The following is a 115,343-nucleotide window of genomic DNA, read 5'->3' as shown; positions in this document are numbered from 1 at the left end:
CGACCCGGAGTAACCGGATCCCCCGGGATCCGCCGCCGAATGAAGGAGTCGCCCGCCATGACGCCCGCGATGACGCCCGCCGCCGACACCGGAACCCCGCCGCACATTCTCGTCGTGGACGACGAACCCGCCGTCCGCGAGGCCCTCGAATCCAGCCTGCGCTTCGAGGGCTACCGGGTCACCCTCGCCGACGAGGGGGTGGCCGCGCTCACCGCGATCGCGGGCGACGAACCGGACCTGGTGCTGCTCGACGTGCTGATGCCCCGCATGGACGGGCTGACCGCGTGCCGCCGACTGCGCGCCCGGGGCGACACGCTCCCGGTACTGATGCTCACCGCGCGCGACGCGGTCGGCGACCGGGTCACCGGGCTCGACGCGGGCGCGGACGACTACCTGGTCAAGCCGTTCGAGCTGGACGAGCTGCTGGCCCGGGTACGCGCGCTGCTGCGCCGCAGCGCGATGGCCGGCGCGCGCGAGGAGGCCCGCGACGACGCTCTCACCTACGCCGACCTGCGGATGGACACCGCCTCGCGCGAGGTCACCCGCGCCGGCCGGACGATCGACCTGACCCGTACCGAGTACACCCTGCTCGAACTGTTGCTCACCCACCCGCGCCAGGTGCTGACCCGGGAGCAGATCCTGCACAACGTCTGGGGGTTCGACTTCGAACCCGCGTCCAATTCGCTCGACGTGTACGTGATGTACCTGCGGCGCAAGACCGAGGCCGGCGGCCTGCCCCGGCTCGTGCACACCGTTCGCGGCGTCGGCTACGTCCTGCGTACCGCGGAGGCGCCGTCCTGATGAGCCGTCATCTGCCACTGCGCGCCCGCCTGGCGCTGCTCACCGCGCTTGCCGTGGCGCTCGCGGTCGCGGCGGCGGCGGTCACCTGCTGGGTGCTGACCCGCAATCAGCTGCGCGAACAGATGGACCGGACCCTGGCCACCACCGGGACGCCGTTCCTGAACCCGCGCGGCGGCCAGGCGACGACCATCGCGGACATCTGCCTGCGTCCCGCGCCACCTTTCCAGCGCGGCCTGTTGACGTATCAGGTGGTGCGCGGCGACGGCTGGTTCTGCACCCAGCAGGGCAGCAGTGCGGTGCCGGTCAGCCCGGTCCCGGTGACCGAGGACGACAAGGCGGTGGCGGCGGACACGTCGGGCACGAAGAAGGTGGTCTTCCACGACGCCACCACCAAGAGCGGGCAGCACGTGCGGGTGATGACGCAGCACGTCAGCCGGGACACCGCGGTGTCCGTGTCCCGGCCGCTCGACGAGATCGAGAGTTCGCTGGACAGCCTGGCCACGTGGCTCGTCGCGGTGAGCGCGATCGGCATCCTGGGCGCGGCCACGCTGGGGCTGCTGGTCGCCCGGGCCGCGCTGGGGCCGGTGGACCGGCTCACCGAGGCGGCCGAACACGTGGCCCGCACCGAGGACTTGGACACAGTGATCCCGATCGCGGGCAAGGACGAGATCGCCCGCCTGGGGCGCTCGTTCAACGCGATGACGGCCTCGCTCAAGGCGTCCCGGCTGCGCCAGCAGCGGCTGATCGCCGACGCGGGGCATGAACTGCGCACTCCGCTGACTTCGTTGCGCACCAATACCGATCTGCTGCTGCGCAGCGAACAGACCGGCCGCTCGATCCCGCAGGCCGACAAGGAGCGCCTGTTGCACAACGTAAAGGCGCAACTGGTCGAACTCTCCGACCTGGTCGGCGATCTGCTGCTGCTGGCCCGCCCGGACCACGTGGCCGGCCAGCCGCCGGCCGAGGCCGCCGCGCTGCACTCCGCGGTCGAACGCGCGGCGGAGCGGGCCCGGTTGCGGGCGCCCGACGCGCGGATCGAGGTGGACGTCAGCCCCTGGTACGTGCGCGGCGAGCCGGCCGCGCTGGAGCGGGCGGTGGTCAACCTGCTGGACAACGCGCTCAAGTTCGGCGGCCCGGAGGGGGTCGTGACGGTCCGGCTCGCGGACGGCCGCCTCACCGTGCGCGACCACGGCCCGGGCATCGCCGACGCCGACGCCCCGTACGTGTTCGAACGTTTCTGGCGCGCGCCCGCCGCCCGCGGCCTGCCCGGCTCCGGCCTGGGCCTGTCCATCGTCGCCCGCACGGTGGCCGACGCCGGCGGCACGGTGACCCTGGAACCGGCCGCCGACGGCCCGGGCACGATCGCCAGGATCCACCTGCCCGGAACACGCGAGACGCCGCCGGGCTGACCCGGCCGAGACACACCGAGGCCCCCGCCCCGAAACGGGGGCAGGGGCCTCGGGAGACCAAGCGCCCGGGAGACCCAGCGTCCGGGTGACCGGGAGATCAGGTGCCCAGACACCCGGGAGACCGGGAGACCGGAGAACCGGGAGACCGGGTGCCCAGCCGACCGACTACCCGCCTCAACCCTCGTCCGCCGGCGTCAGATCGCTCTCGTAGTGCACGATCGTCGGCGGCACCGCGAAGAACTCGCCCACGATCCCGCGCCACTGCGGGAACAGCTCCGACTCGCGGAAGCCGACCGTGTGCGCCTCCAGCGTCTCCCAGCCGATCAGCAGCAAGTACGACGTCGGCGACTCGATCTGGCGCACCAGCCGGGCCCAGCGGAAGCCGGCCGACTTCGCGACCACCTCGCGCCCGCGCAGGAACGCGGCCTCGAATTCGGCCTCGCGGCCGGCGGTGACGGTGATGTCCGCGTGTTCGATGATCATGATGGCTCCCTGCGTCGTCGGATCGGGGTCCGGCTCGGATTCGGTGTCGGCACGTCTCCCGAATCATGGCGAACCGCCCCGGCGCGGGATGCGCCGGGGCGGTTCGCCACGCGGTAACGCGACCGGGATCGCCGGAATCACCGGGATCACCGGGATCACCGGGATCACCGGGATCAGCTGAACCAGTGCCGCTTCTTCCGGGTGAGCTGGTAGCCCAGGATCCCGAACACGACCGCGACGAACGTCGCCATCGCCGTCCAGAACCACCGCGCGTTCGGCCCGTCCATCCAGTCCCACTGGTACCAGTGGTCCTCTTCCTGGTCCCACGCGACCGACCGGGTGTCCGCGGTCTGCCCACTCTTGAGCACCGCGCCGGCCTTGGTGATCGGCACCAGCGGATCGGCCAGCTTGCGGTCCGAGGTCGGCACCTGGTCGTCGCCGTCCTTGGTGTCCACCCGCACCGCGACCTTGACCGCGGCGCCCGCGTCCAGGTCCGGCACGTCCATCGCGGCGATCCGGACGAAGTACATCCCGGGCAGCGGGTCGGTGGACCACGGCTCGGCCCAGTCGCGCACCACCCTCGGCACGCAGGTGAGCGCGAGCTTGGTGTCGGCCTTCTGCGCGGTGGCGACCTGCTTGCCCTCGACGCACGGCTGGCGCCGACGCAGGCCGTCGTAGATCTCGATCCGGTAGGTCACCGGACCGGTACGGGCATTGCCCGACGCCAGGTCGAGATCGACCTTGGCGTGGATCTCCTTGCCCGCCTTGGCCGGGAACTGCCAGTACAGGTACTCGCCCTCGGACGCCGACCAGCGCGCGTCCTCGCCCAGCTTGAGCGTGCCCGCGGCCAGGAACGTGGTCCCCGGCGGCACGTCCTGATCGGCCGCCGCCGCGCCCGCGAACAGCGTCACCCCGACGAACGCCGCGGCGACCGCCGCGAGTGCCCGCCTCATCGTACGGATCGCCGTCATGACATCGCCTTCCCGAGAGCCTTGAACGCCCGGCGCAGCCAGCCCGCCAACAGGCCCGAGATCAGGCCGAATCCGGCGAGCACACCCAGGAACACCCAACCGCGGCCCAGGCCGTGCACGTTGGCCGCCTTGCTGTCCGTGGCCTTGACCAGGTCCACCGTCAACTCCAGCGGCAGACCGGGCTTGGTGGCCACGTTCGGCTGCGCGGCGAACGCGTTGGTGACGACCAGACAGACCGTCTTCGTCTTCGCGTGGTCCTTGTCCGTCTTGTACGGGTAGCGGAACCCGGCGGACTGCACGTCCGTACGGCCGTTGCCCGCACCGGCGTTGCCGACCAGTTCGCGGCCGTCCTCGCCGAACGCGGTGACCGTCACGTCGTAGTCGCGCGCCACCTTGCGGTCGGCGCCGACCGTCGCGGTGGTCCGCAACTCCTGGTTCGGCTTGACCGGGACCTTGTACCAGAGGTGTTGACCGAACTCCTCACGGTCGCTGTACACCCCGGGGCCGAGCAGCGGGGCGTCCTGGCAGCCGTTCGGGCTGCCCTTGACCGGAGCGGGCGTCTCGTCCACCTCGCGCACCGCGCGCTTGACGATCTGCTGGACCTTCTGCGACAGCTCGTCGGCGTTCAGCACCGAGGTGTACGTACCGCCGGTGGCTTCGGCGATGCAGGACAGCTGCCGGCGGGTGTTCTCGTCGGGCACCAGACCGAGGGTGTCCACCACGAGGTTGAGGCCGGAGGCGGCCAACTCGCGGGCCACGTCGCACGGGTCGGGCGGCGCGCAGGTCTCCTCGCCGTCGGTGATCAGCACGATGCGCCGAGTACCGGTGCCGGTGCCGAGGTCCTTGGCGGCCTCGCGCAGGGACAGTGCGATCGGCGTCCAGCCGGTCGGCTGCAGCTTGGCTATCTCGTTCTTGATCACGACCTTGTTGGGTCTGCCGACCGGGGCCAACTGCTGGGTGTCGACGCACCCCTTGGCCTTGTCGTTGCCCGGGTACGTCGCACCCAGCACCCGGACGCCGAAGTCGGCCGGTTCCGGGACGCCGTCCACGACCTCGTTGAAGGCCTTCTTCGCCGCGTCGATGCGGGTCATCCCGCCGGCGTCGTTGGCCTTCATCGAACCGCTCACGTCGAGGATCAACTCGACCTTCGGTGGCGGCGCGGTCGAATTCGTCTCGTCGGCCATCGCGGACGGCGCGGAACCGCCCACGACAGCCAAGGTCGTCAGCAGGCCGATCAACCCGGCCCCGACCTTTCGCATCTTGATCGTCACGGGGAGGGATCCTACGGATCATCCGGGCCCGCCGTTTGCCGCACGCGGCAGGTCGATTGACAACCCGTCAGGCGGTTGGTGACGATTCGTCGGTAACGTTCCCTTCCGGCGCGGTCAGGTCGTAGAGGGTGACCCCGTCGACGGTGGTCGCGGTGAACGTGCGCTCGACCCAGGTCGCGATCTCCTGCGCGGTGTTGCTGCCGCCCATGCCGCGCATCCCGCCGAGGCCGCCGCCGATGAAGTAGTGGATCCGGCCGTTTCGCACCAGCTTGCGGAATTCGTCCAGGGTCGGTGACGGGTCGCTGCCGTTGAAGCCGCCGATCGGCATCACCGGGTCGCCGGTGGCCAGTTGATAGCCCGAGGCGCTGTTCGAGCCGACGGAGGCGGCCACCCAGGTATAGCGGCCGGCGTCCCGTTTCAGCGTCGCGACGACCTCCTTGCCCGGTGTGCTGCCGTTGAGCAGACCGCCCATGCCGCCGTCGGGTCGGCGTGCCGTGCCCCCGCCGTTCTGCGGGACGGAACCGTCGCCCGCGCCCGGGCGTTGCCCCCAGGTACGACCGGTACCGTCAGGAGCACCGGGGAACACCTGTGCTCCGGCGCCGGGTTGCCCACCGGGCGCCCGACCACCCGGCACCTGACCGGGCGGCACACCCGGAAAGCCCCGTGGCCCACCCAAGCCCTCCGGACCCCCCGGACCGCCCGGCCCACCCGGGAACCCCCGCCCGAAGCCCGCCCCCACCGGCCCCGCGCTCGGGATCGACCCGCGCTGCGCCGTGGTCACGGTGGCCCAGGTGTAGCCCGCCGGCCCGGCCAGCAACGCCACTGCGGACACCCCGGCAGCCACCGGCGCAAGCCCGCGCAGCGCCGTGAGCCCGACGGCCAACACACCCAGCGCGCCGACGACTCCGCCGATCAGTACGCCTTGCCGCAACCACGGATGCCAGTCCGGCGTACGGCCCAGCAGGTGGGACGCCCACCACGCGCTCACCCCCACGGTGAGCGCCGCGACCGCCGCCGCCCGCAACACCCGGCGCCGCTCCCACAACAGCGCCGCGCCCATCGCGACCAGCGCCGCGATCGCCGGCGCGAGGGCGATCGTGTAGTAGGCGTGGAAGATGCCCGCCATATAACTGAACGTCAGCCCGGTGCCCAGCAGCCACCCGCCCCACAACACGATCGCCGCCCGAGCGGGATCGGTGCGTGGCGCCTGTCGGGTCGACCACAGGCCCACCACCAGAAGAATCAGCGCGGCGGGCAACAACCACGAGATCTGGCCGCCCATTTCGGGGTTGAACATCCGGTCCCAGCCGGTGGCTCCCCAGCCGCCGCCCCGGGGCCCGCCGCCGCCCACGCTGCCGGTCTCGTCGCCGTTGAGCCGACCGAGTCCGTTGTAGCCCAGCGTCAGTTCGAGGATCGAATTGTGCTGCGAGCCGCCGATGTAGGGGCGCGACGATTCCGGCCACAGTTCCACGATCGCGATCCACCACCCACCCGCGACCAGCAACGCCAGCCCCGACCAGAGCAGTTGCCGCACCCGCCGCCAAAAGTCCACCGGCGCCAGCACCAGGTACACCGCCGCAAGCACCGGCACGACCAGGAACGCCTGAAGCATCTTGGCCAGGAACCCGACCCCCACACACGCCCCGGCCAGAATCAACCAGCGGGTGGCGCCGCTCTCCTGCGCCCGCAGCACCGCGTACGCGGCGGCGGTGAGCAGCAGGACGAGCAGCGCGTCCGGGTTGTTGAACCGGAACATCAGCGCCGCGACCGGCGTGAGCGCCAGCACCGCCGCGCCCAACAGGCCCGCCCAGGCCGGGAATCGGCGCCGGATCGCCAGATACAGCACGCCAACCGTGGCCACACCCTCCAGGGCCTGCGGAATCAGGATGCTCCACGCGTTGACCCCGAAGATCCGGGCGGACAGGCCCATCACCCACAGCGCCGCCGGCGTCTTGTCGACGGTGATCGAGTTGCCCGCGTCGGAAGAGCCGAAGAAGAACGCCTTCCAGCTCTCCGTGCCCGCCTGAACGGCCGCCGCATAGAACGAGTTGGCCCAGCCGGAGGCGCCCAGGCCCCAGATGTAGAGCACGCCGGTGCCGACGAGCAGCGCGAGCAGCGCGGGGCGCACCCACGGCGCGTCCGCCTCGCGTCCGCGCACCAGTCGGACGTACCAGGGTCGATCGACCGTGCCTCCGCCCCTGGGAGCGGGGATCGGCAGCGGAACCACCACGGCGGTCATGCGTCCTCCTCACGAGACATGCTTTCGGCCGCGCTCGCCGACGTGATGGAAATCACCGAAGCGATCGGTGCGTTCGGGCCTGTCGCGCCGGCCGCGGCCGGGCCGGCGGGTGAATCCGACACCGTCGCGCCCGGAGAGCGTCGGAAGACCCAGACCCGCAGCAGCAGAAAGCGCACGACGGTGGCGACCACGCCGGCGCCGACCAGCACGGCCAACTCGACCCTTCGGGACGGATCCGCGACGGCGGCGTGCAATCCGGCCAGGACGGCGCTGCTCAGGCCCAGGCCCACCACGAACGCCAGGCCGCCCTGGGCCTGATGGCGCCAGGCACCGGCGCGCCCGCGCACCCCGAAGGTGAAGCGCCGATTCGCCGCGGTGTTGGCGATCGTGGTGACGGTCAGCGCGAGGGCGTTCGCGGCGAGCACACCCAGGCCGTCCCGAAACAGGACGTACAACAACAGATGGGCCAGCGTGCTGAGTACGCCGATCGCCGCGAAGCGCGGGAGCTGGGCGCGCATTCCGGTCGGCAGCCGCGCCTCGCGCACCCGGGCCGGGACCGGGACCCGAAACGTGCCGGCCGCGATCCGCCGGGCGACGCGGGCCATCCCGCGCAGATCGTCGATCGCGGTGTGCAGCACCTCGACGCGGCTGTCCGGATCGTCGACCCAGTCCACCGGCACCTCGTGGATCCGCAGCCCGTTGCGCTCGGCCAGCAACAGAAGTTCGGTGTCGAAGAACCACTCCTCGTCGTGCACGTGCGGCAGCAGCGCCTGGGCGACCACCGTGCGGGCGGCCTTGAAGCCGCACTGGGCGTCGGAGAAGTGCGCCGCGAACACCCCGCGCAGCAGCAGGTTGTACGAGCGCGAGACCACCTCCCGGCGCGGCCCGCGCACCACGTCGGCCGAGCGGGCGAGGCGGGTGCCGATCGCCAGATCGCTGTGTCCGGTGACCAACGGCGCGACCAGCGGCAGGAACGCGTCCAGGTCGGTGGACAGATCGACGTCCATGTAGGCCACCACGTCGGCGTCGGACTCGGTCCAGACCTTGCGCAGCGCCCGGCCGCGCCCCTTGCGGTCCAGGTGCACCGCGCGTACGTGCGGCAGTTCGCGCGCCAACTCGCACGCCACCGCATGGGTGCGGTCGGTGCTGGCGTTGTCCGCGACGATGATCCGGAAGGCGTACGGGAATCCGCGCAGGAGGTAGGCGTGCAGGCGCCGGATGCTCGCGGTCAGCACGTGCGCCTCGTTGTACACGGGCACCACCACGTCCACGATCCGGGTGCGCGTGGGTGTCGTCAGGCTCATGGTCGGACGGTGTCGGGGCGGCCTGGGAGCCGGATGAGGCGTTTCTTAAGGTGCGATGAGAAACACGCGACGGCATGCGCGCGGCGGACCGGCCCGGATGTGGCCGAGGGGGGACTGGCGCGGGACGGGCATGGGATGCGAATCTCGCGTACCGAGACGCCTATGCTGCCGATCGGAAGACCGGCACAGCGCGACACAGCGATCCGGAGGTCGGATGAACACCTCGGCGGGCAGATCAGTCGGCGCGGACTCCCCGCAACCGTTCGTGGAGGCGGCCGAGATCACGGCCGGCGGCTGGGTCTTCAACGCCCGCGTGGCCGGACCGGCGGCCGGGCGGCCGGTGTTGTTCCTGCACGGCTTCCCGCAGACCTCCGCCTCCTGGACGGCGCAACTCCTGGGCCTGGCGCGGGCCGGCCACCGGGCGATCGCCTTCGACCAGCGCGGCTACTCGCCCGGCGCCCGGCCGCCGCAGGAATCGGCCTACGGGCGCGACGAGTTGGTCGGCGACGTGCTCGCCGTGCTGGACACCCTCGGCCTGGACCGGGTGGACCTGGTCGGGCACGACTGGGGCGGCGCGCTGGCCTGGCAGGTCGCGGGGCTGGCGCCGGAGCGGCTGCACACGCTGACGGTGGTCTCCACGCCGCATCCGGTCGCGCTGGCCTCGGCGGTCCGGGACGAGGCGTCGGGCCAGCGGGAGCAGTCGTCGTACATCCGGCTGTTCCGCACGCGCGGCGCAGCGGAGGAGAAGTTGCTCGCCGACGACGCCGCCTATCTGCGCGAGGTCTTTGCCTCGCTGCCCGCCGAGGTCACCGAACGCTACCTCACCGTGCTGCGCGAACCGGGCGCGCTCACGGGCGCGTTGAACTGGTACCGGGCGATCGATCCGAAGGTCCTGCGCGACATCGGCGACATCGACATTCCGACCCTGTACGTCTGGAGCGACCGCGACCAGGCCTTCGGCCGCGCCGCCGCGGAGGCCACCGCCGACTCGGTCGTCGGCCCGTACCGCTTCGAGGTGCTCGCGGACGTGGACCACTGGGTCCCGGAGAACGGCGCGCAGGCCCTGACCGGGCTGCTCCTCGACCACTTGGCGGCGTTCCCGGCGCGGTGAGGCGGCCGTTCGCGTTCCGGGGCAGGCGCCACGAACAGCGCCCGCCCACCCGCGCCGGGTGGGCGGGACCCGGGTTCAGGACCGGGAATCCGACGGGTGGCAGTAGGAATCGGACGAGGCGTCGCCGCCCTGGAGCCGGGTCTGGTGCACCCGTCGGCCGCGGAACTCCTCGCCGTGCGGGAAGAAGCGCTCGTCGACCGACAGGCCGCCGTGCGCGGTGTCCGCGTCGAGCTTGACCAGCCACGGCTCGACGCCGTCCGGGTAGAACTGGTCGTCCCACGAGCCGTACAGCGAGTTGGTCAGATAGAGCCGCCGTCCGTCCCGGCTGATCTCGACCATCTGCGGCCCGCCGGTGAGCGGGACCTCGGGCGCTCGGGGGTGCGGTACGCGGCCGGCGATGCCGCCGAGCCGGACGGACGCGGTGCGCCGGGGATGAAACGGGTCGCTGACGTCGTACTGGATCAACTCACCGGTCCCCCAGGCCGATATGTACAACCAGCGGTCGTCCACGGACAGGTTGATGTCGGTGATCAGCGGCGGCACGGCGCCGAACGGCCGGATCACCGGCGGGAGTCGGTCCGGCTCGGCGGCCTCGGCGGGGATCGTGATCACCTTCCGGACGGTGAAGTCGTCGCCGTCCCGGTGCCACAACCACACCGACGCCGACAGATCCGTCACGTCCACCACGACGCCGACGAATCCCCAGGTCGCCTGCGGGTCGTGGGCCGGCCGCAACTCCAGCACCATCTGGTGTTGATCGCCCAGGTCCAGCCGTTGGAGATGCCGCCCGGAGTCCAGTTCCCAAAAGTGCAACGCATGCCCGTAACGCCGGCCGAGCAGCAGTTCGGCGTCGACGCCGTTCTCGATCATCGAGGGGGTGCCCCACTCGCTGGTGATCGCGACATTGTGGTTCAGGTGCCACCACACGTCGTACGCCAGGTGTTGCGGGCCACGATCGGTCTCCCAGGCCCGCCGCACCTCGAACGTGTCGTGGTCGAGCAGGGCGACACCGCCGGGGCCGTCGGCTCCGCCCGCGCCGCCCAGGCAGGACAGGAAGACCCCGTCGGGACCGCAGTGCAGCGTGTGCGGGCGCGAGTAGCCCGCCCGGTCGGCGAGTTCCTTTGCCTCGATGGTCTTCAGCAGGGTCGGACGGGTCGGATCGGGCTGGGTGTCGAACACGTGCAGGCGCGAGGATCGCAGCCCGGGCGCGAGCAGGTAGCGCCGTTCGGGATGCTCGTGGCAGGCGTGCGCGAGTGCGCTGGAGCAGGCGTTCCAGCCGAAATGGTGCAGTTCGTCGCCTGTCCCGCTCACCTCGACGAGGCTCAACACCTGCCCGTAGGTCGGGGATTCGGGGTCGGTGTCGACGGTGAACAGCGCGTCGGGGTGCTGCTCGGTGCGGTCGAAGCCGACGATGTAGGCGAGTTTCTCCGGGGGCGCGGCGATCGCGTCCGCCGGTGTGCGGTAGAGAGTGGGGTCACCGTGCTCGGTCTCGGTCATGCCTTGTCTCCTCGGTGCATACGTCGAAGATGGACACGCAATTCCTCGGCGGGGCGGGACTCTTCCTCACTCCTCCCACAGGCCCGCCACCGTCAGGCCCGGGTCGATGTCGGCGAGCGCGCTGGTCGGGTCGAGGGTGGGCAGGACGCGGTGGGTCGCGGTGGCGTGCGCGTAGACGAGCAGCAGGTCCTCGGCGGTCCAGCGGACCGAGGGCCAGACCGCGTCGCGGCCGGGGCACAACCGGGTCAGGCGGGTGTGGAACTCGTCGAGCTCGGCCGGGTTGGTGAAGCTCCGGGCGGCCTCGATCGCATCCCGATCGGTGCGCAGGAGGGCGTGTGTGGGGACCACGGGGACGCGCATCACCGCGTCGGGATCGCCGTCCGACATGCCCATGCCGCGCGCGACGCGGTGCAGCGCCGAGGCCATCAACAGCGCGACCAGCAACCCGCTGTCCTCGCGCACTCCCCCGGACGGGAAGAACCTCGCGTCCCAGAAATGTTGTTCGGCGTTCAGGTGCTCGCGCACGAGCATGCAGCCGACGCCCACGCAGCTCTGCGGCAGGGTTCTGGCAGCCATGCCGCTACGGTACGGCTCCGGTGGCGCGCCGTGGCGCGGTTTCGGTTATTTACGACAATGGCCTCTTTATGACGACGCTACGCCCGTACGACCATCACCTTCGGGCCGGCCCCGCCCGGCTCAGCCCAGCTGGATCGATCGTTTCGACAACCCGAACCAGAAGCCGTCGATCACCTGGCGCAGCGTGTCCAGGTCCTCGTGTCCGGCGCCGAGCGAGACGAACAGCGGGGCCAGGTGCTCGGTGCGCGGGTGGGCCAGGCGCGCGGCCGGCGCCTTGTACGCGAAGTCGAGCAGCGCGTCCAGATCACCCGCGCGGAACGCCTCGTCGCCCCAGTGGTCGAACTCGGCCGACCACCCGGGCACCGGCGCCTCGGCCCGGGGGTCCAGACCGCGCAGGTTGTGCGTGAAGAAACCGCTGCCGACGATCAGCACCCCCTCGTCGCGCAGCTCCGCGAGCCGGCGACCGACCCGGTACAGCTCCACCGGGTCGAGCGTGGGCAGCGACATCTGCAGGACGGGCACGTCGGCGTCGGGATACATCTCCACCAGCGGCACATAGGCGCCGTGGTCGAGGCCGCGCTCGGGCGCGTCCCGCACGTCCGGCCCGAGCAGCGCCCGCAACCGCGCCGCCAGCTCCGGCGCGCCGGGGGCCGGGTAGGTGACCCGGTAGTAGTGCTCGGGGAAGCCGCCGAAGTCGTACACGAGCGGGACGGTGCGCGTGGCCCCCAGCGCGATCGGGGCGTCCTCCCAGTGCGCGGACACCATCAGCACGGCCGTGGGCCGGGGCAGGTCGGCGGCCCACGCGGCCAGCTGGCCGGTCCACAACGCGTCGTCCGCGAGCGGCGGCGCGCCGTGACCGAGATAGACGACGGGCATGCGCGGCGCGGCGGGCCGCGACGAGATGGTCTCCATACGACCAGAATACCAAGTAGTTCTACGTTCAACAATTGACCTGACAGAGGGAACGGCGCTCCGAGCGCTTTCGGGAGTAATCCACTGGCCGTCGCCCCCGGGGTGCCACTTATCCTTGACCCCGTAATGGGAACGCCAGTAGCCACATCTCAGCTCGCCGACCTCCAGGCGCGCCTGCCCCACCTGATGCTTCGGGATCAGGACCGTCTGCGCCGTCGCCTGGACCGGACCCGCAAGAGTCGCAAGGGCCCGCAGCAGGTCGCCGAGACCGAGAGCCTGATCGCCGCGTTCGACGCCGCCGAGACACGGGTCGCGAACCGGCGTGCCGCCGTGCCCACGATCGGCTACCCCGAGGCACTGCCGGTCAGCCAAAAAAAGGACGACATCCTCGCCGCGATCCGCGACCACCAGGTCGTGATCGTGGCGGGCGAGACCGGCTCGGGCAAGACCACCCAGATCCCGAAGATCTGTCTGGAGCTGGGCCGGGGTGTCCAGGGCCTGATCGGCCACACCCAGCCGCGCCGGATCGCCGCCCGCACCGTCGGCGACCGCATCGCCGAGGAGCTGGGCGGACAACTCGGCGACGTGGTCGGCTACAAGGTCCGCTTCAACGACCAGTCGAGCGACAACACCCTGGTCAAGCTGATGACCGACGGCATCCTGCTCGCCGAGGTGCAGAACGACCGGCTGCTGCGCCAATACGACACGCTGATCATCGACGAGGCGCACGAACGCAGCCTCAACATCGACTTCCTGCTCGGCTACCTCAAACAGCTGCTGCCGCGCCGCCCCGACCTCAAGGTGATCATCACCTCGGCGACGATCGACCCCGAGCGCTTCTCGCAGCACTTCGACGACGCGCCCATCATCGAGGTCTCCGGCCGTACCTACCCGGTCGAGGTGCGCTATCGCCCGCTGGTCGCGGAGGTCGACGAGGACGAGGACGACGAGGAGGGCGGCGGCAAGCGCCGACCCGACGACCGCGACCAGGTCCAGGCGATCGGCGACGCGGTCGACGAGCTGCTCGGCGAGGCGTCCGGCGACATCCTGATCTTCCTCAGCGGCGAGCGGGAGATCCGGGACACCGCCGAGGCACTGAACAAGCGGCAGCTGCGCAACACCGAGGTGCTGCCCCTGTACGCCAGGCTGTCCGCGGCCGAACAACATCGGGTCTTCCAGCAGCACACCGGCCGGCGGATCGTGCTCGCGACCAACGTCGCGGAGACCTCGCTGACCGTGCCGGGCATCAAGTACGTGATCGACCCGGGCACCGCGCGCATCTCCCGCTACAGCCTGCGCACCAAGGTGCAGCGGTTGCCGATCGAGGCCGTCTCGCAGGCCTCGGCCAATCAGCGCAAGGGCCGCAGCGGGCGCACCTCCGACGGCATCTGCATCCGGCTGTACTCCGAGGAGGACTTCGAGTCGCGGCCCGAGTTCACCGATCCGGAGATCCTGCGCACCAACCTGGCCTCGGTCATCCTGCAGATGACCGCGCTCGGCCTGGGCGACATCGCCGCGTTCCCGTTCGTGGAGCCGCCGGATCGGCGCAACATCAAGGACGGCGTACAACTGCTCCAGGAGCTGGGCGCGCTCGACCCCGACGAGCCGGACGTGCGCAAGCGGCTGACCCCGATCGGGCGCAAGTTGTCCCAGCTGCCGGTGGACCCGCGCCTGGCCCGGATGATCCTGGAGGCGGACCGCATCGGCGTGGTCCGCGAGGTGCTGATCATCGCCTCCGCACTGTCCATCCAGGACCCGCGCGAGCGACCGACCGAACACCAGCAGCACGCCGACCAGTTGCACGCGCGGTTCGCGGACAAGGAGTCCGACTTCCTCGCGTATCTCAACCTGTGGAACTACATCAGGGAACAGCGCGACGAGCTGTCCTCCAGCCGGTTCCGCAAGATGTGCAAGAGCGAGTTCCTGCACTATCTGCGCATACGCGAATGGCAGGACCTGCACAGCCAGTTGCGCTCCGCCGCCAAGTCGCTGGGAATCGAGGCGACCGGCGAGCCGAAGGAGCCGAACACCCAGCACATCCACACCGCGATCCTGTCCGGTCTGCTCTCGCACATCGGCCTGATGGACCCGGCCAAGCGCGAGTACGGCGGCGCGCGCGGCACCCGCTTCTCGGTCTTCCCCGGCTCGGCGCTGTTCAAGAAGCCGCCGCGGTGGGTGATGGCGGCCGAACTCGTCGAGACGTCCCGGCTGTGGGCCCGGATCGCCGGCCGGATCGAGCCGGAGTGGATCGAACCGCTGGCCGGGCACCTGATCAAGCGCACCTACAGCGAGCCGCACTGGGAACAGAAGATGGCCGCGGTGATGGCCTTCGAGAAGGTCACGCTCTACGGCGTGCCGATCGTGGCCGCGCGCAAGGTCGGCTACGGCAAGGTCGATCCGGAACTGTCGCGCGAACTGTTCATCCGGCACGCCTTGGTGGAGGGCGACTGGCGCACGCACCACAAGTTCTTCGCGGCCAACCGGCGACTGCTCGCCGACGTCGAGGAGCTGGAACACCGGGCCCGGCGCCGGGACATCATGGTCGACGACGAGACCCTGTTCGACTTCTACGACGAGCGCGTCCCGGCCGACGTGGTCTCCGGGCGGCACTTCGACGCGTGGTGGAAGAAGGCCCACCGCACCGATCCGGACCTGCTGAGCTTCGAGAAGTCCATGCTGATCAACGCCAAGGCCGGCGGGATCACCGAGGAGGACTACCCGAACACGTGGGTCGAGGAGGGTCTGGAGCTGGCGCTGACCTACCAGTTCGAGCCCGGCTCGAACGCCGACGGGGTGACCGCGCACATCCCGGTCGCGGTGCTCAACCAGCTCTCCGGCGAGGGCTTCGAGTGGCAGATCCCGGGGCTGCGCGAGGAGTTGGTGACCTCCTACATCCGGTCGCTGCCCAAGGGCATTCGGCGCGGCTTCGTACCGGCGCCGGACTACGCGCGGGCGATCCTGGGCCGGCTCACCCCGCGCAAGGGCTCCCTGGTGGACGGCCTGGAGCGGGAGTTGAGTCGGATGGCCGGGATGCCGGTCAAGCGGGAGGGCTGGGACCTCACGAAGGTGCCCGAGCATCTGCGGATGACCTTCCGGGTGCTCGACGACGACCGGCGCGTGCTCGCCGAGGGCAAGGACCTGGACGCGCTGAAGCTGAAGCTGCGCGAGCGCATGCGGGCGGCGGTGTCCGAGGCGGCGAGCACGCTGGACATCGAGCGCGCCGGCGTCACCACGTGGGACTTGGGCGAGTTGCCGCGCGTGGTCGAGCAACGACGCGGGCCGCTGGTGGTCAAGGCGTATCCGGCGCTGGTCGACGAGGGCGGCTCGGTGGCGGTGCGGCTGTTCGACAGCGAGCCGGAGCAGCTGCGCGCGATGCGGGACGGGACGCGGCGCCTGGTGTTGCTCAACGTGCAGTCGCCGGTCAAGCAGATCCAGGGCCGGCTGCCCAACATGGCCAAGCTGACGCTCAGTCACAACCCGCACGGGGGCATCGACGCGCTCTTCGAGGACATCCTCGCGTGCGCGGCGGACATGCTGATCCGCGACGCGGGCGGGCCGGCGTGGGACGAGGCGGGCTTCGTCCGGCTGCGCGATCGGGTCAAGGCGGGGCTGCCCCGGCTGACCGAGGACACGGTGGTCAAGGTCGAGCGCATCCTGGGCGCCTCGCACGGGGTGGCCGGGCGGTTGAAGACGACCCGCAGTCCGGCGCTGGCCCCGGCGCTGGCCGACCTGAAGGCGCAGTACACGGCGCTGGTGCACAAGGGCTTCGTGGCCGAGGCGGGGTGGCGCCGGTTGCCGGACGTGCACCGCTATCTCCAGGCGATGGAGCGCCGGTTGCAGCGGCTGGAGGCGGACCCGGTGCGCGATCGCGAGCGCATGCAGAAGGTCCATCAGATCCAGGCGGCATACCGGGACTTGATGGACCGTCAGGCAAAGGGTGCGCCGATTCCGGCGGAGGTGGCGGCGGTGCGCTGGCAGATCGAGGAGCTGCGGGTGAGCTATTTCGCCCAGTCGCTCGGCACCCCGCAGCCGGTGTCGGACAAGCGGATCCTGAAGACGATCGAGGAACTGGGCGGGTAGCGGCGGGCGGTGCGACGGGGCCGGGGGCGCCGGGGGCCTCGGACGCACCGCCGGTCCGCGTGCGGATCGGTGTTCGGATCGGTGTGCGGATCCTTGTTCAGACGAGGTCGTTCTTGAACAGGTCGTGGTCGGTGAGCAACTTCTCCAGGCGAGCCTGGTCGACCCGGTTGACCACGGCCTCGCTCTCCTGCCGGTCCCGGACCACCTTGGCGAGGGTGATGCTGGAGGTCACCACGTAGAGCACGCCGATGCCGAGGAAGGCCCGGATCCAGCGGTCGACCGGGAGATACACGATCCCGATCAGAACCGCGCTCACGGACACCCCGAAGGACAGTGCGGCCTGGACGAAGAACCCTTGGGTGTTGTTGGTGCGCAGCGGCGAAGTCATGACGACAGTCTTGGGCCGGACGGGTGTCGCGCACATGAGTAGGTGTACTCAAGTGGCACGACCCGCCTCCCGATCCCGACCGGGTCGCGGCTCGTGTGGCCGAAAAGCACCGCGCGAGCCGCCCCTTCGGACGGCTCGCGCGGTGGGTTGTCGGGGTTGTCGGGACATCGCCGAGGGTCAGGCGGCCACGACCTGCCGACTGTCGGCGGGTTCGAGGGCCAGGTGCAGGACCTCGCGGACGTCGGCGACCGCGTGGACCGTGAGCCGGCTCAGGATCTCCTCGGGCACGTCGTCCAGGTCGGCCTCGTTGCGCTTGGGGATCAACACCGTGGTCACACCGGCGCGTTCGGCGGCGAGCAGCTTCTGCTTCACGCCGCCGATCGGCAACACCCGGCCGGTGAGCGAGACCTCACCGGTCATCGCCACGTCGGAGCGGACCGGCCGCCCGGTCAGCAGCGACACCAGCGCGGTGGTCATCGTGACACCGGCGCTCGGGCCGTCCTTGGGGACCGCTCCGGCCGGGACGTGGATGTGCACGCCGCGGTCCTTGAGGTCGCCCACCGGCACCTCCAGCTCCGCCCCGCGCGAGCGCAGGTAGGACAGCGCGATCTGGGCCGACTCCTTCATCACGTCGCCGAGTTGGCCGGTCAGGGTCAATCCGGTGCCGCCGGTCTCGGCGTCCGCGAGCGATGCCTCGATGTAGAGCACGTCGCCGCCCGCGCCGGTGACCGCCAGGCCGGTGGCCACGCCCGGCACCGCCGTGCGCTGTTCGGCCTTGCTCAGCAGCGACTCCGGGGTGTGCCGGGGCCGGCCGAGGTAGTCGCGCAGGTCGCCCGCGTCCACCGTGATCGGCAGCGGGTGCGACGCGGCGTCGAGCGCCTGCCGGGCCGCGACCTTGCGCAGCACGCGGGCGATCGAACGCTCCAGGGTGCGGACGCCCGCCTCGCGGGTGTACTCGCCCGCGAGCAGCCGCAGTGCATCCTCGGTGAAGGACACCTCGGTGGCATCCAGGCCCGCCTTGTCCAACTGACGCTTGATCAGGTGGTCCCGGGCGATGACCACCTTCTCGTCCTCGGTGTACCCGTCCAGGCGGACCAGCTCCATCCGGTCGAGCAGCGGCTCGGGGATGGTCTCCAGGACGTTGGCGGTGGCCAGGAACACCACGTCGGACAGGTCGAGTTCGACCTCCAGGTAGTGGTCGCGGAAGGTGTGGTTCTGGGCCGGGTCGAGCACTTCGAGCAGCGCCGCGGTCGGGTCGCCCCGGTAGTCCGAGCCGACCTTGTCGATCTCGTCGAGCAGGACGACGGGGTTCATGCTGCCCGCCTCCTTGATCGCCCGGACGATCCGGCCCGGCAGCGCGCCGACGTAGGTGCGGCGGTGGCCGCGGATCTCGGCCTCGTCGCGGACGCCACCGAGGGCGACCCGGACGAACGAGCGGCCCATCGCGCGGGCCACCGACTCGCCGAGCGAGGTCTTGCCGACTCCGGGCGGGCCGACCAGGGCGAGCACCGCGCCGGAGCGCCGGCCGCCGACCACGCCCAGACCGCGCTCCTCGCGGCGCTTGCGGACCGCCAGGTATTCGACGATGCGCTCCTTGACGTCGTCCAGACCGGAGTGGTCCGCGTCCAGGATCGCGCGCGCCTCGGCGACGTCGTACGCGTCCTCGCTGCGCTCGTTCCAGGGAATCTCCAGGACCGTGTCCAGCCAGGTCCGGATCCAGCCGCCCTCGGGCGACGCGTCGGAGGCGTGCTCCAGCTTGTCGACCTCCTTGAGCGCGGCCTCCAGGACCTTCTCCGGCAGGTTCGCGGCCTCGACCCGCGCCCGGTAGTCCTCCTCCTCGCTGTCCGGGGTGCCGTTGAGCTCGTTCAGCTCCTTGCGCACCGCGGCCAACTGCTGCTTGAGCAGGAACTCGCGCTGCTGCTTGTCCATGCCCTCCTGGACGTCCTTGCGGATCGTCTCGGCCACGTCCAGCTCGGCGAGGTGGTCCCGGGTCCAGCCGACCACCTTGGTCAGCCGCTCCTGGACGTCGATCGTCTGGAGCACCTCGATCTTCTGCTGCAGGCTCAGGTAGGGGGCGTAGCCGGAGTTGTCCGCCAGGTCGCCGGCGTCCTCCAGAGCCTGGACGTGGTCCACCACCTGCCACGCACCGCGCTTGCCGAGCACGGTGGTGACCAGGGCCTTGTACTCCCGGGCCAGCTCCAGGGTGCGTTCGTCGGCCTCGACGTCCGGCACCCGGGTCGCCTCGACCCACAGCGCCGCGCCGGGGCCGGTGGTGCCGCTGCCGATCCGCACCCGGCCCTCGCCGCGCACCACCACGACCGACTCACCTCCGGGCAGCCGGCCGACCTGCTCGATCACGCCGAGCGTGCCCACCGCCGGGTACTGCCCGTCGTCACGCGGAACAAGCAGCACCCGCGCCTTGCTCTCACTACGGACGCCGGGCCCGGTGGACCGCCCCGCGGCGGCCCGCGCGGCATCCACGGCGGCACGGGTCTCCGCGTCGTCGAGTTCGAGCGGGACCACCATGCCGGGGAGGACGACGACGTCGTCCAGCGGAAGAACCGGCAGGGTCAGGGTCCCGATGGTCTCGCTCATGTCATGCCCCTTCAGTGGCCACAGTCGAAAAACTTGCGCTGTACCGACTCAAGAAACACGAGCCCCTCTTTGTTCCCCCACCCACCCCGCCCCCTGTTCGCCCTGGGCGAAGTCGTCCTTTGGCCGGCCCGCGGCGACCACGGCTGTGACCGGGCGCGTGGGGTATCGGGGGGCTCGGAACGCCGAAGGGCCCCGGATCGCGAGCGATCCGGGGCCCTTGTCCACAGCGTGGGGAGGATGGCGACATCAGCCGCCGCAGTCCCACACGTAGTTGGCCGGGCCACCGGTCGAGTCCCAGCGGAAACGCTTGGTCTCACCGCCGGCAAGGTATTGGCATTCCGGGTCGGGCCAGCCCGAGACCTGGACGCTCAGGTTCATGCGACGCCCACAGTCGTTGCGGACGTCCGCCCACCGCCAGGTGGGAAACCCGACGTGGGTGTCCTGATTGACGATCACGGCGCAGTCCAAAGGCTCCACGGCGGGGACTGCGGCTGTGGCGGCGGGTGCGGCGGACACGACGACGCCGGCGGTCGCGAACGAGAGGGTGGCGATAGCCGTCCAGGACACATATCGGCGAGAACGAGTAAGAGAGCGCATTTCTTTGCCTCCGGGTCGATGTGTCGCTCCCACTGTGGGAGCACTCACACACCCAGACTCCCTGCGGCGAGTAGTCGGATCATCACGCGCAGGCACGACTTCGCCGTACATCGATCCGCGTACGTCGTCAGCCGTACGGCCTCATACCGGCGCGGCGCCCAAACGCGCGAGGCGGGCGCCGCCCGGGGCGGATGCGAGGCAGTGCGGGGCGACTGCGAAGCGGTTCGGGACGTGTGACGTTGACGGCGGGATACCGCCAGACCGGGGGTGGTCGGGCGGCTGTACCGGACTCTCCGTTGCCGGGGGTGGCGCGCCTCGTTCGTGGTCATGGGTGCACCCGCGCTCGGCGCCGCGATCGCGCTGGGCCCGGCGGGGTTCGGGGCGGCGAAGGTGGCCTGTGAGCTACTGGTAGCTGTCGTAGGTGGGCTTGCCCTTCGGTCGGTAGATGCCGAGGACGGTGCCGCCCTTGGTCGTCGAGACGCCGACCGGCTCCAGCGCGGTGGGGATCGCTCCGTCGGCGAACAGCCGCTTTCCGGTGCCGATGATCACCGGGTGGATGGTCAACCGGTACTCGTCGACGAGGTCGTGCCGCATGAGGGTCTGGGCGAGGTCGCCGCTGCCGACGACGTTGATGTTGCCGCCCTCGGATGCCTTCAACGCGCGGACGGCATCGGCGATGTCGCCCTCCAACAGCGTGGAGTTCCGCCACTCGACGGATGTCAGGGTCCGAGACGCCACGTACTTGCGCATGCTGTTCATCCGCTCGGTGAACGGATTGTCGGGATCGGCGGTCGGCCAGTACGACGCGAAGATGTCGTATGTCTTGCGGCCCAGCAGCATCGCGTCGGAGTCCTCGTACCACTCGGCGATGCCCGCGCCGACCTCCTCGTCGGTCACCGGCTTCTGCCAGCCGCCGTGCTCGAAGCCGCTCTCCGCGTCCTCGTCCGGCCCACCCGGCGCCTGCATGACGCCGTCGAGCGTCAGGAACGTACAAACGATGATCTTGCGCATGGTGTCCTCCCTATGTCGTCGACGGGTAGACCCCACAACCACCGAAAACTCATCGGCGCAGCGTCAGAGGTGGCGTTGGGCGGCTTCGACGATGGTGTCTGCGGTGGTGTTGAACGCTATGGCCGCGCCGGGGGCGTGGGTGCGGACGAGGTTGACGGTCTGTTCGAAGAGCGGGAGGAGGTCTTCCGACTTGCGAATGCCGCCGCCGATCAGAACCACGTTCCAGGCGCGCTCGGTCAGGGCGGCGACGATCGTGGGCTCGGCGGTCTCGTCGGGGCCGAACACGGTCATGGACGCGTGGATGCCGTGGTCGGCGAATCGGGCCAACTCCGCCTCCAGGGTGGCGAGTAGGGCGGCACCGTTGGTTCCGGGGACGATGTGCGGGTCGATGCCGAGTACAAGAACCGAAGAAGTCATGGGGTCAACCTACGAAATCGGGTCCGGCGGCCGGAACGGTGGGCCCACGTGGGCCGGTTGGGCTTCGGGCGGGTGACGGCTCGGCGTTGAGGGCGGGTTTCCGCCAGACCCGGGGTGGTGGGGGTGGCTGTACTGGATACGCCCCGGCTTCCGGGGCTCCCCCCACATCACCGAAAGGGACACCCATGTCCGTCATCGCCCGAGTCGACGAACGTGCGGCCGCATCGCCCGAGCCCGGGACGGATCTCGCGCCGCCGCGGCAGTACTGGGCCGCCGTTGTGTGTTTGTTCCTCGGGATCTTCGCGATCGTGACGACCGAGATTTTGCCGATCGGGTTGTTGACGCCGATCGGGGACGACTTCGGGGTCTCGGACGGGACGGCCGGGTGGTTGATGACCGTGCCCGGGTTCCTGGCCGCGATCTGTGCGCCGCTGGTGACGGTGTCCACCGGGCGGCTGGATCGGCGGAGCATGCTCGTCGCGCTGATCGTGCTGCTCGCGGTGGCGAACTTCCTGGCCGCGCTCGCGCCGGCGTTCTGGGTGGTGCTGGTGGCGCGTGCGCTGGTCGGGGTCACCATCGGCGGCTTCTGGTCGATCGGGGCGGGCCTGGCGCCCCGGTTGGTACGGCCCGAGGCCGTGGGTACGGCGACCGCCGTCATCTTCGCCGCGGTGCCGGCCGGCTCCGTACTCGGCCTGCCCGCCGGTACCCAACTCGGCGAACACCTCGGCTGGCGGGCCTCGTCCATGGTCATGGGCGCCCTCGCGCTGGCCGTGTCGATCGCGCTGCTCGCCCTGCTGCCCCCGCTGCCCGCGACGACCGTGACCCGGGCCCGGGTACTGCGCGGCCTGTTGCGCGGCACCGACGTGCGGATCGGACTCGCCGCCACCGCCCTCGTGGTGATCGCGCACTTCGGGGCCTACACGTACGTGACGCCCTTCCTCGAGGAGGTCACCCACGTCGACCGCGGCCGGATCGGCCTGTACCTGCTGGCCTTCGGCGTGGCCGGCATCGTCGGGAACTTCGTCGCGGGCGCGGCCCTGCCCCGCCACTTGCGCACCGCCTTCGCCGGCTGCGCCGCGCTGATCGCCGCGGCGACCGCCCTCTTCCCGGTCCTGGGCCGGTGGGACGCGGGCGCGTTCGGCCTGCTCGTGGTGTGGGGATTGGCCTACGGCGCGGTCCCGGCCTGCTCGCAGACCTGGTTCGCCCGGTGCGCGCCCGACGCCCCGGAGGCCGCGACGGTGGTGTTCACGTCCTCCTTCCAACTCACCTTCGCCGCCGGCGCCCTCCTCGGCGGCGGCGTCGTGGACGCGACGTCCCCCTCGACGGTCATGGTGTGCGCGAGCGCGGTCGCCCTGACGATGGTCGCCGTCGTCGCACCTCTCGGCGCGCCCGGCCGCGACAGGGCTTCGAGGTAGCCCGATACCTGCCCCAAACACGCCGAAAGGGTTCGGGAAAGCGGTAGTTGACTTCAAGTCGACTTGAACTTCTAACGTTTTCCTCGTCGCCCGGAGCAACCGCTTCCGAGGCGCATCCGAACTCTTCTTGGGGACGCCATGACCACGCTCGCGCACACCGTCGCCGACATCGACACCACCACCGCCGGCGCCGACAGGTTCCGGCTCGCCGTCATCGTCGGCAGCACCCGGCAGGGCCGGTTCGCCCCGGTGGTGTCGAACTGGTTCGCCGGCGCGGCCGAGGAGCACGGCGACTTCGAGGTCGACATCATCGACCTGGCCGAGGACCGCCTGCCCGACGTATGGGCCCCGCTGAGCGGCGAGCCCGCCGCCGTGGTCGCCCGGGTCGGCGCCCGCCTCGCCGCCGCCGACGCGTTCGTCGTGGTCACGCCGGAGTACAACCACAGCTTCCCGGCCGGGCTGAAGAACATGATCGACCTGTTCCGGAACGAGTGGCAGGGCAAGCCCGTCGGCTTCGTGTCCTACGGCGGCATCTCCGGTGGCCTGCGCGCGGTCGAGCAGCTGCGTCTGGTCTTCGCCGAGCAGCACATGGTCACCACCCGCGACGGGCTCGCCTTCCCGATGGCGTGGGAGAAGTTCGACGCCGACGGCAAGCCGGTCGACGCGGCCGGTACCGCCGCCGCCGCCAAGGTCATGCTCGACCAGCTCGCCTGGTGGACCGAGACCACGCGGTCGATGCGCGCGCGCCGCCCGTACGGCGTCTGACCCCCAGCGCGCGTCTTCAAGCGCCCGTCGCCGCAGCGTACCCACCCCGTCGAAAGCCAGGAGCCCGCGATGGCAACGACCACCGCCCCGGCCGCGAACTCCCCCGCGGCCACCCACCCCACCGACACCCCGCCCCGCGGCATCGCCGCCATCGCCCTCGTCGTCGTGCTCGGCTCGATCATGTCGGTTCTGGACGTGACGGTCGTCAACGTCGCGCTGAACCACCTCGCGCAGGACTTCGACGCCCCGCTGGCCACGATCCAATGGGTCGCGACCGGGTACACCCTCGCCCTGGCCACGGTCATCCCGATGGCCGCGTGGGCGATGGGCCGCTTCGGCACCAAACGGCTGTACATGTTCTCGATCGGCACCTTCGCCGCCGGATCGGTCCTGGCCGGCCTGGCCTGGTCGGCCGAATCGCTGATCGTCTTCCGGGTCCTGCAGGGGCTCGGCGGCGGCCTGATCATGCCGGTCGGGATGACCATCCTGGCCCGCGCCTCGGACCCGAGCCGGATGGGCCGCACGATGGCCATCCTGGGCATCCCGATCCTGATCGGCCCGCTGGTCGGCCCGATCCTGGGCGGATGGCTGGTGGACGACGTCTCGTGGCGCTGGATCTTCTTCATCAACGTACCGATCGGCGCGATCGCCCTGGGCCTGGCCGCCAAGGTCTTCCCGCGCGACACCGCGCAACCGACCAGGCCGCTGGACGTGCCCGGACTGCTGATGCTCTCCCCCGGCCTGGCCCTGCTCATCTACGGGCTGGCCACCGGCGGCGAGAAGGGCGACTTCGGCGCCGCCGGGGCGCTGGTGCCGGCCGTGCTCGGTGCGCTCCTGGTGATCGGCTTCGTGGCCCGGGCGTTGCGGATCGAGCACGCGCTGATCGATCTGCGACTGTTTCGCAGTCGGCCGTTCGTGGCCGCCGCGGGCACCATGTTCCTGTTCGTCTGCGCGTACTTCGGCTCGATGATGCTGGCTCCGCTGTACTACCAGCTGGTGCGCGGGGAGAGTGCCACCGCCTCCGGGATGCTGGGCGCGCCGCAGGCGCTGGCGACGGCGCTGTCCATGCAGGTGGCCAGTCGGCTCAGCGACCGGATCGCGCCGGGGCGGATCGTGTTGATCGGGATCGTGGTCGCCGCGTCCGGGTTCCTGGCGTTCACCACGCAGGTGGCGGCGGATACGCCGTACTGGGTGCTGATGGCGTGCATGTCGGTGACCGGTGTCGGGGTGGGGATGACGCTGATGCCGACCACCGCCTCGGCGCTGCGCACGATGTCGCACGAGCAGGTCGCGGTCGCGGGGACGACGTTGACGATCATCCAGCAGGTGTCGGCGGCGATCGGTGGGGCGTTGATGTCGGTGCTGTTGGCCGGGTCGATGCGGGATGGCCTGCCGGCCGGGCAGGGGGCCGGCGGGCTGGGCGAGCTGCACACGTTGTCGCCGGATGTGGTGGTGGCGATCGGGCCGGCGTTGGCCGATGCGTTTCAGGGGACGTACTGGTGGGCCGTGACGTTGATGGGGCTGGCGTTCCTGCCGGCGCTGTTGATGAGCCGCCGTCGGCCCACGGGGGCGGTGGGCGAGTAGGCCGGGGTCGGGCGGCCGTCCTCAAGCGCCGGACGGGCTGGAAGTGGCGGCCCGGGTCTGCTGTCCTCAAACGCCGGACGGGCTGTATGGCCCGTCCGGCGTTTGGTTGTTGTCTCTTGGGTGTTATTGGTCTTCGGTCGGCTGCTTTGTCATCGTGTCCGGGCCCTTGTATGTGCCCTCCCTCGTGGGGGGCTTTTCGGCTGTCCATTCGGTCGGCCCGGTGGGCTCGGGGACTTCCGCGTCTCGGACCATGCCTACGATTCGGCGGCCGGTGAGGCCCAGGCTGACCAGGCTCAGGCCGTCGAAGAGCAGCGCCAGGGAGATGAACGTGCCGATCACGTAGCGGCTGCTGCTCGGCCATTCGGCCAGTACCAGCAGGCCCAGGACCAGGTCGACCACGCCGACGCCGATGGTCCAGATCATCTTGGCCGACATGCTCGCCACGCCGCCGACGATGCGGAACATGCCCGCGCCCAGCAGCAGCAGGGCCACGAACAGGGTGAGTGCCTGCGCCCCCACGTCGGGTCGGCGCAGCAGCACCACGCCCGCCGCGATGTTCAGCGCCGAGACCGCGACCACGAGCCAGAACGCGTTCTCCTTGCGCGCCTGGATGGCCTGGACGAAGCCGACCACGCCGCCGATCAGCAGCAGCCAGCCGAACAGCACCATCGTGGTGAGCGTGGCCAGGCCCGTGTAGATCAGGCCGACGACCCCGCCGAGCATCAGGACCACGCCGAGCACCACGAGCAGACCGAACCCGAATCCCTTGCCGCTGCGTCGATGCCGCCCCACGCCGGATTCGGCGGAGGGACCGCTGACGCCCTTCGTGCTCTCCATGGGGTGCCGCTCCTCGGATCCGTCCCGCGCCCGCGAAATCGCGTGCGTGGTACGCCTTCCCGCTGGAAAGCGACATATCCGCACGATCGGCTGTTCGCATGATCGTCAGGGACCGGGGCGGGCCCCGCGCGGCGCGCCGCTCAGCGACCCGTCCCCGGGGGCAACGACGGCGGCAGCGCGGAGCGCACCGGGGACAGCGCCGGGGCGAGCGCCGGTCGGGCCGTGGGCATCGGCGTGGCCGTCGCCGTGGTCACCGTGACCCCGCGCACCGCCGGGCCCGGCCGATCCGTCAGGCCCAGGAAGTGCCTGCGCAGCCGATACTTCTCCACCCGCCCGTTCGGCGTCCGCGGCATCCGGGCCACGATCCGCACGTACGCCGGCCGCATGTACGCGGGCAACGACTGGGTGCACCACGCGCGTAGCTCGTCGGGATCCAGCGGCCGACCCGGCTCCGGCTCGGCGTACAGCACCACCTCGTCCTCGTCGTCCCGGTCGGCGGGCACCCCGAACACCGCACCGACCGCGATGTCGGGATGCTGGTTGACCAGGTCCTCGATGTGGTACGCCGACACGTTCTCGCCGCGGATCCGGATCCGGTCCACGACCCGGTCGACGAAGTGCAGCAGCCCGTCCTCCTCGTCGAACACCGCCGCGTCGCCGGTGTGGAACCACAGGTTGCGGGTGGCCTCGGCAATGCTCAGCGGGTCGCCCACGTACTCCTGGACCAGCAGCCCCGGCAGATGCGGACGCATCGCCAGGTGGCCCACCACCCCGCGCGGCACCGGCCGGTCGTGCTCGTCCAGGATCGCCACCCGGGTGAACGGCAGCGGCGCGCCCAGACAGCCCCGGCGCACGATCCGCGACGCGGGCAGCACCGGTACGCCCAGGCGGTCGCACACCCGCTTGACCTCCTTCGCCCCCAGCCCGCGCCGCAGCGCCTCCGGGGTGCCCTCGCCCGGGTCGGCGCCGATCAGCACGGCGGCGATCGGCAGTCCGGTTTCGACCTGCCCGTAGCCCGCCACCACGGTGTCGATGCCGTAGCGGCGCGCGAACGAGTGGTGGATCGCGGGCAGCGGCTGCATCAGCACCTTGCTCAGCGGGTTGTCCCGCTCGCCGCGCCGCTCGGGCGCACCGGAGAGCCAGCCCACCATCGTCTCGGTGAGCACCGCGCTGGTGGCCCCCGCTGCCGTCACCCGGCGCCAGAAGTCGACCGGGTGGAACCGGTCCCACAACGACACCCCCGCGCCGGTCCAGGCCGCCCGGGCCAGCCCGGCGAACGCGCCCTGGAGCGAGTGCATCGGCAGGTCCACGTGCACCACGTCGTCCGGCGTGGTCAGCCGGCGCAGCAGCAGGGTGTACGCCGCCAGCCAGCGGTGCGGCAGCACGGCGGCCTTGGGCCGGCCCGTCACCCCGGCGGTGTGCACGATCATCGCGACGTCGGCGGGGTCGTTGACCACGCCCGGCGGCTCGGCGCGGGCCAGGAAGTTGGCGTAGGCGATCTCGGGATAGCCGTGCGGCGGACGCGGCCCGACCGCGTCGTGCACGGTCAGCCGGGGCAGCCGGTCCAGGTGCGGGCGCACCGCCTCCAGCGACTGCACCAGCATGCGCTCGGTGACCACGAGCAGCGGTGCGGTGGACTCCAGCTGCTCGACCAGCGGGTCGCCGATCAGGTCCGGGTCGATCGGGCAGTAGACCGCGCCCGCCTTCCAGATGCCGAACATCCACAGCGCGGCCGCGTACGAGCTGCGGCAGTGCACCGCGATCCGGTCGCCGCGCCGCACGCCCGCCCGGGCCAGGTTGCCGGCGATCGTGTCGGTGGCCCGCTTGGCCTCGGCGTAGCCGAGGTCCAGGCCGTGCTCGCCGTAGTGGATGAAGACCCGCATCGGGGTGTGCGCCGACCACCGGTCCAGTGCTTCGGTGACCGACTCCCCGTCCGCGGCGAGTTCGGCGGCGAGACCCGCCTCGAGTTCTTCGGCGGTCATGGCTTGTGACAACCCCCTTGCGACACGCAAAAACCCGGAAGCCGGCGGCTGGAGACCGTGCGTGTACTCGATCACACGGGGACAAGAACATATCGCCTGCGCGTGCGGGTTGGGGGCCCGGGCACGGGCTTCCTACCGGTGAGTTCAGCACTTAGCATCCAGGTGGCCCGGTTGTCGACGGTGTGTCGTACGACGGGAACAGGGCGTCATGGTGGCGAACGGAGGCACCTCCTGTGCGAGAGCGGGGCGGCGTGAGCGATACGGACAACCAGCCCGACAACGGGCACGACGACGGGCTCGGCAACGAACCCCGGGCCGCGTCGGGCACCGCTCCCGAGGGCCCACCGGCCGCGGGCGGCCCGCCCGACGCGGCGGAACTGCGGCGGCGGGTGGCCGACTTGGTCGCGGCGCACGATCCCACCACGATGTCCTCGGTGGAATTCCTCGGGCACCGCTTCGACGCGGGCCTGGCCTGGGTGCACTTCCCCGTCGGCTGCGGCGGTCTGGGCGCCTCGCGGGCGCTGCAACAGGTGGTCGAGGACGCGTTGATCACGGCCGGCGCCAAGGTGGTCAGCGCGTACCGCAATCCGATCGGCCTCGGGATGGGCGCGCCCACGATCGTCGCGCACGGCAACGCCGAGTCGCGCGCGCGGTTGTTGCGCCCGCTGTGGACCGGCGAGGAGGTCTGGTGCCAGCTGTTCAGCGAGCCCGGCGCGGGATCGGACCTGGCGGGGCTGGCCACCCGGGCGGTGCGCGACGGCGACGGCGACTGGATCGTGACCGGCCAGAAGGTGTGGACCTCGCTCGCGCACAAGGCGCGCTGGGCGATGTTGCTCGCCCGGACCGATCCGGACCTGCCCAAGCACCAGGGGCTGACCTACTTTTTCCTGGACATGACCTCGCCCGGGGTGGAGGTGCGCCCGCTGCGCCAGGCCACCGGACAGGCCGAGTTCAACGAGGTGTTCCTGACCGACGTACGCGTGCCCGACGCGCATCGCGCGGGTGAGGTGGGTCAGGGCTGGGCGGTGTCGAACACCACGCTGATGAACGAGCGGGTGGCCATCGGCGGCGGCGCCGCGCCCCGCGAGGCGAACGCGATCGGGGCGGTGGCGCGGATGTGGCGCGACCGGCCGGAGTTGCGCACTCCCGGCCTGCACGACCGGCTGCTTCGGGCCTGGGTGGAGTGCGAGGTGGCCCGGCTCGGCAACGAGCGCATCCGCCAGCAACTCGCGGTCGGGGCGCCCGGGCCGGAGGGGTCGGCGGCCAAGATCGCCTACGCGCGGCTGAACCAGGACGTGACCCGGTTGTGGCTGGAGCTGACCGGCGAGGAGGGCCTGGGCTACGACGAGTGGACCATGCGGCGCAGCGACATGGGCCAGGCCTCGCTCGGCGCGCGCGCTCCGGGTTACTACTACCTGCGGGCCAAGGGCAATTCGATCGAGGGCGGCACCTCGGAGGTGTTGCGCAACGTAATCGCGGACCGGGTGCTGGATCTGCCGCGCGAGCCGCGCACCGATACGAAGGTGGCGTGGAAGGAGATGCCCCGGTGAGCGAGCCCACGATTCCCTCGCTGCTGTACGGCGAGATCGAGGAGGAGTTGCGCGCGACGCTGCGCGAGCTGCTGCGGGACCGGTGCGGGTGGCACGACGTGCTGGCCCGGATCGACACCGACGAGGCGTACGACGAGGGCCTGTGGAAGGCGGTGGCGGCCGAGTTGGGGTTGGCCGGGCTGCTGATCCCCGAGGAGTTCGGCGGGGCCGGCGCGGGGCCGCGGGAGGTCGCGGTGGCGCTGGAGGAGCTGGGCCGCGCGGTGGCGCCGGTGCCGTTCCTGGCCAGCGCGGTACTGGCCACCTCGGCGCTGCTCGCCTGTCCGGCCGGTGCGGCGCGCGATGCCGCGCTGCGCGCGCTGGCGGAGGGGACCCGTACCGCCACGCTCGCGGTGACCGCGACCACCTGGCCGGAGGCGGGCTTCCCGCTGTCGGTGACGGGAACGTGGGAGGACGGGGAGTTGTCCCTGACCGGCGCGGTGACCGGGGTGTTGGCCGTGGATCGGGCCGAGCTGCTGGTGTTGCCGGTGATCGTTTCCGGCGAGCCGCATCTGGCGCTGGTGGCCGGTGACGCGGCGAACCTGTTGCGCGGCGCGGTGACCTCGTTGGATGCGACGCGCCCGGTGGGCCAGGTGACGCTGGATCAGGTCCGCGGTCGGGTGGTGGCCGGTCCCGAGCACGCCGAACGGGCCCTGGGGCACGCGGTGCGCTACGGCGCGGCGCTGCTCGCGTCCGAGCAACTGGGCGTGGCCGAGCAGGCGTTGGCCGAGGCGGTCGGCTATCTGAAGGTGCGTCACCAGTTCGGCCGGCCGATCGGCTCGTTCCAGGCGCTGCGCCATCGTGCGGCCGACCTGTGGTCGGACCTGGCGTCGGCCCGGGCCGCGGCCCGCTATGCGGCGGCGTGCCTGGCGGAGGACTCCGCCGACGCGGCGGTGGCCACCGCGCTGGCCCAGGCGTACTGCTCCGAGGTGGCGGTGCGCACGGCGGAGGAGTGTGTGCAGATGCACGGCGGGATCGGCTTCACCTGGGAGCACCCGGCGCACCTGTACCTCAAGCGGGCGATGTCCTCGGCGCTGCTTCTGGGCACCGCGGACCGACACCGGGGCACGCTCGGCGCGCTGGTGGACCTGCCGCCGGCGATCTGAGCAACCCGCGCACATGCGGATGGCCGGCCCCGTTCGGGGCCGGCCATCGGCGCGTGTGGGTGCGCTGCCGGAAACGGCTCTAGCTGCGCAACATCAGGACGATCATCACGATCGCGAGCGCCATCAGCACCGCCCACACCGTGGTGACCAGGCGCAGGCGGCGGCCGTCGCGCGGTGTGGTCGTGTCGGGCGGGGCGGCTTCTCCCGGCGGTGGGTTCTCGCTCATGTCCTCGCTGCCCTCCACGGGTGCTGCGCGCGGCGTCCGTCCCGTTCAGGATGACACCGCGCGCGGCCCGTTGAGGAGCCCCCGAAGCGGTCGAGGGCCACGATCGTTCAGTGCTTCGCCGGTGTGGTCGGCAATACCGCCGTGGTGTCCGTGCCCGCGTCCGCCGGCCCCTGCTGCGGGCTCTGCTGGGCGGCGATCAGCCGGGCCAGCCAGAACCGCATGAAGGTGGACAGCGAGAAGCGCAGGAACAGGGCGAACCCGAGGAGCGAGACCGGGATCGCCGAGATGCCCAGGGTGATGGCGTCGTTCTGGGTCAGGATCAGCGTCGTGCCGTGGGACATGAAGTAGGCGCCGAAGCCCATCCCGATCCCGAGCACCATCAGCCCCACGCCCAGCCACATCAGCTGGGTGTCGAGCATGGTCTTGGGTGCGCGCAGCTTGAGGGCCCCGACGTCGGCGGTGAACTGCCGGGTCCGGTCCTGGGTGGCCGCCGGGACGGCCGCGTGGCGCGGCGGTGCGTACGCCGGTGGCCCGGCGGTCGGCACGCCCTGCGGAACCGTCGGCGGCACGCCGGGGGGCGGGCCCGCGGGTGCGGGTGGCTGCCCGTCGGCGTTCACGCTGTTCATACTCATATAAGTGCTCACCTCGTGGGTCGCCGTGAGGTTGATGCGTACCCGACGGCCATGTGCGATCAGCCGCCCAGGTACGCGCTGTGCAGGTCGCCGGCGATCTCGTCCGGGGTGCCGACCTGAAGGATCCGGCCACCGCTCATGACCGCGGCGAGGTCGGCGACGGCCAGGGCCGTGCGCGCGAACTGCTCGACCAAAAGCACGGTGACACCGGTCTCGGCGATCTTGCCGACCACGTCGTACAGCTGGTCGACGACGAGGGGCGCGAGGCCCATCGACAACTCGTCGAGCAGGATGATGGCCGGGTTGGTGGCGATCGCCCGGGCGACGGCCAGCATCTGCTGCTCGCCGCCCGACATCGTGCCCGCGGCCTGGTTCCGGCGCTGTTCGAGGCGGGGGAAGATCGGGAAGACCTTCTCCTCGATCTCCTTGCGGGAGACTCCTCGATAGGTCGCCATCCACAGGTTCTCGGACACGGTGAGATTGGGGAAGACGCCGCGGCCTTCCGGGATGCTGCACAGGCCGATCCGGGCCAGGTCCACGGGCGCGGCCCCGGTGACACACCGGCCGGCGAGGTATATGTCGCCGGTGGTGGGCTGGTGCAGCCCGGTGATCACCTTGAGCATCGTGGTCTTGCCGGCGCCGTTGGGTCCGAGCACCGCCATCACCTTGCCGGTGGGCACCGCGAGGTCCACCTTGTGCAGCACCTCGACCTGCTCGTACGCGGCGCTGATCCCGCGCAGTTCGAGCAGCGGCGGGGCGCTCGGCGCGCCGGCCGGCTGCGCGTCGGCCACATTCAGGGTCATACCGTCTCCTGAAGGACTTCGTCGGCCTCCGCCGCGTCCGCGGTACCGAGGTAGGCCGCCTGGACGGCGGCGTTGTTGCGGATCTCGTCGCACGTACCGTTGGCGATTTTTTTGCCGAAGTCAAGTACGTGCAGTTCGTCGCAGGTGTTCATCACCAGGTCCATGTCGTGCTCGACCAGAAGTACAGCGACGCCGTCGGCGGCGATCTCGCGCAGGAGTTGGCCGAAGCCGCGCGTCTCCTCGTCGTCCTGGCCCGAGGCGGGCTCGTCCAGGAGCAGGATCTTGGGCCGGCAGGCCAGCGAGCGGGCCAACTCGACCACGCGGCCCTGCCCGGTGGGCAGTTGGTCGGCGCGCACGTGCGCGATCGCGGTCAGGTCGAGGCGGTGCAGCAGGCGCGCGGCGGTGTCCTGCGGCGTCTCCCTGGTGCCCCGGTGCAGCCGGCGGTACTGCGCGGCGGCGACCTGGATGTTCTCCCGGACCGACAACGAGCCGAACAGTTCGAGGCGTTGGAAGGTGCGGGCCATGCCGAGCCGGGCCCGGCGGTACGGCGCCAGTTTGCTGACGTCGCGCCCGTCCATCCGCACCTGTCCCGAGGAGGGCGGTTGCAGGCCGGTGATCACGTTGAAGATGGTGGTCTTGCCCGCGCCGTTGGGCCCGATCAAGCCGGTGACCTTGCCCTCGTGGGCCCAGATGTCGACGTTGTTCAGGGCCGTGTGGCCGCCGAAGCGGACCGTGACGCCCTCGACCTCAAGCCCCATGACGTGCTCCCGGCAGGATGGGTGACGGTGCCGCGGCCGTCGCCGCCGCGGGCAGCGAGGGCAGCGCGATGAGTTTGTCCAGCGCCTCGATGTCGGCGGCCTTGAACCGGTTTCCGTTCAGCCCCAGGCCCTCGGGTTGCCCGGACAGGCCCTCGGGCACCTCCGGTTCGGTCCGCGGCGCCTTGATCATCACCTCGATCTTGAGCGCGGCCGGGATGCCGATCACCGCGAGCAGGATGCCGATCACGAACGGCCAGTTGCCGATCACGTCGGTGAACCGCAGCACGATCAGCGCCAGTTGGGCGGCGGCGCTGCCGGCGAGGACGACCGGGCGGCGCAGCGCGGGCTCCCACTCGGGGCGAATCTTGGCGGCGATGAAGCCGTTCGGGTTCTTGCCGAGCGCGATGCCGTTGAGGCCGATCAGGATGGTGGTGAGCTGGGCGTAGTCGGGGAAGAGGTTGGTCATCAGCGGGGTGCCCAGGAAGATGCCCGCGAACAGCGCGGCGCCCGGGGAGGTGAGCCCGGCGATCACCATCAGCATCAGCACCGAGAGCCCGGCGGTGAAGTCGAAGTTGACCGGGGACAGGGTGCCGGCCGCGCCGCCCAGGATGCCGCCGCCGACGCCGGCCATCGCGGCGGAGAGCCCGAAGACGGTGAGCGTGGTCAGCTTGTGGTTCATCCCGATCGTCGCGCAGGCCGCGGGGCTGTCCTTCATGGCCAGCAGCCTGCGGCCGAACTCGCCGCGCCGGATCCACACCACGACCAGCGAGGACAGTGCGAAGAAGACCGCGCCGAAGATGAAGTAGGCCCGGTCGGAGGAGATGTCGACGCCGGGCCAGTCGAAGCGCTCGAAGTTGAGCGTGCCGCTGTTGAACAGGTCGATCTTCGTGTCGCCCCAGGTGAAGGCGGGCAGGCCGAAGATCCACCGGTCCAGCATCACCGCGAACGCGGCGGTGGCCAGGGCCAGATAGATCCCGGACAGGCGCAGCGCGGGCAGCGCGACGAGCACGCCGATGCCGGCGCAGATCAGCGCGGCCCACAACAACCCCAGCGGGTTGCCGCCCGAGCCCAGGTGTGAGACGCAGATCGCGCCGATGCCGGCGAAGCCCAGTTGGGCCAGCGACATCTTCCCGGCGTAGCCGACCAGCGGGATCACCGACAGGCCGATCAGCGCGAAGCCCCACATCCGGGTGCTGGCGAACAGGTCGGCGGCGGCGAGGGAGTTGGCGGCGACCACGGCGCCCGCGATCACGATGGCGGCGAAGACCAGCGAGCCGGTCCAGGTGGGGCGGTGCGAGATCTCCCTGGTGCGGGAGGAGGCGTGGCCGCGCAGCCGGGAGGTGGGCAGCAGCATGATCGCCACGAACAGCACCAGGACGGGCATCGAGTCGCTGAGGCCGGACAGGTACGGGCCGGCGGTCGGGAAGCGGGTCTCGGTGAGGTAGCCCTTGCCGTACTCGGTGACCAGGCCGATGATCATCGCGCCGACGAACGTCCACGGCAGGCTCTTGAGCCGGCCGATCACCGCCGCGGCGTAGGCGTTGACGATCAGCAGCGTGAGCGGCAGCGCGGCGAAGGAGAGTTTGGGGGCGATCAGGATGCCCGCGACCGCGGCCAGCATGGTGCCGGTGGCCCAGGCCAGCATGCCGGGCACTTCGGGGCGCGAGCCGTTGAGCACGGCCAGGTTGCGGTCGTCGACGGTGGCGCGCATGGCCACGCCCGCGCGGGTGGAGCGCAGCAGCACCCACAGGCCGACCGCCACGATCAGCGCGACGGCCAGGGTGATCAGGTCGTGGTAGGAGACCCGGGTGCCGGCCATGTCCACGGACTCGCCGGGGAAGAAGTTGACCACGTTGCGCGGGGTCTGCGGATCCCAGATCCACATCACCGCGGCCAGCAGGCTCAGCAGCACCGCGACGGTGACCATCAGGCGGGTGGTCTCCGACGTGCCCTCGAGCCTGCGCATGATGGCGAAGTGCAGGAACACCCCGAACGCGGGGGCCAGCACACCGAGCACGACCAGCAGGGACAGCCACACCGGCCAACCCCAGTCGAAGTGCAGCTGCCAGTAGGTGAAGGCGGCGAGCGCGCCGGTGGCGCCGTGGGCGAAGTTGAAGATGCCCGTGGTGGTGTAGGTCAGGGTCAGGCCGCCGGCGGTGATGGCATAGATGCCGCCGGTGACCAGGCCGCTGATGGTGAGGATGATGAACTCGTGCACGCGCCCTCCGTTCGGGCCGGGCCGTGTCGCGGGGCGATCGGTCTCGGAGACTGGTGCGGCACGGCGCCTGACAGGTCGTCAGGGCCGCGGGGCCGCCCTCCCGCCCGGTGCGGGGCGAGAGGGCGACGGGGTGTCGCGGGTGCTTCGGGTGCTGCGGGTGCAGCCGGTGCTTCGGGTGCTTCCGGTGACGCGTGGAGTGGGGGTGTGCTCCCGGCCCGGTGGGCTCGGGAGGTCACCGTGGGCCGGGGCTAGGAGGTCACTTCCTCCGGCGGCGCGGCCGGCGGCGGCTCGCCCCCGTCGCCGGGCGGCGGGTTGCCGGTGCCCGAATCGCCGGCGGGCGGCGGAGCGGTTCCCCCGTCGCCGGGCGGGGTCGTGGCCGGGGCCGACGGCGGCGCACTGGGCGCGCCCGCGGCGACGGCGACCACGTTGCCCGGGTCGCAGTTGAAGAACTCGGCCTTGTTCGGCTTGGTCAGCGCGGCGTCGTACTCGAAGCCCTTGGCGGTGGCCTTGACCATGGTGAAGCAGTCCGAGGCGCGTACGTCCTTGGTCTCCACGATCGGACCGGGGGCGAACAGGCCGCCCGCGTCCCAGTTCGCCCGCTTGCCCTTGGCCAGCACACACTCGGTGGTCAGTTCGGTACCGCACTCCTTGACCGCGCTCGCCCACAGCAGCCAGGAGTTGATCCCCGACATGTGGAAGAACTCCAGGTCCTTGCTCGGCTCGGCGAGGTGCAGGATCTCCAGTGCCTTCTGCACGGCCGGGTTCTTGTCACCGAGCGACTGCGGCACGTAGGTCGGGTAGATGTAGGTGTCCGGGATCTTCGAGTTCTTGGCGGAGGCCAGGGTGTAGCGGTTGTATGCCGAGGCGTCGCTGACGATGACCTTGGGGTGCCAGTTCATCGCGTCCATCTCGCGGAACATCGACGCCGAATCCACCGCGAGCCAGGTGGTGATCAGCATCTCGACGCCGGCCTGCTTCATCTTCTCCAGCGTCGTGCGCCCCGGGGGCGGCATGACGGGGACGTCCTCCTTGAAGACGACGGTGCCGCCCGCCGCCTCCACGCCGGCCTTGTAGCGGGCCATCGCGGGCCGCAGCGAGGCCATGTTCTGCCCGAGCAGGCCGACCTTGGCCTTGACCTCGGGACGCGCCGCGAAGACCGCCTTGTAGGCGCCCACCACGGTGGTCGTGGTCGGCAGGCCCACCGCGAGCACCTGCAGGTCGGCCTTGGCCGACTCCTCGCCCACCACGTAGGCGGGGAAGGCGCCGAGCTTGCACCCGGTACGGGCCTTGACGCCGTCGTTGTCGAACGGGTTGCCGCCGCCGACGACCATGAAGTCGTTCTGGCAGGCGGCGGTCATCACGGTGCCCACGTTGCTCAGCGCGGCGTCGCGCTGGGTCAGCTTGATGGTGCGGCCGTTGATTCCGCCGAGGCCGTTGCACCACTTGGTGAAGCCGTCGGCCATCTCGAAGAACTCTTTGCCCAGGCCCGGTTGTGCGGGAGCGCCCGGGTCGCCGGTCACGCTCACCGAGATCTGCTTCTCGGTCACGCCCCGATCGGCCTTCTTGGTCAGCGGTTTGCCGTCGCCCTTGCCGCACACGTCCTTGAGCGTGCCGAAGTCGCCCGGCGCGCCGGTGCCGACGGGGGCCTTGCCGTCCTTGGTACCGGTGGCCGCGGGGCCGCCGCCGCCCGATCCCGGTCCCTTGGCCACCGCGTCCTCGCCCGAGCGGCTACAGCCGACCGCCACAAGGAGCGGCACGACCAGCAAGCCGGCCGCCGCTCGTCGGCGCATCCCGCGCCGCCCGGCGGAAGTTGATGCCATCAGCCCTCCCGACACTTCGTTTCCGCGGGCCGGGCCGAGGGCCCGGTGCGCTCTCACGTACTTCTCCTGCGCTGTGCTCGCGTTGTTCACGTCTTGTGCTTCCGCCCCGTCTGCGAGGCATCCTCGCGACTGGATCTGACATGCCATCAGTTAATGGGCCATGAAGCAATGGCCGGGACCTTAACCGGGTGTCCTACAGGGTGCAAGGGTCACCGAACCGGCGAAAACCGCTGGCCGGCAGCCCTGACGAAGCCGGATACGAGGTGGGGTGCACGAGTACACACGTGTCACCGATCGGACCGTACGGACGGTCGTTTCCGGGCTTCGTGATGGCACTGTTACGAGGTGCGGAGAATTGGTGCCGGGAGATACCCGAGGGGTTCGTGAGGCATTCGAAGCGATACGGCGGCACGGAAAAGGCGACACGACGACACCCGTTCTCCATAAAGCGACAAGGAGTCAGTGAATCGATGCATACGTTCGAGCCGACCACCAACGCGGAAGAGATCGAACGCGTTCCGGCGGCGGACGGCGAACTCGCCCTGCGCCGCGCGGGTGAACACTACGAAATCATCAGCAACGGGTGCTTTTTGATGGACACTCGCGCGGGCGCCTCCGAGCGCCTGCTCGCGCGCACCGCGCTCGCGGCCGTGACCGCGCCGGGCGACCTGCGCGTGCTGGTCGGCGGCCTGGGCGTCGGCTTCACCCTGCGCGAGACGCTGACCGACCCGCGCGTCGCGCACGTGCGTGTGATCGAGCGCGAACCGGCCGTCGTGCGCTGGGGGCGCGGACCGCTGGCGCCCTTCTCCGGCCACGCGCTGGACGACGCGCGGGTACAGGTGGTCACCGCCGACCTGGTGGCCTGGGTGCGCTCCGGGGCCGGCGAGGAGCGTTTCCACGCGCTGTGCCTGGACATCGACAACGGGCCGGACTGGACGGTCACCGACGGCAACGCCTCGCTCTACGACGACGCCGGACTGGCCGCGCTGCGCGATCGGTTGGCGCCGGGGGGCGTACTGACGGTGTGGAGCGCTACGGCCTCCCCCGGCTTCGCCGACCGGCTGCGGGAACACTTCGGGCGGGTGCGGGTGGAGCGGGTGCCGGTTGTTCGGGGCGAGCCGGATGTGGTGTTCGTGGCGCAGGAGGGGTGAGGCGGGCCGGGGGTTCGGGGGGTTCGGGGCCGTTGTACCGCCGTGACGTGGTGCGATGGCGCGGGCAGTGTAACTGACGCAACGTCAGATTAACTTGCGTGTGTCATCCAACTGCTGCCAGCATGCGAACACGGTTGCCGAAAGGGTGGACATGCACGACGACGAGGCGGATTCGCCCGCTGCGCACACGCCGAGCCGACTGCGCGATCGCAGCGAACTCCGCGATCTGGTGCAGACATACGCACACGGCGCGGATCGCCGCAAGCCCGACCTCGTCGCCTCGATGTTCACCCCCGAGGGCCGGCTGGTGATCCACCGCGACCCCGGATCCACCGAACCCCCCGCGGTACGCGCCGGCCGCGCCGAGATCGCCCGCGCGCTGGCGAGCCTGGACCGCTACCTGGTCACCACCCACCTGATCGCCAATCAGCTGATCACCTTCGCCCCCGAGGGCGACCGCGCCGACGGCGAGACGTACTGCACCGCACACCACATCTACGAGTCTGACGGCGTGCGCCGCGACCGGGTGATGTCCATCCGCTACCTGGACACGTTCGTGCGCACCGACGAGAGCTGGCGCATCGAGACCCGCACCCTGCACTGTGACTGGGTCGAGGACCGGCCGCTGACGGCATGAGCACCGATCCGAAGGGGGCCGGGCGCACATCGACCAAACGCCACGGCCCGACCACGATCCTGGTCGCCCTGTCCTTCGCCGCGACCACGATGGCGGTCATGCAGACCGTGGTCTCGCCGATCCTGCCCCAACTGCAAAACCGGCTCGGCGTCTCCAGCTCGGCCATCGCCTGGGTGCTCACCGGCAACCTGCTCGCCTCGGCCGTGGCCACCCCGCTGCTCGGCCGGCTCGGCGACCTGCGCGGGCGCAAACGTTTCCTCTTGTACGCGCTGGCCGCGGTCGCGCTCGGCTCGATCCTGGCCGCGTGCACCACCTCCTACGTGATGCTGATCGCCGGGCGCGTACTCCAGGGCATGGGCGGCGGCGTGGTCCCGCTCGCCCTCAGCGTGGTCCGCGACGAGTTCCCCAAGGAACGCTCCGCCGGCAGCATCGCCACCATCGGCGCCACGATCAGCGTCGGCGCCACCTTCGGCTCGGTCAGCACCGGACTGATCGCCGACCGCTGGGACTACCACCTGCTGTTCTGGCTCTCCGCGCTGGTCGCGCTGCTGTCCATGGCCATGGTGTGGCGAGTCGTGCCGGACACCGCCGAGCGGCGGCAGGGCCACGTGGACCTGATCGGCGCGCTGACCCTGTCCGGCTGGCTGGCCGCGCTGCTCGCCGCGGTCAGTACGGGCAGCCGATCCGGGTGGGGCGATCCGCTGGTCGTCGGCGGCCTGGCCCTGGCCGTACTGCTGTTCGCCGCCTGGATCGGCTGGGCCCTGCACCACCCCGAACCCCTGGTCGACCTGCGGGTGATGGCCCGCCGACCGGTCCTGCTCGCCAACCTGTCCGGGATCTTCACGGGCATGGCGATGTACGGCTCGTCGCTGCTGTTCCCGCCGTTCATCCAGGCGCCGTCGGCGCTCGGCTACGGCTTCGGCAAGTCGGTCCTGATCGCGGGCCTGATCATGCTCCCGGGCACCCTCGGCAACCTGGCCGCCGCGCCGGTCGCCGCCCGGATGACCAATCGCCACGGCCCCAAACCGGCGCTGGTCCTGGGGCCGGTGCTCAGCGGTACGGCGTTCGCCCTGCTGCTGCCGCTGCACGGGCACTGGTGGGCGTTCTCGATGGTCGGCGTGCTGTTCGGGTTCGGCCTGGGACTGGCCTTCTCGGCGATGCCGGCGCTGATCAACGACCACGTGCCGGCAGACATGACCGGGGTGGCCAACGGGATGAACGCGGTGCTGCGCACGGTCGGCGGCGCGACCGGGACGGCGGTACTCGGCGCGATCCTGAGCGCGAGCCCGGCAGGCGCGGCCACGGCCCGGGCGGCGGGCGTCGCCCACGCGCCGGGGTTGACGGGCTACCTGGTCTGCTTCGGCATGCTCGGGGTCGGTTGCCTCCTGGCGGCCGTGCTGGCGTGGTCGATCCCGGGGGCGCGGCGGAGCGTAAGCGGGGCGCGGGCGGTGGTGGAGCCGGATCGGGTGGAGGCGGGACGGTAGCGGCCCGACGGCCGGCGAACGACCGACCAAAGTCGATGGCGGCGTCGACTCCCGGTCACTGCCGGAGCACCGACGGCGCTGCCTAGGCTGGAGCGTGATCAAGAGCCGCCTCCGCCGAGCCGCCCCCACCACGGGGGCTCGCACCTCCGTGTCGCGTACCTCAGTGCTCCGCACCCTGGTTCCCGAGCGGACCCGTCGCGAATGGGGCATCGACCTCGGCTACGCGCTCGGCGCGTTCGGACTCGGCGCGATAATCCTCGTGACCGCCATCCAGGAGGACGACCACCCGCCGAACGTCGTGATCGAGACCGTCCTCGGCGGGATCATGCTCGTGGCCATGCTGCTGCAGCGCCGCAACCGGCCGACCGGGCTCGCGGTGACCTGGGTACTCGTGGGCTTCTTCTCCGCCGCGATCACCGGGTCCGCGCCGGTCGTCCTGCTCAGCCTGGCGATCCGGCGACCGTGGCGGGTCACCACGTCCGTCGCCGGCCTGGAAATCGCGCTCGTCTCCGGCACGTTCTGGGTGGGCGCCGAATCGACCCGCTCCTACTGGTCGTCGGTCCTGGCCATGACGCTGCTGGTCAGCACCGCCGTGGCCACCGGGATGCTGATCCGTTCCCAACACGAATTGACCGCGTCCTGGCGCGAGCGGGCCCGGCAGGCCGAGGAGGGCCAGCGGCTGCGCGTGGAGGAGGCCCGCCACCTCGAACGCGAGCGGCTGGCCCGGGAGATGCACGACGTGCTCGCGCATCGGATCTCGCTGCTCGCGATCCACGCGGGCGCGCTGGAGTACCGGGCCGGCGCCTCACCGGAGGAGGCCCGCGCCGCCGAGGTGATCCGCCAATGCGCGTTCGAGGCCCTGGAGGACCTGCGCGAGGTGATCGGCGTCCTGCGGGCCCACCCCGACGACGACGGCGACGGCGACGGCGAGCCCGAGCGGCCCCAGCCCGTGCTGAACGACCTGCCCGCGCTGATCGAGGAATCGCGACTGGCCGGCGCGACCGTCGACCTGGACCTGGCCGACCTGCCGTCGGTATCGGGACGCACCGGCCGGCATGCGTACCGCATCGTCCAGGAGGGGCTGACCAACGCCCGCAAACACGCCCCCGGCGCCCGGGTCCGGGTCCTCGTCGCCCCCGCCCCCGACGACGGCCTCGCCATCGAGGTGGTCAACCGCCTCCCCCACGGCCACCGCCCCACCGCCATCCCCGGCGCGGGCGCGGGCCTGATCGGCCTGCGCGAACGCGTCGCCCTGGTGGGTGGGCGCCTGGACCACGGCCCCACCACCGACGGCGACTTCAGCCTGCGCGTGTGGCTACCGTTGGCCAAGTGAAAAGCACCGAAGGCTGTGTCCGGGTCCTCGTCGTCGACGACGACGCACTGGTTCGAGCCGGACTGTCCATGATGTTGTCCGGGCTGCCCGACATCCGCGTCGTCGGCGAGGTGTCCGACGGCGCCGACGTACTCGGCGCGGTCGACGAACACCGGCCCGACGTGGTGCTGATGGACATCCGGATGCCCCGCGTGGACGGCCTGGCCGCCACCGCGACCCTGCGGGCCCGCCCCGAGGCGCCGGAGGTGATCGTGATGACGACCTTCGACACCGACGACCACATCCTCAAGGCGATGCGGGCCGGCGCCGGCGGCTTCCTGCTCAAACACACCCCGCCCCCGGACATCGTCGAGGCCATCCGCCGCGTCGCAGCCGGCGAACCGATGCTCTCCCCCGACGTGCTGCGCCGCATGATGACCTACGTCGCCACAACGACCATCGACCCCCGCCGAGCCCGAGCCCAATCCGCCCTCGCCCACCTGAGCGACGGCGAACGCGCCGTAGCCACGCTGGTCGGCAAGGGCCACACGAACGCCGAAATCGGCAAGGAACTCTCCATCAGCATCGCCACGGTCAAGGCCTACGTCTCCCGACTACTCACCAAGCTGGACCTCAACAACCGCGTACAGATCGCGCTGCTGGTACACGACGCATCGAACGACACGTAGCGCACAGCGGACGCGGGGTGGGGTGGGTGGGGTGGGTGGGGTGGGGTGTGCGGCGGGCGGTCGGCTCGAGTGCGCTGAGATGCCTTCCCGAGTGGGTCGGGTGTTCCCGGCTGGCGTTACGCCTGGGGTTGCGTGTGGCTGGTGCGGGGCCGGCCAGAGTCGCCGGGTTGGCCTCCGCCGGCGTGCGGGGCTCCGAGACGACGGCTCCCGACGAGACAAGCGTGTTGCTCGGCGAAGAAGCGGCCGGCAGCGGCGGACAGGGAGGGCGCTCGGGTCGAGTCCTCCGAGTGACCTTCCCGAGTGGGTCGGCCGGTTTCCGGCGGGCGTTGCGCTTTTGGTTGCGGGTGGCCGGGCCGGGGCCGGTCAGAGTCGGCGATGGGCCGCCGCCGGCGTGCAGAGCTCCAAGACCCCAAGCTCCCGACGAGACGGGCTTGTTGGTCGGCGAAAACCGGGCCGGCAGTGGCCGGGAGGGAGGGGGCTCGGGTCAGGGCTGCCGGAGAGGCATCCCGGGTGCGTCGGGTAATTTCGGTGGGTGGTGGGTGGCGTCGGTTCACGAAACCGGATCCCGTGGAGTGCCGCAGCCTTTGGGTGAGAGAAAACCGCAGGTCAGCGTTGCTGGGAGTGGTTTGCGGGTGCCTCGGGATCCGGTTTCGACCTCCACTGGGCACTTTCGGTCTCCTCGATGGCCTTTGTGAGGGCGCAGCACGCGAAGTCGACGTCCACTGCGCAGTTTCGGCCCCACAGTGGCGTCGAGGGCGTCGGAGCGCACGAAACCGGCACTCGACGCCCGACTGTGCCCCCCGACCCCGCAAAACCGCAGGTGATCAGAGCCCGAAGCCCGAAACCACGCACCGCGATCCGGTTCCGAACCCCAACCCCTTTCCAAACGCCCCCAACCACCCCGGCCCACTCGGAAACGCTCCCCGGCGAACTCAACCCGAGCACCCACCCCGCCCGCCGCTGCCGGCCGCTTTTCCGCCGACCAACACGTCAATCTCGTTGGGAGCTTCGGGTCTCGGAGCCCCGCACGTCGGCGGCGGCCCACCACCGACTCTGACCGGCCCCGCATCAGCCACACGCAACCGCAACCGCAAGCGCAGCGCCCGCCGGAAACGCCCCACCTACTCGGGGACGCATCCCAGTGCGCTCGACCCCGCCGCCCGCTCGCCCAGCCTGCCGCCACCGCCACACGGCGCCGGCGCCCTTCCCGGGGCAGCGCAACCTCTCGCCTGAGAACCCCGGCCGCCCGGCGCCCATGCGCCGTTTCAGGCTGCTCGGCGTCGGCGCTCTCGATGTCCTCTGGCCACGCCCTTCCTTCAGGCCCGCCCCCGCCCCACCGGCCCAACAGATCGCGCCATCCGGCAGTTTCCGGTGTGTCCTTGGTTGGGTGAGGTGTAGACCAAGGCCGGCGAGTGTGGACCGTTGGGCGCTGTGGGGGGCCGTCTGGGGTGGTCAGGCTGGGGGCATGATCAGTGTCGAGCGATTGACCAAGCGCTACGGGGAGCACGTTGCCGTCGACGGGGTTTCCTTTCGGTGTGAGCCGGGGACCGTGACCGGGTTCCTGGGGCCCAACGGGGCAGGGAAGTCCACCACGATGCGGATGATCTGTGGGCTTACGCCGCCGAGCGGCGGGGGCGCGACCATCCGGGGTGTTCCGTATCGGCAACTGGCCAATCCCGGGCGCCACGTCGGTGTGTTGCTGGACGCCGGCGCCCAGCACGCGGGGCGCAGCGGGCGCGAGACGCTCGCCCTGTGTGCCCGCATCCTGGACGTGGACCGGGCCCGCGTCGGCGAACTGCTCGCCCTGGTCGGCCTGTCCGGACCCGCGGCGCGGCGTCGGGTCGGCGGCTATTCGTTCGGGATGCGTCAGCGGCTGGGCGTCGCCCAGGCCCTGCTCGGCGACCCCGCCGTGCTGATCCTGGACGAGCCCACCAGCGGCCTGGACCCCGAAGGGGTCTTCCAGATGCGCACCCTGCTCCGCGACTTCGCCGACCGCGGCGGCACCGTCCTGCTGTCCTCGCACCAACTGCGCGAGATCGAGGCGGTGGCGGATCGCATCGTGATGATCGCCAAGGGGCGTGTCGTGGCCGACGGCACGAAAGGCGAACTCCTCACCGCCCCCGCCGGCACCCTGGTCGCCGCCCTCGACCCGGCCGCGCTGCACACCGCCCTCACCACGGCCGGCCTGTCCCACCACCCGACCGACCCGACCGGCACTTTCCTGGTCGACGCTTCGGCCGAGGCGGTCGGCCGCGCCGCCGCGAGTGCCGGGGTCGTACTGCGCGAACTGCGTCCCGCCGAACATGAAGGACTCGAGCAGATGTTCCTGAGCCGACTCGGCTCCGTCCCGCAGGAGGTCGGGTCGTGACCTTCGCCGCCGCACCCGTTACCGCAACTGATACTGCAACCGCCGCCGCGCCCGTCGCCGCACCGACCCTCCTCCGGCTGACCGAGGTCGAGCTGCGCAAGATGACCGACACTCGCGCAGGCCGTTGGCTGCTCGCCGTGGTCGCATTCGCCGCCGTTGCCCTCGTCGTCGTGACCCTGACCGCCGCGCCCCGCGAGGACCGCACCTGGCGGTCGTTCCTCACCTCCTCGCAGGCCGGCGTGGCGGTGTTGTTCCCGGTGGTCGGGATCCTGGCGGTGACCTCCGAATGGTCCCAGCGCACGGCGCTGACCACCTTCGCCCTGGTCCCCGATCGGCGTCGCGTGCTCGGTGCGAAGGTCGCGGCCGGGGTGGTCCTGGCCCTGTTCGGCGTCGTGTTCGGGCTGCTGTGCGCCACGCTGGGTCGGGCAGTCGCGGGCTGCACCGGCCGAGGCGCCGGAAACTGGTCCATCCCCGGCCCGATGCTCGCCTCGGTGCTGCTCGCCGCGATCCTGAGCATCACCCTGGGTGTGGCGTTCGGCGTGCTGTTCCTGAACGCCCCGCTCGCGATCGTCACCTTCTTCATGGTGCCGAGCGTGTTGGGGATCCTGGCCGACCTCGTCTCCGCGATGGAGTCCGTCAATCGCTGGGTCAACCCGGGCCCGGCCCTCGACCCGCTCTACGGCACCGGTATCAGCGGCGTCGAATGGGCCAGGCTGACCACCACAATGGTCATCTGGCTACTCACCCCACTGGCCGTCGGCACCTACCGCGTCATCCATACCGAAGTGCACTGACCCGTCGAACGATCGACGGTCCCGCCGAGCAGGTGATCGCGACGCCGCGCGGCGGGCCCGTCGCATGGCAGCGGACCTCGGCGGGGTAGCGGACCTCGGCAAGTAGTGGACCTCAGGAGGGCACTCATCCTATGGGCCCGTTATCAAGACCCCTCTCCCCCTCCGCCCCTACTTCGCCCCCGGGAACAACGACACGAACGCGTCCGAGGCCGCCGTCATCCCCTGTCCGAAGGGTGCGTCCAGGTCCCAGATCAGGAACAGCAGGAACGCGATCAACGCACTGAACAACCCCGCAACGATCAACTCCGGTGCGGATCTGCGGATCTGCAGCGTAAAGATCATCCCGACCGTAACGATCGCCCCGGTGATCAGGCCGAACCACACCAGCCCCGGCATCGACGCGCCCGCCTGCCCACCCCGTGCCTGACGCGCGTCGTCCGCGATCGCGATCTGGTCCAGGATCGGCTGGTACATCTGCGTTTCCTGGTCGCCCTGCGGCGCGTAGTCGGTCACCTCGTTGCGTACGGTCGCGAACAGCTGCGAAGCGCGCGGGGACAACTCGCCGTGGTCGGCCATATAGCCCCACTCGTTCTTGACCACGTACTTCACATAGGCGTCGATGTCCGTTCGGATCTGATCACGCACCTGCGGCGGATAGACCCGAACCCGCTCACTGACCTCGTGCAACGCCTGGGCCTCGTGCCGCACTTCGTCCTCGGCCGCACTCCGCCCCTCCCACACGGCGGCGATCGCGAGACCGAGCACGATCGCGTAGACGACGCCGATCATCATCGTCATGTATTCGAGCACGTCCGGCGTGGCCGACGGGTCGTCGTCGTCCGGCAACCGCCGCTGCTTGAGCACGACGACGGAGAGGACGACCGCGCACACCGCGACCATCGCGAGTGCCAGTACAACCCAATGCGTCACGGATGACCTCCGGGGCAAAAAAGGCAAGGGATCCAGGGAGTCGGAAGCCGGGGAGGCGGCGAACTCGGCGCCTCAGCCGCGCCCGCCGCCACCGCCACCCGATCCGCGCGCCCCCGCCCGGCCGCGCGGCTTGAGCGCGGCACCGGCCAGAATCGCGGGCGCGGTGATCAGCAACGTCGTGGTGACGAGCGAGTTCCCCCGCACCGGAGGCGGCGCCGGAGCCGGCCGCGCCAACGGCCGCCGCACCGCGATCGGTTGCAGCGGCGGCGGGGCCACCACCGGCGGGGTCGTCGGCGGCGGCGTGGTCGGCGGCGGTGGTGGCGTCGTCCGCACCGGAGGCGGCGTCGTCTTGGGTACGACCAGCGCCATCGGCGTCGCGCGCTCCACCGGCGGAGCCGGCGTGCTCCGCACCGGCGTCGGCTTCGTCGGAGGCGGCGTCGGCTTGGGCGTGGTGGGCCTGGGCGTCGTGGGCGTCGGCCTGGGGCCGGCCGTGGGCCGGCAGGACCCGTTGCGCAACAACCGGAAATCGACCGTGAGCCCGATCCCCCCGGTCGGCGGCCCGGTGGCCGGCGTCACATCGACCCGAACGCTCGCCCCGGGCGACCCACCGATCGAAACGCACACATCCACATGCGCTCCGGGCGTATGACCACCACCGGCACCCGACCCCGACCCCGCCCACGCGACGCTCGCCGGAGCGGCCAACAAGGCCCCCGCCCCGACCACGCACCCCCACCGGCGCGCCCGACCCCATGCGCTCATGGCAGCGATCGTCTCGTCAAGTCATCGGCTTTGGCCCGAATAGCCCTTCAATTCACTCGAACGGGTCACCCGCCGACCAAATATGCACAGCCATCCGAAAGTTACCCAACAACCGGTGGGCGGGATGGAGCGGGAGTCGTAGGGCAGAACGGCAGAGGTAGGGCGACCCGCGACCCGCTCAGTACGTCCGCGCCCCCGCCAACCACGTCCCCCGCACCGCGACCTCCCGCAGCGTCATCGGATCCACCCCGCGCGGATCCGCGCTCAGCCACACCACATCGGCCGGCGCGCCCACCACGAGACCCCGCCGGTCGTCCGCGAACGCCTGATAGGCGACCCCGTCGGTATACGCGTCCAGCGCCTGATCCACCGTCAACCGCTCGTGCGGCGCCCAACCCTGCTCCGGCGCCCCCTCGAACGTTCGTCGGGTGACCGCGACTTGAATGCCCTCCATCGGCCGGTGCGAACTCACCGGCCAGTCGCTGCCGAACGACACCGGCGCGCCCGAGTCCAGCAGACCGCGCATCGGGTCTTGCCGTCCGCCCCGCTCGGCACCCACGCGCGGGATCGACAACTCCACTTGCAGCGGGTCGAGTTGGGCCCACAGCGGCTCGAAGTTGGCGATCACCCCGAGCCGGCCGAATCGGACCAGGTCGGCCGGGTCGACGATCTGTACGTGTGCGATCACCGGCCGCCGATCCCATTCCGGGTTGGCCGACGCGGCGGCCTCGATCGCGTCGAGCGCGGCGCGCACCCCCGCGTCGCCGATCGCGTGGATGTGTACCTGGAACCCGTCCGCGTCGAACGCGGTGACCGCCGCGGCCAACGCGGCCGGTGTCCACACCGGCATCCCACAACTGTGCGGCGCGTCGCAGTACGGCGCCAACATCGCCGCCGTGCCGCCCTCGATCACCCCGTCGGCGAAGAACTTCACCGTCCGCGCGGACAACAGCGGCCCGCCCTCGGCCGCCACCGTCGCCCGCGCCGCGACGAACTCGGCCCGCTGCGCGCGCCAACGATCCGGATCGGCCCGGAACGCCAGGTTGGCCCGGAACGCCAACGTCCCGCGCCGCGCCGCCTCGACATAGGCCGGCACCATCTCCGGTTCCACCCAGGCGTCCTGAACCCACGTCAGCCCCGCGCTCGCGTACGCCTCGCCGGCCACCCGCAGCGCGTCCACCAGTTCGTCCAGCGGCCGGCCCGGCACCCGATCCAGCACCAGGTCGCACGCGTGCCACTCGCGCAGCGTGCCCATCGGCGAGCCGTCCGGGCGCCGTACGATCCGGCCCAGTCGCGGCTCCGGCGTCGCGTCGCCGACCCCGGCCCGGCGCAGCGCCTCGGTGTTGCACCACACCGTGTGATAGTCGTACGCCCGCAACACCACCGGCCGGTCGGCCACCGCCGCGTCCAGCCGGCGGGCGTCGAACTCGCCGTCCGGGACCAGGGTCGGGTCGTAACTGGCGCCCACGATCCATTCCTCGTCCGGGTGTTCGGCGGCCCAGCGCCCCACCTCGGCGGCGATCGCCTCGACACCGGTCAGCCCCTTGATCCGCGGCCCGAAGTGTTCGAGGCCGCCGAAGAGGGGGTGTGCGTGTCCGTCCCCGAACGCCGGGAGCAACAGGCCGTCGCCGAGGTCGACGATCTCGTCGGCGACGGACGCGAGGGCGAGCGCATCCGCACCCAGGGCAACGACCCGGCCGTCGCGCACCGCCAGCGCATCGGTGTCACCCGAACCCGAGCCCGAGCCGGAGCCCGCACCCGCACCCGCACCCGCACCCGCACCCGTGCGGATGGTGCCGCGGAACAAGGTCATGGTCATGACGCTCACTCCTAGGCGTTCACACCGCCCGACGCAACCCCTCGCCCGCGATCCGCGCACGCGTCGGCGCAGTCGCGCGGCGACCCTGCGTGAGACCCGTGCCGAACCCGCCCCCCCGCCTGGGCCGGACATATTAGGCCAGCCTAACCTGCTCCAGTGAACGTCCTCCCGACGCGGGGTCGAACGACGCGGCGCCGAGCCCTCCTGATGGTCTCGGTGCTGCTCGTGTTGGCCGCCGCGTGTCTGCTCAGCCTCGCCGTGGGCAGTCGCGGCATCGCCCCGAGCGTGGTGCTCGACGCGCTCGTGCACGGCGGCGACTCCACCGACGCCATCGTGGTGAACTCGATGCGGGTGCCGCGTACCGTCGTGGCCCTGCTCGTCGGCGCGTCCCTCGGCATCGCCGGCGCCTGCATGCAGGGGCTGACCCGCAATCCGATCGCCGAGCCCGGGATCCTGGGCATCAGTACCGGCGCCGCCGCCGGCGTGGTGACCGCGATCGCGGTGTTCGGGGTGAGCAGCCTGACCGGCTACGTCTGGTTCGGCTTCGCCGGTGCGCTGTGCACGGGGGTACTGGTGTACGCGGTCGCGGCGCGGGGGCGCGGCGGTGCCACGCCGGTGAAGCTGGCGCTGTCCGGGCAGGCCTTGGCGGCCACGCTCGGCGCGGTGATCACCATGGTGCTGACCACTGATCAGGGCACTCTGGACCAGTACCGGTTCTGGCTGGTCGGCTCGCTGTCCGGGCGTACCGACGAGGTGGCCTGGCAGATGTTGCCGTTCTTCGGCGTGGGCGTGCTCCTGGTGGCGGCCACCGCGCGCGGTCTGGACGCGCTCGCGCTGGGCGACGACGTGGCCAAGGGCCTGGGCCACAAGGTGAACCGGATCCGGGTGCTCGGCGGCCTCGGCGCGACCGTGCTGACCGGCGTCGCGGTGGCCGCGACCGGCCCGATCTCCTTCGTCGGCCTGGCCGTTCCGCACGCCGCCCGAGCCCTGGTGGGCACCGATCACCGGTGGGTGCTGGCCATGTCCGCGCTGCTCGCGCCGATCCTGCTGCTGGTCGCCGACGTGTTGGGACGGGTCCTGTTCCCGCCCGCCGAGGTCGAGGTGGGCGCGATGACCGCGCTGATCGGCGTACCGATCCTGGTCGCACTGGTACGCCGCAAGCCGGTGGTGTCCGGATGAAGCAGCCGAGCATCCAGAGCAACCAGAGCGGCCCGAGCCGACCGAGCCGCCCCGGCCACCCGAGCTACCGCCCCTACGGTCACCTCCTGCTCCGTCGCCCAAGCTTCTCCTTCCTCCTGCATCGCCGTTCCGTCGTCGTGACCGGCGTCGTGGCGGTGCTACTCGCCGCCGGATTCCTGCTCAGCCTCTGTGTGGGCGAGCGCTTCATCCTTCCCGGCGACGTGCTCAAGGTGCTCGTCGGCGCCGACGACAGCTTCGTGGTCGAGACGTTGCGGCTGCCGCGCGCCACCGTCGGGCTCCTGGTCGGGTTGTCCTTCGGCATCGCCGGCGCGCTGATCCAGACCGTGGCGCGCAACCCGCTGGCCAGCCCGGACGTGATCGGCGTCTCGCACGGGGCCGCCGCGGCCGTGGTGTTCGGCCTGGTCTTCGGCTACGGCGGGCCCACCGCGACCCCGCTCACCGCCGTGGCGGGCGGCACCATCGCCGCCTTCCTGGTGTACGTGCTGGCCTGGCGTCGCGGGCTGAACGCGCAGCGGTTCGTGCTGATCGGCGTGGGCGTGTCGGTGGCCCTGTACTCGGTCACCAACCTGCTGCTCACCAAGGCCGACATCGCCCTCGCCCAGCAGGCCAAGGTGTGGATGTCGGGCAGCCTGAACGGGCGCGGCTGGTCCCAGGGCGAGCCGCTGTTCTGGGTGTTGCTCGCGCTGACCCCGGCGATCGTGTGGGCCGCGCGGGCGTCGCGGTCGGCCGGGTTCGACGACGACACCGCGATCGCCCTCGGCATCCGGCTCGGCCGGATCCGGCTCGGTCTGGTCGTGGTCGGCGTGTTGCTCGCGTCGGTGGCCACCGGGGCCGCCGGGCCGGTGGACTTCGTCGCCCTGGTGGCGCCGCAGGTGGCCCGCCGGCTGACCCGAACCCCCCAGGTGCCGCTGGTGTGTTCGGCGCTGCTCGGCGCGCTGATCGTGGTGGTCGCGGACATCGGCGCACGAATGTTGATCTCCGACGCCGAGTTGCCGGTGGGCGTGCTCACCGCCGCGGTCGGCGGCCCGTACCTGCTGTGGATGTTGACCCGATCCCGTTCCGGAGGCGCCTCGTGACCACCCATCAGCTCGCCGCGCGGGAGCTCACCCTGGGCTACGAGGACCGGATCGTGGTCCGCGACCTGGACCTGGACGTGCCCGCGGGCCGGGTCACCGTGGTGGTCGGCCCGAACGCCTGTGGCAAATCCACCCTGTTGCGCTCGCTCGGCCGGCTGCTCAAGCCGGTCGGCGGCAGCGTGCTGCTCGACGGCGCGGCGCTTCGCGACCTGCCCACCCGGGAAATCGCCCGGCGGATCGGCGTGTTGCCGCAGAGCCCGGTGCCGCCGGAGGGGATCACCGTCGCCGACCTGGTCGCGCGCGGCCGGCAGCCGTACCAGCGCTGGTGGCAGCAGTGGTCGGACGAGGACGAGGACGTGGTGGCCGACGCGATGCGGCGCACCGACGTGGTCGAACTCGCCGACCGCTACGTGGACGAACTCTCCGGCGGGCAGCGCCAGCGGGTGTGGATCGCGATGGCGCTCGCCCAGGGCACCGGGATCCTGCTGCTCGACGAGCCGACCACGTTTCTCGACATCGCCCACCAGGTGGAGGTGCTCGACCTGGTCCGCGAGCTCAACGTCACGCGCGAGCGCACGGTGGTCGCCGTGCTGCACGACCTCAACCAGGCGTGCCGCTACGCGGATCACCTGATCGCGATGCGCTCCGGCGCGATCGTGGCGCAGGGCGCGCCGGGCGAGATCGTCACGGCCGATCTGGTCGGCGAGGTCTTCGGGCTCGACTGTGTGGTCATCCCCTGCCCCGTGACGGGTGCGCCGATGGTGGTTCCGGGGCAACCCCGAAAGATCGGGTAGCGAACGCGCTTCCCGTTCGGCCCGCCGGTCGTGCGCGATCACGGTCGCCGCCAGCCGCCGTTCTTCGAGGAGTTCCGATGAGATCCGCCTCCCTGTCCCGCGTCGCCGCCGCCTTGGGCGTGGTCGCCGCGCTCGTCCTGACCGGGTGCTCCTCCGAGGGTGCCGACGGCGGCAAGGGCGCCGAGTCCGGCTCGGCCGCCACCCGCGAGGTGCGCACCGCCAAGGGCGTGGTCAAGGTCCCCGTCGCGCCGAAGCGTGTGGTCACCCTCGACATGGGCGAGTTGGACACCGCACTCACCCTGGGCGTCAAGCCCGTGGGTTCGGTGGTGGGCAGTCCCGGCGCCGGGTTCCCGAAGTATCACGGCGACAAGACGGCGGGGATCAAGGAGGTCGGCGCGATCGGGGCGCCCAACCTGGAGGTGATCGAGTCGCTGAAGCCGGATCTGATCCTGGGCAGTCTGGTCCGCGACGCCGATCGTTACGACGCGCTGAGCCGGATCGCGCCGGTCGTCTTCTCCGAGCAGGCCGGCACCCAGTGGCGGCAGAACTTCCTGCTCGACGCCGACGCGTTGAACAAGAAGGCCGAGGGCGACCGGGTGGTGGCCGCGTTCACCGCGCGGGCCAAGGCGTTGGGCAGCGCGCAGGGCGACCCGGGCGCGGTGAAGGTGAGCGTGTTGCGCTTCATCGCGGGCCAGAACCGGCTGTACGGGAAGGCCACGTTCGTCGGCGCCATCCTGAGCGAGATCGGCTTGAGTCGCCCGGCCGCGCAGAACGTCGACACCTTCATGGTCGAGGTGAGCGCCGAGCGGATCGAACAGGCGGACGGCGACGTGATCTTCGTGGCCACGTACGGTCCGAAGGACAAGACCGACCACGACAAGGTCACCGGCGGCCCGCTGTGGAAGACGCTGAGCGCGGTCAAGGCCGGTCGGGCACACGAGGTGGACGACGAATACTGGATGGTCGGCACCGGATACACGGCCGCCGACCATGTCCTGACCGATCTGGAACGGCTGCTGCCGAAGCGGAGTTGAGGCCACGCGAGGGCAGCTGTCGTTTCCCGGAACGCCGGGAACGAAGCCCCGCGAACCCGTGCGAAATGTTTCGCGATCTCGTCCGGCGACAAACATCCACTGTGCCCGCCCGTCCGCCGGGGCCGGATTCGGCCATGCGTACGGGCGGTTTCGGCCGCTACGAACGGGGGGTCCGTGTCGGGCGTCGACGATCGGCACGCGAACGGCCCGTCGCCGGGGGCGGTGGGCAGCCACAACGAACTCGGCGGGACGGTTCACGGACCCAGCGTGCAGGCGGGCACGGTACACGGGGGCATCCACGTGTCCATCGGCCCCGCCGGCCCCGCCGACGCCGCCGTGGTGCCGTGGCAACTGCCGCCGGCCCCGCCGATGGTCGATCGGGTGCGCGAACTGGACGCGCTGGATCGGCTGTGCGCGGCCGGGACGCGGCTCGTGTTGCTCGGCGGGCAGCCCGGGGTCGGCAAGACCACGCTCGCGCTGACCTGGCTGCGTCGATTGCACGCCGCGTTTCCCGACGGCCGGCTGTACGCCGATCTGCGCGGCCACGGCGGCGAACGCCCGGCCGTGCCGAGCGAGATCGTCGGCGGCTTCCTGCGCGGACTCGGGGTGCCGGCGGATCGGGTGCCGCGTGACCCGGCCGAACAACTCGGCCTGTACCGCTCGTTGACGGAGGGACGCCGACTGGCGGTGTTGCTCGACGACGCGACGACCGCCGCCCAGGTCCGCCCGCTGCTGCCGGCCGGCGCCAACCTCACGGTGGTCACCAGTCGCGGCCGGTTGTCGGGGCTGCTGGTGAACGGCGGTGTGCCGGTACCGCTGGAACCGCTCGACCGGGCCGCCGCGGTGCAGCTCCTGGCCGCCACGATGAACGACGACCGGGTCCGGGAGCAACCGGCCGAGGCCGCCGAGTTGGTCGAGCTGTGTGCCCGACTCCCGCTCGCGGTCCGGGTGGCCGCCGCCCGACTGGCGTCGCGGCCGACCCGGCCGATCACCACGATGGTGCGCGCCCTGGCGGACGAGCGCGGGCGCCTGGACGCGTTGGCCCTGGACGGCGACCACACCGTCCGGGCCGCGTTGGACGTCTCGTACCGCGAGTTGCCGGACGCGGCGGCGCGGCTGTATCGCGGACTCGGCGTGCATCCGGGCCCGGACTTCGGGCCGGTGGTGGCGACGGCGGTGCTGGGGACCCGGGAGGTGAACGGGCCGCCGGCCGTCCTGGAGGACCTGCTCGATCGTAATCTGCTCACCGAGACCGCCGACGAACGTTACCGATTCCATGACCTGATCCGACTACACGCGGTGGACAAGATGTCCGAACGCTCGGGCTCCGAACGCACAGAGGCACTGCGCGCGATCCTGGACCACTACCTGGCCACGGCCACCCGGGCGGAGGAACTGCTCGAACCCCAACACCGGTCGCTGGCCCGGGACTACGCGACCGCCGAGGTGCCTCGGGTGGACTTCGTCGACGGCCCGGAGGCGTTGGCCTGGTTGGAGCGACAGCGGGTCACCCTGGTCGCCGCGATCCGCACCGCCGCGACCGCCGAACTGCACAGCGTGGTCTGGCAGTTGACCGACGCGCTGTGGCCGCTGTTCCTGCGCGGCAAGTACTTCGAGGATGCCCGCGCGGCGCACGGGTTGGGCCTGGAGGCGGCCCGCGCCTGTGCCGACCCGGCGGCGGAATCGCGGATGTTGACCTCGGGCGGGTTGTGCGAGCTGGACTGCGGCGGGCATGCCCGGGCGTTGGAGATGTTCGCCGCCGCGACCGAGGTGTGCGCCGGGTCCGGCGACGCGGTGGGGGCGGCCAGGGCGCGCAACTACACCGGTCTGGCGCTGCTGGGCCTGGATCGGCTGGACGAGGCCGACGAGGCGTTTCGCGAGGCCGAGGCTCGGTGTCTGGCCCTCGGCGACCCGCGTCCCGCCGCGTTGGCCCGCTTCAATCGGGGGGATGTGGCGCTGCGCGCGGACCGGGCCGCCGACGCGATCGCCCACGCCGAGGCGGCACATGCCGGGCTCGAGCGGGTCGACGACGCGTACAACGCCGCGCGGGCGCGGGCCCTGATCGGCCGAGGGCTGGTGGCCGACGGCCGACCCGATCGGGCGGATCCGCATCTGCTCGCCGCGCTCGCGGTGTTGCGCGGACACAACGCGAGCGTGGAGGTGGCACACGTGCTCACCGCGCTCGGCGAATCCGCCGAGCGACAGGGGCGAGCCGCCGAGGCCCGGGACCGGTACGGCGAGGCGCTGGGCCTGCTGGACGCGGTGCGGGCCCCGGCGGCCGAGACGGTACGCGCGCGGTTGCGCGGCCTCGATCCGCCGGGGTGACGGTCCGGCTCAGCCCGGACCCGCCGCGCCGAGAACGGTCAACGCGTGCAGGATCGACGCATAGCGGGGCCAGGGCGGATCGGCGTCGCCGCGCCGTACCCGCCCCGGCGACGCGGCACCGATCCGAACCAGGGCCAGGTTCGGCCCGCGGACGATCAGCGTGACCAGGGCCCCGGGATGCGCCGCCGCCAACTCCCGGTCCCGCTCCCCCAGTCCCGCCCACGACGGCCGCCCACCGTCGGCGACCACCAACACATCGGCCAACGCCGCGCGCGGCGACGGCAGTTCGACCCGAACGTGCTCGTCGACCACGGTCCGGCCATCACCGCCCCGCAACACCACGGTCACCGAGACCGCCCCGGCCCCGGTCGACCGGACCGACCCCGGGCCGCGACCCGGCCGGCACCGGAACGGATCCGGGCCCCCGCCCGGCACACACCCCGTCATCGCGGTGCCCCCGGCAGGTCGGCGATCCGCACCCTCGGGCGCGCGGACGTGGCCTTGAGCTTGAGGTGACGGTAGATCAGGTGGCGCATGTTTCCCGCGAAGGACCCGGGCTGGGAGGTGATCCGCGCGGCCACCCGGGCGTAGTCCGCCCGCCGATGGTCCGCCGGGATCCGGGACAACTGGGCGAGCATCGAGCGCCGGTGCCGGATCCGCGGCGCGAAGCGCGCCAGGTCGCCCAGCGGGGAGGCCGGATCGATGTCCGCCCGGGGGTAGGTCGCCAGTGCCACCGGTGCGTCGGTGGCGGTGGCGTACAGGCTCAGTGAACCGTGATCGCCGACCACGCAGTCCGCCGAGACCAGGACGCCCCGCCAGTCGTCCTCCGGCGGGATCAGCACCAGGCCCTCGCGCAACGCCTCGGCCAGCCAGGACCGCACCTGCCAGGCGCCGTGGCCGCTCCATACGTTCGGGTGCATCAGCGCGGTCACCCGGTAGCCGTCCCGGGGCAGTTCGGTGGTCATCCGGTGCAGCAGCTCGGGGGTGCGGCCGAGCAGCGAGTTGCCGCCCCATGTGGAGGTGACCACGATGTGCCGCTGGCCGGGCGCGATTCGCAGCGCGTCGCGATAGCGCGCCCGATGCGCGCGACTGGCCAGCAGGCAGTCGTAGTTGGGATCCCCCGCCACCACGGCGGCGCGCACCGCCTCGGGGCAGGTCGTGCCGAGCCGGGCCAACTCCTCGGCGTGCGCGAGCAAAATGGTTGCCGGCACCAACCGGCCGTCCCGGATCAGATCCTGCGGGGCCAGCCCGTAAGTCCCCCGGGCGGCCACCATCCGTCCGCCGCGCGGCGCGGGGACCAGCTTGTTGTGTCCCGCGCCGTGCGCCATCACGACCACGGGCGCGTCGAGTTCGGCCAGTCCCTCGTGCCCCGCCGCCAACGCGAGGTCGAAACGCATGTCCACGGCCCGGTGCCACGGCACCGTGGTGGCGCCGAGCCGGTCCAGGAACTCGGCGACTCCCGAGGTGAAGATCGTCGGTGCCATCGTGAAGAAGACCTGGACCCGCAGGTCTCCTTCGAGCAGACTGACCGCGTCGATCAGGCGTTGTCCCGACGTGACGTTGTGCACCACGACCAGAACCCCCCGCTCCGCCGATCGGGTCGTCCACCGCGCCGCGTCCGGTCGGACCGGTACGGGTCTGGGCTCGCTGCCGGACAGGATCGTCATTCGCGCCTCCATGAGCATCGTCACCACCGGACGGGCCCCGTTCCCCCGTGGCCGAGCGGATCAGTGGGGTCGAAACGGCCGTTGCCGCCGACAACCGGGACATCCCCGACCGGTGGGGTGAATTCCTTGCAGGTTGCCGGCAGTCATGTTGCATCACCCGTGCGCAACCGGAATGCCCCCTTGCGGATGGGCGATTTCCGGACGGATCGGGGCCGTCGTCTTCTGGTGGCCCTGTGGCAGGACGTGCCACAGTTGTCACACGACACCTCGGCACCGGGCGCGTTGGCCAGGAGGGACTGGGGCGGGGGGATAACGCGGTGCTATCGATCCGGGCCCTGGGCCCGATGGAACTGTGGGTGGGCGACGCCCGGCAGCCCCTGGGATCGATCAAGGAACGATGCGTGCTGGCCGTGCTGTTGGGCGCGGAGGGCGCCGCGGTCTCCACCGACGCGATGATCGCCCGGGTGTGGGACGACGAGCCGCCGCCCACATCCCTGGACACGCTGCGCACGTATGTGTCCCGACTGCGCCGGCGCCTGCGCACCACCGGCCACGCGACCCGCCTGTCCTCGGATTCCCGGACGTATCGGCTCCAGGTGGAGCCCGAGGAGGTCGACTTCCGCCGCTTTCGGCTGCTGCGCGAACGGGCCAACGCCACCGAGGATCCGGCGTCGGCCGCGGAGTTGTTGCGCGAGGCCGAACGCCTGTGGCGCGGCCAGCCATTCGCCGGGCTGCCCGGGTTATGGATCGAAACGATCCGGGGCGGCCTCGAAGAGCAGCGCCGACAGATCCGTGAGCGACGTGTTCACCTGGAGCTCGGACTCGGCCGACATGCCGAAGTCGTCGTCGAGTTACGCGACTTGGCCGCGCAATATCCGGTCGCCGAGCCGGTGGTGGCCGACTTGATGCTCGCGCTGTACCGATGCGGGCGCTACGGCGAGGCATTGGAGACCTATCGCCGCACCCGGGCCCGACTGAGCAACGAACTGGGCGCCGATCCGGGACCGGACCTGGAGCGGCTGCATACCCGGTTGTTGCGTCGGGATCCGGCGCTGGCCATCCCCGCCCGGGTGTCCGGTGGATCCGTGACGCGCGAGGCCCTGCCCGAGCGGCCGGCGCCGAGCGCGCCCGACACGCTGCTGCGGGACACCCGGCACTTCATCGGCCGCCGCGCCGAGTTGGCCCAGTTGTTACGCGAGGACGAGGTCGGGACGGCGCTGCCGGTGACGGTGATCTCCGGCCTTGCCGGGGTGGGCAAGACCTGTCTGGCCATCCATGCCTCGCACCTGATGCGGGGGAACTATCCGGACGGGCGCCTGTATCTGCACCTGCACGCACACGACGCGCACGAGTCGCCGATCGAACCGGCCGAGGCTCTGGGCTCGCTGCTGAACGAGATGGGTGTGCCGAGCGCGCAACTGGCGACCACGCCCGATCTGCGGGCGGCGCAGTGGCGGCGGACCATGGCCGATCGGCGGGCGCTGATCGTGCTCGACGACGTCCGCGACGCCGCACAGGTACGGCTGTTGTTGCCGGGCAGTCCGCGCTGCCGGGTCCTGGTGACGAGTCGACGCCGGCTCACCGATCTCGAAGGCGCGCGCTCGTTGTCCCTGCGGGTGCCGAACGCGGCGGACGCGGCGGCCCTGTTCACCCGGATCGCCGAGGAGTCTCGGGAGTTGGCCGAGGCGGATCACGCGCCGGTCGCCGAGATCGTGAAACGGTGCGGTAATCACCCGCTGGCCGTCCAGCTCACCGCGAATCGTTTTCGTCATCGCGCGGGGCGGGTGCACGATCTGGCGGCCCGACTGGCCGAGGCACCGCGCACATTGGATGTGATCGACGCGCCGCCGGGGATCTCGATGGCGTTCAACCTGTCCTACACGGAACTGGGTTCGGTCGCGCGGCTCGTCTTCCGGCGCCTCGCGCTGCATCCGGGACCGGATGTCGGCCGGACCGCGGCAGTGGCGATGTGTGGTCTCGGGGCCGACGAAGTCGGTTACGGGATAGACGAGTTGGTGGAATCGCATCTCTTGGAGGAACCGGCGCACGATCGATATCGCTTCCACGACCTCGTGCACGACTTCGCGCTGCACACGGCGTACCGGGAGGAGTCCGCGCCCGAGCGGATGGCGGCGGTCACACGGGTCCTCGATCTGTATCTGGATCTCGCCGATCGGGCGGACCGGCTGGCCTATCCGCACGGGCGCCGATCGGGCCTGGTGCCGGCGCCCGCGCGGCGGACGGAAGTCCCGTTCGGGACGCCCTGGGAGGCCGAGGAGTGGTTGGATCGGGAGCGGTTCAACCTGATCGCGGCGGCGCGGCCGGTCACGGGCGTGGCGTCCGACCACGCACGTCACCTCGCCGAGGTGTTGGCGCGGTCGCTGCTGAAGTGGGGTTCGTGGGGGCTCGCGCGCGATCTGTACTCCGCCGCGCTCGACGAATGGCGCGCGGCCGGTCCGGGCAGGGCGCGGGCCGCGACGCACCTGTTGATCGAACGGGCCTCCATCCAGTGGCGGTTGGGCGACCACGAGGCCGCGTTCCTGGACGCGAGCGAGGCGCTCATGCTCGCCGAGGGCGCGAAGGATCGGCGCGGCCGGGCCGAGGCGTTGGCCGAGATCGGCGCCACGCACCTGCGGGCGGGCCGTTTCCAGGACGCCGAGGATCACCTCGATCGGGCCCTGGAGATACATCGGGAGATCGACAGTCCGCATGGCCGGGCCGGAATTCTGCTGCATCTCGGTGTGCTGAACGGGCATTTGCGGAAATACGATCGGGCGACGGGTCTGCTGCTCGCGGCACGGGACATCTATGAACAACTGGGCGAGCGGCGCGAATTGGTGAAGGTACTCAACAACGTCGGCGAGATCTTTCTGCTGCGGGATGATCTGGACAATGCGGAGCGGTATTACCTGGAATCGCTGGAGGCGGCCCGCCAAAGCAATGCGCGGGCCGAATACGCGATCCTCATGAACAATCTCGGTCAGGTGGAACAGGCACGCGGGAATCCGCTCGCCGCGTTGCGTCGTTACGCGCAGGCGCTGCACGTCTACGGGCAGATCAGCGATCTGCGCTCCGAAGCGGACACCCGGATCAACGTCGGTCTCGCACATCTGGCCCTGCACGACCCGGGCGAGGCGCTCGCGCACTTCGCCCGGGGGCGCGAGATCGCCGAGCGAATCGGCGACCTGTTGCACCGACAGCGGGCCGCCGCGGGCTTCGCGCAGGCGTACTCCGACCTGGGCGATGTGGCCGCGGCGCGGGCGGAGTACCGCACGAGTGCGGATCTGGCCCGCAGGATGGGCACGGCGCTGGAGGAGGCGCGGGCGCTGGCCGGGCTGGCTCGCACGACCGAGGCGATCGATGGCGCGGCCGCCGCCCGTGCGCACTGGTCGTCCGCGTTGGCGGGCTATGAGCGCCTGGGGGTGGCCGGCTCGTCCGCCTCGGCCGAGGCGGACGAGGCCAGGGCCGCCCTGCGGCGCATCGAGCGCATCGACGGTGAGGCGTGAGGGGGGTGGCGAGGGGCCGGTGAGGGTGGTGGGTTCAGGCGAGGAGCAGGAGCAGGGTGGACGGCTCCAGGTAGTCGCCGGCGCCCATCATGAAGGTCGCAAAGAAGTCAAAAAACGCCATGGTGCAGCCTTTCCCACAAAAAGTTGGGGCGGAATCCGCCGAATCGACGACGGATCCGTAACCTATCGGCACGCCCGCGATCTTCGCAGTCGATTGCCGCAGTCGACGCGCACCGTCTTCGACACGTGTGCAGTGGCCGAGGATCAGTGGATGGGTTTTGCCCGTTCCACGCGCATTGCGCCGGTCGGACAGGAGGCGGACAACTCCGCCTCGGCCGACATTCGGGTATTCGGCGGCATTCCGGTTCGGGTGGCCAATTCCGCCAGGGCCTCGGGCGCGCCGCGCATGTTGCGCATGCCCGGGAAGGCGTTCACGTCGATGATCGACGGAACCCCGTCGACCTCCAGGATGTCCACGCCGTAGACGTCGAGACCGAACGCCTCGCCCACTCGGCGGGCGAGCGCGGCCCAGCCGGTCGGCAGGTCCTGCGGGGCGATCGGCTTGGTCTCGGCGGGGCCGTCGAGCGCGGTGCGGCGCAGGCCCGCGAAAACGTGCCCGTCGACCACCCACAATTTGTGATCCCAGCCACCGTTGTCGACGAACACCTGGGCCACGATGGGCTCATTGGGCCACACCCGGGCCATCGCCCGCAACGAAGGCGCGTCGTCGACCCGGGCCACCAGGTCGTCCCTGCGGCTGCGTCGGCTCTTCACCATCAACGGAAACGCCGGTCGGGTGTCGAGAAGCTCGGCGGGCGAGGCGAAGGCGGTGGTGTCCGGGAACGGCAGTCCGGCGGCCCAGGCGAGTTCGGCCATCCGAACCCGGTCCAGGCAGGCGTGGGTGGCCGCCGTCGAGTTGAGGACCCTCGCACCATGCCGCTCGGCCCGTTCGGCGAACGCGAGCGCCCGGGCGGTACGGGCCTTGAGCAGGTAGACGTCGGCGGTGATCGGATGGTCGGCGGTGACGGTGTCCGGGTCGACCGCGACGACCTCGTGACGCGGCGTCAACAGCACGCGCGTGTCCGCGAGAAGCGGGTGGTCGGGGCGGTCGGTAACGAGGCAGATCCGCAATGTGCACGCGCCCCGTCAGCCGACGTACGCGGCCGGCGCGGCGTCCACGATCGGGCTCGCGGCGGCGCGGGCGGGGGTGACCACGGACCTGGCGCGCAGCGGCGGACGCACGGCGGTGACCGGGCCGGTACCCTGGGCCGCCCCGGTGCCGATGCCGGTGCCTCCGGCCGCGAGGTCGAGTACCGCGCGGGCGACCCGGGCGACGCCGTCGGGCACGCACCGGAAGCTGGGGAAGTCGTTGACATCCACGACCATCGGGCCGTCCGGCCCCTCGATGATGTCGACCCCGAACAGGTCGAGGCCGAAGGTGGCGCCGATTCGCTGCATCAGCGCGGCCGTTCCGGGCGGCAGCGGCACCCGGCTCTCCCGGACGGGCTGCTGCGGATGCAGCGGCGAGCGGCGCACGGTGGCGTGCAACTCGCCGGCGACGGAGTACACCTTCAGGTCCTGCCCGGAATTGGGTACGTATTCCTGGGCCAACAGCGGCCCCTCGTCGACCAGTTCGGCGGCCAGGCCGGCCAGGTCCTCGGGGCCGGACACCAGGTGCACGGCCCGGCCGGAGCTGCCGTCGGCGGGCTTGACCACGAGCGGGTAGCGGTCGGCGGGGATCGCGCCGAGCAGGTCCGGGATCGCGGCGAACCAGGTGTCCGGCATGGGCAGCCCGTGTGCGCGCGCGATCACCGCGGCCACCGCCTTGTCCCGGACCGACCGGATCGAACGCGCGTCGTTGATCGTGGTGAGCCCGAGCGCCGCCGCGGCCTCCAGCAGACCCAGTCCCGGGCCGCCGGAGACGGTCTTGAGCACCCAGGCGTCGTGCGAGCCGGCCCGGATCAGGTCGGACAGGCCGATCAGTGAGCTGCCGGGACGCACGATGTCCACGTGGTGCCCCCACGCGTCGAGCTGTCGGATCACGTCGAGCGGCATGCCGTCATGGCGGTAGTGCTCCTCGACCAGGAAGGCCAGTTTCATCGATTTCCCCCCGGGACGGCCGCCGTTCCCCCATCCGGCGAAACTTTGACGGCACAGCATGCCACGCGTGCCGCGGACGACCGGCACACACCCCACCAAACTCCGCACGTGACCACCATCATGGGCCATTTGGGGGACGATTCCTCATCGCCCCAGACTAGAGAGGAATCCAGCCCTCCGCTCGCCCCCCGGCATAGAGCAGGTCAAACCCCACACAGCCGGTCCACCCACTGTCCGATTCGCGCAAAAGGGGACGGTCGGCGGCATGAATGGGTGATGCGCCAGGCCCCGGCCGTCGACGCGGCGAGCGATCTCGGCGCCGGCCCGGTTCGCGACGTCGAGCGTGCCCAGGGCCTCGGCCGACCCGTCCCGACGGTGCGCCGACCGGCGCAATGATGTCCTCGCCGCGCGCGAGCACCAAGGCGATGGCGATCCGCGCCACGCTCGCGCCCTTGGCCTCGGCGATCGCGCCGACGCTCTCGTGGCGTCGGGACTCGGGGGGTGGATCAGGGCGACGGTATCGGCGACCGCGACGGTCGAGCAGGTCGCGGACGTGTGGGCACCACCCTGCGGGCGCCCGTCAGTGGAGTGTGGTGATCGCGACGGTCGTGATCAGCACACCCGGTGGCCCTCGCCGAGTCGGCATCGGGATCAATAGGGCATCGGGCGCCCGGATGGTGTGCGCAGATCCGCCGGCGGCTGCGGCCGCGGGGAAACGGGACGTTTGACGATCCTGATCCGTGTCATGGCCGCGTCCTCCTGGTCGTTCCCGGTCCGGCGCAGAGGCCGCGGTGTACGCGACGCGCGCCACCTGCTCCTTCGATACCCACCCGGACGCCCCGAACCCTCCGCCGACGGCGAACAACCCGTCACTTTGCCCGCCGCGACCCCAATTCCCCGGCCCGGAGGGCGAAATCGGGCCGTCGGACCTGGCCGGCGGCACGCTCCACCCGCCCGATCGAGGCAACTCGACCGCGAAGGGACGCAGTTCGCGCAGCCCCGGTGGGTGGCGAACCGCGTAGGCCCCCATCCGAACCGGCGGGCACGCCCAGGGATATAGTGAGTTTGGATTTCCAACCCAGTTGTCGGGAGGTGCCGGTATGGAGCAGGCAGGGACGGCGGTGGCGCAGGTGGCCTCCTCGTCGGTGCGCGAGTTCACCGTGGACCGGTCGTGGTGGTCGTGGGAGGGTGCGCACGGCGGGAGCCTGGTGGCACTCGCGCTGGAGGCGATGCGGGACGACGTGGTCGCGCGGTCGGGCACGGACCGGTCCGCGCGGACGATCAACGCGCACTTCCTCAGGCCGGTGGACGAGCGCCCGTTCCGGCTGACCGGCACGGTGGAGCATGCCGGCCGGGGCAGTTCGGTCGCCTCGTTCCGCGCCGCGCAGGAGGGCGCCCCGGTGCTGTTCGGCTCGGCCGTCTTCGGCGCCCGGCGTCCCGGGCCGGACGAGGCCGGCTCCCCCGCGCCCACCGTGCCGCCGCCGGACCGCTGCGACCCGCTCGCCCTGCCGGCCGGCCTGGTCGCGTTCGGGGAGCACCTGGAGATCCGCCCGGCCGGGCCGAACCTGCCGCTGTCCGGCGCCGCCGACCCGGAGTTGCTCGCGTGGATCCGGTTCGCCGACCGGCGCGCACTGGACGCGGCGGCCGTGGTGATCCTGGCGGACGCCCTGCCACCCGCGCTGTTCGCCTGGTGGACCCGGCCCAGGGCGGCCCCGTCGGCCGAGTTGACGGTGCACTTCGGCAACGCGCTCGACGACGGCCCGGTGTCCGGGTGGGCGCTGGTCCGGATGCGTACCGAGCACGCCGGCAACGGCTGGGCTCTCGACGACAGCGCGGTATGGACGGCGGACGGGCGCCTGCTCGCCCTGGGCCGCCAGGCCCGCCGGGTCCTGGCCGATCGGGGTGCACCGGATCCGGCCGGCGGGCGTACCCGACCGTCGCAGTCCCGTTGAACGCCGAGATCCCGCCCGCCCGTTCGTCGGGGCAGGCGGGATCTCGGCGGTCGGGCGAGAGTGCGGTCAGCTGCGCGGCACGTTGCGCTGCGCGGTCTCGACGACGCCGGTGACGTGGGCCGGGGTCATCTGGAGCAGGCCGCCGACCTGGTCGAGCAGGGCCCGCTCGGCGGAGCCGATGCCGCCGTCGGCCGCGGCGATCAAGGCCGCCCGGGAGAGCAGCCATTCCCGGCCCTGCGGCTGGAGTTGGTCGCCGAGCGGGACCAGGATCGGCGGCAGGTCGACCGGCGCGCCGGCCAGGTCCGCGTCCAGTTGGGCGACCGTGTACCCGGCCACGCCCGCCTCGGCCACGGCACCCGCGGCCACGGTGCGGGCCGCGGTGGACGGCATGCCCGTCACCCGCAGCACGGCCACCGCCAACGCCCGCATGCCCTGCGCGAGTTGCGCGGAGATCTGGGCGCTGGTCGCGCCCTGCAGCACGGTGTCGTGGAAGGTGCCGCCACACGTCGCGCACTCGACGTGGGTGCCCTGCTGCTTGAACGGGAAGATCGGGATGAAGAACAGGGTGAACCAGCGGCGGGCCTGCTTGAGGTGATACTGCCGATCACCTCCGCACTGCGGGCAGTGGAAGACGCCCCCCGAAAGTGTTCTGAATATGGTCTTGAAACCCCAGATGAGCATGTTCTCGATTCCCCGTCGTCGCGTTGGCCGGCACGATGCTCCCACACCGCCACGACAGGTCTCCGGTGGGTATGCGACCGCACCGGACCGCGTGGGCCGAACACGCACGCGCGCGCCCGCGCACCCGCGCGCCACGCGCCCGACGACTCGGGCGCGCCGCCGCCCGCCCACCCGGGCAACGGCTCCACCGCTCGACGCACCGCCCCCGATCGACCGCCGTGTCGGCCGCGCGGCAAAGCCTTCAAGGCCATAGAAGTGTCACATGTGCAATGGTACCGTCCTTCGAAACCAGGCGACGACGATTCGGGGCACACGGTGGAGCGGCAGCAGGAGACCGACGGGATCGAGAGTCACGACCGTGAGGTGTCGGCCGCGCTGGCCGCGTCCTTCCGGCAGGGGTGGGCGGACACCAGCCGGAAGTTGCCTCCTCTACCCGGGGCCGCGTACGCGGCCAAGCGGCGCGCGGCATTGTCCGAGCGATTTCCCGGCGAGCGGATCGTGGTCCCGTCGGGCGGGTTGAAGACCCGCAGCAACGACTTCGACTACACGTTCCGTCCGCACTCGGCGTTCGTACACCTCACCGCCGAGCAGGGCACCCAGGCCGTTCCCGACAGCGTGTTGGTCTTCGAGCCCACCGGGACCGGGCACTCGGTCGTGCTGTTCACCCGGCAGCGCTCCCCGCGCGGCGGACCGGGCGGCGCGGAACTGTACAGCGACCGGCACCACGGCGAGTTCTGGGTCGGCCGCCGGCGCACGCTGTCGGAGACCTCGGACGCGCTCGGGATCGAGGCCGCCCCGCGCGAGAACCTGGAACGCGCCCTCGGCGGGAACGTGCCGACCCGGGTGGTACGCGGCGAGGACACGCTCGTCGACGCGCTGATCCCGGCGGTGCGGCCGGCCGAGGCGGAGGCCGAGCTGCTCACCTGGCTGTCGGAGTCGCGATTGGTCAAGGACGAGTGGGAGATCGAGCAGATGCGCGCGGCCGTGGACTACACGGTCGCCGGATTCCACGACGTGGTCGGCGAGTTGCGGCATGCCACGACCCTGGCCCGGGGCGAGCGCTGGGTGGAGGGCACGTTCAACCGGCGGGCCCGTCTGGAGGGTTACGGCCTGGGCTTCGAGACCATCGCGGCGGCCGGCGCGCATGCCTGCGTCCTGCACTGGATGCACAACGACGGCCCGGTGCGCGACGGCGAACTGCTGCTCCTGGACGCCGGGATCGAGGCCGACTCCTTCTACACCGGCGACGTCACCCGCACCCTGCCCGTCAACGGACGCTTCAGCGACGTGCAACGCCGGGTCTACGACCTGGTGTTCGATGCCCAGTCGGCCGGCATCGCGGCGCTGCGCCCGGGCGTGCCGTTCGGCGACTTCCACGACGCCGCGATGCGCGTGGTCGCCGAAGGACTGGACGACTGGGGTCTGTTGCCCGGCGGCGCGGAGGCGGCGCTCGCGCCCGGCTCGGGGTTGTACCGCCGCTTCACCATCTGTGGCTCCGGCCACATGCTCGGCCTGGACTGCCACGACTGCGCCGCGGCCCGCCGGCAGAACTACCTGGGCGGCACCCTGGAGGCCGGCCACGTGCTCACCGTCGAGCCCGGGCTGTACTTCCAGCCGGACGATCTGACCATCCCGGAGGAACTGCGCGGCATCGGGGTCCGGATCGAGGACGACTTCCTGATCACGGCCGACGGGGCGCTGTGTCTGTCCGCCGGACTGCCGCGCGGCGCGGACGAGGTCGAGTCCTGGATGGCGTCGCTGCGATGACCACGCGCCGCCCGCTGGTGGATCAGGTAGGCGGACAGTTACGGCGGGCCGGCGCGGTGGCGGTGGTCGGGCCCACCGGGTTCGGCAAGTCGCAGGTCCTGGACGACGTTTGCACCGCGTGGCAGGCGGCCGGGGATCCGGTGGTGCGGCTCAGTTCGGCCCGCGCCGATGCGCAGATCGCCTACGCACCGCTGATGGATCTGTTCTCCGCGTGTCCGGCCGAGGTACGCGGCGAACTGTCCGATCTCCAGCGGTCGGCGATGGACTGGGTACTGCGCCGGGTGGGCGGGCCCGAGCCGGACACCACCACCTTCCGGGTCACCGTGCTGTCCTGCCTGCATGCCTGGGGGCGGCGGGCCCGGCCGTTGCTCGCCGCCGACGACGTGCAGTGGTGGGGGCCGGGCAGTCTGGATGTGTTCGGGTTCGCGGCGCGGCGCAGCCGGGGCAGTGTCTCGCTCCTTGCCGCGTTGCGCCCGGACGGGCCGTCGCCGCACGACGTGCTGGGCGGCGGCGCGGTGGAGATTGGCATCCCGCCGCTGGGGCCGCAGGAATCGGTCGCGGTGGTGCGCTCGTTCGGCATCCCGCTGCGTGCCGCCGCCCGGATCCACACGGCGACCGGTGGCAGTCCGCGCCTGGTCTCGGACATCGCCGCCGGGCTGGCCCGCGCCGGGATCCCGATCGGCGCCCTGGACGCCACGCCGCTGGCCCCGTACGCGCGCCACACGATGCGCGCCAGGTTGGCCGATCTGGCCGAACCGGTGCGCCGGGTATTGCTGTTGGCCGCGCTCGCTGCGGATCCCACGCCGGCCGGTGTGCGTCGCGCCGCGGGATCGTCGGCCGAGGCCGCGCTGGCCGCAGCGGAGGCCGCGGGGGTGGTCCGGGTGACGGCCGGGGCGGTGGTCTTCGCGGCGCCGGTGGTGCGGGAGGGGATCGTCGCCGAGGCGGGCGGCGAGGCCGTACGCCGGGCACACCGGGTGTTGGCGGCGGCCTCGCTCGCGGCCGACGACCGGGCCTGGCACGCGGCGTGCGCACTGGGCGCGACCGAGACCGCGCCGGACCTCGTGCCGGGCCTCGCCGCCGCCGCCGCGACCGCACGCGGGCGCGGCGACCACATCCGGGCCGCCGAGTTCGCACTCCTCGCGGTCGACCGGGCCGGCGGCGGTCGCCCGGACCTGCTCGTGACCGCCGCCCGGGACGCCGAGGCGGCCGGGCGCTTCGACCTGGCCCGAACCGCACTGGACCGCCTGGTCCGCAGCCGGGCCGGACCGGCGGCACGGGCCCGGGCCCGATTCGCCGTCCTCGACGCCGCCGGGCGAGGCGCCGCCCTGCTCGCCGACGTCGCCGCGCAGGCCCTGGCCGACGCCACCGCCGCCGCCGAACCGGCGCTGGTCTCGGCGGCCCATCTGCGGCTGGCCTGGAGCGCGCACCTGGACCGGGGATATCCCGCCGACGCCCTCACCCACGCGGAGCACGCCGTGACGTGGGCCGAACGCGCCGGCGACCCGGCGGGCCGAGCCGCGGCACTGACCATGGCGGCCCGGATCCAACAGGGCCGGGGCACCCCGGACCACGTCGACACGCTGCGCCGCGCACTGGCGGCGGGCGCGGAGGCGGAGGCTGAGGCGACCGGCGGGCGCGACCCGGAGGCAAGGCGCCCCGCGCCCCTGCGCCGGACACCGGAGCGCGGTGGCGGGGCCGCTCCGGAGCCGCGGGGCGGCATCACCCCGGCCCCGGGCACCGGGCACGGCCCGAGCCCGGGCCGGGACGCCTCCCCCGCCCCGGGCTCGGCCTCCACCATCACCGACCACGGCCCCGACCCGACCACCGCCGGAGCCCGGATCATCCACGACCCCCGTCGCGTGGCCCTTTGCTTCGCGCTTCTGGAGGGTCGCCCCGCCGAGGCCGAGCGCCTGCTCGGCCGGCTCCGCCCGCTGGTCGGCGACGGCAACGGCCCCGCCGACCTGGTCCGGCTGCTCGGCAGCGCGGTGCAACTCCACGCGCACACCGGCGACGGCCGCACCGCCCGTGAGGAGGCCGCCCGGCTCGTGGCGCTGGCCCGGGAGGTGGGCGCCTCCCCCGGCCCGCCGTGGTTTGCGGCGGCCACCGCCGAACTCGCCGGCGGCACCCTGGAACAGGCCCTCACCTACGCCGAGTTGGGCCTGGCCGCCTCGGAGGAGGAGACGGATTCGGTATTCGCCGCGCACTGCCTGCACCTGTCCGGCGCCGTCCGCCTGTTCCGGCGCGACACCGCCGGCGCACTGGCCGATCTGCTCCGGGTCCGGGACCTGACCCGGGAGTTGTGCATCGGGGACCCGGCCGCAATCCCCTACCACGCCGATCTCGCCGAGGCCCTGGTCGCCGCCGGCGATGTCGAGGCCGCGACCCGGACGGTGGCGGAAGTGCGGGATCGCGCTGCGGAGTTGGCGCGGCCGAGCGTACTGGCCGCGCTGGACCGGGCCGAGGCGCTGTGCCACGCGGCGGCGGGCCGGTTCACTCCCGCCGAGCAGTTGTTGACCACGGCGCTCGCCGGCTTCGAGCGCCTGGCCTATCCGCTGGAGTGCGGCCGGGTCCTGCTGGCCCGGTCGGCCGTCGAACATCGGCGCCGCCGCCCGGCTCGGGCCCGGGAGTCGTACGCAGCGGCCGAGGCGGTCTTCCGCGCCGCGGGTGCGCCGCCGTGGGCGCCCGCCCCGCCGGAACGCGCCGGCGCGCCGGCCGGGCTCGCGGGACTGACCGAGGCGGAGCAGCGGATCGTCGACCTGGTCGCCGACGGCCGCGGCAACCGCGACATCGCGAACTCCCTCTACGTCAGCGTCAAGACCGTCGAGGCGATGCTGACCCGGATCTACCGCAAGCTCGGGGTGCGCTCCCGGGTCCAGTTGGTGGCGCTCGTACACCGCGAACTCACCGAACTCGGGCACCGGGACGGGCGCCGGACCCCGAACGACCCACCGCCGTCCGCGGTCAGTCGGTGAAGGCCCAGGACACCGCCCCCCGGGAGGCGTTGACCACCGTGGACGCGGCCGAGGCCCGCACCAGCGCCCCGTTCGTACGGTCGCCGTAGGCGTAGACGCCGAGCACGAACCGGTGTGTGGCGGTGCTGCCGTCGGCGGTCGGCAGGTCGAGCGTGGCCGCGCGCACCATACGCTGCGCGGTCCAGGTGCCGACGCCGTCGGCCACGATCCGGGCGCGCAGCGCGGGCTCGGAGTGTTCGGCGCCGATCAGCACACCGTCGCCGCCGTAGCTGTAGCTGTGCTTGAAGACGTAGTCGGCGCGGGCGGCCAGCACGTCGTCGAGAGTGTCCGGGTCGAGGTCGAAGGTGGTGGGCACGTACCGGCGCACCGTCTCGCGTTCGTCGGCGTCCAGCAGGTGGGCCAGGTCGGGATCGCACAGCAGCGAGAACCACCGGCGGTGCATACCGAGTTCCGCCTCGAACAGGGACGTGACGGTGGCACCGCTGTCGGCGACCGACCGGAGGAAGGCGCCCTCGTCGTCGGTGTCGCCGAAGGTGATCAGCCGGTGCACGAGGGTCTTCCGGGCCTGCTCCGGGCGCAGCCACTGCGCCGGATAGGTGGTCTCGTCGCGGTAGGCGACTTCGAGGTCGGGTGCGAGCAGCCGCAGATAGTCCATCAGGGGTTGGTCCCGGCCGTAGCCGCGTCGGGCGTGCCGCACACAGTCGAGCACGACCACGCGTTCCAGGCCCAGCCGGTTGCACCGGTCCACGTAGTGCAGGGCAAGGTCCAGAAACGGCGACCCGCCCGCGACGGGACGGCCGAGCAGGTCGGCGTACAACTTCGCACTGTGGTGGCACTCGCCGGCGCCGACACCGGAGAAGGTGTTCAACTCGCAGAAGGCGTAGCCGGTTTCGGTGGGGATGATGTCGGCGCGGGCCAGCGCGAGGCCCGGGCCCAGCCGGGCGCAGTCGATGTGTCCGGCCATCGCCGCCGGGATGTGGAAGGTCTCGGCCAGTTCGGTGGGCGACAACGTCGCGCATACGTGCCGCATCACCTTCTCGTGCGCCGAGACCAACCGGACCGTGGCGGTGTGCAGTTCGTCGTGTGTGCCGCGATCCATCCGGAAGTGTGTGGGCAGGGTCGGGAAGAGGAAGCCGAGATCGCGCAGGTGCCGGTCGGAGGCGGCGCGGGCCAGCGCGAGTTCGTCGGGTTTGTGGGCGGCGGACAACTCGGTCAGGAAGGGGCGGTTCTCAGCGGCGAACATCGGCGGGCTCCGCATCGGGGTCGGGTCGGCGGCGCGTGGTGTCCGGGCCGGTCCCGAACGCCGGCGGCCGGACGTCGCGGCGGCCGAACCCGGCCTCGATGGCCGCGCCCGCCCGGAACAGGTCGGCCTCGCCGAACTCGCGCCCCACGAGCTGCAATCCGATCGGCAGGCCGTTGCCGGCGAACCCGATCGGCAGCGACATGGCCGGATGTCCGGTGACCGCGAACGGGATCGTCTGCATGTCGTTGGCCAGCCTCGGCGGCGGCCAGTCGGTGGGAAAGTCGTCGAACCGGGACGCGGTGGCCTGGCCGCAGGCGGTGATCAACACGTCGTGCTCGGCGAACACCCGGTGCCGAAACTCCTCGACGAGTTGCCCGCGCACCGCCAGGGCGCGCAGCAGGTCGCTCGCGCCGATCCCGGCTCCGGGCATCAGCTTCTGGTAGGTGTACCGCCCGTACGACCAGGGGAAGCCGCGCAGATTGTGCTCGTGTACGGCGAAGCCCTCGGCCGCCAAAATGATCCGACCGCAGGCGTTCAGTGTTTCGTAGGGCGGGAGTTCGCACTCCTCGACGATCGCGCCGAGCCGGTCGAGGTGGGTCAGGGCACGTTCGATGCCCGCGACGATCTCCGGCCGGGTGGCCGGGTCGGCGGCATACCAGGCGGTCGAGTACGCCACCCGCAACCCCTGCACGTCCCCGTCGAGTCGATCCGGTCCCTCCCCCACCGGTGCGTCGCGGGTGCGTGGATCGCGGGTGTCGGGGCCGGCCACGGCCCGGAACGCCGCGGCGGTGTCGGCGACCGTCCAGCCCAGCGGCCCGAAGTGGTCCATGGTGTACGACAGCGGGGTGGCGCCGTGGCCGGAGACGCTGCCATAGGTCGGCTTGAGGCCGACCACCCCGCAGTGGAACGCCGGCCCGCGAATCGAGCCGGCGGTGTCCGATCCGAACGCGACGCGCAGGAACCCGGCGGCCACCGCAACGCCCGCGCCCGAGGACGAACCGCTGGGGATGTGCTCCGGGTTCCACGGATTGACCGCCGCCGGGAAGGGCAGGTCCCGGCTCGGTCCGCCGAGCGCGAATTCGTAGGTGGCCAGCTTGCCCAGCAGCACCGCGCCGCCGGCCCGCAGCCGGGCCTCGACGGCGCTGTCCTCGGTGGCCGTGTCGGACACGGTCAGCCACGACTGGTTGGTGGTCGGCACTCCCTCGGCCGCGAAGATGTCCTTGAGCGCGTACGGGATGCCGTGCAGCGGGCCGCGGTCCAGGCCCGCGCGCAGGTCCAGGTCGGCCTGCCGGGCACGGCGCAGCGCCTGCTCGCGCAGGACCAGGACGAAGGCGTGCAGCGTCGCGTCGTGCGCCTCGATCCGGCTCAGCGCGTGCTCGACGAGGTCCACCGAGGTGAGCCGCCCGGCCCGCAGCAGGGCGCCGGCCTCCGCGACGGAGAGCGCGGCGAGCCCGCCGGGCCGGGACGGGACGGTGTCGGGCACAGTTTCGGGCTCAGACATCGGCGCTCCCCCTTTCCCTTTCGCGCAGCAGCTCCATCTGCGCCCGCAGCGAGCGGTAGCCGGCCAGGACGCCCGGGGCCAGATCCGGCGGCATGTCGATACCGAGCCGTGCGAGCACGACGGCGAACTCCCGATCGGCGACCTGGCCGACCTCTCCGGCCTCGGCGGCTTCGGCGCCGCGCTCGGCGCCGGCTGCGGCGGAGTCGGCGCTCACGCCGGGCGGCCGTCGTCGCCGGGCAGGCGCGGGCCCGCCTCGCGTTGCGCGGCCAGCCACGCCTCGACGTCGGCCGCCGCGACCGGCAGCGCGTCCGACATCACCCGCGCGCCGTCGGCCGTCACCCGTACGTCGTCCTCGATCCGCACGCCGATCCCGCGCAGCCCCTCCGGGACCAGTTCGTCGTGCGGTTGCAGGTAGATGCCCGGTTCCATGGTGAGCACGTGGCGCTCGCGCAGCACCCCCTGGGCGTAGTGCTCGGGCCGTGCGTGGCCGCAGTCGTGCACGTCCAGGCCGAGCATGTGGCCGAACGCGGCCAGCGTCCACCGCCGGTACGGCTGCCGCTTGTCGGCGAGCGCCTCCTCCACGCCGACCTTGACCAGGCCCAGGTCGCGCAGCCCCTCGATCTGTACCCGCTTGCAGGCCAGGTCGATGTCCTCGAACGCGACCCCGGGGGCGATCGCGGCCAGGCCGGCGTCGCGCGCCGCGTGCACGATGTCGTAGACGTCCCGCTCGGCGGCGCTGAACCCGCCCGACACCGGCCAGGTCCGGGTCACGTCGGCCGTGTAGCAACTGCGCGCCTCGGCGCCCATGTCCATCAGCAGCAGCCCGTCCGGCCGCACCTCGCCGTCGTTGCGGACCCAGTGCAGCGTGGTGGCGTGCGCACCGGCGGCGACGATCGAGGCGTAGCCCACACCGTTGCCGTCGTGGCGCGCCCGGGTGGCGAAGATGCCCTCCAACAGCCGCTCCGAGACGGCGCGTTCGCTCGGCAACACGCGGGCGACGTCCTCGAAGCCGCGCACGGTGATGTCGACGGCCTCCTGGAGCTGTGCCAGCTCCCAGTCGTCCTTGGGCAACCGCAGTTCGGCCAGCACGCTCGCCAACAGCGCGTCCCGGACGGCGTTCTCGGTGGTCGCGGGCAACAACTCCCGGTCGATGCCGGTGTCGTAACCGCGCAGAACCCGCATCGGACCGGTGATCCGGCCCAGTACCGCCGGGAGTTCGCCGATCGGGCGGGCCTGCACGCCCAGTACCGCGGACTTCTCCTCCGGCGACAGGCAGCGCCCCTGCCAGACCTCGCCGAGGATGCGGTCCAGGTAGCCGACGCCCGACGCCGGGCCGTGCCGGGGGTCGACGTACAACACCGCGTCGTGGCCGCCGCCGATCGGGTGCAGGACCAGTACCGAGTTCGGGTCCTGATCCGCCGTCAGCCAGATCAGGTCGCTGCCGCCCCGGAACGGGTAGGGCGCGCCGTAGCTGCGCCATTGGATGCGCCCGGTCGGCACCACCAGGGTCTCGCCCGGGAAGGCGTGCGACAGTGCGGCGCGCCGGGCGGCCGTACGCTCCGCGTGCGGCACGGGGACGAGTGTCGTCTCCTGCTCGCGCCAGTTGCCCGTCATGTAGTCGACGAACGCGGCGGGGATGTCGTTGTCGTGCGCCCCGGTGAGTTCTTCCTTGCCGACGTTTCCCACGTGCGGTCTTCCCTTCGAAACGATCGGGCGATCGGTGATCGGCGATCAGCGGTACGGGCGCGCCAGATGGGCGCAGGTGATCAGGTCGAGTGCGGCGTGGCCGGTGGAGCTGAACACGGTCGGGCGGCCGGCCAGGCCGGGGTGGTCACCGGTTTCCAGGGCCTCCAGGTCCAGCGCCGTACGGTGGATCACGCCGGCTTCGGCGACGGCGGTCTCGATCGATTCGACGACGAGGGTGGCGGAGGCGAGCAGTTCGCGGGAGACCTCACGTGAGGTCGTGGTGTGCGCGCCCATGCAGTTGACGTGCACATGCGTGGGGAGGTCCGCGGCGATCGGCAGCGGGTCCACCGAGGTGGTCGCCGTGGCCACCACGTCGGCCCCCGAGGTGGCCTCCGCCGCCGACGCGCACACCAGGGCCCGGGCCCGCCCGGCGGCCCGGATCCGCGCGCACAGCGCCTCGGCGTGCGCGGGGGTGCGGGAGTGGACCCGTACGAGTGCAATGTCGCGTACGGCACGGACACCGAGGTATTGCTGCCACGCCTGGACGCCGGCGCCGACGATGCCGAGCACGGCCGCGTCGGGAGCGGCGCACCGGTCGGTGACCACGGCGGTCACCGCGGCGCACTTGAGGTTGGTGACGAGCGCGCCGTCCAGGACCGTGAGCAGTGCACCGGTAGAGGTGGCGAAGACCGGGACCACGGAGGTCACGGTCGACCCGGGCCCGTGCGCGATGGTGGCGACCTTGGCGATGTAGAGGCCGAGGTCGGTGGAAACGGCGGGCATGGACAGGTACTTCACGCCTCGCGCGTCCTCGACGGTCTGCCGCAGCGGTACGGTCATCCGCCGTACCGCACCGCTGTGCAGCGCCTCGCGGATCAGCCCGGCCACGGCGGTGACGTCGGTGGTCGCGACGTCGGTGTGCACGCGGGTCATCCCAGCCCCGTCAGGATGTCCGCGAGGTCGTCGGCGAACCGCTCGGTCAGCGCGGTCGGCATGTCCCCGCGCAGCATCATCCGCACGCCGGCCTGGTCGCGCGGCACGATCGGGAAGAACATCGCGGAGCAGTAGTAGCCGCGCCGGTACAGCTCGGTGGACAGCCGGACCGCCCGGTCGTTGTCGCCGACGGTGACGAACTTGATGTGTGATCCGGTGCCCCGGAGGTCGTGTCCGCGCAGGCGTTCGTCGAACAGGGCGATATTGCGGACCAGTTGCCGCTGACGGCGGCGAAGTTCCGGGCTCCGATGCAGGTCCAGGGCGCCCAGGGTGGTGCCGACCGCGGCCGTGCGCAGCCCCTGCGACCAGGCCAGCGGTCCGGACCGGTAGAGGAATTCGAAGACGTCGCGCTCGCCGATCATCGCGATGCCGCCGGTGCTGCCGAACGCCTTGGCGATCGAGGCGACGATCAGGGTCCGGGAGCCGAGGTCGGCGAACACCGGGCGGGCGTACCCCTCGCCGCGATCGCCCAGTGCGGACAGCGCGTGCGAATCATCGAGGTAGACGAACATGCCGTAGCGGTCTTGAAGTTCGCGGATCCCGGCCAGGTCGGCCTGGCCGCCGACCGAGTAGACGCCCTCGCAGACGTAGGCCACACGCGGGTGGCGTTTGCAGACGTCCTCCAGGAACTGCATGTCGTTGTGCGGGCAGGTGAGCACAAGCGTCTCGTCGGCGACGATCGGCTTGAGGAAGTTCATCGAGAAGTGCGCGAACCGGTCGAAGACCACGACCAGGGCTTCACCGTCGGTGAGATGGCCGGAGGCGAGCAGCGGCAGGATCGCCGCGCTGAGCACGCCGCAGGACACCGACGGCAGTACGTGTGCCCCGAAGTGCTCGGCCAGTTCGGCTTCGAGGCGTTCCAGGATGCCGAGCCGGATGCGGAACTCGCCCATGGACAGGCCGGTGATGCGTTCCTCGGCGAGCGCGGCGCGGCCCGCCTCGATCACCGCGGGGTGGCTGTTGAACCCCAGGTAGGAGCACGACGACAGGTTGGCGAACTCGTGCCCGGAGCTCCGCTCGCGCAGCCGGTTCTGGCCGTCGACGGCCTCGACGACCAGGCCGAGCATGCCGTTCTTCTCGGACAACCCCCAGGCGGCCTCCGCCGCGGGCACCATCGTGCGGTTGTTGCGGAAGCGGTGTGGTCCCACGACGTCCTCGCTCACCGGCCCGCCCCGCTTCGGGAGCGAAGCCAGTCGCCGAGCCGGTCGATGGCCTCGCGTGCCTTGGCCAGGCGGGCGTAGTGCAGGTGCCACACGTGCACCATGCCGGGCCACACTTCGAGCACCCCGGTGGATCCGGCCCGGTCGAGCGCGGCGACGAAACGCTCCGCGTCGCTGAGCAGGATCTCCCGGCTGCCGACCTGGACGAGGATCGGCGGCAGTCCGCTCGGGTCGGCGTACAGGGGCGATGCGTACGGAGTCGTGGGCGCGGCACCGGCCAGGTAGGACCGGGTAACCAGGGCCACCACGTCCGCGCTGACCAGGGGGTCCTCGGCGGCCAGGGTGCGGTAGGTCTCGCCCGAGGCGGTCAGGTCGGTCCACGGCGACACGCACGCCGCCGCGGCGGGCAGCGGCAGGCCCAGGTCGCGGGCCTTGAGCAGGGTCGTCAGGGTCAGCCCGCCGCCGGCCGAGTCGCCCGCGAACACCACGTCCGAGGGCGCCACGCCGTCGGCGAGGAGTTCGCGATAGGCCGCCACCGCGTCGTCCAGCGCGGCGGGATAGGGGTGTTCGGGGGCACGGCGGTAGTCGACGAAGAACATCCGGCACCGGGTCGCCCGGGCCAGCTCGGCGACCATGCCGCCGTGGCTGCGCAACGATCCGTACACGTAGCCGCCGCCGTGCAGGTAGAGACCGGTGCGGGTGCCCTCCGCGTTCGGCGGGGTGAGCAGGTATCCGCCGGCCCGCACCGTCACCTCGACGTCGGCGGCGATCGGCGTGCCCCAGGTGTCGTAGTGCACCCGGGCCTCGTCGATGTCCTCGGGCCAGTCGCGCTCCGTGAGCGCCGCGAGCAGCGCCTCCAGTTCGCTCGTGTCCCGCTCCGACATGGTGGGCACGCCGGTCGCGGTGCGCTCCGTGGTCATCGCGGGTTCCCGCCGTCGGCGCCGACCGGTTCCACGCCCCGGTGGTAGCGCTCGTGCGCGGCCTCGTCGGGGACCTCAAGACCCGGCGCCGGGACCTCCAGGCGGTAGTGCGCGTACCACTTCGCCAGTTCGTCGGCGTCGGGGAACTGGTACTCCAGGTGCCGGATGGGCCGGCGCGAGGGCTGCTGCGCGTCGACCGGTCGCGGGGCCGAACCGGCGTGCGCCAGTCCGCCGTCCACCTCGTTGAACAGCACGATCATCACCAGATCGGCGTCCAGGTCGACATCCGCCGCGGCGGCGTAGTCGGCGAGGATGCGCTCCGCGTGCTCCTCCTTGACCGCCACGTTGAAGCTGTGCGGCATCAGCTCGATCAGATCCGCGGGCGAGACCTCCGCGTCGCGGAGGTAGGCGCGGGTGTCGCAGATCACCGGCAGACCGCCCACGATGTTGAGGTTGGGTCCGTAGATGTTGGCGATCAACGGGGTCGCGGCGTCGAAGTGCACACACTTGGTGGTCAGGAACTCACGGGCGGTGGTGTGGTCGTCGTTCGGGGTGAAGTGCCGGTTCTTGTTGAATCCGTCCACGTCCATCCCGGCGATCCGGTCGTAGCCGATCGCCACGGGACTGAACGCGGCCACGTCCACCCGCTCACCGAAGGCGCGGAACAACGATTCGAGGTAGTCGCGAGCGACCGCGGCGTGGTGCTCGTCGTGGACGTCCAGACCGTGGGCGGCCAGGGTTCGCGCGACGCCGCGGCAGACCGCGACACCGTGGCCCTCGGCCACCAACTTCACGAGCTCGTCGACGAGTTCGTCGCCGACCGCGTGCAACCGGCCGTCCACGTACTCCGTACGGTAGGCCGACACGTCGACGATCGTGTCCTGCGGCAGGATCTTCACTGGGATCTCCCGATTCACGAGTGCGGGTTACGAGGCGGCGTCGGGTTACGACGTGGCGTCGGCGTCGGCCGTGTGCAGGGCGAGCATGCGGCGGGCGCGCAGCACGAACGGCGGGGCGAGCACGCGGTCCTTCTCGACCGCGAAGCCGTAGGGCGTGCTGTCGTAGTCCGCCACCACGCGCCGGTATTCGGCGAGTTCGTCGGCGCCGACCGCGAAGGTCGCGGCGATCACGTCCACCTGGCGGGGGTGGATCGCCGCCTTGCCGGTGAATCCGATGCTTCGGGCGGCCCGGCACTGGGCCTCGACCAGGTCCAGGTCGTGCAGTTCGAAGGAGTTGGTGTCGATGGCGGGCACCCGGTACCGGGACGCCGCGGCACACAACCGGGCCCGGGCGTGGTCGAGGTAGACCTCGCTCGGGGCGTACAACTCGGCGGTCAGATCGGCCTGTCCGAAGCACAGCCCGTCGCTGACCTCGGCGATCTCCAGGGCGTTCTCCACCGCGTCGACGGTCTCGATGAAACTGCACACACTGGGCGGGCGCGAGGTGTGCGAGAGCAGCGAGCGATACACCGCCACGTCGCCCGCCCCGGCGATCTTCGGGATGAAGACCACGTCGACCGGGACGCCGCCGATCATCGCGTCGGCGTCGAGCAGGAACCGCATGTCCGCCAGGCCGTCGTACGTGGCGATGGTGTTCACCCGCAGTCCGAGGGCGGGCAGTTCGGCCCGGGTCAGGTCGGCGCCGGCCAGGGCCTCGCGCGCCTCGACCTTGCGGGCCGGGTGGATGGAGTCCTCCAGGTCCAACACCAGCATGTCCGCGCGCATCCGGCCGGGTTCGGCCACCGACGCCACGCGCAGTGCGGGGGTGTAGAGCAGGCTCGCGTGCGCTCTCATCGCGCGCTCTCCCTTCCGAACAGCAGATTCATCTTCCGCAGCGAGAACTCCTCGTAGCGGATCGGTTCGTACCGGGCGGGCCGGTCCTTGACGAACGCGGGGAAGCAGTCGATGACGGTGTCGTCGTTGGCCAGCTTGAAGAACGCGATCGACTGCCTGCGGCGTACGTCCAGCCGGACCCGGTGCGGCGTGGAGACGTACTCGTCGTTGGACCAACGGGCCATCAGGTCACCGATGTTGACGATGAACGTGTCCTGCTCGCGCACGTCCACGTCCAGCCACTCGCCTGCGCGGTCGCGGATCTGCAGGCCCGGGCCGTCCTGGGTGAGCAGGGTGATCAGCGTGCCGTCGGTGTGCTGCCCCATGCCCTGGTCATTGACGAACTCCGGGGCGATGCCCGGGTACAGGTGCGAGCGGAGCGAGTCGTTCGAGGTGTCGGTGCGGATCGCGAAGAAGTCGCGGGGCAGGTCCAGGGCCAGCGCGAGGAGTTCGGCGATCCGGTCGGACACACTCTCGCAGGCCGCGAAGTACCGCTTCAGCGCGCCGCGCAGCGCCGTGCCGTCCGGGTCGGTGGGGAACGGCAGTTCCTCGTCGTCGTCCAGGATCAGTCGGCCGACGCTGAACTTCTCCACGTAGTCCGACGGCATGCCGGCCCGGCCCGTGTAGGCGTAGGCGTTCTCGGACAACAGCGCGCTGTATCCGTAGGGGCTGTAGTCGTTGTCGCCGCGCACCGTGCTGGTGCGCATCGCGAACTCGTGTTTGGTCTCGAGTGGGAGCCCGAAGAAGCGCAGCGAGGCGGCGTAGGCGTCGGTGAACACGTCGGTGGCGATGCCGTGGCCGCGCACGATGAAGAAACCCGTGCCCTTGCAGGCCCGGGAGATCTCCTCGGCGACGGCGCGTTCGGCATCGGCGTCCGTGCGGGCTGCCGTCAGGTCGACGACCGGGATCATCGGTCTTCCTTCCGTCGGGGGACGAGGATGGTCCGGTCGAAGGCGATCACGGTCACGCCGTCCTGGTTCAGGCCCGTGGTGTGCACGGTGACGATCCCCTCGTCGGGGCGGGTTTTCGACTCGCGTTTGGCGAGGATGCGGGTCCGGGCGTAGAGGGTGTCGCCGACGAACACGGGGGCGGACAACCGCACCTTGTCCCAGCCGAGGTTGGCCACGCCCTTGGCGCTGATCGTGGCCACGGTCATCCCGTTGACGATGCCGAAGGTGACCAGGCTGGAGACCACGATGCGGCCGAAGCCGGTCTGTTCGGCGTATACGGCGTCGATGTGCAGCGGGTGCTGGTTGAGGCAGAGCAGCGAACTCCACACGTTGTCGGTCATGGTGATCGTGCGGCCGGGTCGGTGTTCGACGACCTCGTCGGGGACGAAGTCCTCGTATTCCAGGCCGCCGTCCTCCCGGTAGGTCCCGGGGGCGACGGTGTGGAAGGCGTTCGTCCTCATCGCGATCCTCCTCGTCCGCTCTCGGCGCCGCCGGTGTCGAGGGCCGCTGTCCCGCCCGTGTCGACGACGGCTCCCCCGCCCGCCTCCGCGTCCACGCCGGCGCGGCGCAGCGCGGAGCGGCCCGCGCGCAGGGCCGCGTCCGTGGCCCCGCCGGCGAGGCCGACACCCCAGAACGCGGCGCTCGCCGTGCCGAGTTCCACGAAGCAGACGGTCGAGTCCTTCGCGTCGGCGACCAGCACCCGGGTGAACTCGACGCCGTACGCGGCGGTCAGTTCCTCGATCACCTCGTGCTCGTCGGCCGCGCCCCGGGAGACGGCACTCGGCTCGGCGCAGTAGGTCTCCCGGAACAGCCGCCAGATGTCCTGCGGGTCCAGTTCGCGCCCCGTGGCATCGGTGACGTCCTGCACGACGCCGGCGAAGTCGCGACGCAGTCCGACCGGCAGGTCCAGCCCCCAGCCGGCCTTGAGGACGTAGGCGATACCGCCCTTGCCCGACTGGCTGTTCACCCGGATGATCGCCTCGTAGTCGCGGCCGACGTCCCGGGGGTCGATCGGCAGATACGGGACCTGCCACGGCGCGTTCGTCGGGTCCCCACCGGCCCGCGCGGCCAGTGCCGCCAGGCCCTTGGCGATGGCGTCCTGGTGGGTGCCGGAGAAGGCGGTGTAGACGAGGTCGCCGGCGTACGGGTGTCGCGGGTGCACCGGCAGGCGGTTGCAGTCCTCGACGATCTCGCGGACCGCGTCGATGTCGGAGAGTTCCAGTTCCGGATCCACGCCACGGCCGAAGAGGTTGAGCGCGAGGGTCACCAGGCACACGTTGCCGGTGCGCTCGCCGTTGCCGAACAGCGTGCCCTCGACCCGGTCCGCCCCGGCCATCAGGGCCAGTTCGGCGGAGGCGACGGCGGTACCCCGGTCGTTGTGCGGATGCACGGACAACACGATCGAGTCGCGGCGGTCCAGGTTGCGGTGCATCCACTCGATCTGGTCGGCGAAGACGTTGGGCGAGTGGGTCTCCACGGTGGTCGGGAGGTTGAGCACGAGCGGCCGGTCCGGACACGCGTCCACGACGGCGGCGACCCGGTCGGCGATCTCCAGGGCGAAGTCCGGCTCGGTGACGTTGAACGTCTCGGGCGAGTACTCGAAGCGGATGTCCGCGCCGGTCTCCCGCTCGGCGAGCCGCACCAGGTCCTCCGCGCCGGTGACGGCCATCCGCAACACCTCGGCGCGCGACATGCCGAACACCACGTCGCGCCACAGGCACGCGGTCGCGTGGCACAAATGCACCACCGCACGTTCCGCGCCGCGAATGGCGTCGAAGGTGCGCTCGACGAGTTCGGTTCTGGCCGGGGTGAAAACCGATACGGTGACGTCGTCCGGAATTCCGTTCTTGATCACCAGTTCGCGAACGAAGTCGAAATCGTCGACGCTCGCCGCCGGATATCCGATCTCGATGTCCTTGAAACCGAGCCCGACCAGCAGGTCGAACATGCGCTTCTTCCGGCGCAGGTCCATGGGCTCGGCCAGGGCCTGGTTCCCGTCCCTGAGGTCGACCGAAGCCCACACCGGCGCACGGTCGAGCACCCGGTCCGGCCATGCCCTCGCCCCACCGTCCCGGCCCGTCGGCAACACCGGGTCGTCCCGCGTGTAGCGGTGAAACGGCATCGACGAGGGGCGCTGCGGAAAACCGGGGTTCCGTCTCGGCGCAGAAAATTGTGAGCCCGTTCCACTCACTCCCACGATGAATTCCTCTCGCAGTTGGCGGCGCCCCGAACGTAGCCGGCGGCGGGCCCCGCGGAAATCAGAGGAACCTCTAGAGCGAACCCTGGAATCGGATCAATGGCGCGCATTCGGGCGGGTCCGACAGATTTCCAGGTTGACGTCCCCGGTTTGCCCCCGGATAGGATTTCGGCGCACCGATCGACCCTGCCCGGCACCGCTCGGCGGTCCGCGAGACCGCGTCGGTTCGCACGCCCGCACTCGTCGCCTCATGCGAAACGGCAACCTCATGGCCAACTCGACCGGTTCCGACCACCGCACGCCCGGGACGGCTCACGCACCGCCGCGTCCCGGCCGCGTACTGACGGTGGTCAGCCTGGGCTACGGGATGATGGTCATCGACATCAGCATCGTGAACGTGGCGATCCCGGCGATCCGCACCGACCTGCACGCGAGCCTGGCCACGATGCAACTCGTGGTCGACGCGTACGTGATCGTGCTGGCCAGTCTGGTGCTGGCCGGCGCCGCGGCGGTCGGGCGCTACGGGTCGGTGTCCGTGTTCCGTGTGGGCACGGCGGTGTTCGGGGTGGCCTCGGTGTTGTGCGGACTGGCCCCGAACGGCGCGGTGTTGGTGGCGATGCGGGCGGGCCAGGGACTGGGCGCGGTGTTGCTCGTGCCCGCGTCGCTGGTGATGCTCAGCGATACCTACAAGGAGCCGAACGAACGCGCCAAGGCGGTCGCCGTCTGGGCGATGGTGGCCGGAAGTCCGGTCGCGTTCGGTCCCGTTCTGGGCGGGGCGCTGGTCGGCGCGATCGGCTGGCGGAGCATCTTCCTGGTCAACGCGCCGATCGTGGTGATCACGCTGTGGCTCGCGGCCCGCCACATGCCCGGGCGTGAGAAGGGGCCGGACGCAGCGCCCGCGGCCAGGGAACCCCAGGATCTGCTCGGGCAGTTGCTCGCCATCGTCGTACTGGGCGGCGTCGCGTTGGCGCTGACCGAGGGGCACGAACTGGGTTGGACCCATCCGCTGCCCCTGACGGCGGCCGGCATCGCGCTGGTCGGGCTCGTCGCCTTCGTGCTGTGGCAACGGGCATGTACGTTCCCGATGATTCCGGGCGATCTGTTCCGGGCCCCGGGGTTCCGCGAATTCGTGCTGGTGGGTCTGCTGCTGTTCGTCGGCTACTACGGACTGGTCTTCGCGATCAGCGTGTTCCTCCAGCAGGTGCACGGCTACGGGCCGGTCGCCACCGGACTGTGCTTCCTGCCCTCCGCGTTGCCGATCACCTTCATGCCCCTGGTCGCCGGGCGGGTCAACGCCCGGCTGGGTGCCTTCCGGGTGCTGGCCATCGCGACCGTATCGACCACAATCGGCGGCGTGTTGCTGATCCTCCTCGGCGGCGAGACCCCGATCGGGGTCGGTGTCGGGCTCACCTTCATCGGACTCGGCTTCGGTCTGGCGACCGTGCCGCAGATCACCCTGGTGATGGCGACCGCCCCGGAGCACCGCACGGCGATCGCCAGTGGACTGCTCTCGGCGGCGCGCAGTTCGGGAACCATGATCGGCGTCGCGCTGATCGGAGGTCTCCAGTCCGGCGACACGATCGCCGCGCCCGCCACCGCGGCCGTGGTGGTCTACCTGCTGATGGCGGTGGCCACGGCCGTCGGCGGGCGGCGACTGCCCGCACACACCGGCTAGCCGAAACCGCGTCCTTCCCGCCTCTCGGGCCGCCGATTCATCCGACTCGTCACCCATCGGAGCACTCATGCCTGAGCATCAGACGGATCACGACCTCGCGGCCCGGGTCACCGCGCTTCGGGCGCACGACCCCGAATTCGCCCGCGCGATCCCCTCGTCGAGCGTCGCCGACGCCATCGCCGGGTGCGACGGCAGCCTCGTCGGCACCATCGCCGCCGCGATGCGCGGATACGCGGACCGACCGGCGCTGGCCCGACGCGCCGAACGGCTCGTCCACGATCCCGACACCGGCCGCGCCACGCTGGAATTGCTGCCGGAATTCGAGATGTTCGGCTATGCCGAGGTGTGGCGGCGGGTGGTGGCGCTCGCCGGCGCGTGGGCCGAGAGTGTCGAAGGCGGCCTACGCATGGGTGACTTCGTCGCGGTGGTCGGGTTCACCGGCGTCGACCATGCCACGATCGACCTGGCCTGCATGTACCTGGGCGCGGTCGCGGTCCCACTGCCGACCGGCTCCCCCGCCGTGCGGCTGGCGCCAATCGTCGCGGAGACGGCGCCCCGGATCCTCGCGGCCGATCTGGACGCGATCGACGTGGCGGTCGAAACCGTACTGCGATCCGCGTCCGTCGAGCGCCTGGTGGTCTTCGACCACGATGCCCGCGTGGACGCGCATCGGGAAGCGCTGCGCGCCGCCGCGGACAAGCTGGCCGGGCGCGCCGCGGTGGTCTCGCTCGCCGACGAACTGCGGCGCGGGGAAACGCTGCCCACGGTGCCGGCCCGGGACGACGGCGATCCGGATCGACTGGTCGGCCTGATCTACACGTCCGGCAGCACCGGCACGCCCAAGGGCGCGATCTACACCGCGTCGATGATCACCCGGATGTGGCAGAACGGGCGCGGCGGCATGACCAACGCCGGGGCGAGCCCCGACACCCCGCTGCCGACGATCGTGCTGCACTACATGCCGATGAGCCACGTCAACGGCCGGGCCTGGCTGATCTCCGGACTGTCCTCGGGCGGCATCGGGTTCTTCGCCGCGCGCGGCGACATGTCCACCCTGTTCGACGACATCCGGCTGTCCCGGCCCACCGTGCTGAGTCTGGTGCCGAGGATCTGCGACATGGTGCATCAGCGCTACCTGCTCGAAGTCGACCGCGTCTCGCGCGCCGCGACCGAAACGGGCGCCGACACCGACGCGTCGAGCGCCGAGGCGACCGCGCGCGACCGGATCCGGGACGGCATGCTCGGCGGCCGGATCGTCAGTGCCCTGTGCGGCAGCGCGCCGCTGTCGGCCGCGATGCACACGTTCATGGCCCGGGTGCTCGGCACCCGGATCGTGGACTGCTACGGCTCGACGGAGACCACCCGGGCGGTGGTCGTCGACGGGCGCGTACGGCGGCCACCGGTGCTCGACTACCGACTGGTGGACGTCCCGGAACTGGGCTACTTCGGCACGGACAAGCCCCACCCGCGCGGCGAACTGCGGCTCAAGTCGGTGGGGATGGTACCCGGCTATTTTCGGCAACCCGAGGTCGACGCCCGGGCGTTCGATGCGGACGGCTACTACCGCACGGGGGACGTGTTCGCCGAACTCGCCCCGGATCACCTGGTCTACGTCGACCGCACGAACAACGTGGTCAAGTTGTCCCAGGGCGAGTTCGTGGCGATCTCCCGGCTGGAGGCGCTGTACGCGAGCAGCCCGCACATCGCGCAGATCCACGTCTACGGCAGCCCGGAACAGGCGTTCCTGCTCGCCGTGGTGGTCCCCGCCCACAGCGGCTCGGAACCGGCGGACGACGACACGACCCGGGCGAGGATCCTCGACGCGATGCGCGAACTGGCCCGCGACACGGGGTTGGCGGCGTACGAAATCCCGCACGACGTGATCCTGGAACCCGAGCCGTTCACGGTGGCCAACGGGCTGCTGTCGGGGATCGGCAAGCCGTTGCGCCCCGCCCTCGTCGCCCGCTACGGCGCCCGCCTGGAGCGGTTGTACGCGGACATCGCGGCGGGTCGGGCCGGTCGGTTCGCCGCACTGCGGGCCGCCGGGCCGCACGCGGCGCCCCTGGACGCGGTCCTCGCCGCGGTACAGGTCACCCTCGGGCATCCCGCGTCGGCATTGCGCCCGGACGCCGGATTCGCCGAGCTGGGCGGCGACTCGCTGTCCGCGCACACCTTCGCGACCGTGCTGGAGCAGATCTTCGACGTGGAGGTCCCGGTACAGCTCGTCCTCGGCCCCACCGCGACCCTGGCCCGCATCGCGGACCGTCTCGGCGCGGCCCGGGAATCGCACCCGGTCCGGCCCACCTTCGCCTCGATCCACGGCCGCGACGCCGTCGAGGTGCGCGCGAGCGAGCTGACCCCCGAGCGGTTCATGGACGCGGGACTGCTCCGCCGCCCCGCGAGCCGGCCGTCCGCGGCGCCGGCCGCGAACGTCCTGCTCACCGGCGCGACCGGCTATCTGGGCGCGTTCTTGGCCGTGGAGTGGCTGCGACGGATGGCCGACACCGGCGGCCGGCTGATCTGTCCGACCCGCGCGGACGACGACGCGGCGGCCCGGGAGCGGGTGGTGCGCTGCCTGCGTGCCGCGTCGGCGGATCGGCCCGGCTGGTTCGACGAGGTCGCCGCCCCGCATCTGGAGGTGCCGGCCGCCGACGTGTCCGCGCCGCGCCTCGGCCTGGACGCGTCGACCTGGCGGCGGCTGGCCGCCGAGACGGATCGCATCGTGCACGCCGCGGCCCTGGTCAACCACGTGCTGCCGTACGGCCGGTTGTTCGGCCCGAACGTGGTCGGCACGGCCGAGTTGATCGAACTCGCGCTCACCGGCCCGGCGAAGCCGTTCACGTTCGTGTCCACCATCGCCGCCGCGCTGGAGCCCGACGGATCGGTGCTCGACGAGAGCGTCGACGTACGCACCGCGGCACCGGTGCGCCGGCTGGACGGCTCCGACGCGAACGGATACGCCACCGGCAAGTGGGCCGGCGAGGTGCTGCTGCGCGCCGCCCATGAGCGAACGGGCCTGCCGGTGACGGTATTTCGGCCGGACATGATCCTGGCCCACCGCCGGCTGCCGGGTGTGGTCAACCTGCCCGACCGGTTCACCCGGCTGATCCTCAGCGTGGTGGCGACCGGCATGGCGCCGCTCTCCTTCCACCACCTCGACGCGGACGGGCGACGCCGCCGAGCGCACTACAGCGGTCTGCCCGTCGACTTCACCGCGACGGCGATCGCCGCGCTCGGCGCCGACGCCACGGACGGCTACCGCACCTACCACGCGGTCAACGCCAACGACGACGGCGTCTCCCTGGACCAGATGGTGGACTGGCTGATCACCGCCGGACACCCGATCCGCCGGTTCGCCGACTACGAGCAGTGGCGCATGCGGTTCGAGGCGGCCCTGCGCGGACTGCCCGAGGAGCAGCGCCGGGGTTCACTGCTCCCGCTGCTCCCGGCCTATGCCCGACCGAGCGAACCGCGACCGGCGGGCGCCGTCCCCAACGCCCGCTTCACCGCCGCGCTGGCCGCCGTCGGCGGCGAGCCCGTCCCGTCGATCACGCCGGACTACCTCGCCAAGTGTGTCGCCGACCTGCGCGGCCTCGGTCTCCTGTGAGGTGGGCCGGCGACCGGTTCAGCCGCCGGGCAGGAGTACCACCCGTCTGCCGTGCAACCGGCCCTGCTCCATCCGCCGGTGCACCTCGGCGGCGGCGCTCAGCGGCTGTCGTTCGAGCGTGCGGGCCCGCAGTCGGCCGTTCGCCAGGAGGCGGTTGATGGTGCCCGCCGCCTCGGCGAGTTCGCCGGACGTGGCATGCGAGATGACGAAGCCGGCGATCGAACAGTCCTTCATGTAGAGGCGGCGCACCGGCAACACCGGATCGGTGCCGGTCGCCGCCAGGAGCACGATCCGGCCGCGCGGGGCAAGCAGTTCGACCGCCTCGGTGAGATCGTTGCGGCCGGAGCAGTCCAGGTGCGCGTCGACCCCGTCGGGGCAGGCGGCGGCGATCAGGTCGACGAGTTTCGGGTCCCGGTAGTCGAAGGCCGCGTCGGCGCCGAGGGCCCGGCAGTGGTCGAGGTCCGCTGCGGCGGCTGTGGCGATCACCCGGGCCCCGGCTTCGACGGCCAGCGTCACCACGGCGCTGCCGACGTTCCCGGCCGCGCCGAGTACCAGGACCGTGTCGCCGGCGGTGACCCGGCCGTGGGTGAACAGGGCCAGATACGCGGTGGCGGCGGGATGTACCACCGCGACCGCCGTCGTCGGATCGACGCCCGCCGGGAGGTGGTAGAGCCGGTCGGCGGCCACCACCGCCTGTTCGGCCGCCGCGCCCGGCCGACCGCCGTGGCCGAGGCTGTTGGCCCACACCAGGTCGCCGACGGCGAAGCCCGGCGCGCCCGGCCCGGCCGCGGCCACGGTGCCGACCAGGTCGCGGCTGATCACCAGCGGAAACCCGACGGGCGTGCGGAAGACCCCGGAACGAAGCAGGATGTCGACCGGGTTCACGGTGGTGCCGAGGACGTCCACCAGGACATCGGTCGGTCCCGGTGTGGGCGCCGGGAGGTCGCCGTATCGGATGTTCTCCGCCGGTCCCAGCGAGTCGATGAAGGCTGCGCGCATGTGCTCGAATTCTCCGGTCCGGTCGGGGTGGTTCGGGCTCGCCTGGTGGTCGGGCTCGCGCGATGTGCGGGCTCGCCCGGTGGTATTCGGGGCTCGCCCGGTGTTCCTGCTCGCCTGGTGTCCGCCGGCGCGCCGTTCCATGCCGAGGCGCCGGCTGCGGGACGTGTGCCGTGGTCGCCTGCGCGCCGACGGCGCCGGTGACTTCCGCGAGGCCGCCTCGGGAGCGAACACGTGGAAGCACCGGTGCCGGGGGCACGGCGAATCGGCCGTACGTCAGGCAATGCTCAGCTTGTGCTCGGCAAGTTCGGTGACCGCGTGCGCGACCGACGCGAGGGTGGCATGGCGGTGCCAGCCCGCGAACGATCGTCCGGCGAAGTCCCGGATCCCCACCCGCTCGGCACGCGGCATGCCGAGGCTCTCCACCCGCCGACTGAGCCGGATCAGGCGCAACAACGAGGCGTGGTCGGCGTTGGTCAGATCGGTCAGCCACAGTTGCGCCGGCCACTGTCCGCCGATACCGCCGACACCGAGCAACAGGAAGTCCCCGATTCCGCTGCGGGAACGACGGGTTGCGTCGGGGACGGCCGGCAGTCGGACCCGGACGGTGGCGACGAGTTCGGCGGCCTCGTCGGTGCCCGACGGAATGAGGAACATACGCTTCCGGCCCACCTTGACGAGCCGCGCGATCCGACTTGCCTGGAGGGGTTCGTCGCCCCACCCGGGTAAAGCCGGGTCGGCGGGGAGCAGCCAGGTGTCCTCGGCGATTTTGGATATGTGCGACACGCCCGCCGCACTCAGCTTCGACACGACTCCGATGCCGTCCAGTCGCTCCGCATTCAACACCACCGGACAATCCGGTATTCGGTGCCGCATGGCGGTTTCCAGATATGCCCGGACCATCGAATCCTCCGGCGTGTCGTAGCCCGTCTCGGGCCCGGACGAATCCCGTTCGCCCCGGCCGCGCGACCGCGTCGGGGGCAGGTGCAGCCGCCAGTTGACCGGGCTCGCCGTGGTGGCGGACACCGCCCACACGCCGACCACCTGCTGCGCGGTCACCGCCTGGCCCCGCTCCCAGGAAAAGGTCCTGGCGACCCCTACGGAGTGGGTGCCCGACTTCGGGATGATCATCGGCTGCAACACGCAGGCATGGGGTGAGGTGTGCCGGGCGAGATAACGCCCGAGCGCCTCCCGCATCGGTTCCCAGTCCCAGGTGGAGTCGTTGATGAAGTGATGCAGTCCCTGGTCGTTCACCTGCTTGCCGAGAAAGGCGGCGATATTCCGTACCGACTTCCGCCCGGGAGCGCCGAGCAGCCCACGGAGATACATCACGCCTTTACGTCGTTGATCCGCCCTCGGCAAGGAGGCGAAAACAATCGGGGAAAGCTCGGCGACCAAACGATCGAGGGTCACCTTTCTGGCCGCCTCGGAATCCGCGCCACCGTCGGCGAATTTTGGCAGACACGCATGATTGGGGCTGCCGTTGGCGAGCGCCATTACCACTCCTGTTGTTGAACGAACGGTTCACTTCCGAAAGAAATCGGCAACGAAAAACGGCAACCTGAAAAAGAACGACAAGGCATGGCTGTGACACGCCGCGTGGGAGCGTCGTCGTGGGGGGCGATATCCGGTGCGAAAGGCGAGAGCGAGGGGTGGGGGTGGGGTGGGATTCACGGAATACGGGGCGACGCGGCCGACCGCGATCCCGGCGCACGTGGACCCGCCGGCGCGCGTCGGGGCGCCGGGCACCCGGCCGGCGCGGCGGACTGCACGTCAGGCGGCACGGGATCGTCGGGCGGTACGACCGTCGGTACCGCCGGCGGCGCACAGGGGTCCGGGGCGGTGCGCGGACTCGGCCCGGGGGGGAGCGGCTAGCGCGTCCGAATTCTTCCGGCGATCATGGCTCGACAACCAATACGGGTCGTTGGGGGAAATAAACCGACGGGTTTCTCGGCCCCGCCGCCACGATCGGGCCCGACAACCTTTCCGAGTCGTGGAGCCGTCCGCTCGTATTCATTGATCCCCCTTCATCCGGCCGACCGATCAAGGGCCGCACCGGGACTCACGACAAAGCCGTGGTGCCGCGGACCCGCATCCGCCGCACCCGACCTGCTGCCGTTTTCAGGTCAATGCGGTTCGAATTTAATCGCACAGTAGTTCGCCGGCAAGGTCGGGGCGCGGTCAGACTGGTCATCACCGGGTCAGGCCGGTCAGCGTTGCGGTCGGATGCGCGCCGATAGCGCACGGCCTGTAATTTTCCCGAAACACGCGAGCCGAGAAGGGATACCGGGATACCGGGATACCGGGAATATTGTCGCGCGGAAGATACCGGGTATCGGGTGGGTGCCGGGCCGGTCGGCGGGGGACACCGACCGGCTCGGGTCCGCTCAGTCCCCGGGGTCCGCGCGCAGGGACCGCTCGACCAGGTCGGCGGCGGCGCCGGTGTAGCCGGCCGGGTCGCAGAGCCGGGTCAGCTCGGCGGCGTCGAGATGCTCGGCCACCTCGGGCATGCCCGCGAGGTGGTCGGCGAGCGGGCGGCCCCGTCGATCGGCCGCCTCGACGGCGCGGGTGAGCAGCGCCGCGGCGGCGGGCTTTCCCAGGTGCGCCGCCAGCACGCCGGCGACCCGTTCGGCGACGATCGCGCCGCCGGTGAGGGCGAGATTGGCGCGCATGCGCTCGGGCCGCACGACCAGGCCCTCGGCCAACTCCACGGCGGTGTGCGCGGCGCCGCCGGTCAGCCGCAGGCACTCGCGCAGCGGTTGCCACTCGGCATGCCACGCGCCGCCCGAGCGTTCGTCCTCGGCGAGCATGCACTGGGCCAACACCGCGGCCTGCCCCGGCACTTGCAGCGCGGCGCTGCGAATCAGCGTGGCCAGTACCGGATTACGCTTCTGCGGCATGGCCGAGGAAGCGCCCCGCCCGGGCACGTGCGGCTCGACCACCTCTCCGACCTCGGTCCGGGTCGACGACTGCACGTCGACCGCGAACTTGCCCAGGGCACCGGCGGTATGCGCCCAGGCCGCGCCGACGTCGGCGATCGGCGTCCGCAGCGCATGCCACGGCAACGCCTGTGCGCACAGCCCGGTTTCCGCGGCGAACGCCGCCACCAGCCGCTCCGGGTCGGCGCCCGCCTCGACATACCCGGCCAGGGTGCCGGCCGCGCCGCCGAGCGAGACCGGCAGCCCGTTCGACACGGCGGCCACCCGCCGATCGGCATCCAGGACCAGCCGCCGCCAGCCCGCGGCCTTGAGCCCGAACGTGGTCGGCACCGCGTGCAGCGCGAGGGTTCGCCCGGCCACCGGCGTATCGCGGTGACGCCGGGCGAGGGCGCCCAACGCCGCGGCCACCCGGGCCAGATCCGCGCGCAGCAGCGCCGCCGCGCGCCGCACCACCAGCATCGCGGCGGTGTCGAAGATGTCCTGGCTGGTGGAACCCAGGTGCACGTGGCGCGCGGCGTGCGGATCGATCGCGGACACCACCCGGGTCAGCGCCCGGACCAGGGCGACCACCGGATTGGCGCTCTCGCGCGCGTCCACCGCCAGGGCCCGCAGGTCGAACCGGTCGGCGTGCGCGGCGGACGTGATCACCGCGGCTGCCGAGGCCGGCACCAGACCGAGCGCGGCCTGCGCCCGGGCCAGCGCGGCCTCGGCGTCCAGCATCGCCTGCAACCACGCCGCGTCGCCGACCGCCGCCTCCACCGGCGTGCCCGCGCGCACCGGCGACAACAACCCGGCGTCCACGAGCGGGAGTCGCTCGCCGGCGGCGTCGGTCATACCACGACCTCGATGTGCTCGCCCTCGGTCGCCGCGTCGATCTCGCGCCGGCTCGGGCCCAACGCGAGCACCGCGCGCGCGATCGCGTCCGCGTCGGCGATGGTCACCGAGTCCACGCCGGGTCGGATCCCGGCCGCGGTGACCCAGTGCACCGCCTCGGTGGGCACGCCGTACGCGAAGCGCCTGGGGTGCGCCCGGCCGTGCGCGTCGATCACCCGGTACGGCCGCTCCGTCACCGCCAGCCCGCCGGTCTCGTAGTCGTACTCGTCCTCGCCCGAACTCGGGATGCGGAAGGTCGTACACGCCTCGGTGTGCAGCAGATGGCGCAGCAGCGGATCCGCCGTGCGCCGCAGGTCGGGTTCCGGCAGCCGCGCCTCGATCAGGATCTGCGCCCGCACCGTGGGCCCGGGGACCGTGGTGGAGTCGGCGATGAAGGAGGGGGTGCGGGTGTCGATCCGGATCCGGGTGTCCGGGCCGGTCAATTCGAGCACGCCGGCCTCGATCAACGCGATCATCTGCTCGATCCGTCGTGGTGGCGGGCCGATCGACAGGAACGCGTTCAGGGGGGTGTACCAGCGCTCCAACTCGTCGCGGTGCGACGCCCCGTCCAGGCCGCCCTGGTCGACCGCCAGGCGGACCTCGTTGCGCAGGTCGCGCAGTACGTCGAGGGCGGCCTTGAACGGGCCGTTGACGTTGCCCTGGCGGGCCTGGCGCACATCCTCGGTGAGATGTTCCAGGAGCCACTTGCGGAACGCGTCCCGGTCCGCGAACTCCCGTCCCCGGAGCGGATCGGCGATGGTGTCCCAGCTCCAACGATCCGCGAGCGTGATGCCGCGGTCGGTCAGGACGGTGTCGCGCTCGGCCGGCCCGGCGCTCAGATACCGCTCGGCGAACTCGGCGCACTCCTCGCCCCGCCCGCTCCGCCGGAGCAGCGTCTCGTAGTAGACCGTCTCCACCTCGCGGGCGATCAGCGGCCACAGGTCCTGCTTGAAGGAGATCGGCGCGCCCTGCCGGGACCGCGCGCGCAGCCCGGCCACGTAGTCCGGGGTCAGCAGGCGCGGGAAGTAGCGGCCGTGCGCGCCCTTCTCGTTCTCGCCGCGTGCCTGGTAGGGCAGGCCGCGCCGGGAACTGGCGTACAGGATCGGTTCGTTGCCGCTCGGCCGGTACACCGTGCGCTCGTCGATCCGCTCGAACCGGCCGCCGCGGCCCAGGGTGAACAGCGCGAGGTAGTCGAAGAAGCACAGGCCCAGACCGCGCAGCAGTACGGGCCGGCCGGGTGCGACGGCGTCGAGGTCGGCGTCGGCCGGGTTGGTCGGGGTCAGGTAGGTCAGGTGGTTGATCCGCGCCAGGCTGGCCGTGCGCTCCTCCCGGGGCGTGGGCCGCGCCGCGACGTGTCCCTGGGCGAGCACGACCGCGTCCAGGTGGTTCAGCCGGGTCCCGTTGGCCAGCCGCACGCCCTGCGGCCCGCCGGTGAATCCGTGGGTGTCGGCCATCGCCACGGCGCGCGAGCGGTGCTCGCGGATCTCCACGTGCGCGGGCGCGCCGTCCCGGATGCGCCGGAAGCAGTCCGCGAAGTACCAGCCGCACAGGGTCCGCGTGGGGTAGTCGTTCGGCCCGAGCCGGCCCGCCTCGGCGAGCGTGGCCGGGTCGTATCGATCCGCCTCGACGCCCCCGGCCGCGTGCCGCAGCGCGAGGTCGGCGGCCCATTCGTACAGGCTCGGGCCGGGCTCGATCGGTCCGTCGATCCGCGACGCGGCGTCGGAGAAGACGGTGGTCTGCGAGGCGACCGTGTTGGTCAGCAGATGCCGCGACTGCTCGATCCGCCAGACCGCGCCGGCGCCGGGCGCGGCCGGGTCGACGACGTGCACGACCAGGCTCTCGTGAGTCGGCCGGGCACGTTCGTTCGCGCACAGTCGCTCCAGCACGGACAACCCGCGAGGACCGGTGCCGATGATGGCGATCTCGTGTGGCGTGGTGTTCACGGATGCACCCCTTCCGCGCCTCGGGCCGACGCGGTCGCGCGGTGTTGCCCGGCGTCGAGCACGTCGGCGATCAACGTGCCCAGGATGCGGACGCCGTCGCGGGTGAGCACCGACTCGGCGTGGAACTGCACGCCCGCGAAGTGCGGTCCGCGCAGCGCGTGTACCTCGTTGGCGCCGTCCTCGCGGCAGATCTCCACCGGGCCGACCTCGGGCAGATATGCCCGGTCGAACGCGCTGCGGGCCACGAAGCTGTTGTAGAACCCGACCCGTTCGGGGCGGCCGAACAGTTCGATGCTCTTCTGGACGCCCTGGTGCGGCGTCGCGCGGCGGCGCAGATCCAGGCCGAGTTGATGGCTGAGCACCTGGTGGCTCAGGCACACCGCGAGGAACGGGAGTCGCTCGGCGAGCAGTTGCTTGATGCCGTCGTGCAGGCGCTCGATTCGCGGATCGCCGTGGTCGAGCGGATCGCCGGGTCCCGGGCCCATCACCACGAGGTCGTGCTCGGTGAACGAGTACGGCTCGTCGTAGCTGCGTACGCTCACCCGCAGTCCGAGCGAGCGCAGTTGGTGCGCGATCATCGCGGTGAACGCGTCCTCGGCGTCGATCACCAGGATGTGCCTGCCGGCCAGGTTCGGGAACTCCCCCGCGTCGCTCCCGGGTCCGTCCAGCCAGAAGCGGGCCAGGTCGGTGTTGCGCTCGCGCAACGCGGCCCGTACCCGCGCGTGTCCGCCCAGCGAACGGGCCGGCGCCGACGCCGAACGCGGCGCGCCCAGCAGGCCGTTGGCCTTGACCCACGTCTCCGCCACTTCGGCGGCCGGCTGCGAATCGCGGACCAGGGTGGCACCGACCGCGATGGCCATCCGCCCGGAGGCGTCGATGTCGGCGGTGCGGATCAGGATCGACGAGTCCAGCGTGTGTCGTCCGGCGCCGTCCCGGCCGAACAGCGCGAGCACCCCGGAGTAGTAGCCGCGGCCCTCTGGTTCGTACCGGGCGATCACCCGGGCGGCGCTCTCCACCGGACTGCCGGTGACGGTCGGCGCGAACAGCGTGGTGCGCAACGCCTCGCGGACGTCGCGGTCGGTGCGCCCCTCGATGAGGTATTCGGTGTGTGCGAGCCGGGCCATCTCCTTGAGGAACGGCCCCACCACCCGCACGCCTTGGTCGCAGACCCGGGACATCATCTTGAGTTCCTCGTCCACGACCATGTACAGCTCGTAGGTCTCCTTGCGGTCGCGCAGGAAGCCCATGACGCCGGCCGGCGTGGGCCCGGAGGTGGGATACCGGTAGGTGCCGCTGATCGGGTTCATCACCGCGACGCCCTGACGCAGGCTCAGATGCAGTTCCGGGCTGGCGCCGACCAGGGTGCGGGTGCCGGTGTGCACCAGGAACGTCCAGTAGGCGCCGGATTCGTGCGCGAGCAGGCGGCGCAGGAAGGCGGCGGCGGTGGCCGGGGTGTAGTCGGTGATGTCGGCGAGGAAGCGGCGCTTGAGCACGAAGTTCGCGCCCTCGCCGGTGCTGATCTCATCCCTCAGCACGTCGGCGACGAGCGCGGCGTAGGCGTCGTCGTCGATGTCGAAGTGCCCGTCCGTCCAGTCGATCTCCGCGTCCGGCAGTCGGTCGAGCACGTCGGCGCGGGCGAGCGTGGCCTGCTCCCGGACGGTCATCGTCACCAGCGGTGCGCCGTCGTCGGGCGCCGGCAGGCCGCGTTCGGCGAGTTGGCGATACGGCAGCAGCGCCAATACGTCCGGGCCGGCCGGTCCGTAGGGCGAGTCGGGGATGGGGATGTCGGCGACGCGGTCCACCACACCGATGTCCCCGGTGAGGATCTCCACCCGGTCGCCGGCGGTGACCGTGGGGCGGTACAGCAGCGCGAACGGCGGCGGGTCGGCGGCCAGGACCCGTTCCAGGAGGGCCCGGGCCGCGTCCTCGGCCGGGGGCGTAGGGCTCATCTCGCGGCCCCGATCCTCGTCGCCTCGACCCCGGCGGGCGGCGCGCCCGCCACGACCGGGACGAGCGGGCCGTCGTCGGTGCGCAGCCCTCGCGTGGTGGCGACCACCGCGCACTGGAGGGCGGCGTATTCCAGGGCGAGGGCGTGGTCGGCCGCGGAGAAGTCGGCGACCGCGTCGGCGACCAGGAAGGTGCGGATGTCGTTGGTGAACGCGTCCACGGCGGTCATCAACACGCCGACGTGCGCGTAGATCCCACAGACCACGAGCTGATCGCGGCCGCACGCGCGCATGCGCTCCAGCAGGTCGGAGCGGAAGAAGGCGCTGTAGCGCCACTTGGTGAGCAGCCAGTCGCCCGGACGCGGGGCCAACTCGTCGACGACCGCCCGGTCCTCGGCGGACACCCGCATGCCCGGACCCCAGAAGTCCAGCAGCAGGCCGCGCTGTTCGGCGGTCATGGAGCCCGGCTGGGCGGTGAACGCGACGGGCATCCCGAGGTGGGCGCAGCGTTCTCGCAACAGCACGATGTTGTCGATCAGTTCGCGGCGCTGGGCGGCGGCAAACGGGCGCACGAAGTAGCGCTGCATGTCGTGCACGAGCAGGACCGCACGGTCCGGATCCACCGTCCACCGGGCGGTGTTGGCCGGCAGATCGCTCTCGCCGGGCAGCGGATATGGGGCAATGTCCGGGATACCGGGCATGATCGCTTTCCTTTCAGGCGCCGAGCGTGGCGCCACCGTCGACCGTCAGCTCGTGCAGCGTGATGTGCCCGGCCTGGTCGGACAGCAGGAAGAGCACCGCGGCGGCGATGTCCTCGGGCCGGGCGAGCTTGCCCAGCGGGATGCCGACGCGGAACGCGTCGGGGTCGCCCTCCAACGTGTGCGTACGCCCGCTGTCGTCGTGCCACATCGACCACAACATCGGCGTGTCGGTCGACCCGGGCGCGACCACGTTGCAGCGGATGCCGTACCGGGCCACCTCCAGGCCGAGCGACTTGGTGAACATCGTGGCCGCGGCCTTGGAGGCGGCGTAGCCGGCCATCTTCGCGCGCGGCGTACTGCCCCCGTTCGAGGACACCGTGACCAACGCCCCCGCACCGCGCGGCGCCATCCGGTCGACCACGGCGCGGGACATGTGGAACACCCCGCCGACGTTGACCGCGAACATGTCCGCCCAGTCGCGGTCGGACATCTCGCGGACCGGGCCGAGCCGCAATACGCCGGCCGCGTTGACCAGGAAGCGCACCGGGCCCAGCTGCGCCTCGACCGCCGCCACCGTGGCCTCGACCTCGTCCGCGACGGTGACGTCGGCGGGGAAGGCGGTCACGGGCAGCCCTTCGGCGACCAGCTCCGCGACGTACTTGCGCAGCCGGTCCGCGTCCCGGTCCACCGCCGCCACCGTCGTGCCGCGCTCGGCGAGCGCGCGCACCACCGTGCCGCCGATCCCCCCGGCGGCGCCGGTGACCACCGCGACCTCGTTCGTCATGTCGATTGCCCTCCTGTCGCTTGATGTACCGAGCCCGACCCGGCCTCGGCCGCCGTCCACGCGTCGGGCGCGACCTCGGCGTCCCAGGCGGCCAGGACGAGCAGTGCCTGCTCGGCCGTCAGGCGCGGATCGCAGAAGCTGGTGTAGACCTCGCCCGCCCGGTCGGCCTCCCACGTGTCGAACACACACTCCGTGACCTGGTCCGGGGTGGTCTCCAGGTGCACGCCGCCCGGGTGTTCGCCGGCCTCGGCGAGCACCGCGCGGAACGCGGCGACCTCGCGGCGGAGCGTGCGCACGTAGCGCGTCTTGTAACCGCGTTCGGTCACCACGGTGTTGCCGTGCATCGGGTCGTTCAGCCACACCACCGGATGACCGGCCGCGCGCACCGCGCGGACCAGGGCGGGCAGCCGGTCGGCGATGGTGTCCGCGCCCATTCGGATGATCAGGGTGAGTCGGCCCGGCAGGCGGTCCGGGTCCAACCGCGAGCACAGTTCGATCAGTTCGGCCGGGTCGATGTCCGGGCCGACCTTGACCGCGACCGGGTTGACCACCTTCGCGAGCAGCGCCACGTGCGCGCCGTCGACCTGGCGGGTGCGTTCGCCGATCCACGGCCAGTGCGTCGAGGTCAGCAGCAGATCGCCGGACTCGGTCCGCCGCACCAGGGGCAGTTCGTAGTCCAGGACCAGCGCCTCGTGGCTGGTCCACACCGGCACCCTCGGGTGGGCGGCCCGGTGCCGGTCCAGGTGTCCCATGATCTCGGACGCGGCCAGATAGCCGGTGACCAGGCGCAGCGGATCGGGCTGCCGCTCCTGCGCCACCGGCTTCGGGCCGTTGACCAAGTGACCGCGGTAGACCGGAAGTTCGATGCCACCGACATACTCGGTCGGGCGGGATCGGGGCTTGGCGAACTGGCCCGCGATGCGCCCGACGCGCACGACCGGGCGGCGCCCGAGCCGTTCCATCGCACCGGCGAGCAGGTCGAGGACGGCGATCCGGCGGGCGACATCGGCCTCGCCGCACTCCCCGGGATCCTCGGCGCAGTCGCCGGCCTGGATCACCTCCGCCGCACCGGCGCTCACCTGCGCGAGGCCGCGGCGCAGCGTACGCACGTCGGTTTCGCCGACCAGGCCGGGGCGTCCCGCCAGCGTTTGTCGAACACTGTGGATCTGGGCGTCGTCCTCCCAGTCCGGCTGTTGCGCGGCCGATTGCCGCAGAATCGGCAGCAGGTCACTGGTCAATGCCGGCTCCAGCGATTGAATGCCCACCCGGACGGCCGCGGTTATTCGGCGCGGCCGTCCGGTCTCGGAATTTACTTGGACGGTGATCCGAAACGACTGAAGAGAACACGCCCCCACCCTCGCTCTTTTGTCCGAACGCGCCAAGGGCGGGGGTTCCGGTTCGTCAGGTCGGTGCGAGTCTGTCAGCTGGCCGGACATCTGACAGATTCGCGGAAATCGGCTTGGCCGGTCATTTACCGTCTGCGAGGGTGCCGGTACGAGCCGAATTCCCGGATCGAAAAACGGGCGTGAATACGCGCCGGGAAATGAATTCGGACCCGGTGTCGGGACCGGCCGGCGCCGCCGCGCCTACCGCCGGGCGAACGCGCCGCGGGCCGGCCGGGGCCGCCCGGGATCGTTCAGCTCGTGCCCGAGGGGTTGGAGATCACGTACCGCCAACAGCCGTCCGCGCCCCGCCGGGCGACATCGGTCGCGGTGCCCTCGATGTGCACGTGAACACCGTCCGGGCCCACCCCGTCGTGCACGTAGTCGTTGATCACCAGGGCGATGTCGCCGACCACGTAGACATTGCGCAGCGAGACGGCGATCGGGATGCGATGGTGCAGCACCGTCGGCAGCGCGGCCCGCCGCTGCGCGCCCGCCGTGGTGACTCCCGGCTCGCGCACATGCATGCCCTCCGGTTCGAAAAGCTCCTGGAGCAGTTCGAGGTTCCGGTCGTTGAAGGCGCCCACGAAGGTGTGCAGGAGCTCGGCCGGCTCGGCGGGAAGGCGTACGTCGTTTCGAATGGCAGACATGGTTCGAGTACAGCATCAGGCGGCGGAGTCGGACAGAACCGAGGGGCATGTCTGTCACCTCGGGTTTTCCGGCCCCGGCAATACCCCGACGGACCTGACAGATCCCGAAATCATATCTGGGCCGATCTTTTGTCGACCCGGCATGATGTCGGCGATATCTGCCCACGCAGAGACGATATCGGCTCACCGGGAGCGTACCCCTTGACCAACATCACCATCATCTTCCATTCGCGCAGCGGCAACATTTACCAGCTCGTCGAAAAGGCCGCGCAGACGGCTCGGGCCGCGGGCGCCGAGGTGCGCGTACGCAAGGTGGCCGAGTTGCCCGATCCGATGATCCTGGACAAGCAGGCGTATCAGGATCTGGCGACCGCCACGGCGGAGATTCCGGAGGCGGGCCTGGACGACCTGGTGTGGGCCGACGCGATCATGATCGGCACGCCGGTCCACTACGGACTGCCCGCGCCGCAGATCCTGAACTTCTTCGACCACACCGGACCGGTCGCCATTCCGGGCAAGTTGATGAACAAGGCGGTTTCCGCGTTTGCTTCGGGGTCGATGCCGCACGCGGGCCAGCAGGCGACGATCCTGGCGCTGCACAACGCGTTCTGCCACTGGGGGTCGGTGATCGTCTCCAACGGTTCGGCCGCGGCGGTGCTGCACCAGCCCGGAAACGGCGCGCCGTACGGCACCGGCACCATCTCGCGGCACGAGGCGAACAGCGTCACCGACGACAACCTCGGCGCGATCGAGTACCAGACGCTGCGCACCCTCCAGGTCGCGGGCGCGCTCAAGCGCGGACTCGAACCGGAGCCGGGGATCACCCTGGTGAGCGAGGAACGGCTGCGGAAATTCGGCCTCGACATCTGAGGCGAGCACGATCCGGCGATGGGCACCGTCCGGCGACACGAACGAACCGAGGAACCCCGCATGACATTTCGCGACACCGCGTGGCCGGAGGGTACGCCCTGCTGGGTGGAGGTCCGGGTCTTTGATCCCAAACACACGAGCGAGTTCTACGGAGCCCTGTTCGGATGGGAATTCCTGGACCGGGGCGAGGAGTACGACCACTATCTGACGGCGAGTCTGGCCGGTCGCACGGTCGCCGACATCGGTCCCCGGTTCGAGGAGCCGGCGGGCGCGCCGTCGGCGTGGCTCGTCTGCATCGCGGTCGAGAGCGCCGACGCGGTGGCGGAGCGGATCGTCCGGGCGGGCGGGACGCTGACGGTGGAGCCGACCGACGTCGGCACGCACGGCAGGTTCGCGGTGGCGGCCGACCCGGGCGGAGCGGTGTTCGGGATCTGGCAGGCGGACGAGTACTTCGGCGCCGAGGTCACGGACGCACCCGGCGCGGCGGTGTGGCACCGGTGCCTGACCCGGGATCACGCGGCGGCGCAGGCCTTCTATGTCGAGGTGTTCGGCTACACGGTCACGCCCGAGCCGGGCGGGCCGGGCAGTTCGGGCGGCGGCCCGGACGCTGCGAACGGCGTCGTGTTGCGGCTCGACGGCCGCCCCGTGGCCGGCCTCGCCGAGGCGGGCGCGGGGGCGGCGTCGCACTGGCTGGTCACGTTCGGGGTCGCCGAGTTGGCGACCGCGGTGACGAAGGTGACCGCGTCGGGTGGTTCCGTCGTGACCGGTCCGTACGACACGCCGCGCGGCCCGAGCGTCCTGGTCGCCGACGAACAGGGCACCCCGTTCGAGGTGGTCGCGGTGGGCGCGGCGACCTGACGGGGGGCGGCACCCGGAAATCGTCCCGAAGTCCGTTTCGTGCGGGCTTCGGGACGATGTCGTGTCCGGGGTTCGACGGCGCTTCCAACCGCTGTGTCCACACGCGGGTACGAAGCGTGAACAAGGCGCGGGAGTAAGGGAGTTGCCCACATCCGGGGGCGCCTGCCGTGGCATGCTGCGCGTCATGGTGGGTGATGCGCTGTCGGGGCGGTTGGTGTCGGATCGTCTGTGGGAGTTGGTGGTTCCGTTGTTGCCCGGGTTCGGGGTGCGGCGGCAGGGGGGTGGTCGGGCGCCGGTGGAGGAGCGCGCGGTGTTCACGGCGGTGGTGTTCGTGCTGACCAGTGGGTGTGCGTGGCGGCAGTTGCCGGCGTGTTTCGGGGTGGCGTCGCCGACGGCTCATCGTCGGTTCATGGTGTGGACGAACGCGGGGGTGTGGCCGCGGCTGCACCGGGCGGTACTCGACCACCCGGACTCCCGCGACGAGATCGAATGGGGCGAGGCGATCGCCCTGGCCGCCACCGCCCGCCGCACACGAGACACGTGAGCGCAGCCGTCGCACACGTGACCACGCGCGGACGCGACGAGGGGCCCGCGCGCCGACGTGCTCGCCCGGGCCCCGCACCATGTTCGGATCCGCGTTCCTAGTCGAACGCGATCTGCACCGTGCCGTCGGTGATCACCTTGACCGGCAGCCGGTCCAGCTTGATACCGAACCACTTGTCGTACGCGGTCAACAGCTCCTGCTCGTCGGTGATCGTCACGCTCTCCCGTCGATCACCCTCGACCCGGCTGAACCGGTCCTCCTTGAGGGTGACCCGGCCGGTCTCGGTCGGCAGCGAGCAGAACAGGTTCTGCAGGAACGGCGAGTCCGGCGCGGTGCGATACCACCACAGCGTGGGCGCGAAGTCGGACAGTTCGCACGGCACGTCGTAGACCCGGTACAGCGCCGTGTCGTTCGCCACGACGTCGATGCCGCCGTCGTCGGCCCGCTCGATCCGGAACGCGCCGTTCGGGTCCTCCTGGACCGCGTCGGTGTCCAGGGACAGCGGATACCTGCTGTTGCGACCGAAGCCGACGTCGACGAGCCATTCCCCGCCGTCGATCCGGACCTTGAGCGCGAGATGGCACAGCGGGGCGGTGAGATTGCCCTTGATCCACACCCGGCCCGGCATTATCGAAACCTCGTAACCGAGGCTTTGCAACAGGAAGGAAAGTGCCGGATTGACCTCGTAACAACCGCCGCCCCGACGCTCGTGGACGACCTTCGCGACCACCCTTTCATCCATCAGGATGTCCTCGCCGAGGTGATAGCTCAAATTCTCGAAGGGAACCGCGAACAGGTGCCTCCGGTTCAACTCGCGCAGCGACTCCAGGTCGGCCCGCTCCGGCCGTTCCGCGGCGATGCGATCCAGGTATGCGGATACCATGGCGTCGTCGATCACGTCAGCGATCCCCTTTCTGATTCCGAGTGGTCCGCGAATCGCGGGAAGAGTTCGGCCGCATTGCCCAACTGGATGCGGGTCAGCTCGTCCGGCGAGAACGCGCCGTGGTCGACGATGAAACGGCCGTTCTCCGCGCTGAACGATTCCGGCATGAACGGGAAGTCGGAGCCGACCAGGATCCGATCCGGCCGGGCGAACGAGCGCACCGAGGCGAACGCGTGCGGATCGCCGATCATGGCGGTGTCCGAGTAGAGCTTTTGCAGGTACCCGATCGGATCCTCCGGCAGCCGCTCGGCGAGATCGGAGACGATCAGCGGCCCGAGCGCGAGGCGGCCGGCGAAGTACGCCATGCCACCGCCGCCGTGGGACAGGATCAGCCGCAGCCCGGGGTGCCGCTCCAGCGTGCGGTTGTACAGGAGCTGAGCGGTCAGCCGGACCGTCTCGAACGGGAACTCGCAGAGCGAGGCCGGGAGTCCGAAGGCAGGCTGGCCGGTGGACGGGGGTACCGTCGGGTGCACGAACATCGGCACCCGGCGGCGCGCCGCCTCGGCCATGAACTCGTCGAGCGACGGGTCGCCGAGGTAGACCCCGTTGTAGTTGGTGATCAGCCCGACACCGTCGAGGCCGAGCACGTCCTGGCAGTACTCCAACTCGGCCAGCGCCGCGTCCACGTGCGGCAGCGGCAACACCGCGAAGGCGCCAAGCCGACCCGGGTGCCGGGACACCAGCTCTGCCATGAACTCGTTGATCCACCGGGCCAGATGGGCCCCGGTGTCCGCGTCCACCGCCGGCACCCCCGGCCAGATGTTGACCACGGCCGCCCGGATTCCCTGCCGGTCCATCATGTCCAGGCTGGTTTCGATTTTCCACGCCGGTTTGTCGACGCCGGGCAACGTCGATGCGAACCCGAGTCTCCGCAGTTCCTCGACATAGAATTCGGGAACGATGTGGTGATGTACGTCGATGGCGTTCGACCAAGGCGTGCCCACGGCCACGGAAGCGCTTGTCCGCATGAATTTCCTTCGTCCAGACGGTCCGGCACAGCAATACTCGACCCTAGTTTCGGCGTCGGGGAGTGTCGATGTGCCGGCGGTGAGTCTGTCACCTTCTGCGGACCGGTCGGTTTCCGCGCCGCCGACCGAGATGACAGTTCCCGATGCATTGTCTGGAAATCCCGCGACACCGCTGCCAATCTTTCCGGGCAGAGCAGCCGCACCGGGCGTCGATCGGGTCGTCGGCCCGGATTGCTGTTCCGCGCCGACACGAGATGGGTGAATATGACTACGCACGCAGTCGGAGCACCGGGTGGGGACGCGGTCGGGATCCTCGGTACCGGCTCCTACCTCCCCGGCGACGTGGTGACCAATACCGACGTCGGCACGCCGGCCGGAGTGACCGACGAGTGGATCACCCGCAAGACCGGGATCCGCGAGCGCCGTTGGGCCAAGGCCGACGAAGCCACCTCGGACCTGGCGGCGATGGCCGCGCGCGCCGCCCTCGGCAACGCCGGCGTCCGGGCCGAACAGGTCTCGCTCGTGATCGTGGCGACGTCCACGCCGGACTCGCCACAACCCCCGACCGCCGCCGCCGTCGCGGCCGAACTCGATGTCCCTCCGGGCACCCCGGCGTTCGACCTGAACGCCGTGTGCAGCGGCTTCGTCTTCGCGCTCACCACCGCGGAGCGGATGATCCGGGGCACCGGCGGCCACGCCGTGGTGATCGGCGCCGACATCTACTCGCGCACCCTCGATCCGAGCGACCACCGCACCTCGGTGTTGTTCGGCGACGGCGCGGGCGCGGTGGTGCTCGGCCCCGGTGCCGGTCGCGGGGTCCTGGCCACCCGACTGGCCACCTATCCGGCGGAGCGCCAGTTGATCCGGGTGCCCGCCGGCGGCTCCCGGATCCCGGCCTCGCCGGCGTCCCTCGATCAGGGACTGCACTACTTTCGGATGGACGGGCGGGCGGTCCGCGACTTCGTGGCCGAGCAGGTCGGCCCGCTGATCCGCGCCTTCCTGGCGGAGCACGCGCCGAACCCCGCGCGGCCGCCGCACTTCGTGCCGCACCAGGCCAACGGCCGGATGATCGAGGCCCTCGCCGACGACCTCGGCTTCCCGATCGAGCGCACGCACACCACCGTCGAACGTTTCGGAAATACCGGCGCGGCGTCCATACCCATTTCCCTGGATGCCGCCGCCGACCGCTTCGAAGCCGGCGATTCGGTACTGCTCGCCGGTTTCGGCGGGGGCATGGCCGTCGGTCTGGCACTCGTCGAATGGGACGGGCCACGCGGCGCGGATCGACGGACATCCGAAGACACCTGACGAATCCGACCACCGTTTCGTTGTACCGGGTGGCCGGCGCCCGGGATGATTTCATCCATGAGTGAAAGCAGCGTTACCACCCCCCTGTTCGAGGTCGATTTCGAAACGCGGGTGGGGAAATCGCCGGCGGCCGTCTACGCCGTGCTCAGCGACCTGCCGCGCTGCCGCGAGTGGAGCGAGGAGTGCACCGGCGGGGAATGGGTCGAGGGCGCGCCGGGCGCGGTCGGATCGGTCTTCCGCGGCGAGAACTTCCGTCGTACGGACGTGGTTTCGTGGGCTCCCGTGGTCCGCGGCGTCTGGCACACGCACGCCGAGGTGGTGGCCGCCGAACCCGGGCGCCGCTTCCGCTGGGCGATGCGGACCAACGACGGACGGGCCCAGGACAGCGTCTGGGGATTCGACATCGCCCCGGCCCCGGGCGGATCCACCCTCGTGCACACCTTCCGGATGGGTACCGCCACGGAGGGAATTCGGGGCATCACCGCCGAGATGACCGAGGACGAGAAGAAGAGATTCTTCGCCGAATGGGGAGCAAAGCTCGAAAAGGACATGGCGGCCACCGTGGCGCGGCTCAAAAAGGTCATCGAGGCCGACTGAGCGCACCTCGGCCGGCCGGCGCCGATATGACACAGGTGAATCGAGAATGACACATGCTTCTGCAGCGCATAGGTAATCGCGGCATACGCCTGGGCACGCTGTTCGACCGGGCCGCCGCCAAATACCCGTCGAACGTCCTGATGCTCGACCACGACCTGGACATCGCCCCGGAACGCGGCCGCAGCATGACCATCGCGGACGCCGCCGAACTGGTGAGCGACCTCGGCACCCGGTTGTGGCGCGCGCGGGTGCGGCCCGGCGACCACGTGGTGGTGTACAAGAGCAACGCGTTCGACATCACCCTGCTGGCCGTCGCGGCCGCGCGGATCGGTGCCGTGCCGGTGCTGCTGTCCCCGTACCTGGACGGCGAGACGGTGACCGCGCTGCTCGACCGGGTCGAGCGGCCGGTGCTGATCACCGACGCCGCCAAGCTCGAATCCGCGCTCCCCGACACGGTGTTCACCCACGCCGACCGGGTCCTGCTGGCCGCGGGCGAACACCCGCGCGCGACGAGCCTGGCCGAGCCCGCCGCGGCCCCGCACGTCCCGGCGCTGTGGATGCCGCCGGAGCACCCGACGCTGGTGACGCACACCTCGGGCACCACCGGGATCCCGAAGCTGGCCGTGCACACCGGCTACAGCCTGGAGGCCCGCTACCGGCCGCAGGCATTGGCGACGACGTTGATGCGCAGGCGCGAAACGGTGGCCATGCACGTCTCGTTCGTGCACTCCCGGCTGTTCACCGCGCTGGCCATCTCGCTGCTTCGCGGCTTCCCGGTGGCGGTGTTGGCGAACCCGGACCCGGAACACGCCGCGACGTTGTTCGCGCGCTGGCGGCCGGCCGTACTGGAGGCGCACCCGAACACCTACCTCAGCTGGGAACGGCTCGCGGACGACCCGCGCGCGCCGCTGTCCAACGTCAAGTTCTTCAGCAGCACCTTCGACGCGCTGCACCCGCGCACGGTGCGCACCCTGATCGGCGCGTCCCGCCGCCGCGCGCCGAAGTTCGGACAGATCTACGGACAGAGCGAGGTCGGCCCCAGCGTGGCGCGCTCCTACGGGCGCAACCGCTCGGCGGAAGCCGACGGACGGTGTGTGGGCATCCCCTTCCCCGGGATGACCGGGGTCCGGGTGATCAGCCGCGACGGCAATCCGCCCTCGCCGACCTCACCCGGGTTCATCGAGATCAGCAGCGACGGTCGTATCCACACCTACCTGGGCGAGCAGGAGCGGTTCCACAAGCAGGCCGATCGGGAGTGGTGGCGGATGGGCGACCTCGGCTACCGCACCCGGTGGGGCTGTCTGCACCTGATGGATCGGGAGGTGGACGAGATCCCCGGCTTCGGCAGCACGCTGGACGTGGAGGACCGACTGTTCACCCGGCTCGACGAGTTGGCCGAGGTGGTCATCGTGCCCATGCCGGAGGGCCCGCCCCGACCGGTGGTGTGCACCAAGGACGACCGGCCGCTGGACCACGCCGCCTGGCGCGCCGCGGTGGCCGATCTGCCGCGGATGGCCGAGCCGACGCAGTGGCGCAAAGCCGACCTGCCGCAGACGGCCACCACCAAGATCAAGCGCCTGGAGCTGATCCGACTGCTCGACGGCACCTCCGGCGGGTCGCAGATGGGGGAACCGGCGTGAGTACGATCGCCGTCGCCGGCGGCGGCATCGGCGGCCTCGCCTCGGCGCTCGCCCTCGCCGCCCGCGGCCACGACATCGTGGTGTGCGAACGCAACGCCCAATTCACCGAGTTGGGCGCCGGCATCCAGCTCGCCCCCAACGGTATGCACGCGCTCGACCGCCTCGGCCTGGCCGAGGCGGTCGGCCGGATCGCCGTCCCCGTGGGCGAACTGCGCTTCATGGACGGGGTCACCGGGGAACACGTGGTGGCCATGCCGCTGGACCGGCACTACCGCGACCGCTTCCGCAACGCCTATGTGGTGGTGCACCGGGGGGAGTTGTACCGGCTGCTGCTCGACGCCTGCCGAAGCCACGCGCGGATCGACCTGCGGGCCGCGCACGCGGTGGTCGGCTACGCGCACGAGCCGGACGCGGTGCGGGTGTTGCTCGCCGACGGGGCGAGCCTGGGCGCCGACGCGCTGGTCGGCGCCGACGGGCTGCACTCCGCGGTCCGCGCGCAGTTGGTCGGCGACGGCGCGCCGCGCAACGCCGGCATCACCGTGTACCGCTCGATCGTGCCGATGGAGCGGGTGCCGACGCACCTGCGCCACATGTCGGTGACGTGGTGGGCCGGACCGGGGCGGCACTTCGTGCACTACCCGATCGCCGGCGGGCGCTTTCTCAACCTGGCGCCCAGCGCGGAGAACGCGCCCGCCGAGACCTTCTCGGGGGTGTCGGTGCCGGCGTCCGAGGTGCTCGGCGAGTTCGGCGCGCTCTGCGAGAGCGCGCGGCGGTTGCTCGAACTGGGCGCCGACTGGAAGGCGTGGGTGCTGGTCGACCGGGAACCGGTGGACGGTTGGACGGACGGACGGGTCGCCCTGCTCGGCGACGCGGCCCACCCGATGCTCCACTACGCGGCCCAGGGCGCCTGTATGGCCCTCGAGGACGCCGTGGTCCTGGGTGAGCTGTTGGACTGCCCGGCAGGGTGGTTCGCGGCCCGTCTGGGCCGGTACAACGCCGTCCGCCGGGAGCGCACCGCACGGGTGCATCGGCTGGCCCGGGACAGCATCGCGCTGTGGCACGCCGCGGACGCGGCGGCGGAGGCCCGCAACAAGGCGCTGTCCGCGATGTCGCCGGGCGAGCTGTACGACTTCGTCGCGTGGCTGCACGGCACACGGGAGTTCGCCGGCTCGCCGTCCGTCACCCCGGCGATCGCGGACCCCGAGGAGAGCTCCGCCTACACCCTCGGCGGTCGGCTCGACCCGACCGAAACGCCGACGTCGAGGACACCACCCCGGTCGTCCGAAAACGCGGCCGTCGGCTCACCCGCGTCGTCCGCGCGAAGTGCCGGTACCTACACCCTCGGCGGCTGGCTCGCACCGGCCGAGGACCCGCAACCGGTAACGCCGGCCCGGTCGCACCGAAGCCCGGCCGCCGGCTCACCCGCGTCCCCGCGAAGCGCGGCGCGCACCACGGAGTCGCCGAAGTCCTCGTGATCCACGTGTTCATGTGCTGCCGGTGAGGCATGCGTGTAATGCCTGTGGCCCCGCCGCGGCCGCGGCCGTGCCCGGCGCCGGCGGGCCCGGGGAGCCGCCGAGCGCACGGGTCAGGCCGAGACGCGCTTTTGTGCGGGATACACGTAGGGCGCCTTGTTCCGTCGTTGCGCCAACTGCGCGCGCCCCGCGCCGGCGGCCAGGTGTCGCTTGGGTCCGACGGCCCATGGCGGATCCGTTTCCGCCCCGGACGCGTCGAACAGCGCGGCGGCCTTCGCCGACAACCGTCTACAGGCCGCCTCGTCGCCCAACTGGGCGTGCGCGCGCGCCTCGTGCGAGGCCAGCAACGAGCGCAGCACGGTCGGCGCCGAGGCGTCGGCCCCGGCGTCGGCGAGCCGGATCAGCCGCAGCGCGTCCAGGCCGTTGCCGCCGCGCATGAGGTGATAGCTCAGACAGGACAGGATGTACGCGCCCAGGTTCGGGTCGCCCGCAAGGCTGGACGCACGCAGGCCGGCGAGCAGATATTGCTGGCCCTGCGCCCGCTTGCCGTGATCCGCGGCCAACCAGCCCGCGAGTTGCGCCAGTTCGGCGATGGCCCCGTACAGCCGCCTGGCGGTCGGTGCGTCGAAGGAAGCGTTTGTGGTCAGGTGTCGGGCCCAACGCAGCTCGTGCACCACCCAGTTCAGCACGAGGGCGCAGTTCTGCGCGTCGCCGAGGCGGCGCAGCCGGGCGATCCGGCCGAAGAGCATGTCGATCATCTCGGGGTCCAGCTCGGCGCCCTCCGTCCGGGCGGAAGCCGGTCTGCTCTCGGCGGTCAGCCAGTCCACGGCGAGCAGGACCAGGCCCGCGCCGGGCACCAGGAAGGGCGCCTGCAGTTGTTCCTCGTCGTCCTGCTCGACGAGCGGACGGAGGATGCGGTCGACGTGCTCCTCGGACCACGGCGGGCTCAGTCGGAGGTCGCTGTCGTTTCCCGTCGATTCCGCCTCGGGAAAACGCTGCGGCCAGATATGGCGGATTTCGACCACGCGGCCGAGACTCTCCGATAAAATCGTCGCCACGAAGCCGGGTACCCGCCCCCGCGGATATGCTCCCTTGATCCAACCGTACGGCGCCTTGAGGCTGACGGTGCCATCCCCGTACCGTCGATTGATTTCTCGGGCCAAACGCTCCGGAGTCCACTGCAGGATTTCCAGAGATATTGCGAGTCGAGAATCTTTCCCCATCGGTGCATCTCCCCCTTGAAACGCTCCTTTGAGTGTGCGGCCGGATGCCGCCATGATATGGATCAAGATTGTCACACCTGTGGCATCAAAACGCCACAGCGCGCTTCCGCGTCTTATATGGTTCAGCCGGCCGGCCGGCGGCCGACGGGGGGCCGCGCCCCCTGCGGAGAGTCGCGAAGATCGGCTCGGCGGGCCAACGCCGCAGGCGCCCGGATCCGTCGAGGCGGGCTGCCCGGGTGGGGCCGCCGCCCACTGCCTCGGGTCCCGTCGATACCCCTGACCTGCATGGGAGTCGGCTCCTCGGGGGCCGGTGCGCGGCGGGCCGGAGCGCTCGACCGGGGTGGACGGCGCGGTTCGCGAACGTCACCCAGCGGGGCCGGCGCGGGGGTGTCGAGGGGGCCGCCGGCTCATTCTCGCTCTGAGATGAACGGCCGGATCCCGCCGGTCCGGATCCGGGTGCCCCGGTTGGGCCGGCGACCGGAACGGCCGCCTCGCACCGCGTGATTCCCTCGCGTGAGTGCGGGTGGTCGAGTACTGCCCGGTGCAGCCGCGGCCACACCCCCGCGTTCGTCCACACCATGAACCGACGATGAGCCGTCGGCGACGCCACCCCGAAACACGCCGGCAACTGCCGCCACGCACACCCACTGGTCAGCACGAACACCACCGCCGTGAACACCGCGCGCTCCTCCACCGGCGCCCGACCACCCCCCTGCCGCCGCACCCCGAACCCGGGCAACAACGGAACCACCAACTCCCACAGACGATCCGACACCAACCGCCCCGACAGCGCATCACCCACCACCACGGGGCGGGCGCACCACCGGACAGGTGACCCCATATGAGACACAAGCCCGCCGCCGCGGACGCAACTCGGCCCGTTCGGAGGTGCTTTGGGATCCGGGGGTGATTTTCGGAGACGATGTCACATATAGGTAGATGACGGCACCATCCATTTCGGATGGTGCCGTCATCTCCCGTCTACGGGCCTGCTCCCGTGGCTACTTGCTGCCCCAGGAACCGATCCGCATAACTTCCTTCACGAGCACGTCACGAAAGGTCGGAACACCCTTTGTGGTGAACACAGCGGTGACCGTTCGGACATGCTCGTTCTCGGTCACCTCGCGCAGGAGGGAATGCGCCAGGTCGATGCGCGAGGTATACAGACCCGGCGTCTCCGGCGCGGCGAAGTGGTAATCGGTGAGCGTGTCCGTGTTGTAGAGCGCCGACGGCCGGATGATCGTCCAGTCCAGATCGGTCGCGCGCACGATCTGCTCCATGCGAAGCATGTCCGCGTAGAGCGTGCGACCGATCCTGGTCAGCGTCGGATAGATCATCCGCCGATAGAGGAAGGACTCCTGGAGCGGCTTTTCCCCGGCCGACGAAGGAGAGCTGACCGCAAGCAGTCGAGAACTCACACAGGCCAACCGCTTGACGCCGTGCGCGGACATCGCGTCGGTGATATTGGTGAGCCCCCGGGAAAGCACCGTGACGGGCTCTCGCCCATAGGGTATTCCCAGGATGGAAATGATCGCGTCCTGCCCGATCACCGCCTGCTCGACCGCGTCCTTGTCGAATACGTCCGCGCCGACCGTCCGCAAAAGCGGGTCGCTCAGCGGAAAACTGTCGGGCCGGCGGACGACGGCGGTCAGCTCGTGACCATCGGCGATCGCCAGTTCGGAGAGGCGTCGTCCGGTCGAACTATTCGCTCCGAATACAGCGATCTTCATAGGCTTTTCTCCATCTCGGCAGGGTGGGCGCGGCTCCGACTTTCGTGGATTTCCGGCGGACGCCGGCGGACTACGGCTTGGTGGCCGTGAACAGACCGAACGGCGGGTTCGCCACGAAGTCCGCCCAGTAGCCCTTCGTCGACACGCCCGCGACGTGTCCCGGGGCCAGATTCGGCCGGCGCCGGATGTCGACCAGACCGGCTCGGGCCATGGCCTCCTCGGTGATACCCGCGGGCCAGAAGAATCCGTCGAAGCCGACCGGCGGTTCGACATCCATCTGAATGTGGATGACCTGGAGGTCCCCGTGCTTTTCCTTCGGGGTGATGGACAGGCCGTAACGCGGGTAGACCGACATCTTCTCGATGTCGATGTCCGGGTTGGAGCACAGCGCCACCATGGTGCCGCCGGACTTGAGGTTCCGGGTGCAGCGCAGAACCATCTCGTAGTACTCCTCGACGTCCTTGGCATGCACGAACGCCCAGATCGGCGCGACGACGTCGAACTCGCCGAGCACGGGCAGCTGCGCGGCGTCCCAGACGTCGAACGTGATGCCCAGCGGGTCCTTCTCCTCGACCTCCCGGGCACAGTCGATCATGCTCTTCTCGATGTCCACACCGACTACGTGCTCGGCGCCCAGACGCTTGAACAGGCGCGAGTAGTAGCCGGTGCCGCAGGCGACGTCCAGCACCGACTTCCCGGTCAGATCGGGAAGGCCCCCGAGCAGTGTCTCCCGTTCGACGAAGGCGTAAGGAAGGTTCTTCACGCTGTCGTACTGGGTGCTCGAGGCCTGGTACTGCTCGCTGATCCTGTCGAGGTGGACGGTCTTCTGCATCATCCTTGACCTTTCTTGGGAACAGCACGGTTCTTGGGCACAGCACGGTGAACCGACCGAAGTCGGACCCCCGACCTCCATGGCGCGGAGGACATCAGGAGAAGATCTTCTGGACCTTCCGGGACACCCATTCGCTCACCGTCACGGTGTCGAAACGATCCACCGCGGACGATTCGGAGAACGGCTGCATGGGCTCGATCGAGGCGTCGTAATTGGGCAGGTAGAAATACGGCATGGTCAGCCGGGAAGTGGTGTCCCCAGGCTCCGGATTGACCACCCGGTGCATCGTCGACACCCAGCGGCCACCGGTCCACAGGGCCATCAGGTCGCCGAGGTTCACCACGAAACTCCCGGGAATGGCGGAGACATCGCGCCATTCGGTGCCCTGAAGCACCTGGAGTCCCTTGCGGTCGTCCTCCATGTGCAGGACGGTGACGCTGCCGAAGTCGGTGTGCGGACCCCGGCGCAACTGTCCCGGCAACGGCGGCTCGATTTGCGGCGGGTAATAGTTGACCGCAACCGACGAACCGTGGTGGTCGTGCTTGTCCTCGAAGAAGTCCTCGTCCAATTCCAGGGCCAGGGCCATCAGTCGCATGAGATCCGCACACAGATCCCCGACCACCCGCATGTATTCCTGCCAGGTGGACCGGAAGTCCGGCGGATTCTTCGGCCAGATGTTCTTGTGGGTCCAACTCGCCCACTCGTCGCCGAGTTGCCCGCGTTCCTGGTCGCTCAACTCGCCGGTGACATGCGCGGCGAAGGTCTCGCACAGGTCCGGCGGGGTCTGTAGATCCAGGCTGCGGGCGAGGGTGCCGCCGGCGCGGCGATATCCGGAGACCCCGGGGCGATTCGCGATGAGGTCCTTCTCCTCCTCCGGGAGTTTGAAGAAGGAATTGGTTCGGTCGAACATGCGGTCGATGAGTTCCCGGGGCACCCCATGACCCACGATGATGAAGAACCCGGAACTCGAACACGCATTGCCGATCGCCTTGGCGATGGCTGCCCGCCCGCGAGCCGTGTCCCTGGACGATAGGTCGATGACCGGCACGAAACCGTCGGCCACGGTGACGGTCGACTCGTCACTACCCACGGGATACTTCCTCTCCGACTCTGTGACTCTCCGCCTCTGTGAGTCTTTGACTTCGATGACTCCGACGCGGTGAATCCTTGACGTTTCCATGATGTTTCGCCGACTTTCCCGAACACTCGGCCGCGATCGGCGCCACGCTTTGACACTAGGCGGGGTCGCCGGTGCCGGCCATGGCCGGCAGCAAAATCTGTCAACTCATCCGGACCCGGCCGAATTTCGCGCTCGATTTCGCGAAAAGCCAACGACAGATGGCCGATCCGCGCGATGAACAACCCCCGCGAGGGAGGCGGTTCATCGGCGGATCGGCCGCTGGAAGGAATGGGCCCCTCCTATGCGCTACGCGTCGGTAGCGAACAACTTCTGTATTTTTCGTGACATCCACTGCCCGGCCGTCACCGTGTCGTATCGGTCGATGGCGCGCGTCTCCCGGAAGGGACGCATCGGCTCGATCGGCGCGTCGTGGTTGGGCATGTAGAAGAACGGGATGGTCAGTCGGGACGAGGTGTCCCCGCGCGCGGGGTTGACCACCCGGTGCATCGTCGACACCCACCGCCCGCCGGTCCACAGGGCCATCAGGTCGCCGATGTTGACGACGAACGTGCCCGGGATCGCCGGGACGTCACGCCACCTCGTCCCGCCCTGGAGCACCTGGAGGCCGCCGCGTTCGTCCTCCTGGTAGAGCACGGTCAGCCCGCCGAAGTCCGTGTGCGGACCCCGGCGCAGCTGACCCGGCAGCGGCGGTTCCAGTTGCGGCGGGTAGTAGTTGACCGTGACCGACGAGCCGTGGTGGTCGAACTTGTCCTCGAAGAAGTCCTCGGCCAACCCGAGGGCCAGGGCGAACAGCCGCATGAGGTCCGCGGACAGCTCCCCTATCAC

93 protein-coding genes (1 of these 93 running past the window's edge) are annotated in these 115,343 nt (G+C 71.2%); 35 read left to right on the top strand and 58 right to left on the bottom strand.

All coding sequences use genetic code 11. The features are described from left to right. Positions 1-69 precede the first annotated feature (69 nt). Complete coding sequence (locus ACWGR4_RS02315; protein ID WP_379997324.1) at positions 70-801, top strand: response regulator transcription factor; 732 nt, start codon at positions 70-72, stop codon at positions 799-801. Beyond that, positions 801-2,210: a sensor histidine kinase gene (locus tag ACWGR4_RS02310; protein ID WP_452129514.1), complete on the top strand. Its 1,410-nt coding sequence runs from the start codon at positions 801-803 to the stop codon at positions 2,208-2,210. The genes ACWGR4_RS02315 and ACWGR4_RS02310 overlap by 1 nt, the downstream gene beginning before the upstream one ends. 174 nt (positions 2,211-2,384) lie before the next feature. On the opposite strand, the gene ACWGR4_RS02305 is transcribed toward ACWGR4_RS02310, so the two are convergent. The 5 genes from ACWGR4_RS02305 to ACWGR4_RS02285 form a co-directional block, all read right to left on the bottom strand. Continuing rightward, entirely contained in the window at positions 2,385-2,693 is a 309-nt protein-coding gene (locus ACWGR4_RS02305) for an antibiotic biosynthesis monooxygenase family protein (RefSeq protein ID WP_452129513.1), read from the bottom strand. A gap of 173 nt (positions 2,694-2,866) precedes the next feature. Next, the gene (locus tag ACWGR4_RS02300) at positions 2,867-3,664 is read right to left on the bottom strand and encodes a peptidase (protein WP_379996900.1); all 798 of its coding nucleotides are present in this window, start codon (positions 3,662-3,664) and stop codon (positions 2,867-2,869) included. Beyond that, the gene (locus ACWGR4_RS02295; protein WP_379996898.1) at positions 3,661-4,935 is read right to left on the bottom strand and encodes a VWA domain-containing protein; all 1,275 of its coding nucleotides are present in this window, start codon (positions 4,933-4,935) and stop codon (positions 3,661-3,663) included. Before ACWGR4_RS02295 ends, ACWGR4_RS02300 begins: the two co-directional genes overlap by 4 nt. Positions 4,936-5,002: 67 nt before the next feature. Further along, a complete protein-coding gene (locus ACWGR4_RS02290) occupies positions 5,003-7,174 on the bottom strand; it encodes an ArnT family glycosyltransferase (RefSeq protein ID WP_452128325.1) in 2,172 nt (723 codons plus the stop codon). After that, on the bottom strand, positions 7,171-8,478 hold the full coding sequence (locus ACWGR4_RS02285) for a glycosyltransferase (protein ID WP_452128324.1): 1,308 nt from the start codon (positions 8,476-8,478) through the stop codon (positions 7,171-7,173). Before ACWGR4_RS02285 ends, ACWGR4_RS02290 begins: the two co-directional genes overlap by 4 nt. 214 nt (positions 8,479-8,692) lie before the next feature. Here ACWGR4_RS02285 and ACWGR4_RS02280 point away from each other — a divergent pair, with 214 nt between their 5' ends. Then, on the top strand, positions 8,693-9,589 hold the full coding sequence (locus ACWGR4_RS02280) for an alpha/beta fold hydrolase (protein WP_452128323.1): 897 nt from the start codon (positions 8,693-8,695) through the stop codon (positions 9,587-9,589). Positions 9,590-9,664: 75 nt separating this feature from the next. Here ACWGR4_RS02280 and ACWGR4_RS02275 read toward each other — a convergent pair whose 3' ends face one another. The 3 genes from ACWGR4_RS02275 to ACWGR4_RS02265 form a co-directional block, all read right to left on the bottom strand. Further along, positions 9,665-11,086, bottom strand: coding sequence for a selenium-binding protein SBP56-related protein (locus ACWGR4_RS02275; RefSeq protein ID WP_452128322.1), 1,422 nt, complete (start codon positions 11,084-11,086; stop codon positions 9,665-9,667). Positions 11,087-11,152: 66 nt separating this feature from the next. Further along, complete coding sequence (locus ACWGR4_RS02270; RefSeq protein WP_452128321.1) at positions 11,153-11,662, bottom strand: hypothetical protein; 510 nt, start codon at positions 11,660-11,662, stop codon at positions 11,153-11,155. Positions 11,663-11,782: 120 nt separating this feature from the next. Further along, a complete protein-coding gene (locus tag ACWGR4_RS02265; protein WP_452128320.1) occupies positions 11,783-12,574 on the bottom strand; it encodes a dioxygenase family protein in 792 nt (263 codons plus the stop codon). Between the two features lie 126 nt (positions 12,575-12,700). On the opposite strand from ACWGR4_RS02265, the gene hrpA reads away from it, so the two are divergent. Continuing rightward, positions 12,701-16,654, top strand: a complete 3,954-nt coding sequence (gene hrpA / locus ACWGR4_RS02260; RefSeq protein WP_452128319.1) for an ATP-dependent RNA helicase HrpA — start codon at positions 12,701-12,703, stop codon at positions 16,652-16,654. Between the two features lie 97 nt (positions 16,655-16,751). Here the strand turns inward: hrpA and ACWGR4_RS02255 are convergent, their stop codons facing one another. From ACWGR4_RS02255 to ACWGR4_RS02235, 5 genes are all read right to left on the bottom strand, one after another. Further along, positions 16,752-17,042, bottom strand: a complete 291-nt coding sequence (locus tag ACWGR4_RS02255; RefSeq protein WP_078974632.1) for a YiaA/YiaB family inner membrane protein — start codon at positions 17,040-17,042, stop codon at positions 16,752-16,754. A gap of 177 nt (positions 17,043-17,219) precedes the next feature. After that, a complete protein-coding gene (lon, locus tag ACWGR4_RS02250; RefSeq protein ID WP_379996882.1) occupies positions 17,220-19,637 on the bottom strand; it encodes an endopeptidase La in 2,418 nt (805 codons plus the stop codon). A gap of 246 nt (positions 19,638-19,883) precedes the next feature. Further along, positions 19,884-20,204 carry a hypothetical protein gene (locus ACWGR4_RS02245; RefSeq protein ID WP_452128318.1) on the bottom strand — a complete coding sequence of 107 codons (321 nt, stop codon included), beginning with the start codon at positions 20,202-20,204 and terminating at the stop codon, positions 19,884-19,886. Between the two features lie 432 nt (positions 20,205-20,636). Further along, complete coding sequence (locus tag ACWGR4_RS02240; RefSeq protein ID WP_452128317.1) at positions 20,637-21,245, bottom strand: dihydrofolate reductase family protein; 609 nt, start codon at positions 21,243-21,245, stop codon at positions 20,637-20,639. A gap of 63 nt (positions 21,246-21,308) precedes the next feature. Further along, the gene (locus ACWGR4_RS02235) at positions 21,309-21,662 is read right to left on the bottom strand and encodes a hypothetical protein (protein ID WP_379996876.1); all 354 of its coding nucleotides are present in this window, start codon (positions 21,660-21,662) and stop codon (positions 21,309-21,311) included. A gap of 185 nt (positions 21,663-21,847) precedes the next feature. On the opposite strand from ACWGR4_RS02235, the gene ACWGR4_RS02230 reads away from it, so the two are divergent. The 3 genes from ACWGR4_RS02230 (at position 21,848) to ACWGR4_RS02220 (ending at position 25,426) form a co-directional block, all read left to right on the top strand. Continuing rightward, on the top strand, positions 21,848-23,077 hold the full coding sequence (locus ACWGR4_RS02230) for an MFS transporter (protein ID WP_452128316.1): 1,230 nt from the start codon (positions 21,848-21,850) through the stop codon (positions 23,075-23,077). 138 nt (positions 23,078-23,215) lie between these two features. After that, positions 23,216-23,842, top strand: a complete 627-nt coding sequence (locus ACWGR4_RS02225) for an NADPH-dependent FMN reductase (protein ID WP_379996872.1) — start codon at positions 23,216-23,218, stop codon at positions 23,840-23,842. Positions 23,843-23,911: 69 nt separating this feature from the next. Next, positions 23,912-25,426: a DHA2 family efflux MFS transporter permease subunit gene (locus ACWGR4_RS02220; RefSeq protein WP_452128315.1), complete on the top strand. Its 1,515-nt coding sequence runs from the start codon at positions 23,912-23,914 to the stop codon at positions 25,424-25,426. Between the two features lie 123 nt (positions 25,427-25,549). Here the strand turns inward: ACWGR4_RS02220 and ACWGR4_RS02215 are convergent, their stop codons facing one another. Together ACWGR4_RS02215 and ACWGR4_RS02210 are read right to left on the bottom strand one after the other, a co-directional pair. Then, positions 25,550-26,263, bottom strand: a complete 714-nt coding sequence (locus tag ACWGR4_RS02215; protein WP_379996868.1) for an HdeD family acid-resistance protein — start codon at positions 26,261-26,263, stop codon at positions 25,550-25,552. A 140-nt stretch (positions 26,264-26,403) separates the two neighbouring features. Further along, a complete protein-coding gene (locus tag ACWGR4_RS02210) occupies positions 26,404-28,245 on the bottom strand; it encodes a class I adenylate-forming enzyme family protein (protein WP_379996866.1) in 1,842 nt (613 codons plus the stop codon). Positions 28,246-28,622: 377 nt separating this feature from the next. Between ACWGR4_RS02210 and ACWGR4_RS02205 the strand changes: the two genes are divergently transcribed. Further along, complete coding sequence (locus ACWGR4_RS02205; RefSeq protein ID WP_379997322.1) at positions 28,623-29,795, top strand: acyl-CoA dehydrogenase family protein; 1,173 nt, start codon at positions 28,623-28,625, stop codon at positions 29,793-29,795. Continuing rightward, positions 29,792-30,937 (top strand): acyl-CoA dehydrogenase family protein, encoded by a 1,146-nt coding sequence (locus ACWGR4_RS02200; protein WP_452128314.1) that lies wholly within the window; start codon positions 29,792-29,794, stop codon positions 30,935-30,937. The genes ACWGR4_RS02205 and ACWGR4_RS02200 overlap by 4 nt, the downstream gene beginning before the upstream one ends. 79 nt (positions 30,938-31,016) lie before the next feature. Here ACWGR4_RS02200 and ACWGR4_RS02195 read toward each other — a convergent pair whose 3' ends face one another. From ACWGR4_RS02195 to ACWGR4_RS02170, 6 genes are all read right to left on the bottom strand, one after another. Next, positions 31,017-31,163, bottom strand: coding sequence for a hypothetical protein (locus ACWGR4_RS02195; RefSeq protein WP_452128313.1), 147 nt, complete (start codon positions 31,161-31,163; stop codon positions 31,017-31,019). 107 nt (positions 31,164-31,270) lie between these two features. After that, positions 31,271-31,795 (bottom strand): hypothetical protein, encoded by a 525-nt coding sequence (locus ACWGR4_RS02190; protein WP_379996860.1) that lies wholly within the window; start codon positions 31,793-31,795, stop codon positions 31,271-31,273. Between the two features lie 59 nt (positions 31,796-31,854). Beyond that, positions 31,855-32,598: an ABC transporter ATP-binding protein gene (locus tag ACWGR4_RS02185; protein ID WP_379996858.1), complete on the bottom strand. Its 744-nt coding sequence runs from the start codon at positions 32,596-32,598 to the stop codon at positions 31,855-31,857. Next, on the bottom strand, positions 32,595-33,356 hold the full coding sequence (locus tag ACWGR4_RS02180; RefSeq protein WP_379996856.1) for an ABC transporter ATP-binding protein: 762 nt from the start codon (positions 33,354-33,356) through the stop codon (positions 32,595-32,597). Before ACWGR4_RS02180 ends, ACWGR4_RS02185 begins: the two co-directional genes overlap by 4 nt. Then, positions 33,346-35,574 carry a branched-chain amino acid ABC transporter permease gene (locus tag ACWGR4_RS02175; protein WP_379996854.1) on the bottom strand — a complete coding sequence of 743 codons (2,229 nt, stop codon included), beginning with the start codon at positions 35,572-35,574 and terminating at the stop codon, positions 33,346-33,348. The genes ACWGR4_RS02180 and ACWGR4_RS02175 overlap by 11 nt, the downstream gene beginning before the upstream one ends. Before the next feature lie 248 nt (positions 35,575-35,822). After that, a complete protein-coding gene (locus ACWGR4_RS02170) occupies positions 35,823-37,394 on the bottom strand; it encodes an ABC transporter substrate-binding protein (RefSeq protein WP_379996852.1) in 1,572 nt (523 codons plus the stop codon). A gap of 470 nt (positions 37,395-37,864) precedes the next feature. On the opposite strand from ACWGR4_RS02170, the gene ACWGR4_RS02165 reads away from it, so the two are divergent. From ACWGR4_RS02165 to ACWGR4_RS02135, 7 genes are all read left to right on the top strand, one after another. Further along, positions 37,865-38,545 (top strand): spermidine synthase family protein, encoded by a 681-nt coding sequence (locus tag ACWGR4_RS02165; protein ID WP_379996850.1) that lies wholly within the window; start codon positions 37,865-37,867, stop codon positions 38,543-38,545. Between the two features lie 151 nt (positions 38,546-38,696). Next, positions 38,697-39,182, top strand: coding sequence for a nuclear transport factor 2 family protein (locus tag ACWGR4_RS02160; protein ID WP_452128312.1), 486 nt, complete (start codon positions 38,697-38,699; stop codon positions 39,180-39,182). Continuing rightward, a complete protein-coding gene (locus ACWGR4_RS02155) occupies positions 39,179-40,666 on the top strand; it encodes an MFS transporter (protein ID WP_452128311.1) in 1,488 nt (495 codons plus the stop codon). The genes ACWGR4_RS02160 and ACWGR4_RS02155 overlap by 4 nt, the downstream gene beginning before the upstream one ends. A gap of 163 nt (positions 40,667-40,829) precedes the next feature. Next, positions 40,830-41,999, top strand: coding sequence for a sensor histidine kinase (locus tag ACWGR4_RS02150; protein ID WP_452128310.1), 1,170 nt, complete (start codon positions 40,830-40,832; stop codon positions 41,997-41,999). Continuing rightward, a complete protein-coding gene (locus ACWGR4_RS02145; protein ID WP_395791602.1) occupies positions 41,996-42,667 on the top strand; it encodes a response regulator transcription factor in 672 nt (223 codons plus the stop codon). Before ACWGR4_RS02150 ends, ACWGR4_RS02145 begins: the two co-directional genes overlap by 4 nt. A gap of 1,465 nt (positions 42,668-44,132) precedes the next feature. Beyond that, positions 44,133-45,035 (top strand): ABC transporter ATP-binding protein, encoded by a 903-nt coding sequence (locus tag ACWGR4_RS02140; protein ID WP_452128309.1) that lies wholly within the window; start codon positions 44,133-44,135, stop codon positions 45,033-45,035. Further along, positions 45,032-45,829, top strand: a complete 798-nt coding sequence (locus ACWGR4_RS02135; RefSeq protein ID WP_452128308.1) for an ABC transporter permease — start codon at positions 45,032-45,034, stop codon at positions 45,827-45,829. The genes ACWGR4_RS02140 and ACWGR4_RS02135 overlap by 4 nt, the downstream gene beginning before the upstream one ends. A gap of 168 nt (positions 45,830-45,997) precedes the next feature. On the opposite strand, the gene ACWGR4_RS02130 is transcribed toward ACWGR4_RS02135, so the two are convergent. Beyond that, positions 45,998-46,759 carry a bestrophin-like domain gene (locus ACWGR4_RS02130; RefSeq protein WP_452128307.1) on the bottom strand — a complete coding sequence of 254 codons (762 nt, stop codon included), beginning with the start codon at positions 46,757-46,759 and terminating at the stop codon, positions 45,998-46,000. A gap of 163 nt (positions 46,760-46,922) precedes the next feature. Between ACWGR4_RS02130 and ACWGR4_RS02125 the strand changes: the two genes are divergently transcribed. After that, positions 46,923-47,408 carry a hypothetical protein gene (locus ACWGR4_RS02125; protein WP_452128306.1) on the top strand — a complete coding sequence of 162 codons (486 nt, stop codon included), beginning with the start codon at positions 46,923-46,925 and terminating at the stop codon, positions 47,406-47,408. Positions 47,409-47,699: 291 nt separating this feature from the next. Here ACWGR4_RS02125 and ACWGR4_RS02120 read toward each other — a convergent pair whose 3' ends face one another. Beyond that, on the bottom strand, positions 47,700-49,340 hold the full coding sequence (locus ACWGR4_RS02120) for an amidohydrolase (protein ID WP_452128305.1): 1,641 nt from the start codon (positions 49,338-49,340) through the stop codon (positions 47,700-47,702). Positions 49,341-49,547: 207 nt separating this feature from the next. On the opposite strand from ACWGR4_RS02120, the gene ACWGR4_RS02115 reads away from it, so the two are divergent. The 5 genes from ACWGR4_RS02115 to ACWGR4_RS02095 all read left to right on the top strand — a co-directional run bounded on the left by ACWGR4_RS02115 (position 49,548) and on the right by ACWGR4_RS02095 (position 55,769). Then, complete coding sequence (locus ACWGR4_RS02115) at positions 49,548-50,519, top strand: iron chelate uptake ABC transporter family permease subunit (protein ID WP_395792004.1); 972 nt, start codon at positions 49,548-49,550, stop codon at positions 50,517-50,519. Continuing rightward, positions 50,516-51,616 carry a FecCD family ABC transporter permease gene (locus ACWGR4_RS02110; RefSeq protein WP_452128304.1) on the top strand — a complete coding sequence of 367 codons (1,101 nt, stop codon included), beginning with the start codon at positions 50,516-50,518 and terminating at the stop codon, positions 51,614-51,616. The genes ACWGR4_RS02115 and ACWGR4_RS02110 overlap by 4 nt, the downstream gene beginning before the upstream one ends. Then, a complete protein-coding gene (locus ACWGR4_RS02105) occupies positions 51,613-52,410 on the top strand; it encodes an ATP-binding cassette domain-containing protein (protein WP_395791588.1) in 798 nt (265 codons plus the stop codon). Before ACWGR4_RS02110 ends, ACWGR4_RS02105 begins: the two co-directional genes overlap by 4 nt. A gap of 77 nt (positions 52,411-52,487) precedes the next feature. Then, positions 52,488-53,444 (top strand): ABC transporter substrate-binding protein, encoded by a 957-nt coding sequence (locus tag ACWGR4_RS02100; protein ID WP_452128303.1) that lies wholly within the window; start codon positions 52,488-52,490, stop codon positions 53,442-53,444. 174 nt (positions 53,445-53,618) lie between these two features. Then, on the top strand, positions 53,619-55,769 hold the full coding sequence (locus ACWGR4_RS02095; RefSeq protein WP_452128302.1) for an ATP-binding protein: 2,151 nt from the start codon (positions 53,619-53,621) through the stop codon (positions 55,767-55,769). A 9-nt stretch (positions 55,770-55,778) separates the two neighbouring features. On the opposite strand, the gene ACWGR4_RS02090 is transcribed toward ACWGR4_RS02095, so the two are convergent. Next, positions 55,779-56,117: a hypothetical protein gene (locus ACWGR4_RS02090; RefSeq protein ID WP_452128301.1), complete on the bottom strand. Its 339-nt coding sequence runs from the start codon at positions 56,115-56,117 to the stop codon at positions 55,779-55,781. A 95-nt stretch (positions 56,118-56,212) separates the two neighbouring features. After that, positions 56,213-57,436: a hypothetical protein gene (locus tag ACWGR4_RS02085; RefSeq protein WP_452128300.1), complete on the bottom strand. Its 1,224-nt coding sequence runs from the start codon at positions 57,434-57,436 to the stop codon at positions 56,213-56,215. Between the two features lie 344 nt (positions 57,437-57,780). Here ACWGR4_RS02085 and ACWGR4_RS02080 point away from each other — a divergent pair, with 344 nt between their 5' ends. After that, on the top strand, positions 57,781-60,942 hold the full coding sequence (locus ACWGR4_RS02080; RefSeq protein ID WP_452128299.1) for a BTAD domain-containing putative transcriptional regulator: 3,162 nt from the start codon (positions 57,781-57,783) through the stop codon (positions 60,940-60,942). A gap of 34 nt (positions 60,943-60,976) precedes the next feature. On the opposite strand, the gene ACWGR4_RS02075 is transcribed toward ACWGR4_RS02080, so the two are convergent. From ACWGR4_RS02075 to ACWGR4_RS02065, 3 genes are all read right to left on the bottom strand, one after another. Then, complete coding sequence (locus tag ACWGR4_RS02075) at positions 60,977-61,135, bottom strand: hypothetical protein (protein ID WP_379996817.1); 159 nt, start codon at positions 61,133-61,135, stop codon at positions 60,977-60,979. Between the two features lie 71 nt (positions 61,136-61,206). After that, the gene (locus ACWGR4_RS02070; protein WP_452128298.1) at positions 61,207-62,016 is read right to left on the bottom strand and encodes an ATP-grasp domain-containing protein; all 810 of its coding nucleotides are present in this window, start codon (positions 62,014-62,016) and stop codon (positions 61,207-61,209) included. A 72-nt stretch (positions 62,017-62,088) separates the two neighbouring features. Next, entirely contained in the window at positions 62,089-63,042 is a 954-nt protein-coding gene (locus tag ACWGR4_RS02065) for an ATP-grasp domain-containing protein (protein ID WP_379996813.1), read from the bottom strand. A 1,100-nt stretch (positions 63,043-64,142) separates the two neighbouring features. Between ACWGR4_RS02065 and ACWGR4_RS02060 the strand changes: the two genes are divergently transcribed. Next, the gene (locus tag ACWGR4_RS02060; protein WP_452128297.1) at positions 64,143-64,994 is read left to right on the top strand and encodes an acyl-CoA thioesterase; all 852 of its coding nucleotides are present in this window, start codon (positions 64,143-64,145) and stop codon (positions 64,992-64,994) included. A 66-nt stretch (positions 64,995-65,060) separates the two neighbouring features. Here ACWGR4_RS02060 and ACWGR4_RS02055 read toward each other — a convergent pair whose 3' ends face one another. Then, complete coding sequence (locus ACWGR4_RS02055) at positions 65,061-65,675, bottom strand: zinc ribbon domain-containing protein (protein ID WP_452128296.1); 615 nt, start codon at positions 65,673-65,675, stop codon at positions 65,061-65,063. Positions 65,676-66,017: 342 nt separating this feature from the next. Here ACWGR4_RS02055 and ACWGR4_RS02050 point away from each other — a divergent pair, with 342 nt between their 5' ends. Both ACWGR4_RS02050 and ACWGR4_RS02045 read left to right on the top strand, forming a co-directional pair. Then, the gene (locus tag ACWGR4_RS02050) at positions 66,018-67,442 is read left to right on the top strand and encodes an aminopeptidase P family protein (RefSeq protein WP_452128328.1); all 1,425 of its coding nucleotides are present in this window, start codon (positions 66,018-66,020) and stop codon (positions 67,440-67,442) included. Continuing rightward, positions 67,439-70,414: a LuxR C-terminal-related transcriptional regulator gene (locus tag ACWGR4_RS02045; protein WP_452128295.1), complete on the top strand. Its 2,976-nt coding sequence runs from the start codon at positions 67,439-67,441 to the stop codon at positions 70,412-70,414. Before ACWGR4_RS02050 ends, ACWGR4_RS02045 begins: the two co-directional genes overlap by 4 nt. Here the strand turns inward: ACWGR4_RS02045 and ACWGR4_RS02040 are convergent. From ACWGR4_RS02040 to ACWGR4_RS01985, 12 genes are read right to left on the bottom strand one after another with little or no spacing between them, the layout of a single operon-like run. Beyond that, positions 70,404-71,657, bottom strand: coding sequence for a hypothetical protein (locus ACWGR4_RS02040; RefSeq protein ID WP_452128294.1), 1,254 nt, complete (start codon positions 71,655-71,657; stop codon positions 70,404-70,406). The two genes, ACWGR4_RS02045 and ACWGR4_RS02040, sit on opposite strands and share 11 nt — an antisense overlap. Next, positions 71,644-73,158: an amidase gene (locus ACWGR4_RS02035; RefSeq protein WP_379996804.1), complete on the bottom strand. Its 1,515-nt coding sequence runs from the start codon at positions 73,156-73,158 to the stop codon at positions 71,644-71,646. Before ACWGR4_RS02035 ends, ACWGR4_RS02040 begins: the two co-directional genes overlap by 14 nt. Next, a complete protein-coding gene (locus ACWGR4_RS02030; RefSeq protein ID WP_452128293.1) occupies positions 73,151-73,372 on the bottom strand; it encodes a hypothetical protein in 222 nt (73 codons plus the stop codon). Before ACWGR4_RS02030 ends, ACWGR4_RS02035 begins: the two co-directional genes overlap by 8 nt. Beyond that, the gene (locus ACWGR4_RS02025) at positions 73,369-74,844 is read right to left on the bottom strand and encodes an aminopeptidase P family protein (protein WP_379996800.1); all 1,476 of its coding nucleotides are present in this window, start codon (positions 74,842-74,844) and stop codon (positions 73,369-73,371) included. The genes ACWGR4_RS02030 and ACWGR4_RS02025 overlap by 4 nt, the downstream gene beginning before the upstream one ends. A gap of 45 nt (positions 74,845-74,889) precedes the next feature. Beyond that, complete coding sequence (locus ACWGR4_RS02020; RefSeq protein WP_379996798.1) at positions 74,890-75,777, bottom strand: ornithine cyclodeaminase family protein; 888 nt, start codon at positions 75,775-75,777, stop codon at positions 74,890-74,892. Continuing rightward, the gene (locus tag ACWGR4_RS02015) at positions 75,774-77,000 is read right to left on the bottom strand and encodes an aminotransferase class I/II-fold pyridoxal phosphate-dependent enzyme (protein WP_452128292.1); all 1,227 of its coding nucleotides are present in this window, start codon (positions 76,998-77,000) and stop codon (positions 75,774-75,776) included. The genes ACWGR4_RS02020 and ACWGR4_RS02015 overlap by 4 nt, the downstream gene beginning before the upstream one ends. Then, positions 76,997-77,917, bottom strand: coding sequence for an alpha/beta hydrolase (locus tag ACWGR4_RS02010; protein WP_452128291.1), 921 nt, complete (start codon positions 77,915-77,917; stop codon positions 76,997-76,999). The genes ACWGR4_RS02015 and ACWGR4_RS02010 overlap by 4 nt, the downstream gene beginning before the upstream one ends. Continuing rightward, positions 77,914-78,816, bottom strand: a complete 903-nt coding sequence (locus ACWGR4_RS02005; RefSeq protein WP_452128290.1) for a hypothetical protein — start codon at positions 78,814-78,816, stop codon at positions 77,914-77,916. The genes ACWGR4_RS02010 and ACWGR4_RS02005 overlap by 4 nt, the downstream gene beginning before the upstream one ends. A 45-nt stretch (positions 78,817-78,861) precedes the next feature. Then, positions 78,862-79,710, bottom strand: coding sequence for an HpcH/HpaI aldolase/citrate lyase family protein (locus tag ACWGR4_RS02000; RefSeq protein WP_452128289.1), 849 nt, complete (start codon positions 79,708-79,710; stop codon positions 78,862-78,864). After that, positions 79,707-80,660: an isopenicillin N synthase family dioxygenase gene (locus ACWGR4_RS01995; protein ID WP_379996788.1), complete on the bottom strand. Its 954-nt coding sequence runs from the start codon at positions 80,658-80,660 to the stop codon at positions 79,707-79,709. Before ACWGR4_RS01995 ends, ACWGR4_RS02000 begins: the two co-directional genes overlap by 4 nt. Further along, a complete protein-coding gene (locus ACWGR4_RS01990) occupies positions 80,657-81,160 on the bottom strand; it encodes a MaoC family dehydratase (RefSeq protein ID WP_379996786.1) in 504 nt (167 codons plus the stop codon). Before ACWGR4_RS01990 ends, ACWGR4_RS01995 begins: the two co-directional genes overlap by 4 nt. Next, the gene (locus ACWGR4_RS01985) at positions 81,157-82,821 is read right to left on the bottom strand and encodes a 2-isopropylmalate synthase (protein ID WP_379996784.1); all 1,665 of its coding nucleotides are present in this window, start codon (positions 82,819-82,821) and stop codon (positions 81,157-81,159) included. Before ACWGR4_RS01985 ends, ACWGR4_RS01990 begins: the two co-directional genes overlap by 4 nt. A 325-nt stretch (positions 82,822-83,146) precedes the next feature. Between ACWGR4_RS01985 and ACWGR4_RS01980 the strand changes: the two genes are divergently transcribed. Both ACWGR4_RS01980 and car read left to right on the top strand, forming a co-directional pair. Beyond that, positions 83,147-84,571, top strand: a complete 1,425-nt coding sequence (locus tag ACWGR4_RS01980) for an MFS transporter (protein WP_452128288.1) — start codon at positions 83,147-83,149, stop codon at positions 84,569-84,571. Positions 84,572-84,638: 67 nt separating this feature from the next. Continuing rightward, the gene (car, locus tag ACWGR4_RS01975; protein ID WP_452128287.1) at positions 84,639-88,178 is read left to right on the top strand and encodes a carboxylic acid reductase; all 3,540 of its coding nucleotides are present in this window, start codon (positions 84,639-84,641) and stop codon (positions 88,176-88,178) included. Between the two features lie 18 nt (positions 88,179-88,196). Here the strand turns inward: car and ACWGR4_RS01970 are convergent, their stop codons facing one another. The 9 genes from ACWGR4_RS01970 to ACWGR4_RS01930 all read right to left on the bottom strand — a co-directional run bounded on the left by ACWGR4_RS01970 (position 88,197) and on the right by ACWGR4_RS01930 (position 100,392). Then, a complete protein-coding gene (locus ACWGR4_RS01970; RefSeq protein WP_452128286.1) occupies positions 88,197-89,177 on the bottom strand; it encodes an NADPH:quinone reductase in 981 nt (326 codons plus the stop codon). A 273-nt stretch (positions 89,178-89,450) separates the two neighbouring features. Next, positions 89,451-90,587, bottom strand: coding sequence for an IS701 family transposase (locus ACWGR4_RS01965; protein WP_452128327.1), 1,137 nt, complete (start codon positions 90,585-90,587; stop codon positions 89,451-89,453). A gap of 974 nt (positions 90,588-91,561) precedes the next feature. After that, on the bottom strand, positions 91,562-92,947 hold the full coding sequence (locus ACWGR4_RS01960; RefSeq protein ID WP_452128285.1) for a lyase family protein: 1,386 nt from the start codon (positions 92,945-92,947) through the stop codon (positions 91,562-91,564). Continuing rightward, positions 92,944-94,929, bottom strand: coding sequence for an FAD/NAD(P)-binding protein (locus ACWGR4_RS01955; protein ID WP_452128284.1), 1,986 nt, complete (start codon positions 94,927-94,929; stop codon positions 92,944-92,946). The genes ACWGR4_RS01960 and ACWGR4_RS01955 overlap by 4 nt, the downstream gene beginning before the upstream one ends. Beyond that, a complete protein-coding gene (locus ACWGR4_RS01950) occupies positions 94,926-96,878 on the bottom strand; it encodes an anthranilate synthase family protein (protein WP_452128283.1) in 1,953 nt (650 codons plus the stop codon). Before ACWGR4_RS01950 ends, ACWGR4_RS01955 begins: the two co-directional genes overlap by 4 nt. Continuing rightward, positions 96,875-97,576, bottom strand: a complete 702-nt coding sequence (locus tag ACWGR4_RS01945) for an isochorismatase family protein (RefSeq protein WP_379996768.1) — start codon at positions 97,574-97,576, stop codon at positions 96,875-96,877. Before ACWGR4_RS01945 ends, ACWGR4_RS01950 begins: the two co-directional genes overlap by 4 nt. Before the next feature lie 13 nt (positions 97,577-97,589). Continuing rightward, positions 97,590-98,360, bottom strand: coding sequence for a 2,3-dihydro-2,3-dihydroxybenzoate dehydrogenase (locus ACWGR4_RS01940; protein WP_379996766.1), 771 nt, complete (start codon positions 98,358-98,360; stop codon positions 97,590-97,592). After that, positions 98,357-99,598 (bottom strand): 3-deoxy-7-phosphoheptulonate synthase, encoded by a 1,242-nt coding sequence (locus ACWGR4_RS01935; RefSeq protein WP_452128282.1) that lies wholly within the window; start codon positions 99,596-99,598, stop codon positions 98,357-98,359. The genes ACWGR4_RS01940 and ACWGR4_RS01935 overlap by 4 nt, the downstream gene beginning before the upstream one ends. A gap of 398 nt (positions 99,599-99,996) precedes the next feature. Continuing rightward, a complete protein-coding gene (locus tag ACWGR4_RS01930; RefSeq protein WP_452128281.1) occupies positions 99,997-100,392 on the bottom strand; it encodes a YybH family protein in 396 nt (131 codons plus the stop codon). 201 nt (positions 100,393-100,593) lie between these two features. Here ACWGR4_RS01930 and ACWGR4_RS01925 point away from each other — a divergent pair, with 201 nt between their 5' ends. From ACWGR4_RS01925 to ACWGR4_RS01915, 3 genes are all read left to right on the top strand, one after another. Continuing rightward, a complete protein-coding gene (locus ACWGR4_RS01925; RefSeq protein WP_160161564.1) occupies positions 100,594-101,262 on the top strand; it encodes a flavodoxin family protein in 669 nt (222 codons plus the stop codon). Between the two features lie 60 nt (positions 101,263-101,322). Then, positions 101,323-102,120, top strand: a complete 798-nt coding sequence (locus ACWGR4_RS01920; protein WP_452128280.1) for a VOC family protein — start codon at positions 101,323-101,325, stop codon at positions 102,118-102,120. A gap of 184 nt (positions 102,121-102,304) precedes the next feature. Next, positions 102,305-102,664, top strand: a complete 360-nt coding sequence (locus ACWGR4_RS01915) for a transposase (RefSeq protein WP_379996758.1) — start codon at positions 102,305-102,307, stop codon at positions 102,662-102,664. Between the two features lie 97 nt (positions 102,665-102,761). Here ACWGR4_RS01915 and ACWGR4_RS01910 read toward each other — a convergent pair whose 3' ends face one another. Together ACWGR4_RS01910 and ACWGR4_RS01905 are read right to left on the bottom strand one after the other, a co-directional pair. After that, on the bottom strand, positions 102,762-103,562 hold the full coding sequence (locus ACWGR4_RS01910; protein WP_078974696.1) for an arylamine N-acetyltransferase family protein: 801 nt from the start codon (positions 103,560-103,562) through the stop codon (positions 102,762-102,764). Then, positions 103,559-104,575: an amidohydrolase family protein gene (locus tag ACWGR4_RS01905; RefSeq protein ID WP_452128279.1), complete on the bottom strand. Its 1,017-nt coding sequence runs from the start codon at positions 104,573-104,575 to the stop codon at positions 103,559-103,561. The genes ACWGR4_RS01910 and ACWGR4_RS01905 overlap by 4 nt, the downstream gene beginning before the upstream one ends. A gap of 264 nt (positions 104,576-104,839) precedes the next feature. Here ACWGR4_RS01905 and ACWGR4_RS01900 point away from each other — a divergent pair, with 264 nt between their 5' ends. The 4 genes from ACWGR4_RS01900 to ACWGR4_RS01885 are packed head-to-tail and all read left to right on the top strand — an operon-like array spanning position 104,840 to position 109,595. Further along, positions 104,840-105,883 carry a 3-oxoacyl-ACP synthase III family protein gene (locus ACWGR4_RS01900; protein ID WP_379996754.1) on the top strand — a complete coding sequence of 348 codons (1,044 nt, stop codon included), beginning with the start codon at positions 104,840-104,842 and terminating at the stop codon, positions 105,881-105,883. Positions 105,884-105,940: 57 nt separating this feature from the next. Further along, entirely contained in the window at positions 105,941-106,480 is a 540-nt protein-coding gene (locus ACWGR4_RS01895; protein ID WP_078974699.1) for an SRPBCC family protein, read from the top strand. A gap of 53 nt (positions 106,481-106,533) precedes the next feature. Further along, positions 106,534-108,120, top strand: a complete 1,587-nt coding sequence (locus tag ACWGR4_RS01890; protein WP_452128278.1) for a class I adenylate-forming enzyme family protein — start codon at positions 106,534-106,536, stop codon at positions 108,118-108,120. Then, positions 108,117-109,595 (top strand): FAD-dependent monooxygenase, encoded by a 1,479-nt coding sequence (locus ACWGR4_RS01885; RefSeq protein ID WP_452128277.1) that lies wholly within the window; start codon positions 108,117-108,119, stop codon positions 109,593-109,595. Before ACWGR4_RS01890 ends, ACWGR4_RS01885 begins: the two co-directional genes overlap by 4 nt. A gap of 110 nt (positions 109,596-109,705) precedes the next feature. On the opposite strand, the gene ACWGR4_RS01880 is transcribed toward ACWGR4_RS01885, so the two are convergent. The 6 genes from ACWGR4_RS01880 to ACWGR4_RS01855 all read right to left on the bottom strand — a co-directional run. Further along, positions 109,706-110,617, bottom strand: a complete 912-nt coding sequence (locus ACWGR4_RS01880; protein WP_379996746.1) for a hypothetical protein — start codon at positions 110,615-110,617, stop codon at positions 109,706-109,708. Positions 110,618-110,900: 283 nt separating this feature from the next. Next, positions 110,901-111,656 (bottom strand): transposase, encoded by a 756-nt coding sequence (locus ACWGR4_RS01875; RefSeq protein WP_452128276.1) that lies wholly within the window; start codon positions 111,654-111,656, stop codon positions 110,901-110,903. Between the two features lie 160 nt (positions 111,657-111,816). Then, a complete protein-coding gene (locus ACWGR4_RS01870) occupies positions 111,817-112,545 on the bottom strand; it encodes an NAD(P)-dependent oxidoreductase (protein ID WP_379996742.1) in 729 nt (242 codons plus the stop codon). 70 nt (positions 112,546-112,615) lie between these two features. Further along, positions 112,616-113,380, bottom strand: a complete 765-nt coding sequence (locus ACWGR4_RS01865; RefSeq protein ID WP_379996740.1) for a class I SAM-dependent methyltransferase — start codon at positions 113,378-113,380, stop codon at positions 112,616-112,618. A gap of 91 nt (positions 113,381-113,471) precedes the next feature. Continuing rightward, positions 113,472-114,467: an isopenicillin N synthase family dioxygenase gene (locus ACWGR4_RS01860; RefSeq protein WP_379996738.1), complete on the bottom strand. Its 996-nt coding sequence runs from the start codon at positions 114,465-114,467 to the stop codon at positions 113,472-113,474. 336 nt (positions 114,468-114,803) lie between these two features. Beyond that, positions 114,804-115,343 carry the 3' portion of an isopenicillin N synthase family dioxygenase gene (locus ACWGR4_RS01855; protein WP_379996736.1) on the bottom strand. It continues 468 nt past the right edge of the window, so the window shows 540 of its 1,008 coding nt (coding positions 469-1,008); the start codon falls outside the window, past its right edge; the stop codon is at positions 114,804-114,806.

This window comes from Embleya sp. NPDC055664, assembly GCF_053618075.1.
Note: the sequence above shows the minus strand (reverse complement) of the source record. Positions and strands in the feature narration are given on the sequence as shown.

Bases quoted from the DNA above. Each gene is read 5' to 3' on its own strand.
- ACWGR4_RS01875 (WP_452128276.1), bottom strand. From the start codon at position 111,656: ATGGGGTCACCTGTCCGGTGGTGCGCCCGCCCCGTGGTGGTGGGTGAT.
- ACWGR4_RS01950 (WP_452128283.1), bottom strand. From the start codon at position 96,878: ATGAGCCCTACGCCCCCGGCCGAGGACGCGGCCCGGGCCCTCCTGGAA.
- lon (WP_379996882.1), bottom strand. From the start codon at position 19,637: ATGAGCGAGACCATCGGGACCCTGACCCTGCCGGTTCTTCCGCTGGAC.
- ACWGR4_RS02270 (WP_452128321.1), bottom strand. From the start codon at position 11,662: ATGGCTGCCAGAACCCTGCCGCAGAGCTGCGTGGGCGTCGGCTGCATG.
- ACWGR4_RS02255 (WP_078974632.1), bottom strand. From the start codon at position 17,042: ATGACTTCGCCGCTGCGCACCAACAACACCCAAGGGTTCTTCGTCCAG.
- ACWGR4_RS02055 (WP_452128296.1), bottom strand. From the start codon at position 65,675: ATGCTCATCTGGGGTTTCAAGACCATATTCAGAACACTTTCGGGGGGC.
- ACWGR4_RS02310 (WP_452129514.1), top strand. From the start codon at position 801: ATGAGCCGTCATCTGCCACTGCGCGCCCGCCTGGCGCTGCTCACCGCG.
- car (WP_452128287.1), top strand. From the start codon at position 84,639: ATGCCTGAGCATCAGACGGATCACGACCTCGCGGCCCGGGTCACCGCG.
- ACWGR4_RS01995 (WP_379996788.1), bottom strand. From the start codon at position 80,660: ATGATCCCGGTCGTCGACCTGACGGCAGCCCGCACGGACGCCGATGCC.
- ACWGR4_RS02210 (WP_379996866.1), bottom strand. From the start codon at position 28,245: ATGACCGCCGAAGAACTCGAGGCGGGTCTCGCCGCCGAACTCGCCGCG.
- ACWGR4_RS02280 (WP_452128323.1), top strand. From the start codon at position 8,693: ATGAACACCTCGGCGGGCAGATCAGTCGGCGCGGACTCCCCGCAACCG.
- ACWGR4_RS02290 (WP_452128325.1), bottom strand. From the start codon at position 7,174: ATGACCGCCGTGGTGGTTCCGCTGCCGATCCCCGCTCCCAGGGGCGGA.
- ACWGR4_RS02035 (WP_379996804.1), bottom strand. From the start codon at position 73,158: ATGTCTGAGCCCGAAACTGTGCCCGACACCGTCCCGTCCCGGCCCGGC.
- ACWGR4_RS02185 (WP_379996858.1), bottom strand. From the start codon at position 32,598: ATGACCCTGAATGTGGCCGACGCGCAGCCGGCCGGCGCGCCGAGCGCC.
- ACWGR4_RS02230 (WP_452128316.1), top strand. From the start codon at position 21,848: ATGTCCGTCATCGCCCGAGTCGACGAACGTGCGGCCGCATCGCCCGAG.
- ACWGR4_RS02300 (WP_379996900.1), bottom strand. From the start codon at position 3,664: ATGACGGCGATCCGTACGATGAGGCGGGCACTCGCGGCGGTCGCCGCG.
- ACWGR4_RS02235 (WP_379996876.1), bottom strand. From the start codon at position 21,662: ATGACTTCTTCGGTTCTTGTACTCGGCATCGACCCGCACATCGTCCCC.
- ACWGR4_RS01970 (WP_452128286.1), bottom strand. From the start codon at position 89,177: ATGCGCGCAGCCTTCATCGACTCGCTGGGACCGGCGGAGAACATCCGA.
- ACWGR4_RS02000 (WP_452128289.1), bottom strand. From the start codon at position 79,710: ATGAGAGCGCACGCGAGCCTGCTCTACACCCCCGCACTGCGCGTGGCG.
- ACWGR4_RS01940 (WP_379996766.1), bottom strand. From the start codon at position 98,360: ATGACGAACGAGGTCGCGGTGGTCACCGGCGCCGCCGGGGGGATCGGC.
- ACWGR4_RS02195 (WP_452128313.1), bottom strand. From the start codon at position 31,163: ATGAGCGAGAACCCACCGCCGGGAGAAGCCGCCCCGCCCGACACGACC.
- ACWGR4_RS01980 (WP_452128288.1), top strand. From the start codon at position 83,147: ATGCGAAACGGCAACCTCATGGCCAACTCGACCGGTTCCGACCACCGC.
- ACWGR4_RS02045 (WP_452128295.1), top strand. From the start codon at position 67,439: ATGACCACGCGCCGCCCGCTGGTGGATCAGGTAGGCGGACAGTTACGG.
- ACWGR4_RS01900 (WP_379996754.1), top strand. From the start codon at position 104,840: ATGACTACGCACGCAGTCGGAGCACCGGGTGGGGACGCGGTCGGGATC.
- ACWGR4_RS01870 (WP_379996742.1), bottom strand. From the start codon at position 112,545: ATGAAGATCGCTGTATTCGGAGCGAATAGTTCGACCGGACGACGCCTC.
- ACWGR4_RS02265 (WP_452128320.1), bottom strand. From the start codon at position 12,574: ATGGAGACCATCTCGTCGCGGCCCGCCGCGCCGCGCATGCCCGTCGTC.
- ACWGR4_RS02180 (WP_379996856.1), bottom strand. From the start codon at position 33,356: ATGGGGCTTGAGGTCGAGGGCGTCACGGTCCGCTTCGGCGGCCACACG.
- ACWGR4_RS02285 (WP_452128324.1), bottom strand. From the start codon at position 8,478: ATGAGCCTGACGACACCCACGCGCACCCGGATCGTGGACGTGGTGGTG.
- hrpA (WP_452128319.1), top strand. From the start codon at position 12,701: ATGGGAACGCCAGTAGCCACATCTCAGCTCGCCGACCTCCAGGCGCGC.
- ACWGR4_RS02085 (WP_452128300.1), bottom strand. From the start codon at position 57,436: ATGACGATCCTGTCCGGCAGCGAGCCCAGACCCGTACCGGTCCGACCG.
- ACWGR4_RS02225 (WP_379996872.1), top strand. From the start codon at position 23,216: ATGACCACGCTCGCGCACACCGTCGCCGACATCGACACCACCACCGCC.
- ACWGR4_RS02100 (WP_452128303.1), top strand. From the start codon at position 52,488: ATGAGATCCGCCTCCCTGTCCCGCGTCGCCGCCGCCTTGGGCGTGGTC.
- ACWGR4_RS02305 (WP_452129513.1), bottom strand. From the start codon at position 2,693: ATGATCATCGAACACGCGGACATCACCGTCACCGCCGGCCGCGAGGCC.
- ACWGR4_RS02110 (WP_452128304.1), top strand. From the start codon at position 50,516: ATGAAGCAGCCGAGCATCCAGAGCAACCAGAGCGGCCCGAGCCGACCG.
- ACWGR4_RS02040 (WP_452128294.1), bottom strand. From the start codon at position 71,657: ATGTTCGCCGCTGAGAACCGCCCCTTCCTGACCGAGTTGTCCGCCGCC.
- ACWGR4_RS02060 (WP_452128297.1), top strand. From the start codon at position 64,143: ATGGAGCAGGCAGGGACGGCGGTGGCGCAGGTGGCCTCCTCGTCGGTG.
- ACWGR4_RS02170 (WP_379996852.1), bottom strand. From the start codon at position 37,394: ATGGCATCAACTTCCGCCGGGCGGCGCGGGATGCGCCGACGAGCGGCG.
- ACWGR4_RS02080 (WP_452128299.1), top strand. From the start codon at position 57,781: ATGGAACTGTGGGTGGGCGACGCCCGGCAGCCCCTGGGATCGATCAAG.
- ACWGR4_RS02115 (WP_395792004.1), top strand. From the start codon at position 49,548: ATGGTCTCGGTGCTGCTCGTGTTGGCCGCCGCGTGTCTGCTCAGCCTC.
- ACWGR4_RS02240 (WP_452128317.1), bottom strand. From the start codon at position 21,245: ATGCGCAAGATCATCGTTTGTACGTTCCTGACGCTCGACGGCGTCATG.
- ACWGR4_RS02160 (WP_452128312.1), top strand. From the start codon at position 38,697: ATGCACGACGACGAGGCGGATTCGCCCGCTGCGCACACGCCGAGCCGA.
- ACWGR4_RS02215 (WP_379996868.1), bottom strand. From the start codon at position 26,263: ATGGAGAGCACGAAGGGCGTCAGCGGTCCCTCCGCCGAATCCGGCGTG.
- ACWGR4_RS01895 (WP_078974699.1), top strand. From the start codon at position 105,941: ATGAGTGAAAGCAGCGTTACCACCCCCCTGTTCGAGGTCGATTTCGAA.
- ACWGR4_RS02220 (WP_452128315.1), top strand. From the start codon at position 23,912: ATGGCAACGACCACCGCCCCGGCCGCGAACTCCCCCGCGGCCACCCAC.
- ACWGR4_RS01920 (WP_452128280.1), top strand. From the start codon at position 101,323: ATGACATTTCGCGACACCGCGTGGCCGGAGGGTACGCCCTGCTGGGTG.
- ACWGR4_RS02190 (WP_379996860.1), bottom strand. From the start codon at position 31,795: ATGAGTATGAACAGCGTGAACGCCGACGGGCAGCCACCCGCACCCGCG.
- ACWGR4_RS02165 (WP_379996850.1), top strand. From the start codon at position 37,865: ATGCATACGTTCGAGCCGACCACCAACGCGGAAGAGATCGAACGCGTT.
- ACWGR4_RS01930 (WP_452128281.1), bottom strand. From the start codon at position 100,392: ATGTCTGCCATTCGAAACGACGTACGCCTTCCCGCCGAGCCGGCCGAG.
- ACWGR4_RS02020 (WP_379996798.1), bottom strand. From the start codon at position 75,777: ATGACCCGCGTGCACACCGACGTCGCGACCACCGACGTCACCGCCGTG.
- ACWGR4_RS01865 (WP_379996740.1), bottom strand. From the start codon at position 113,380: ATGATGCAGAAGACCGTCCACCTCGACAGGATCAGCGAGCAGTACCAG.
- ACWGR4_RS02065 (WP_379996813.1), bottom strand. From the start codon at position 63,042: ATGAAACTGGCCTTCCTGGTCGAGGAGCACTACCGCCATGACGGCATG.
- ACWGR4_RS01945 (WP_379996768.1), bottom strand. From the start codon at position 97,576: ATGCCCGGTATCCCGGACATTGCCCCATATCCGCTGCCCGGCGAGAGC.
- ACWGR4_RS01890 (WP_452128278.1), top strand. From the start codon at position 106,534: ATGCTTCTGCAGCGCATAGGTAATCGCGGCATACGCCTGGGCACGCTG.
- ACWGR4_RS02140 (WP_452128309.1), top strand. From the start codon at position 44,133: ATGATCAGTGTCGAGCGATTGACCAAGCGCTACGGGGAGCACGTTGCC.
- ACWGR4_RS01990 (WP_379996786.1), bottom strand. From the start codon at position 81,160: ATGAGGACGAACGCCTTCCACACCGTCGCCCCCGGGACCTACCGGGAG.
- ACWGR4_RS01905 (WP_452128279.1), bottom strand. From the start codon at position 104,575: ATGCGGACAAGCGCTTCCGTGGCCGTGGGCACGCCTTGGTCGAACGCC.
- ACWGR4_RS02120 (WP_452128305.1), bottom strand. From the start codon at position 49,340: ATGACCATGACCTTGTTCCGCGGCACCATCCGCACGGGTGCGGGTGCG.
- ACWGR4_RS02315 (WP_379997324.1), top strand. From the start codon at position 70: ATGACGCCCGCCGCCGACACCGGAACCCCGCCGCACATTCTCGTCGTG.
- ACWGR4_RS01915 (WP_379996758.1), top strand. From the start codon at position 102,305: ATGGTGGGTGATGCGCTGTCGGGGCGGTTGGTGTCGGATCGTCTGTGG.
- ACWGR4_RS02010 (WP_452128291.1), bottom strand. From the start codon at position 77,917: ATGACCACGGAGCGCACCGCGACCGGCGTGCCCACCATGTCGGAGCGG.
- ACWGR4_RS02155 (WP_452128311.1), top strand. From the start codon at position 39,179: ATGAGCACCGATCCGAAGGGGGCCGGGCGCACATCGACCAAACGCCAC.
- ACWGR4_RS01960 (WP_452128285.1), bottom strand. From the start codon at position 92,947: ATGACCGACGCCGCCGGCGAGCGACTCCCGCTCGTGGACGCCGGGTTG.
- ACWGR4_RS01985 (WP_379996784.1), bottom strand. From the start codon at position 82,821: ATGCCGTTTCACCGCTACACGCGGGACGACCCGGTGTTGCCGACGGGC.
- ACWGR4_RS02275 (WP_452128322.1), bottom strand. From the start codon at position 11,086: ATGACCGAGACCGAGCACGGTGACCCCACTCTCTACCGCACACCGGCG.